Annotated in this window: 92 protein-coding genes and 1 tRNA gene (2 of these 93 only partly in view); 52 read left to right on the top strand and 41 right to left on the bottom strand. The window is 67.0% G+C overall.

Annotated elements, in window-relative coordinates; translation table 11 throughout:
* The 4 genes from NRY95_04960 to NRY95_04975 form a co-directional block, all read left to right on the top strand.
* Positions 1 to 762, top strand: the 3' portion of a protein-coding gene (locus tag NRY95_04960) for a phosphoglycerate kinase (protein ID UYC17317.1). The gene continues 417 nt to the left of window position 1, outside the view; 762 of the gene's 1179 nt are visible here — the last part of the coding sequence; its start codon lies beyond the left edge, outside the window; the stop codon is at positions 760 to 762.
* Positions 759 to 1400: an HAD-IA family hydrolase gene (locus tag NRY95_04965; GenBank protein UYC17318.1), complete on the top strand. Its 642-nt coding sequence runs from the start codon at positions 759 to 761 to the stop codon at positions 1398 to 1400. Before NRY95_04960 ends, NRY95_04965 begins: the two co-directional genes overlap by 4 nt.
* Positions 1401 to 1779: 379 nt before the next feature.
* Positions 1780 to 3246, top strand: coding sequence for a pyruvate kinase (gene pyk / locus NRY95_04970; protein UYC17319.1), 1467 nt, complete (start codon positions 1780 to 1782; stop codon positions 3244 to 3246).
* Between the two features lie 222 nt (positions 3247 to 3468).
* Positions 3469 to 4473, top strand: coding sequence for a fructose-bisphosphate aldolase class I (locus NRY95_04975; protein ID UYC17320.1), 1005 nt, complete (start codon positions 3469 to 3471; stop codon positions 4471 to 4473).
* A 181-nt stretch (positions 4474 to 4654) separates the two neighbouring features.
* Here the strand turns inward: NRY95_04975 and NRY95_04980 are convergent, their stop codons facing one another.
* Complete coding sequence (locus NRY95_04980; GenBank protein UYC17321.1) at positions 4655 to 5338, bottom strand: response regulator transcription factor; 684 nt, start codon at positions 5336 to 5338, stop codon at positions 4655 to 4657.
* Positions 5339 to 5456: 118 nt separating this feature from the next.
* On the opposite strand from NRY95_04980, the gene NRY95_04985 reads away from it, so the two are divergent.
* Positions 5457 to 7478, top strand: coding sequence for a sensor histidine kinase (locus tag NRY95_04985; protein ID UYC17322.1), 2022 nt, complete (start codon positions 5457 to 5459; stop codon positions 7476 to 7478).
* A gap of 209 nt (positions 7479 to 7687) precedes the next feature.
* Here the strand turns inward: NRY95_04985 and NRY95_04990 are convergent, their stop codons facing one another.
* The 3 genes from NRY95_04990 to NRY95_05000 all read right to left on the bottom strand — a co-directional run bounded on the left by NRY95_04990 (position 7688) and on the right by NRY95_05000 (position 15981).
* On the bottom strand, positions 7688 to 13462 hold the full coding sequence (locus NRY95_04990; GenBank protein ID UYC17323.1) for a filamentous hemagglutinin N-terminal domain-containing protein: 5775 nt from the start codon (positions 13460 to 13462) through the stop codon (positions 7688 to 7690).
* Positions 13463 to 13475: 13 nt separating this feature from the next.
* Entirely contained in the window at positions 13476 to 15173 is a 1698-nt protein-coding gene (locus NRY95_04995) for a BamA/TamA family outer membrane protein (protein ID UYC17324.1), read from the bottom strand.
* A 262-nt stretch (positions 15174 to 15435) separates the two neighbouring features.
* Entirely contained in the window at positions 15436 to 15981 is a 546-nt protein-coding gene (locus NRY95_05000) for an O-acetyl-ADP-ribose deacetylase (GenBank protein UYC17325.1), read from the bottom strand.
* A 126-nt stretch (positions 15982 to 16107) separates the two neighbouring features.
* On the opposite strand from NRY95_05000, the gene NRY95_05005 reads away from it, so the two are divergent.
* A complete protein-coding gene (locus NRY95_05005) occupies positions 16108 to 16593 on the top strand; it encodes a hypothetical protein (GenBank protein UYC17326.1) in 486 nt (161 codons plus the stop codon).
* 175 nt (positions 16594 to 16768) lie between these two features.
* Here the strand turns inward: NRY95_05005 and NRY95_05010 are convergent, their stop codons facing one another.
* Positions 16769 to 17275: an isoprenylcysteine carboxylmethyltransferase family protein gene (locus NRY95_05010; protein ID UYC17327.1), complete on the bottom strand. Its 507-nt coding sequence runs from the start codon at positions 17273 to 17275 to the stop codon at positions 16769 to 16771.
* 560 nt (positions 17276 to 17835) lie between these two features.
* Here NRY95_05010 and NRY95_05015 point away from each other — a divergent pair.
* The 19 genes from NRY95_05015 to xdhC all read left to right on the top strand — a co-directional run bounded on the left by NRY95_05015 (position 17836) and on the right by xdhC (position 42249).
* Positions 17836 to 19140 (top strand): NCS2 family permease, encoded by a 1305-nt coding sequence (locus NRY95_05015; protein UYC17328.1) that lies wholly within the window; start codon positions 17836 to 17838, stop codon positions 19138 to 19140.
* 290 nt (positions 19141 to 19430) lie between these two features.
* On the top strand, positions 19431 to 20819 hold the full coding sequence (locus NRY95_05020; protein ID UYC18507.1) for an adenosine deaminase: 1389 nt from the start codon (positions 19431 to 19433) through the stop codon (positions 20817 to 20819).
* A gap of 429 nt (positions 20820 to 21248) precedes the next feature.
* The gene (locus NRY95_05025) at positions 21249 to 23582 is read left to right on the top strand and encodes a TonB-dependent receptor (GenBank protein UYC17329.1); all 2334 of its coding nucleotides are present in this window, start codon (positions 21249 to 21251) and stop codon (positions 23580 to 23582) included.
* Between the two features lie 157 nt (positions 23583 to 23739).
* Positions 23740 to 24837 (top strand): nucleoside hydrolase, encoded by a 1098-nt coding sequence (locus tag NRY95_05030; protein UYC17330.1) that lies wholly within the window; start codon positions 23740 to 23742, stop codon positions 24835 to 24837.
* 300 nt (positions 24838 to 25137) lie between these two features.
* Positions 25138 to 26595: an AtzE family amidohydrolase gene (locus NRY95_05035; GenBank protein UYC17331.1), complete on the top strand. Its 1458-nt coding sequence runs from the start codon at positions 25138 to 25140 to the stop codon at positions 26593 to 26595.
* On the top strand, positions 26595 to 28175 hold the full coding sequence (locus tag NRY95_05040) for a gamma-glutamyltransferase family protein (GenBank protein ID UYC17332.1): 1581 nt from the start codon (positions 26595 to 26597) through the stop codon (positions 28173 to 28175). Before NRY95_05035 ends, NRY95_05040 begins: the two co-directional genes overlap by 1 nt.
* Before the next feature lie 25 nt (positions 28176 to 28200).
* Positions 28201 to 28581, top strand: coding sequence for a tetratricopeptide repeat protein (locus NRY95_05045; protein UYC17333.1), 381 nt, complete (start codon positions 28201 to 28203; stop codon positions 28579 to 28581).
* A gap of 151 nt (positions 28582 to 28732) precedes the next feature.
* Entirely contained in the window at positions 28733 to 29647 is a 915-nt protein-coding gene (locus NRY95_05050) for a LysR family transcriptional regulator (protein ID UYC17334.1), read from the top strand.
* Positions 29648 to 29984: 337 nt separating this feature from the next.
* Positions 29985 to 31031: a hypothetical protein gene (locus NRY95_05055; GenBank protein ID UYC17335.1), complete on the top strand. Its 1047-nt coding sequence runs from the start codon at positions 29985 to 29987 to the stop codon at positions 31029 to 31031.
* 353 nt (positions 31032 to 31384) lie between these two features.
* On the top strand, positions 31385 to 32641 hold the full coding sequence (locus NRY95_05060; GenBank protein UYC17336.1) for an allantoate amidohydrolase: 1257 nt from the start codon (positions 31385 to 31387) through the stop codon (positions 32639 to 32641).
* A 52-nt stretch (positions 32642 to 32693) separates the two neighbouring features.
* Positions 32694 to 33890 (top strand): alanine--glyoxylate aminotransferase family protein, encoded by a 1197-nt coding sequence (locus tag NRY95_05065; protein ID UYC18508.1) that lies wholly within the window; start codon positions 32694 to 32696, stop codon positions 33888 to 33890.
* Positions 33887 to 34777: an allantoinase PuuE gene (gene puuE, locus NRY95_05070; GenBank protein UYC17337.1), complete on the top strand. Its 891-nt coding sequence runs from the start codon at positions 33887 to 33889 to the stop codon at positions 34775 to 34777. Before NRY95_05065 ends, puuE begins: the two co-directional genes overlap by 4 nt.
* Positions 34774 to 35154 (top strand): oxalurate catabolism protein HpxZ, encoded by a 381-nt coding sequence (hpxZ, locus tag NRY95_05075; GenBank protein UYC17338.1) that lies wholly within the window; start codon positions 34774 to 34776, stop codon positions 35152 to 35154. The genes puuE and hpxZ overlap by 4 nt, the downstream gene beginning before the upstream one ends.
* Positions 35151 to 35642: a 2-oxo-4-hydroxy-4-carboxy-5-ureidoimidazoline decarboxylase gene (gene uraD / locus NRY95_05080; GenBank protein UYC17339.1), complete on the top strand. Its 492-nt coding sequence runs from the start codon at positions 35151 to 35153 to the stop codon at positions 35640 to 35642. Before hpxZ ends, uraD begins: the two co-directional genes overlap by 4 nt.
* Positions 35639 to 37084 carry an FAD-dependent oxidoreductase gene (locus NRY95_05085; protein UYC17340.1) on the top strand — a complete coding sequence of 482 codons (1446 nt, stop codon included), beginning with the start codon at positions 35639 to 35641 and terminating at the stop codon, positions 37082 to 37084. The genes uraD and NRY95_05085 overlap by 4 nt, the downstream gene beginning before the upstream one ends.
* Positions 37048 to 37413, top strand: coding sequence for a hydroxyisourate hydrolase (uraH, locus tag NRY95_05090; protein UYC17341.1), 366 nt, complete (start codon positions 37048 to 37050; stop codon positions 37411 to 37413). Before NRY95_05085 ends, uraH begins: the two co-directional genes overlap by 37 nt.
* A 1-nt stretch (position 37414) precedes the next feature.
* Positions 37415 to 38884: a xanthine dehydrogenase small subunit gene (gene xdhA / locus NRY95_05095; GenBank protein ID UYC17342.1), complete on the top strand. Its 1470-nt coding sequence runs from the start codon at positions 37415 to 37417 to the stop codon at positions 38882 to 38884.
* On the top strand, positions 38877 to 41207 hold the full coding sequence (gene xdhB, locus NRY95_05100; GenBank protein UYC17343.1) for a xanthine dehydrogenase molybdopterin binding subunit: 2331 nt from the start codon (positions 38877 to 38879) through the stop codon (positions 41205 to 41207). The genes xdhA and xdhB overlap by 8 nt, the downstream gene beginning before the upstream one ends.
* Positions 41197 to 42249 carry a xanthine dehydrogenase accessory protein XdhC gene (xdhC, locus tag NRY95_05105; protein ID UYC17344.1) on the top strand — a complete coding sequence of 351 codons (1053 nt, stop codon included), beginning with the start codon at positions 41197 to 41199 and terminating at the stop codon, positions 42247 to 42249. Before xdhB ends, xdhC begins: the two co-directional genes overlap by 11 nt.
* A gap of 400 nt (positions 42250 to 42649) precedes the next feature.
* On the opposite strand, the gene cysK is transcribed toward xdhC, so the two are convergent.
* Both cysK and cobA read right to left on the bottom strand, forming a co-directional pair.
* Positions 42650 to 43609: a cysteine synthase A gene (gene cysK / locus NRY95_05110; GenBank protein UYC17345.1), complete on the bottom strand. Its 960-nt coding sequence runs from the start codon at positions 43607 to 43609 to the stop codon at positions 42650 to 42652.
* 28 nt (positions 43610 to 43637) lie between these two features.
* Positions 43638 to 44855, bottom strand: coding sequence for a uroporphyrinogen-III C-methyltransferase (gene cobA / locus NRY95_05115; GenBank protein ID UYC17346.1), 1218 nt, complete (start codon positions 44853 to 44855; stop codon positions 43638 to 43640).
* A gap of 168 nt (positions 44856 to 45023) precedes the next feature.
* Between cobA and NRY95_05120 the strand changes: the two genes are divergently transcribed.
* Both NRY95_05120 and NRY95_05125 read left to right on the top strand, forming a co-directional pair.
* Positions 45024 to 46007: a LysR family transcriptional regulator gene (locus NRY95_05120; GenBank protein ID UYC17347.1), complete on the top strand. Its 984-nt coding sequence runs from the start codon at positions 45024 to 45026 to the stop codon at positions 46005 to 46007.
* Between the two features lie 219 nt (positions 46008 to 46226).
* Positions 46227 to 46814, top strand: coding sequence for a phospholipid scramblase family protein (locus NRY95_05125; GenBank protein UYC17348.1), 588 nt, complete (start codon positions 46227 to 46229; stop codon positions 46812 to 46814).
* A gap of 49 nt (positions 46815 to 46863) precedes the next feature.
* Here the strand turns inward: NRY95_05125 and NRY95_05130 are convergent, their stop codons facing one another.
* Positions 46864 to 48072: a GAF domain-containing sensor histidine kinase gene (locus NRY95_05130; protein ID UYC17349.1), complete on the bottom strand. Its 1209-nt coding sequence runs from the start codon at positions 48070 to 48072 to the stop codon at positions 46864 to 46866.
* A gap of 197 nt (positions 48073 to 48269) precedes the next feature.
* Positions 48270 to 48530 carry a hypothetical protein gene (locus NRY95_05135; GenBank protein UYC17350.1) on the bottom strand — a complete coding sequence of 87 codons (261 nt, stop codon included), beginning with the start codon at positions 48528 to 48530 and terminating at the stop codon, positions 48270 to 48272.
* A gap of 142 nt (positions 48531 to 48672) precedes the next feature.
* Between NRY95_05135 and NRY95_05140 the strand changes: the two genes are divergently transcribed.
* The 3 genes from NRY95_05140 (at position 48673) to NRY95_05150 (ending at position 52666) form a co-directional block, all read left to right on the top strand.
* Entirely contained in the window at positions 48673 to 49050 is a 378-nt protein-coding gene (locus NRY95_05140; GenBank protein ID UYC17351.1) for a DUF2946 family protein, read from the top strand.
* A 137-nt stretch (positions 49051 to 49187) separates the two neighbouring features.
* On the top strand, positions 49188 to 51179 hold the full coding sequence (locus NRY95_05145) for a TonB-dependent receptor (protein UYC18509.1): 1992 nt from the start codon (positions 49188 to 49190) through the stop codon (positions 51177 to 51179).
* Positions 51179 to 52666 carry a PepSY domain-containing protein gene (locus NRY95_05150; GenBank protein ID UYC17352.1) on the top strand — a complete coding sequence of 496 codons (1488 nt, stop codon included), beginning with the start codon at positions 51179 to 51181 and terminating at the stop codon, positions 52664 to 52666. The genes NRY95_05145 and NRY95_05150 overlap by 1 nt, the downstream gene beginning before the upstream one ends.
* A 508-nt stretch (positions 52667 to 53174) precedes the next feature.
* Here the strand turns inward: NRY95_05150 and NRY95_05155 are convergent.
* The 3 genes from NRY95_05155 to NRY95_05165 all read right to left on the bottom strand — a co-directional run bounded on the left by NRY95_05155 (position 53175) and on the right by NRY95_05165 (position 57622).
* A complete protein-coding gene (locus NRY95_05155) occupies positions 53175 to 53915 on the bottom strand; it encodes a phosphoadenylyl-sulfate reductase (protein ID UYC17353.1) in 741 nt (246 codons plus the stop codon).
* Positions 53912 to 55636: an assimilatory sulfite reductase (NADPH) hemoprotein subunit gene (cysI, locus tag NRY95_05160; protein UYC17354.1), complete on the bottom strand. Its 1725-nt coding sequence runs from the start codon at positions 55634 to 55636 to the stop codon at positions 53912 to 53914. The genes NRY95_05155 and cysI overlap by 4 nt, the downstream gene beginning before the upstream one ends.
* 114 nt (positions 55637 to 55750) lie before the next feature.
* Positions 55751 to 57622 (bottom strand): assimilatory sulfite reductase (NADPH) flavoprotein subunit, encoded by a 1872-nt coding sequence (locus NRY95_05165; protein ID UYC17355.1) that lies wholly within the window; start codon positions 57620 to 57622, stop codon positions 55751 to 55753.
* A gap of 207 nt (positions 57623 to 57829) precedes the next feature.
* On the opposite strand from NRY95_05165, the gene cysD reads away from it, so the two are divergent.
* The 3 genes from cysD to NRY95_05180 all read left to right on the top strand — a co-directional run bounded on the left by cysD (position 57830) and on the right by NRY95_05180 (position 61366).
* A complete protein-coding gene (gene cysD, locus NRY95_05170) occupies positions 57830 to 58738 on the top strand; it encodes a sulfate adenylyltransferase subunit CysD (GenBank protein UYC17356.1) in 909 nt (302 codons plus the stop codon).
* A complete protein-coding gene (gene cysN / locus NRY95_05175) occupies positions 58738 to 60768 on the top strand; it encodes a sulfate adenylyltransferase subunit CysN (protein UYC17357.1) in 2031 nt (676 codons plus the stop codon). Before cysD ends, cysN begins: the two co-directional genes overlap by 1 nt.
* Before the next feature lie 172 nt (positions 60769 to 60940).
* Complete coding sequence (locus NRY95_05180; GenBank protein ID UYC17358.1) at positions 60941 to 61366, top strand: hypothetical protein; 426 nt, start codon at positions 60941 to 60943, stop codon at positions 61364 to 61366.
* Positions 61367 to 61479: 113 nt separating this feature from the next.
* Here the strand turns inward: NRY95_05180 and NRY95_05185 are convergent, their stop codons facing one another.
* Positions 61480 to 62601, bottom strand: coding sequence for a glycosyltransferase family 4 protein (locus NRY95_05185; protein ID UYC17359.1), 1122 nt, complete (start codon positions 62599 to 62601; stop codon positions 61480 to 61482).
* Positions 62598 to 63344: a polysaccharide deacetylase family protein gene (locus tag NRY95_05190; GenBank protein ID UYC17360.1), complete on the bottom strand. Its 747-nt coding sequence runs from the start codon at positions 63342 to 63344 to the stop codon at positions 62598 to 62600. The genes NRY95_05185 and NRY95_05190 overlap by 4 nt, the downstream gene beginning before the upstream one ends.
* 238 nt (positions 63345 to 63582) lie before the next feature.
* On the opposite strand from NRY95_05190, the gene NRY95_05195 reads away from it, so the two are divergent.
* Both NRY95_05195 and NRY95_05200 read left to right on the top strand, forming a co-directional pair.
* Complete coding sequence (locus tag NRY95_05195) at positions 63583 to 64140, top strand: GNAT family N-acetyltransferase (GenBank protein ID UYC17361.1); 558 nt, start codon at positions 63583 to 63585, stop codon at positions 64138 to 64140.
* 88 nt (positions 64141 to 64228) lie between these two features.
* Positions 64229 to 65746 (top strand): alanine:cation symporter family protein, encoded by a 1518-nt coding sequence (locus NRY95_05200; protein UYC17362.1) that lies wholly within the window; start codon positions 64229 to 64231, stop codon positions 65744 to 65746.
* Positions 65747 to 65827: 81 nt separating this feature from the next.
* Here the strand turns inward: NRY95_05200 and NRY95_05205 are convergent, their stop codons facing one another.
* Complete coding sequence (locus NRY95_05205; GenBank protein UYC18510.1) at positions 65828 to 66832, bottom strand: hypothetical protein; 1005 nt, start codon at positions 66830 to 66832, stop codon at positions 65828 to 65830.
* A gap of 641 nt (positions 66833 to 67473) precedes the next feature.
* Here NRY95_05205 and NRY95_05210 point away from each other — a divergent pair.
* Both NRY95_05210 and NRY95_05215 read left to right on the top strand, forming a co-directional pair.
* On the top strand, positions 67474 to 68313 hold the full coding sequence (locus NRY95_05210) for an rRNA methyltransferase (protein UYC17363.1): 840 nt from the start codon (positions 67474 to 67476) through the stop codon (positions 68311 to 68313).
* A complete protein-coding gene (locus NRY95_05215; protein UYC17364.1) occupies positions 68313 to 69830 on the top strand; it encodes a carboxylesterase family protein in 1518 nt (505 codons plus the stop codon). Before NRY95_05210 ends, NRY95_05215 begins: the two co-directional genes overlap by 1 nt.
* Before the next feature lie 112 nt (positions 69831 to 69942).
* Here the strand turns inward: NRY95_05215 and NRY95_05220 are convergent, their stop codons facing one another.
* From NRY95_05220 to NRY95_05245, 6 genes are all read right to left on the bottom strand, one after another.
* Positions 69943 to 71772, bottom strand: coding sequence for a neprosin family prolyl endopeptidase (locus NRY95_05220; GenBank protein ID UYC17365.1), 1830 nt, complete (start codon positions 71770 to 71772; stop codon positions 69943 to 69945).
* Between the two features lie 36 nt (positions 71773 to 71808).
* A complete protein-coding gene (locus tag NRY95_05225; GenBank protein UYC17366.1) occupies positions 71809 to 72873 on the bottom strand; it encodes a LacI family DNA-binding transcriptional regulator in 1065 nt (354 codons plus the stop codon).
* A 67-nt stretch (positions 72874 to 72940) separates the two neighbouring features.
* Complete coding sequence (locus NRY95_05230; GenBank protein ID UYC17367.1) at positions 72941 to 74353, bottom strand: M28 family peptidase; 1413 nt, start codon at positions 74351 to 74353, stop codon at positions 72941 to 72943.
* 63 nt (positions 74354 to 74416) lie between these two features.
* Complete coding sequence (gene mscL, locus NRY95_05235) at positions 74417 to 74836, bottom strand: large-conductance mechanosensitive channel protein MscL (GenBank protein ID UYC17368.1); 420 nt, start codon at positions 74834 to 74836, stop codon at positions 74417 to 74419.
* 114 nt (positions 74837 to 74950) lie between these two features.
* Positions 74951 to 75658, bottom strand: a complete 708-nt coding sequence (locus NRY95_05240) for a fumarylacetoacetate hydrolase family protein (protein ID UYC17369.1) — start codon at positions 75656 to 75658, stop codon at positions 74951 to 74953.
* A gap of 121 nt (positions 75659 to 75779) precedes the next feature.
* Positions 75780 to 76055, bottom strand: a complete 276-nt coding sequence (locus NRY95_05245) for a hypothetical protein (GenBank protein ID UYC17370.1) — start codon at positions 76053 to 76055, stop codon at positions 75780 to 75782.
* A gap of 282 nt (positions 76056 to 76337) precedes the next feature.
* On the opposite strand from NRY95_05245, the gene NRY95_05250 reads away from it, so the two are divergent.
* Positions 76338 to 76679 carry a Rieske (2Fe-2S) protein gene (locus NRY95_05250; GenBank protein ID UYC17371.1) on the top strand — a complete coding sequence of 114 codons (342 nt, stop codon included), beginning with the start codon at positions 76338 to 76340 and terminating at the stop codon, positions 76677 to 76679.
* 7 nt (positions 76680 to 76686) lie between these two features.
* Here NRY95_05250 and NRY95_05255 read toward each other — a convergent pair whose 3' ends face one another.
* The 4 genes from NRY95_05255 to thiS all read right to left on the bottom strand — a co-directional run bounded on the left by NRY95_05255 (position 76687) and on the right by thiS (position 80483).
* Positions 76687 to 78555 carry an SLC13 family permease gene (locus NRY95_05255; GenBank protein UYC17372.1) on the bottom strand — a complete coding sequence of 623 codons (1869 nt, stop codon included), beginning with the start codon at positions 78553 to 78555 and terminating at the stop codon, positions 76687 to 76689.
* A gap of 66 nt (positions 78556 to 78621) precedes the next feature.
* A complete protein-coding gene (gene trmB / locus NRY95_05260; GenBank protein UYC17373.1) occupies positions 78622 to 79410 on the bottom strand; it encodes a tRNA (guanosine(46)-N7)-methyltransferase TrmB in 789 nt (262 codons plus the stop codon).
* Positions 79411 to 79420: 10 nt separating this feature from the next.
* Positions 79421 to 80215, bottom strand: a complete 795-nt coding sequence (locus NRY95_05265) for a thiazole synthase (GenBank protein UYC17374.1) — start codon at positions 80213 to 80215, stop codon at positions 79421 to 79423.
* A gap of 67 nt (positions 80216 to 80282) precedes the next feature.
* Complete coding sequence (thiS, locus tag NRY95_05270; GenBank protein UYC18511.1) at positions 80283 to 80483, bottom strand: sulfur carrier protein ThiS; 201 nt, start codon at positions 80481 to 80483, stop codon at positions 80283 to 80285.
* Positions 80484 to 80636: 153 nt separating this feature from the next.
* Between thiS and NRY95_05275 the strand changes: the two genes are divergently transcribed.
* The 7 genes from NRY95_05275 to NRY95_05305 all read left to right on the top strand — a co-directional run bounded on the left by NRY95_05275 (position 80637) and on the right by NRY95_05305 (position 88330).
* A complete protein-coding gene (locus tag NRY95_05275) occupies positions 80637 to 82457 on the top strand; it encodes an autotransporter domain-containing protein (protein UYC17375.1) in 1821 nt (606 codons plus the stop codon).
* A 273-nt stretch (positions 82458 to 82730) separates the two neighbouring features.
* Positions 82731 to 82804: transfer RNA gene (locus tag NRY95_05280), tRNA-Gly, on the top strand.
* Positions 82805 to 83034: 230 nt separating this feature from the next.
* Positions 83035 to 84891 carry an integrase arm-type DNA-binding domain-containing protein gene (locus NRY95_05285; GenBank protein UYC17376.1) on the top strand — a complete coding sequence of 619 codons (1857 nt, stop codon included), beginning with the start codon at positions 83035 to 83037 and terminating at the stop codon, positions 84889 to 84891.
* A gap of 102 nt (positions 84892 to 84993) precedes the next feature.
* Complete coding sequence (locus NRY95_05290) at positions 84994 to 85353, top strand: hypothetical protein (GenBank protein UYC17377.1); 360 nt, start codon at positions 84994 to 84996, stop codon at positions 85351 to 85353.
* Between the two features lie 232 nt (positions 85354 to 85585).
* Positions 85586 to 86023, top strand: a complete 438-nt coding sequence (locus NRY95_05295; GenBank protein UYC17378.1) for a hypothetical protein — start codon at positions 85586 to 85588, stop codon at positions 86021 to 86023.
* 154 nt (positions 86024 to 86177) lie between these two features.
* A complete protein-coding gene (locus NRY95_05300) occupies positions 86178 to 86432 on the top strand; it encodes a hypothetical protein (protein ID UYC17379.1) in 255 nt (84 codons plus the stop codon).
* A gap of 248 nt (positions 86433 to 86680) precedes the next feature.
* The gene (locus tag NRY95_05305; protein ID UYC17380.1) at positions 86681 to 88330 is read left to right on the top strand and encodes an ABC transporter ATP-binding protein/permease; all 1650 of its coding nucleotides are present in this window, start codon (positions 86681 to 86683) and stop codon (positions 88328 to 88330) included.
* A gap of 83 nt (positions 88331 to 88413) precedes the next feature.
* On the opposite strand, the gene NRY95_05310 is transcribed toward NRY95_05305, so the two are convergent.
* Positions 88414 to 89712, bottom strand: coding sequence for an MFS transporter (locus NRY95_05310; protein UYC17381.1), 1299 nt, complete (start codon positions 89710 to 89712; stop codon positions 88414 to 88416).
* A gap of 299 nt (positions 89713 to 90011) precedes the next feature.
* On the opposite strand from NRY95_05310, the gene sbnA reads away from it, so the two are divergent.
* Positions 90012 to 91013: a 2,3-diaminopropionate biosynthesis protein SbnA gene (gene sbnA / locus NRY95_05315; GenBank protein UYC17382.1), complete on the top strand. Its 1002-nt coding sequence runs from the start codon at positions 90012 to 90014 to the stop codon at positions 91011 to 91013.
* Between the two features lie 57 nt (positions 91014 to 91070).
* Here the strand turns inward: sbnA and NRY95_05320 are convergent, their stop codons facing one another.
* Genes NRY95_05320 through NRY95_05355 form a run of 8 tightly spaced genes read right to left on the bottom strand, consistent with a single transcriptional unit; the run spans position 91071 to position 99021 of the window.
* Positions 91071 to 92252: a PLP-dependent transferase gene (locus NRY95_05320; GenBank protein UYC17383.1), complete on the bottom strand. Its 1182-nt coding sequence runs from the start codon at positions 92250 to 92252 to the stop codon at positions 91071 to 91073.
* A gap of 44 nt (positions 92253 to 92296) precedes the next feature.
* Positions 92297 to 93328: an extracellular solute-binding protein gene (locus NRY95_05325; GenBank protein UYC17384.1), complete on the bottom strand. Its 1032-nt coding sequence runs from the start codon at positions 93326 to 93328 to the stop codon at positions 92297 to 92299.
* A 20-nt stretch (positions 93329 to 93348) separates the two neighbouring features.
* Entirely contained in the window at positions 93349 to 94182 is an 834-nt protein-coding gene (locus NRY95_05330; protein ID UYC17385.1) for an ABC transporter permease, read from the bottom strand.
* 1 nt (position 94183) lies between these two features.
* Positions 94184 to 95041 (bottom strand): ABC transporter permease, encoded by an 858-nt coding sequence (locus NRY95_05335; GenBank protein ID UYC17386.1) that lies wholly within the window; start codon positions 95039 to 95041, stop codon positions 94184 to 94186.
* Positions 95042 to 95043: 2 nt separating this feature from the next.
* Complete coding sequence (locus tag NRY95_05340) at positions 95044 to 96159, bottom strand: ABC transporter ATP-binding protein (protein ID UYC17387.1); 1116 nt, start codon at positions 96157 to 96159, stop codon at positions 95044 to 95046.
* Positions 96156 to 96986, bottom strand: a complete 831-nt coding sequence (locus tag NRY95_05345) for a putative hydro-lyase (GenBank protein UYC17388.1) — start codon at positions 96984 to 96986, stop codon at positions 96156 to 96158. Before NRY95_05345 ends, NRY95_05340 begins: the two co-directional genes overlap by 4 nt.
* A complete protein-coding gene (locus NRY95_05350; protein ID UYC17389.1) occupies positions 96983 to 98221 on the bottom strand; it encodes a Xaa-Pro peptidase family protein in 1239 nt (412 codons plus the stop codon). Before NRY95_05350 ends, NRY95_05345 begins: the two co-directional genes overlap by 4 nt.
* Positions 98218 to 99021, bottom strand: coding sequence for an IclR family transcriptional regulator (locus tag NRY95_05355; GenBank protein UYC17390.1), 804 nt, complete (start codon positions 99019 to 99021; stop codon positions 98218 to 98220). The genes NRY95_05350 and NRY95_05355 overlap by 4 nt, the downstream gene beginning before the upstream one ends.
* A gap of 637 nt (positions 99022 to 99658) precedes the next feature.
* On the opposite strand from NRY95_05355, the gene NRY95_05360 reads away from it, so the two are divergent.
* The 4 genes from NRY95_05360 (at position 99659) to NRY95_05375 (ending at position 104503) form a co-directional block, all read left to right on the top strand.
* Positions 99659 to 100243, top strand: a complete 585-nt coding sequence (locus tag NRY95_05360; GenBank protein UYC17391.1) for an RNA polymerase sigma factor — start codon at positions 99659 to 99661, stop codon at positions 100241 to 100243.
* Complete coding sequence (locus tag NRY95_05365) at positions 100240 to 101313, top strand: FecR domain-containing protein (protein UYC17392.1); 1074 nt, start codon at positions 100240 to 100242, stop codon at positions 101311 to 101313. The genes NRY95_05360 and NRY95_05365 overlap by 4 nt, the downstream gene beginning before the upstream one ends.
* Before the next feature lie 119 nt (positions 101314 to 101432).
* Positions 101433 to 101921 carry an STN domain-containing protein gene (locus tag NRY95_05370; GenBank protein UYC17393.1) on the top strand — a complete coding sequence of 163 codons (489 nt, stop codon included), beginning with the start codon at positions 101433 to 101435 and terminating at the stop codon, positions 101919 to 101921.
* A complete protein-coding gene (locus tag NRY95_05375) occupies positions 101903 to 104503 on the top strand; it encodes a TonB-dependent receptor (protein UYC17394.1) in 2601 nt (866 codons plus the stop codon). The genes NRY95_05370 and NRY95_05375 overlap by 19 nt, the downstream gene beginning before the upstream one ends.
* 36 nt (positions 104504 to 104539) lie before the next feature.
* Here NRY95_05375 and NRY95_05380 read toward each other — a convergent pair whose 3' ends face one another.
* Complete coding sequence (locus NRY95_05380; GenBank protein UYC17395.1) at positions 104540 to 104680, bottom strand: hypothetical protein; 141 nt, start codon at positions 104678 to 104680, stop codon at positions 104540 to 104542.
* Between the two features lie 151 nt (positions 104681 to 104831).
* Between NRY95_05380 and NRY95_05385 the strand changes: the two genes are divergently transcribed.
* Positions 104832 to 107417 (top strand): prolyl oligopeptidase family serine peptidase, encoded by a 2586-nt coding sequence (locus tag NRY95_05385; GenBank protein UYC17396.1) that lies wholly within the window; start codon positions 104832 to 104834, stop codon positions 107415 to 107417.
* 35 nt (positions 107418 to 107452) lie between these two features.
* On the opposite strand, the gene NRY95_05390 is transcribed toward NRY95_05385, so the two are convergent.
* The 4 genes from NRY95_05390 to NRY95_05405 form a co-directional block, all read right to left on the bottom strand.
* On the bottom strand, positions 107453 to 109291 hold the full coding sequence (locus NRY95_05390; protein ID UYC17397.1) for an asparagine synthase C-terminal domain-containing protein: 1839 nt from the start codon (positions 109289 to 109291) through the stop codon (positions 107453 to 107455).
* A 14-nt stretch (positions 109292 to 109305) separates the two neighbouring features.
* The gene (locus NRY95_05395) at positions 109306 to 110007 is read right to left on the bottom strand and encodes a lasso peptide biosynthesis B2 protein (GenBank protein ID UYC17398.1); all 702 of its coding nucleotides are present in this window, start codon (positions 110005 to 110007) and stop codon (positions 109306 to 109308) included.
* Complete coding sequence (locus tag NRY95_05400; GenBank protein ID UYC17399.1) at positions 109986 to 111341, bottom strand: tetratricopeptide repeat protein; 1356 nt, start codon at positions 111339 to 111341, stop codon at positions 109986 to 109988. Before NRY95_05400 ends, NRY95_05395 begins: the two co-directional genes overlap by 22 nt.
* Positions 111342 to 111551: 210 nt before the next feature.
* Positions 111552 to 112133, bottom strand: a complete 582-nt coding sequence (locus NRY95_05405) for a GntR family transcriptional regulator (protein ID UYC17400.1) — start codon at positions 112131 to 112133, stop codon at positions 111552 to 111554.
* A gap of 415 nt (positions 112134 to 112548) precedes the next feature.
* Here NRY95_05405 and NRY95_05410 point away from each other — a divergent pair, with 415 nt between their 5' ends.
* Positions 112549 to 114099, top strand: a complete 1551-nt coding sequence (locus NRY95_05410) for an MASE1 domain-containing protein (GenBank protein UYC17401.1) — start codon at positions 112549 to 112551, stop codon at positions 114097 to 114099.
* Here NRY95_05410 and NRY95_05415 read toward each other — a convergent pair.
* Positions 114049 to 114471 (bottom strand): hypothetical protein, encoded by a 423-nt coding sequence (locus NRY95_05415; protein ID UYC17402.1) that lies wholly within the window; start codon positions 114469 to 114471, stop codon positions 114049 to 114051. The genes NRY95_05410 and NRY95_05415 overlap by 51 nt on opposite strands.
* Positions 114472 to 114599: 128 nt before the next feature.
* Positions 114600 to 115343, bottom strand: the final stretch of a protein-coding gene (locus NRY95_05420; protein UYC17403.1) for a TraI domain-containing protein. The gene runs 1089 nt beyond the window's last position; only the last 744 of its 1833 coding nucleotides appear in the window; the start codon falls outside the window, past its right edge; the stop codon is at positions 114600 to 114602.

Genomic DNA, 115343 nt, shown 5'->3' on the forward strand with positions numbered 1-115343 from the left:
GATGCGTTCGGCACCGCGCACCGCGCCCAGGCCTCCACCCACGGCGTGATCAGGTTCGCCCCGATCGCGGCCGGCGGCCCGCTGCTGATGGCCGAACTGGACGCGCTGGCCAAGGCGCTGGAGCACCCGGCCAAGCCGCTGCTGGCGATCGTCGCCGGCAGCAAGGTCTCCACCAAGCTGGAGCTGCTGTCGAACCTGGTCAACAAGGTCGAGCAGCTGATCGTCGGCGGCGGCATCGCCAACACCTTCATCGCCGCGGCCGGCCACCCGGTCGGCAAGTCGCTGTGCGAGCCGGACCTGCTCGACACCGCGCGCCAGATCGTCGCCGACGCCAATGCGCGCGGCGCGGCGATCCCGCTGCCCACCGACGTGGTGGTGGCCAAGCAGTTCCTGCCCGATGCCGAGGCGACGGTGAAGGCGCTGGCCGAGGTCGCCGACGACGACCTGATCCTGGACATCGGCCCGCAGACCGCCGCGCACTACGCCGACCTGATCGCCAAGGCCGGCACCGTGGTCTGGAACGGCCCGGTCGGGGTGTTCGAGTTCGACGCGTTCGCGCATGGCACCGAGACCCTGGCGCGCGCCATCGCCGCCTCGCCGGCGTTCTCCATCGCCGGCGGCGGCGACACCCTGGCCGCGGTCGACAAGTACGGCATCGCCGGGCAGGTGAGCTACATCTCCACCGGCGGCGGCGCGTTCCTGGAATTCCTGGAAGGCAAGACCCTGCCGGCGGTGGCGGCGCTGCAGGCGCGCGGCGCGTGAGCGCGAGCACCCTGTTCTTCGACCTGGACGGCACCCTGGTCGATTCGGAGGCCGGCATCGTCGGCAGCATCGTGCACACCTTCGAGCAGCTGCGGCAGCCGCTGCCGCCACCGGGCACGCTGCGCGCCTGGATCGGCCCGCCGCTGCGCGACAGCTTCCAGGAACAGTTCGACGATCCGGCGCTGGTCGAGCAGGCGCTGGCGCTGTACCGGCAGCGCTACGACGTGCAGGGCTGGCGCGAGCACACCGTGTTCCCGGAGATCGGCGCGGCGGTCGCGGCGCTGGCCGCGGCCGGCCATCGCTTCGCGGTGGTGACCTCGAAGAACGAGCGCTTCGCCCGGCGCATCGTCGAGACGCTGCCGTTCGCCGCGCAGTTCGAGGAGATCGTCGGCGCCAGCGACGATGGCCAGCGCCGCTTCAAGCCGGACCTGATCGCCGAGGCCCTGCGGCGGCTGTCGCTGCAGCCGGCGCAGTGCGTGATGATCGGCGACCGGCGCATGGACATCGAAGGCGCCAACCATCACGGCATGCGCAGTATCGGCGTGCTGTGGGGCTTCGGCGACGCAGCGGAGCTGCGCCAGGCCGGCGCCAGCGCGCTGGCGCAGGTGCCGGCGCAGTTGCCGGGTTTGGCAGCTTGACAGCGGGGATTGGGGAGTTGGGATTGGGGATTCGTAAAAGCGGTGCCGCTGCGGCACTCGCGCATTTCCTCCATTCCCGGTTCCAGATGCGATGACCGGCCTGCGTCGCGTGCGCCGGCCGTAGCGCCAGGCCACCGCGTGGCCTGTCTGTCCGGCTGTTGGCGGCTTCGCCCGACAGGGCCGGGAGCAGCGCAAGCGAGCTGAATCCGGGTTGGCCTGGCATGGTGCCCGCGCCGCGGGTCGCGCGCCGCCGAGTCCGCATACTGTCCCGCACTGTCTGCAAGACATGCATGAATCCGCAGCGGCCTATGCCGATTCGCCATCCTGCGATCGCGGTGCCTGTGCTAGTTTTGACGGCTTTTCCAGGGAACGACGTCTCATGATCGAACGCCAGCGCCGCACCAAGATTCTCGCCACCCTCGGCCCGGCCACGGATCCGCCCGGCGTGCTCGAGGACCTGTTCCGCGCCGGCGTCAACGTCGTGCGCCTGAATTTCTCCCACGGCGACCCGTCCGGCCAGGCCAAGCGGGCCGCCGAAGTGCGCGCCGCCGCGCAGCGCGTGGGCAGCGAAGTGGGCATCCTCGCCGACCTGCCGGGCCCGAAGATCCGCATCGAGCGCTTCGCCGCCGGCAAGGTGGCGCTGAAGGCCGGCGCGCGCTTCGACCTGGTTGCCGACGCCAACGCGCCGGCCGGCGACGAAAACGAGGTCGGCGTCAGCTACCTGGGCCTGCCCAACGACGTCAAGCCGGGCGACGTGCTGCTGCTCGACGACGGCCTGCTGCAGCTGCAGGTGGTCGAGGTCGACGGTTCGCGCATCGTCAACACCGTGCTCAACGACGGCGTGCTGTCCGACCGCAAGGGCCTGAACAAGCAGGGCGGCGGCCTGTCGCTGGGCGCGCTGACCGAGCGCGACAAGGAACTGATCGGCATCGTCGCCAAGATCGGCGTGGATTTCATCGCGGTGTCGTTCTGCCGCAACGCGCAGGACATGCACGACGCGCGCCGCATCGCCCGCGAGCACGGCTGCGAGGCCGCGCTGGTGTCCAAGATCGAGCGCACCGAGGCGATCGAGAACCTGAGCGAGATCGTCGAGGCCAGCGACGTGGTGATGGTCGCGCGCGGCGACCTGGGCGTGGAGATCGGCGATGCCGAGCTGCCCGGCCTGCAGAAGAAGATCATTCGCGAGTCGCTGGCGCAGAACAAGGTGGTTATCACCGCCACGCAGATGCTGCAGTCGATGGTCGAGAATCCGATCCCGACCCGCGCCGAGGTGCTGGACGTGGCCAACGCGGTGATCGACGGCACCGACGCGGTGATGCTGTCGGCCGAGACCGCCGCCGGCGCCTACCCGGTCAAGGCGGTGCAGGCGATGGCGCGGATCTGCCTGGGCGCCGAGCGCCAGTTCGAGATGGACACCGACTTCGAGGCCGCGCAGCGCAACCTCGAGCGCGCCGACCAGGCGATCGCGATGGCGACCATGTTCCTGTCCGAGCACATCGGCCTGAGCGGCGTGGTCACCCTGACCGAGTCCGGCGGCACCCCGCGCTTCCTGTCGCGGTTCCGCTCGAAGATGCCGATCTACGCGTTCACCCGCCACGACGGCGCGCGCCGCGGCATGGCGATGATGCGCGGCGTGTTCCCGATCAACTTCGACAGCCGCGGCCTGACCCCGCGCGAAGCGGCGCGCGCGGCGATCCGCCTGCTGGTCGAGGCCGAGCGCATGGGCCCCGGCGACCGCGTGGTGTTCACCAGCGGCGAGCACATGGAAACGCATGGCGCGACCAATACGCTGCGCCTGCTCGAAGTCGGCCCCGACGGCCGCGCCAGCGGCCTGGGCGAGCTGTAGCCGCAGCGCCGCCGCCACGCCGGCCCACGACCGCGCGCCGCGTCTGCAGCGTGCGGTTTTTTTTTGCCTGCCGCTGCGCGGCCGTCCGCTGTCATCGTGCGGCAATGCGCGCGTGGTCGCGTATGCGTCTACCGCGTGGAAACGGTTGCAGGCATTCCGTGAAGGAATGGACGGCATTTGCCGCGATATACTTTCGCTTTCCCCCCGTGCCATAGGAATTCCATGAGCATCGAACAGCTTGCCGAAACCGCACAGGCAATGGTCGCCCCGGGCAAGGGCATCATCGCGATCGACGAATCCACCAGCACGATCGCCAAGCGCTTCGCCAGCGTCGGCATCGAGAATGTCGAAGAGAACCGCCGCGCGTATCGCGAGTTGCTGCTGACCACGCCGAAGCTGGGCGACCACATCTCCGGCGCGATCCTGTACGACGAGACCATCCGCCAGAAGACCAGGGACGGCGTGCCGTTCCCGAAGTACATGGCCGAGCACGGCATCATTCCCGGGATCAAGGTCGACAAGGGCACGCATCCGCTGGCCGGCATGCCGGGCGAGCTGATCACCGAGGGCCTGGACGGCCTGCGCGCGCGCCTGGAGGAGTACTACAAGCTCGGCGCGCGCTTCGCCAAGTGGCGCGCGGTGATCACCATCGGCGAGGACACCCCGTCGGGCGTGTGCATCGAGACCAACGCCCACGCGCTGGCGCGCTATGCGGCGCTGTGCCAGGAGCAGGGCCTGGTGCCGATGGTGGAGCCGGAAGTGCTGATGGACGGCAACCACGACATCGAGACCTGCTACGAAGTCACCGAAGCCACGCTGCGTTCGCTGTTCGGCGCGCTGTACGAGCAGAACGTGGTGCTGGAAGGCACCATCCTGAAGGCCTCGATGGTCATCGCCGGCAAGGACTGCGACGAGCAGGCCAGCGTCGAGGAAGTGGCCGAATCCACCGTGATGTGCCTGAAGAGCACCGTGCCGGCGATCCTGCCGGGCATCGTGTTCCTGTCCGGCGGGCAGACCGACGAGCAGTCCACCGCGCATCTCAATGCGATGAACCAGATCGGCACCCTGCCGTGGCCGCTGAGCTTCTCCTACGGCCGTGCGATGCAGCAGGCCGCGCTGAAGCTGTGGTCGCAGGACATGAAGGGCAACTTCGCCAAGGCGCAGCAGGTGGTCTACGAGCGCGCCAAGGAAAACGGCCTGGCCGCACTGGGCAAGTGGCAGGACTGAGGTCCAGCCACAAGGAATCCACGAACAACGCCGGCATCGCCGGCGTTTTTCGTTCCGCTCCCCTTCTCCCATCGGGACCATGGCCCCTTTTCGGGGGAAGGTGCCCCGAAGGGGCGGATGAGGGTACGGCGGCGTAGCCCCTAATACAGCCTGTTAGCAAACACCACCACAAACCACAAACTCAAGGCTTCAACGTAGCCGGCGCATGAAACCGGTAGCCGCTGTTGCGCAGCGTCTTCACCGGCAACGGCCGCCCGCTGATCTCCTCCACGCGCCGTCGCAACCGGTACATCTGCGTGTCCAGCCGCCGCCGGTCGTAGTCGAGGAAGTTCACCCCCAGCGTCTCGGCGATCTCGCGGTGGCCCACGCTTTCGCCGGCATGGCGCATCAGGCAGCCGAGTACCAGCAGGTCCTGGTGCGAGAGCGGAACCGGCGGCGCATCGGGCACGTTCAGGCGTGCCGCGGCCATCTCCAGGATCCAGCGCGCCGGCGGCGGTTGCAGCGCCAAGCGCCGGCCGAGCGAGGCCAGCGTCGCGGCCAGTTCGTCCAGATCGATGCCCTTGCCCAGGTAGTGGTCGGCTCCGATGTCCAGGCCGGCGATACGCGCGTTGCCGGTATTGTGCGCACTGAACACCACGATGCCCAATCGGTGTCCGGCGTGGCGCAGTTCGCCGATCAACTCCAGGCCGCTGCCGTCGGGCAGGCCCACGTCGATCACCGCCAGCGCATGGCGCAGCGGATCGAATCGCTGCCGAAACTCGCCGATGCTGGACACGCAGGTCGCGATGTAACCGAGATCCTGCAGGAACTCGCCGAGCTCCTCGCGCAGCACCGGTTCGTCTTCCAGCAACATCACCTCGGCCATCGCGGCGGATCCTCGTGCATCGTCGTTTGCTGTAACTTAATCGGTTGGCGATCGTGCGGTATGGCAAATGATGGCGGACTGTCTTCGCTGGCTTGTGGGCGCATGGCTGGGATTGGGGATGATCGCGTGTGTGGCCGCGCAACCGGCACGGCCGCCGCTGGCAGCGCTGCCGCTGACGGCCGAGTACCACGATGCAAGCGGATACCTGCAGCGCCTGGACGATCCGCAACACCGGTTGGATGCCCGCCAGGCCGCGTCGGCGTCCGGCTGGACCCGGTTGCCTGCCGGCCTCAATGCGGGATTCACTTCCGGCACCGTGTGGTTGCGCCTGCCGCTGCGGGTCGAAAGTGTACCGCCGGGAGGCTGGATGTTGCGATTGAGCAACGCCGTGATCGACGATGCGCAGGCCTATGCCAGCGTCGGCGATGGCGACTGGCGCGTGCTGGGGCGCAGCGGCGAAAACGTCCGCCGCCGCGACTGGCCGGTGGACTACCGCAGCCCGGTGTTCCAGTTCGCGCCCTCCCGTCCCGGCGACTACGTGCTGCTGCTGCGCCTGCAGAGCAAGAACGCCCTGGTCACCCGCCTGGATGTCTGGCAGCGGCTGCCGTTCGACAATCAATCGCGGCGCGAGGGACTGCAGTTCGGCCTGTACTTCGGCTTCTATCTGCTGCTGTTCTGTCTGCACCTGCTGTTCTGGATCGCGACACGCGCGCGCATGAGCGGGCTGTTCGTGCTCTATCTCGGCGGATGCGTGCTCAACGAAGCGATGTCGATCGGCCTGGTGCAGCAGGTCACGGGATTGCCGGTGGCGTGGAGCGACAGCCTGCTGGGCATCAGCATCGCCTGCAGCCTGCCGGTGGGATTCCAGGTCGCGAGCCGGCAGTTGAACCTGCGCGCCTTCCGTCCGGGATTCGTGCGCTGGAGTACGCGCCTGCTGTGGACGGTCGCGCTGGTCTGCGCGGCGTGCGTCCTTGCCGGCCACTACGCCTGGGGCATGCAACCGGTGCAGGCGCTGGCCTTGCTGGAGATCGTGGTGGTGGCGGTATTGGCGGTGGGTCTGTTGTGGCGGCGCTATCCGCCGGCGCTGTTCTTCGTGCTCGCCTTCTTCCCGTTCTACCTGGGGGTGATGCTCGGCTTCCTGCGCAACCTGGGCGCGATCCCGGTGAACGGGTGGACGCAGTACGCCACCACGTTCGGCACCATGCTGCACATGACGCTGATGAGTTTTTTCATCATCGGCCGCTACGAACGGCAACGGCGGATCCGCGAGCGGCGGCATGCCAATGCCGCGGCGCAACTGGCGCGCAGGCATGGCATGAAGCTGGAGCGCGAAGTGGCGGTGCGTACCGCCGAACTGCGCAGCGAGATACGCCGGCGGCAGGCGCTGGAGGACGAACTGCGCGCTTCGCTGGAGACCAAGCTCAGCCTGATGCAGGAGCAACGCGATTTCGTGGCGATGGTGTCGCACGAGTTCCGCACGCCGTTGGCCGTCATCATGGCATCGGCGCAGCAACTGGCGCGCAAGCTGGAGGCGCCGCCGGAACGCAACCGCGTGCGGTGCGGCAACATCCGCAGCGCGGCGCAGCGGCTGCTGGCGCTGGTGGACGAATACCTCGCGGACGACCGCATGGGCGAGACCCGTTCGCCGTTGCGGTTGCAGCCCTGCGCGCTGCGCGCGCTGTTGGACGAGCTGTGCCGGGATTTCCCGCCGCAGCGCGTGGTCTGCGACTACCGGGCCGACGACGACAGCCTGGTCACCGATGCCGGCCTGCTGCGGGTCGCGTTGCGCAATCTGATCGCCAATGCCGACCGCCATTGCCCGCAGGGCGAATCGATACGCATCCGGGTGCGCGGGCGCGGCGAAGGGCTGCGCGTGGAGATCGCCAATCCTGGCGAGCCCATCGAACCTGCCGATCGCGAGCGGCTGTTCCAGAAGTACTACCGTGGCGGGAACGCGGGGAACACGCCCGGCGCCGGGCTCGGCCTCTATCTGGTGCGCAGGATCGCCGAACGGCTTGGCGGCTGGGTCGGGCTGGCCGGGGATGCGTCCGGGACGTCCATCTGCTTCGTGCTGCTGCTGCCGCGACGTGCGGGCACGCCGATCGCGCTGGCGCCGTCGTGGCCGGCGCTCGATCCCTGACGCCGCACGGCTGCGCTCGCCAGCGGCCACTGTGGGGCGCGCGCAGCCAACGCGCGCGCTGGACGCCTGTGGGCATCCGATACGTTGCCAAATAAGGCGTGCTTGCACGGCACGCTTCGAACGTTCGGCGAACAGCGGCCATCCCAGCGCCGCAATGACGGTGCCAAGCCCCAGGACGCCGCAACCGGGCGCCCTGAGGCCGGCATCGGCTATTGCTGGATGACGCAGGCTTCCGCCGGCACGGTGGACGCGCCCTGGCTGCAGGCCAATGCCGGCGCGCGAACGCCGCCGTCGACGATCATGATCGATGCGTTGCCGGACGTGGCGCCACCGCCGCCCTGGGCCTGCGCGCTTGCCGCCAGTTCCCTGGCCGCTTCGTCGGTGGCCTGTGGGTCGCTCGGCAGTGCCGAACCGGCATCGCCGCTCCAGGCGCTCGCCGCCACCGAGTTGTTGATCTCCTGCACCGTCGCATTGCCCAGCGCAATGCCGGGGCTGGTCTCGCCGCCGCTCGCGGCCTGCACGGTCAACACGCCATCGACGTAGTCGATGACGTAGTTGGACAACCCGGTGCCGGTGGCGCCGGACGCGGTGATGGCATAGCGGCCGACCGCGGCGCCGGCAGCCGCACCGGGGCTGCTCAGCGACACGCCGGACACCGCATCGCCGTTGAACAGGCCGGAGACGCTGTAGCCGCTCAGGTCGAGCGTGCTGCCGTAGCGCTTGCCGGCGTCGCTGGCGACGATGCGCAAGGTGGCCGGATCGACGCGGAGGCTGCCATCGACATAACTGATGACGTAGTTGGACAGGCCCGCACCCGTGGCGCCGGAGGCGGTGATGGCGTAGCTTCCGACCCCCGCGGTGGCGCCGGAACCGGCGCTGCTCAGGCTGACGCCGGACACCGTGTCGCCATTGACCAGGCCGGAGACGCTGTAGCCGCTCAGGTCGAGCGTGCTGCCGTAGCGCTTGCCGGCGTCGCTGGCGACGATGCGCAAGGTGGCCGGATCGACGCGGAGGCTGCCATCGACATAACTGATGACGTAGTTGGACAGGCCCGTGCCAGCGGCGCCGGAGGCGGTGATGGCGTAGCTGCCGACCCCTGCGGTGGCTGCCGCACCGGTGCTGCCCAGGGTGACGCCGGAGACCGCGTCGCCGCCGACCAGACCGGACACGGTGTAGCCGCTCAGGCTGGCAGTGCTGCCATAGGTCTTGCTGCCGCCGGATGCCGTCACCGTCAGTGACGCCTGGGCGATGGTGATGCTGCCGGTCGACGAATAGCCGATGTCATAGCCCTGCTGGCTGGAATACAGACCGCCGAGGGCGAGGCCGCCGTTGCCGCTCGAGTAGGTTCCCGCATTCTTGCCGGTGGTCGAGTAGCTCAGCGACGAGCCGAACAGCAGGCTGCTGTCGACGTTGCCGGACGTGGTGTAGCCGGACGCGGTGCCGCTGGCGACCGCGCCGTCGTAGGTCTTGTCCGCGCCGGAAACGTCGGTGGTGACGGTGAGCGACTTCAGGAAGCTGCGCAGCAACGGGGTGGTGTCGCCGTCGTAGATGCGCCAGCTCAGGCCGGTGCCGCCTTCGTCGTCGATGTTCCAGCCGGCATCGGTGAAGGTGGACAACGTGGTCAGCTGGTTCCAGGTCTTGCCGCCGCTGTAGCCGTCGATGCTGCCAACCGCATTGCCGGCAACGTTCAGGCCGGCGTTGATCGCATTGCCGCTGGCGTCGGTGGTGGCGAAGAAGCTCGCATCGATGGTGCCGTTGGAGTTCGAGCCGACCAGGCCGCCGACCGCGCTGCTGCCGGACACGCTGCCGGTGCTGTAGGAGTCGCTGATGGTGTTGTGGTAGTTGACGCCGACCAGGCCGCCGACATACGCATTGCCGGCGACATTGCCGCTGGCATAGGTGTTGGCGATGGTGCCGTTGTAGTTGTAGCCGGTAAGCCCGGCGACATACATGTCGCCGGTCGCGGTACCGGTGGCGTAGGCGGTCGCGATGCTGCCCTTGTCGTTGTAGCCGACCAGTCCGCCGATGTAGTCGTCGCCGGAGACGGCGCCCGTGGCGTAGACCCTGCTGAGGGTTGCCGATGCGTTGTAGCCCACCAGCCCGCCGACCTCGCTGCCGCCGGACACGTCGCCGGTGGCGTAGGCCGATTCGATGCTGCCGCCGCTCATGCCGCCGACCAGTCCGCCGGTGTCGTAGGTCGTGCCGGTCACCGCGCCGGTCGCATATGCATTGTGGATCGTGGTGCTGGAACTGCGTCCGACCAATCCGCCGATGCTCTTGGTGCCGGAGACGCGTCCGCTGGCATAGACATTCTGGATGCTGCTGGACGCGGCGAGGCCGACCAGGCCGCCTGCGCTCGCCGTGGTCGCGGTGACGTCGCCGGTGGCATGCGCGTTCTGGATGCTGCTCTGGGTCGCGCTGCCGATCAGGCCGCCGACGTTGTTGCCGGTAGAAGCGCTGTTGCTGCTCACGCTGCCGGTGGCGCGGACATCGTCGTAGGTGCCCTGATAGTCGTTGCCGACCAATCCACCCACGGTGCTGCCGCCGGCGACCGTGCTCGTCGAGTAGGAAGCGGACACCGCTCCGGCGTTGTTGCTGCCGATCAGTCCGCCGACATAGTTGTTGCCGTACGCGCTGCCGCTGCCCAGGACGCTGCCGCTGGTATGCGCGCCGGAGATCGCCCCGCCGTTGTTGGAGCCGACCAGCCCGCCGAGGAAGTTGCCCGTGCCGGCGATGCTGCCTTCCACGGAGGCTGCGCTGATGCTGCCGGCGTTCTGGCCGACCAGCCCGCCGACATAGGCCGTTCCGGACACGCTGCTGCCGGTCAACGCGAGGTTGCGGATGCTGCTGCCGCTGCCGGTCACGCCGAACAGGCCGACGTAATTTTCGCTGCTGCGGGCGATGGTCAGGCCGCTCAGCGTGTGGTGGCGTCCGTCCAGGCTGCCGCTGAAGGCATTGCTGGCATCGCCGACCGGATCGAAGCCGGCGCCGCTCCACATGCCGCTGGCGTTGCTGCCGGAGGTCTGGCTGGCGTCGATGTCGGCGGACACGGTGTAGCCGGCCGACAGGTTGTAGGCCATCAGCTGCAGCTGGTGGGCGTTGGCGATGGTCGTGCTGTACTCGCTGGCCAGGAACGGGCGCGTCTGCCCCTCGATCATGATCCAGGCCGCGCTGCCGTTGCCGTCGGTGGCGACGTAGACGTCGCTGGTGCCATCGACCAGCGACCAGGTGCCGAGAGTGCCGTAGCTGCTGTGGCTGTAGCGCCCGCCGCTGGCGATGCTGGTCAGATTGGCCGTGCTGCCGCCGGAACTGCCGATGGCGTTGGCCTGGCCGGTGCTGTCGATGTCCCAATACGCATTGCTGACGCTGCCCGTATTGGCGCCGACCAGCCCGCCCACATTGTTGGTGCCGCTGACCGCGCCTGTGGCGTAGCTGTCGCTGATGCTGCTCGACGCGGTGCTCTGCGAACCCGGGTTGTTGACGCCGACCAGTCCGCCCACCGAGGTCGGGGCCAACACACTGCCGGTTGCGTATGCATTGGTGATGGTGCCCTGGTAGTTCATGCCGACCAGGCCACCGGTGATGTAGGCGGTTCCTACGACGTTGCCGGTCGCGTAGACGTTGGTCAGTACGCCGTAACTGTCGTTGAAGCCGACCAGGCCGCCGACGTAGCTCTTGCCGGTGACGCTGCCGGTGGCGTAGGAGCCGCTGATCGTTCCGTACGCGTTGCGCCCGGCCAGGCCGCCGACGTTGGCGCTGTTGGAGGTGACGTTGCCGTTGGCGTAGGAGTCTTCGATCACGCCGTTGTCGTTCATGCCGACCAGGCCTCCGGACGTATCGCTGCTTGCGCTCACGTTGCTGGCCGAGTGCGCGCCGGTGATCTGGCCCGAGTTGTAGCCGACCAGACCGCCCACGTTGTTGCCGCCGGTCACGCTGCCCGTGGAGTAGACGTTGCTCAGCGTGGCCCGGCTGGTGCCGGCGAGGGCGCCCACGTAATTGCTGCCGGAGACCGAGGCGTCGACCAGGCCGAGGTCGCGGATGGTCGCGGTGCCGACATAGCCGAACAGGCCGACGTAATAGTTCCCGGAGTCGATGCTCAGGTTGCTGATGGTGTGGCCCAGGCCTGCGAACGTGCCGCTGAACTCGCCGGAGGCCGTACGCGCCATGATCGGCGAGCCGTAGCTGGTGCCGCTGGCGTCCAGGTCGCCGGCCAGGGCGTAGTTGCCGGTGTTGCCCACCACGTTCTGCAGGTCGTCCAGCGAGCGCAGCAGGGTGTAGGCATCGCCATTGATGCTCAGCTGGGCATTGCGGCCGCCGAGGGTGATGGGAGCGTTGACGTTGTAATCGGTGCCGCTGGCGGCGGCACCGTTGGCGGTGTAGCCGCCGTAGTTCAACACCAGGCCGGCGTTGCTGCCGGTCGCGGTGATCGCGGCATTGACGTTGATGTCGTGGTAGGCGTCCAGGGTCAGCGTGGTGTTGCCGCTCCAGCTGATCGCCGAGTTCACGTTGATGTCGCCGCTGCCGCCGCTGCTCACGGTGCCGGGACCGCTGGCGGTGGTGCTGGTGGTGATCAGGGTGACGTTGGTGCCGCCGTCCAGCGTGCTGCCGATGGTGCTGGCGGCGGCGCTGTCCACGCTGAGGTCTTCCGGGTCGACCAGCCAGGTCCCGGCCGCGCCGGTGCCGGCGGCCTTGGCGGCGACCGCGATTCCCGAGAAGTCCACCGTGTGCCCGCTGGTTTCGAGCAGGCCGCCGTCGCCGTTGCCGGCGCCGTTGGCGGCCAGCGATCCGTGCACGGCGGTGTGGCCGTTGGACCAGACCACGATCGAGCCGCCGTTGCCGGCGCCGGTCGCGCTGGCATCGAGCACCGCGTCGCTGGCGACCGTGGCCGAACTGGCCTGCAGCAGGTTCTCGCCGCCCTGGTAGCCGCCGCCGATGCGGATGCCGCCGCCGGCGGTGGTGCCGCTGGCATCGATGCGGCCGCTCACGTTGACCGCGGCATCGGAGAGCAGCTGCACGCTGCCGCCACTGCTGCCGGAGACGTCGATGCTGCCGCTGCTGGCGATCGCGCCGCCGTTGGCGACGAACCTGACGCTGCCGCCGGAGCTGTCGATGGCGGAGGCCTCGATGGTGCCGGTGTTGTTGATCAGCAGGTCGGAAAGCCCGCTGCTGGCCGCCTGCAACAGGATCTGGCCGCCGCCGGCGCGCAGGCGGCCGCTGTTCTCCACCGCCGCCTCGGTGCCGTCGACGGATTGGCTGGCGGCGGCGACCAGCTGCAGGCCGATCGCGCCGGCCGTGTCCATGGTCACCTTGACCCGGTCGGCGGAGAGCAGGCGGATGGCGCCGTTGTCGGCGGCGATCGCGCCGCTGTTGGCGACGTGGTTGCCGACCAGGTTGACCGAGCCGCCGCCGCTGGCGGCGATGCTGCCGCGATTGACCACGCTGGCCGCCGCGTGGTCGCCGCGCGCGAGCACGTAGGCGTTGTCGTCGTCCTCGGCCAGGCCGAGCGAGCTGGCGACCAGGCCGCCGACGTTGACCTTGGCATTGCTGCCGAACAGGATGCCGGCCGAGTTGATCAGGAACACGTTGCCGTTGGCGCGCAAGCTGCCGTCGATGCTGCTGGCGCCATGCGCGGCGTCGATCAGGTTGAGCGCGACCGCCGAACTGGAGGGCTGCACGAACACCACGCTGGCGTCCTTGCCGACATTGAAGCTGTTCCAGTTGAGCACGGCCTTGGCCGCGTTCTGGTCGATGGTCAGCGTGCTGCCGTTCTGCGCCACGGTGGCGCCGCTGGCGGCGGACAGCGAGGGCAGTCCGCCCGCATGCGCGGGTGCGGCCAGGGCCCAGGCCAGGGCCAGCGGCAGCAGCGGCGCGGACAGGCGCGCGGCGCCGCGCAGGCCGCCGCCGGCATGGCCGGTGGCGGCTTCGGAGGCGACCTGGAGTACGCCGAGATTGCGGTTGAAGACGAGGCGGTAGATGCGATTCATGGTGGTCCCCAGATCAGAAGGTCAGGCCGAAACGGGCCCAGTAGCGGACGTTCTTGCCGTCGGCCGGGGCGGTGCCGCCGCTGGGCTTGGCCGCGGCCAGGTCCAAGGCCAGCCCATGCCAGTGGGGAAGGCGGAAGTTCAGGCCCACGCCGGGTCCCTGGAACGTGGTGACGGCGTCGTACACGGCGCGGTTGGCGCCGTTGGGGTAGACCCGGCCGTAGTCGTAGAACACGCTGGCGGTCAGCAGTTCGCTCCAGGGGCGGCCGCCGAACGGCGAGGCGGCGCCGGCGAAACCCGGGGCGTCGACCTGGTATTCCAGGCTGGAGTCGAAGCCGCGGTCGCCCAGCGCGCTGCCGAGGGCGAACGCGCGCACGCTGGTGGGGCCGCCGAGCGAGAACTGTTCCAGCGGGGTCAGGGTGTCGTCGCTGTACTGGCCGTTGAGGCGCAGCTGCAGGCGCTGGGTGGCGCTCAGGCCCTGCAGGCGGGTGTAGGCCAGGCGCGCGACCAGGAAGTGGCGGTCGTGCTCGGCGTACAGGTAGTCGGTACGCGGCGAGTCGTCGTCGAGGGAGCCGCGCACGCTGAGCTGCAGCAGGTCGATCGCGTGCCGCTGGCGATCGTCGTGGCGCAACGAGGCGCCGAGTTCGACCACGTCGAACTTCTGCTTGGACAGCAGCACGCCCAGGCCCTGGATGCGCGAACTTTCCTGCACCAGGTGCAGCCAGCCCTGCATGCGCCAGGCATCGGTATTGCGGAATTTCCAGTCCAGGCCCAGCGATGTCTGCTCGGTCGGCCCCTGGATGTCCAGCGCGGCGAACGCACCGGTGTTCAGATCGACCAGGCTGCGGGTATAGGCGGCGCTGACGCCCAGGCCCGGGACGTCGGCGATCGGCACCTGGTAGGCGACGCTGCCCTGCCAGGTGTTGGCCGGATCGAGCGCATAGGCGTAGCTGGCGGCGAAGTGGTCGCCCAGGCCGAGCGGATTGTTCCAGTCCACGCCGAGCTGGGCGCGATAGCGTCCGATGCTCTCGGTGCCGTAGTTGCTGGCGCCGAGGCTGACCTGCAGCGGGCGGTCTTCGCTGGCCTGGATCACCACGTCGGTCTCGCCGGGTTGCGCGCCGGGCTTGAGCACGGAGGTGACGGAGACACCGGGCAGGTCGCGGGCGTACAGCAGCGCCGACTGCAGGTCCTGCTGGCGCAGGATCTGGCCCTGCAGGGCCAGCGCCGGGCTGGCGATGAGGCGGTCGTCGTAGCGGCGCGCGCCCTCGACGGTGATCTTGCCGACCCGGCCTTCGGCGACGCGGATCTCGACCACGTGATCGGGGCCGAGGGTCTGCACCGGCAGGTAGGCGCGGGCGACCAGAAAACCAGCCTGGCGATAGGCCTGGGTCAGCGCGTCGGCGATCTGCTGCAACTGGGCGAAGCCGAGCTGGGCCGGCAGCGAACCGCCGCTCAGTGCGCGCAGGCGTGCGTCGGCCAGCGCTTGCAGGCGCTGCGCGCCGATGTCCTGCCGGGGATGCTCGCCGACACCGGTCACGCGGATCCCCTGCACCGCGATCGGTGCCGCCGCAGTGGCCGATGGGCCGGCCGCGGGAGCGGCGTCTTGGGCAAGCGCCGGGGCGCAGGTCAGGGTCAGGGCCAGGCTGGCAGCCCAGGGCAGCGCGAACAGGGCATTCGCCAGCGCGCTCGGACGCAGGCGGCAGGAAATCGTCATGGTGTTAAGGCGGCGTTAGTGTGAAGGCCAGCGCAATTTAGCCTTCCCGCCACGGACCAGTCTGAGCAAATCTGAGCGCCACGGCGAATACCTGCGGCGGTCCCTGGCAGGCTGTCAGGAAAATCCCGACAGCGCGGTTCGGTACGCTCGAGGAGAAACGCCCGAGGGAACCGCTAGAACCTGGAGAGGCGCGCGCAAGCGCAGATCCAGGACGGCCGCCGCGCCCGCAGGCGGTGCCATGGCAAGCCGCCGCTCGGTTGAGTCAGGCCGCGGCGCTGGTGTACTGCACGGACCGCAGCGCCTGTTGGTAGGCCTTGGCGGTGGCGTCGTTGTAGGCGACCAGAATGATCCGCTTGGGCACGGCGTGCGCCTTCTGCCAGGCGTCGGTCTCGGCCACCGCGATGCGCGCGGCCTGGTGCAGCGGATAGCCGTAGACGCCGCAACTGATGGCCGGGAACGCCACCGAGTGCAGGCCCATCTGTTCGGCCAGGCGCAGCGAGCGCCAGTAGCAGTTGGCGAGCAGCGCCGGCTCGTCGTGGGCGCCGTCGCGCCACACCGGGCCGACGGTGTGCAGCACATGGCGTGCCTTGAGCCGGTAGCCGGCGGTGGCGCGGACCTCGCCGACCGGGCAGCGCACGCCGGGCTTCAACTCCGGCAGACGCAGGCATTCCTCCACCAACTGCGGGCCGGCGGCGCGATGGATCGCCGCGTCCACGCCGCCGCCACCGAGCAGGGATTCGTTGGCGGCGTTGACGATGGCGTCCACGTCCAGTTCGGTGATGTCGCCTTGCCAGATTTCGATCTTCATGAGGCGATCTTTATGGGATTCCAATGATGGACACGTGATGAACGCGGGGCTCAGGCCGCCGCGCTGCAACGGTGGCTTAACCGGCGAACGGCAAGACTGCGGCGTCTTCATCTCAGCGCCTGCGACATGAACCCGAGCCATCCGTCACCCGCCATCGCCGAGGCCTTGGCGCGCGGCGAGATCATCAAGGCAATCAAGCTGTTGCGCGCGCAGAGCGGCATGGACCTGCGCAGCGCCAAGCAGCAGGTGGACGCGTGGCTGCAGGCCGGCGCCTCGCAGACGGTCGCGCAGATGCTGAGCCGGCATGCCAGCGTCGCGCCGCCCGCGGCGGTGGCACCGACGGCGGAAGAGACGGAGCGATTGCCGCCGGCGGCGCTGCTGGCGCTGGGGCAGGGCCAGCTGCTGCAGGCGATCAAGCTGACCCGCGAGCAGCATCCGGGCATGCAGTTGCGCGAGGCCAAGGAACTGGTCGAACACTACCGCGACCGCAACGCGCCGCGGGCCGGGACGCTCCCGACCGTGGCCGGTGGCGACCGCCCTGGCGCGTGGCTGTGGGGCGTGTTGGCGCTGCTGGTTGCTGCCGCCGCCGCGTTCTGGTGGTGGCGCAGCTAGTGTGGGAGCGACTTCAGTCGCGACCGGCGTTACCGCGGAGGCCTGTCGCGACGGATGGCCCAAGCCCAGCCAGCGTCGATCCCACAAATCCAGTCGCGCCGGCAACGAAACCTTGGCGAGATGCCGGGGCCGTGCCGATCCAGCGCGACGCATCCCATTCGCCGGGCAGTGCGGCCTACAGCCAGCGCCGTACCTGCGCGCAATAGCGGTCGTAGGCACTGCCGAAGCGCTCGCGCAGGCGCGCCTCTTCGAACGGGATCACCACCCGCTGCAGCGCCAGCAGCGGCAATGGCAGCAACAGCAGCGCCCACGGCCAGCCGATCTGCACGCACAGGCCGGCATAGCTCAGCACCAGGCTCACGTACATCGGGTTGCGGCTGTAGCGGTACGGGCCGCGCAGCACCAGGCCGGACGGCGCCCGTTCGGGCAGGATCGTGGTGCGCAGCTGCGCGAACAGCACGAAACAGGCCAGCGCCAACAGCAATCCGGCGCCGGCGCCGATGCCGCCGGCGATCTGTATCCATGCCAGCGCGCGGCCCTGCGGCAGGGGCAGGTCGAGCAGGTGTTGCAGACAGGCGCCAAGCAGCAGCGCGGCCAGGAAGTGCGCCGGCGAGGTCGAACGCACCAGCAGCGGCACATGTGCAGGACCGCAGTCCTGCCGCCCGGAAACCCGATTGCGCAAAGATTCCTCCCCCGTTTCCATGCTGCCTCGCCCGGCCACTTTAGCGTGTCGCCTGCGGTCCTGTCCCGGCACCGATGGTCTTGCCCCCGGCATCGCACAGGAGGGCGGGGGTGATGGGACAGTGCGGCCAGGTTGGTCATGCGGCGGGCGCACCGACCTGAGCCACACCGCGGCGCGGTCATCGGCCCGGAATACGCGCTGGGTTGCAGTCATGTTGCGTTTTTTGCAATGCGCGTGTGAAAAAATGCTGATTGAATATGTTCGGCAGACCTTATTAGAGTCGGTCTGCAATGCGACGCCTATCACGGCGTTGGGGATCGCAACATAGAACCACCAGCTGTAGTTCCTTCCGATGTTCTGGCGCTTGCGCAGGGACGACATTGGGTCCTGATGCCGGCCGTCGCTCGCTGCGGCCGGTTTTTTGCACCGCTCTTTGCATTCGGATTGCCCATGCCGTTCGTGCTTCCCCCGCCTTCAGCGGTGCCTCCTGCAATGGTCGTTGTCTTCGCCCGCCCGTCCGCGTGCCGCGGCCGGCAGGGGCGCCCAGGCGTTGCAGGGCGATGAAGCGGCTGCTCGATTTCCGCCTGGCCGAGCACGGCAGCTCGGTCCGCACCGAAGTGCTGGCCGGTGCCACGACCTTCCTGACGATGGCCTACATCGTCTTCGTCAATCCCGACATCCTCGCCAGCGCCGGCATGGAGCGCGGCGCGGTGTTCGTGGCGACCTGCCTGGCGGCCGCGCTGGGGTCGCTGTTGATGGGGCTGATCGCCAACTATCCGATCGGTCTGGCGCCGGGCATGGGGCTCAACGCATTCTTCGCGTTCTCGGTGGTCGGCGGGATGGGCTATGCGTGGCCGCAGGCGCTGGGCCTGGTGTTCGTGTCCGGCTGCCTGTTCGTGCTGTTGACCGTAAGCGGGGCGCGACGCTGGCTGGTCGATGGCATTCCGCAGGCCCTGCGCTGCGGCATCGCCGCCGGCATTGGCTTGTTCCTGGCCTTCATCGGGCTGCAAAAATCCGGGCTGGTGGTGGCCAGCGCGCCGACCCTGGTCACGCTCGGCGATCTGCACCGTGCCGAGCCGCTGCTGGCGCTGGCCGGGTTGGTGTTGATCGGCATCCTCGATGTGCGCAAGGTCCGCGGCGCGATCCTGCTCGGCATCCTGGCGGTGACCGTGGCCGGCCTGGTACTGGGCAAGGTTCGCTATGCCGGGTTGATGGCATGGCCGCCTAGCCTGGCGCCGACCCTGCTGAAGCTGGATGTGCCCGGCGCGTTGCTGCAGCACGGCGGCGTCAGTGCGCTGCTGCACGTGCTGCTGGTGTTCGTGCTGGTGGAGGTGTTCGATGCCACCGGCACGCTCACCGGCGTGGCGCAGCGCGCCGGGCTGTTGGCGCGGCCCGAGCAGCGCCGCCAGTTCGATCGCGCCCTGTTCGCCGATAGCACGGCGATCCTCGCCGGCTCGCTGCTCGGAACCTCCAGCACCACCGCCTACGTGGAAAGCGCCGCCGGTGTGCAGGCCGGCGGGCGTACCGGGCTGACCGCGCTCGTGATCGCGGCGCTGTTCCTGCTCGCGCTGCCGTTCTCGCCACTGGCCGGCATGGTGCCGGCCTACGCGACCGCGCCGGCGCTGATCTATGTGGCCGCGCTGATGCTGCGCGAGATCGTGGAAGTGGACTGGCAGGACCTGACCGAAGCGCTGCCGGCTGCGCTCGCCGCGCTGGCGATGCCGTTCACCTATTCGATCGCCGATGGCCTGGCGTTGGGATTCATCGCCTATGCCGCGCTCAAGCTGGGCAGCGGACGCTGGCGCCAGGTGCATGTCGCGACCTGGGTGATCGCGGCGCTGTTCGTGCTGCGTTACGCGCTGTAGCCGGCATGCGGCCGCCATCGCCAGCGCACATGTCCCGGCGCGCGCCGCAGCTGCCGATGCGCGCCGACCGATTCCGTCATTCCTTCCAGCAAAGGGCAACGATGTGCGTCTCCAGCAACGCCTCAAGCATGGTCCGGTTCGCGTTGGCGCTGTTGCTGAGCGCCGCGGCGTTGGCCGGCGCCGACGCCGCGCCGGTCGCTGGCGGTGCTGCGGCACGCCAGGCCGCCGTGGCGGCGCAGCTGCGCGCGCTGCGCCTGCAGCCACCGCGGCTGCGCAGCTTCCTGCAGGCCATGCCCAAGGGCGGCGACCTGCACAATCACCTGAGCGGCAGCGTCTATGCCGAGGACTTCCTGCGCTGGGCCGACGAGGACGGCGACTGCGTGTCGCTGGCTGACTACAGGCTGCGGGCGCCGCCCTGCGGCGCCGATCAGGCGCCGGCACGCGGGCTGGCCGCGCGCGATCCGGCGCTGTATGCGCGCACGGTGGATGCGCTGTCGATGCGCAATTTCGTGGCAGGACAGCCACAGTTTTCCGGACACGACCGTTTCTTTTCGACCTTCGGCAAGTTCCAGGCACTCGGCCAGCGCCGTGTCGAGGCACTGGCGGCGGTGCTGGAGCAGGCGGCACGCGACCATGTCGGCTATGTCGAATTGATCGTCAATCCGAGCGCGGCCAAGGCGCTGGCCGAGGCCGCGTTGCGGCGGCCGTGGCAGCCTGGCCAGTTCGCTGCAGAATCGCGCCAGCTCGACCCGGCGCTGCCGGCGGCAGTCGCCGCCTCGATCCAGGAATTGGACCAGGTGCAGGCGCGCCTGCGCGAACGGTTGCGCTGCGATACCGCGCAGGCGCGTCCGGGATGCGCGGTGAGCTACCGCTATCTGGCGTATGCCGACCGCGCCATGCCGCAGGCGTACGTGTTCGCGCAGATCGCGCTGGGCTATGCGCTGGTCAAGGCCGATCCGCGCTTCGTCGGCGTCAACATCGTCGATCCGGAAGACAATCCGGTGGCGTTGGCCGACTACCGGGCGCACATGGCCATGTTCGCTTTCTTCGCCGCACGCGATCCGCAGGTGCGGCTGAGCCTGCATGCCGGCGAGTTGACCCTGGGCCTGGTGCCGCCGGCCGAACTGGGTTTCCACATCCGCGAGGCGGTGGCGGCGGGCGCGCAACGCATCGGTCACGGTGTGGACATCGCCTACGAGGACGATGCGCCATCGCTGTTGGCGCAGATGCGGCGCCGGCGCGTGGCGGTGGAGATCAACCTGACCAGCAACGACGTCATTCTCGGGGTGAAGGGCGTGCAGCATCCGCTATCCATGTATCTGCGCGCCGGCGTGCCGCTGGTGCTGTCCACCGACGATGCCGGAGTGTCGCGCAGCGACCTCACCCACGAATACCAGCGTGCGGTGCAGGAGCAGGGGCTGGACTATCCGGCGCTGAAGCAGATCGCGCGCAACGCGCTGCGCTATGCGTTCCTGCCCGGCGACAGCATTTGGGCGGAGGACGGAACCGTCCCGTCGCCGGCCTGCGCGGCGCCGCTGGCGGCCGCGGTGCTGCCGCGCCGCCCGGCCGACCCGCGTTGCGCCGCATTGCTGCAGGCGAGCGAGAAGGCGCGCCTGCAATGGCAACTGGAAGCCGACTTCGCCGCGTTCGAGACGCGCGCATTGCGCAGTCCCTATTGATGCGTGGCTGAGAGTTTTTTCCGGTGTGCGAGGAGGGGGCGCCAATGAGGTCGAAGCATCGTTGGGCCGTACCTGGCGCGGTGGATCGGCGGTGCGTCGGCGGCGCCGCGCTTGCTGCACGGCCAGGCGCTGGGCTCCAGGCGCTACGGGCATGGCGCGATGCGCAACCGGTGGGCGTGCCTTCGGGCGCGGATGCCAGGCAGCGCGGGATGCGCGGGCTTGGCTATCGGGTGAGCGGCGCCGGCGTTGCGCGCGTACCCGGCCGCGCCGGCGACAAGCTCCGCACGCCGGGCCGCGGCAAGGCCCGGAGATCGCGCAATCCGGGGCGGCCATGCCCTCCAGCGCGCGCCGGTCCGGCATGGCCGCCGAGGCCGTACACAGGTTTCCACCGTTGCATCCACCCGTTCTTCTCCATGCAGGCACACCACAATGAAAGCCCTTCCCGTCAATAGCAGCGCACTGGCTGTCGCCGTGTGCGCCGTTCTGTGTCTTCCGGCCCACGCCGCCTTCGCACAGTCGCAATCCGACGACACCACGGCGGCGGCGCGTTCCAGCGTCACCACCACCTCCAACACCACCAATTCCAACGCCACCAAACGCGTGCAGCAGCTGGATGCGGTGTCGGTCAAGGCGCAGTCGCTGTCGCTGGGTGGCGGCGCCATGCAGGTGCAGGTCGCGCCCAAGGCCGTGTCCACGATCGGCCGCGAAGCGATCCTCAAGACCGCCCCGGGTGCCAACTTCACCCAGATGCTGGCCTCGATCCCCGGCGCGATCTCCGCCACCAACGATGTCACCGGTCTCAACGACGGCAATTTCACCGTGCGCGGTTTCCCGGCCGACGAAGTGGGCGTGACCGTCAACGGCGTGCCGATCAACGACTCGGGCAACTACAAGATGTACGCCACCGAATACGGCGACACCGAGAACATGGGCGACATCACTGTCGAGCAGGGCTACCCGAGCGTGACCTCGCCGGTGATCGGCGCGGCCGGCGGCAACATCGCCTGGGTGACCGTGGATCCGACCCGCGACGCCGGCGTGGACATCAGCCAGAGCCTGGGCAGCAACAACTACAAGCGCACCTTCGTGCGCTACAACACCGGCGACATCGGTCCGGTGCGTTCGTGGCTCTCCTACTCGCACAACGAGACCGACCTGTGGCGCGGTGCCGGCCAGTCCAAGGTGACCAAGGTCGACGGCAAGTCGGTGTGGACCATCGACGACGGCAACTCGATCACCGCCTCGTTGCAGTACAACCGCGAGGTCAAGAACAACTACCGCAGCCTGACCAAGGCGCAGATCGCCCAGTACGGCTATCACTACGGCTACCTGAAGTCCTACCAGTCCAGCAGCGCCGGCGACTGGGTCGGCACCCAGGTCAATCCGTTCACCAGCGCCATCCTCAGCCTGGACGGCGAGTTCACCCTCAGCGACACCCTGCACCTGTCGGTGGTGCCGTACTTCGTCTACGGCTACGGCGGCGGCAGCTACGGCTACGCCAAGAACTACGTGTTCTTCACCTCCGACACCTACCGCCCGGGCGTCCACGTCAAGTTCAAGCAGGACCTGAGTTTGAACGACAGCCTGGAATACGGCTTCCTGGCCGAGCGTCCGCGCCAGCAGGGCTCCAACGTCTACCTGCCGGCCGATGCGCAGGGCAACCCGGCCGACATCTGGGGCCACGACAGCGCCTATTACTACAAGAACGCCAACGGCACGCCGAAGATCGCCTACAAGTTCTACTCGACCACGCCGACCTACCGTGCCTTCGCCACCAACACCTGGACCCCGAACGACCAGTGGACGCTGAGCCTGGGCGGCGCCTACACCTCGGTCACCCGCAAGGGCTGGTACTCCACCTGGCCAGAGGCCGGCAACGCGCTGAGCCTGACCAGCCCGTCATCCAGCACCCTGTTCGCTTCCGGCTCGCGCACCTACAAGAAGTTCACCCCCACCGCCGGGGTGAAGTTCCAGCTCGACGAGGCCAACCAGTTCTATCTTGGTGTCGGCCAGACCTACCGCGCCGCGATCAACACCTCGGCGCTGTACGACTTCTGGAACGCGGCGTATGCGCAGGCATCGGGCAAGTCGCTGTCGGTCAGCGACGCCGAGCCGGAGAAGGCCACCACCATCGACCTGGGCTGGCGTTACTACGGCGAGCGCCTGAGCACCTCGGTCGGCGCCTATTCCAGCGACTTCAAGAACAAGCAGTTCAGCGGCTCGGATCCGACCACCTCGGCGCCGGTGTACTTCTCGCTGGGTGAGGTCAGGATGCGCGGGCTCAACGCCGAGGCCAGCTACAAGCTCGACGACCACTGGTCGACCTACGCCTCCTACGCGCACACCAGTAGCGAGATGCAGGACAACGTCACCCTGGGCAAGGTCACCTATCTGACCAAGGGCAAGACGCTGGTCAACGCGCCGAAGAACGCCGGCTACGCCTCGGTGAATTTCGAGCAGGGCCAGTTCTGGGCCAGTGTGAGCAGCACCGTGCAGAGCGGCATCTGGGGCACCTTCAGCAACGCCGCCGGTTCTTACTCGGGCGGCTTTGCGGTGGTCAACCTCAACGGCGGCTGGAACTTCCACGACTTCGGCGGGCTGAAGAAGCCTTACCTGAAGGTCAACGTGTTCAACATCGGCAACCGCGAGGCGCTGAACTATTCCAGCACCACCTCGCTGGCCACCACCGCGCAAGCGGCGACCTGGCAGTTGCTGCAGGATCGCACGGTGATGGTGACCTTCGGCGGCTCGATCGCGCTGTAAGCTGTGGCGCAGCTTCTCCCTTCTGCCTCCGGGAGAAGGGAGAAGCTGCTGATGAGGGTGCGGGCGAAGCCTCGCAGCAAAACAGCGCGGGGTTTCGCCCGCACTCTCACGCCAACCCCTCTGCCGACGGCACAGGGACTCCAATCAGGTCGACACAATGCCCCAATCGCATCATCCGGTTTCCGACAAGCGCCTCGTGATCCTCGAGGACGACATCGACGGCTTCACCCCCGCACAACTGCTGTTGCTGCAAGCGCCCGACGTCGAGGTGCTCGGCATCTCCGCGGTCAGCGGCAACATCTGGCGCGACGAGGTCCTGGCCCATAGCTGCCGCCTGCTCGAACTGGCCGGCCGCCCCGATATCCCGGTCCTGCCCGGCCCGGTGTTCCCGCTGCTCAATTCGGAAATCGCCACCGAACGCTGGGAAGCGTTGTACGGCAAGCTGGTGTGGAAGGGCGCGTGGACCAAGCAGTGGATCGACGCCGATACCGTGCAGAGTTCGCCGCGCTACCATGCCCATGACGTGGTGCCGGACCTGGCGCTGGGCAATCCCAGCGTGGTGCGCCCGTCCAGCGAACATGCCGCGCTGTTCATGCTGCGCATGGTCCGCCAGTATCCCGGCCAGGTCAGCATCGTCGCCACCGGCCCGCTGACCAATCTCGCCCTGGCGCAGTCGCTGGATCCGCAGTTCGCGGCGCTGGCCAAGGAGCTGGTGTACATGGGCGGCAGTCTCAATCCGCGCCGCCGACTGGACAGCGTCTGCGCGCACCAGTTCGCGCGCGAGTTCGTGCACTCGCCGCGCCGCGAGTTCAACATCCGCTGGGATCCGGAAGCGGCCAGCATCGTGCAGCGCGCGCCGTGGAAGAAGATGGTGATGGTGCCGGTCGATCCGTCCACCGCCACCGAACTGAGCACCGACCTGGTCGCGCGCATCGGCGCCGCCGACACCACGCTGGGCCAGGCCCTGCGCCGCCGCGAGCCGGGCTTCCCGATGTGGGACGAACTGGCCACCGCGGTGTGGTTGCGCCCGGCGCTGGCGACGCGCACCGAAACGCTCTATGTCGACACCAATACCGAGTTCGGCCCCGGCTATGGCGACACGCTGTCGTGGGCGCCGGGCTATCAGCCGGGCCTGGGCGAACAGCGGCAGACGGTGGTGCTGGAGATGGACGTGGCGGCGCTGGAGGCGGTGCTGGTCGAGCACCTGACCGCGCCGCACCCGCCGTCGGTGGGCGCGCCGTTGCCGCCAAGGTGAGGGCGGCCAGGCCTGTGCAGGGCGGCAACGCCGGCGCGCTGCAGGGTGGCAGCCGCTGCGCTGCGCACGCCGGTTGCGTGCTTGCCGTTGCGCCGCCGCGAAGGCGCAACGGCGTGGCGGGCAGGGGATCCGGGTTACCTTGCTTTCCGGAGGCTGGCGCAGGGCGGCGCGGCGCCGGGGCCCGACGCCCGCGCGTGCAGGCTTCGCCGCAAGCAACCAGGCAATCCCATCGTGGTGCGATGACGCAGCCTGCGCCGCATCGCCCCCCAGGACCCATGCGCTGAATTGCGGAGAGACACGATGCACATTCCCGACGCCTACCAACCCGGCATCCAGCGCAACGCGCAGCTGCTCGACGGCTATGCGCAGCTGCTGCGCCAATTCGGGCCTGCGGCCGTGCCGGCACCCGTCTCCGGGCCCGGCCAGATCGCCGCCATTGCCGCCGCCACCCGTGCCACGCCCGGCCATGCACAGGCGCGCAGCGAACGCACGCTCGAGCGCATCGCCGCGGCCAACCCCGGCTTGCACGCCTTGACCCGGGTCCTGCCCGAACGCGCGCGCGCCGACGCCGCGCGCGTGCAGGCGAGCCTGGCCGGCGGCGGCGATGGCGGGGCTCTGGCCGGCGTCCCGTTCGTGGTGAAGGACCTGTTCGACGTCGCCGGCCTGGCGACCACCGCCGGGGCCGCGATCCGTGCCGATGCGGCCCCCGCGGCGCACGATGCCGTCCTGGTGCAGCGCCTGGTCCAGGCCGGTGCGGTGCTGGTCGGCACCGCCAACATGGACGAATTCGCCTATGGCTTCGCCACCGTCAACGCGCACTACGGCACCACCCGCAATCCGCACGATCGCACGTGCCTGGCCGGCGGCTCCTCCGGCGGTTCGGCCGCGGCGGTGGCCGCCGGGCTGGTGCCCTTCGCGCTCGGCTCGGACACCAACGGCTCGATCCGCGTGCCGGCGTCGCTGTGCGGGGTCTACGGCCTGCGTCCCAGCCATGGCCGTTTGCCGCTGGACGGCGTGTTTCCGTTCGTCGAGGCGTTCGATGTGGCCGGGCCGTTCGCGGGCACGCTCGCCGACCTGCGCGCGGTGTACGAGGTGATGGCCGGCGCGCCGCTGCCGGATTGCGCCGTCGCCAGCTTGCGCATCGCCCGCCTCGGCGGCTGGTTCGCGCGCAATCTCGACCCTGCGCTCGGCGCCGGCCTGGAGGCGCTGGCCGGCCACCTCGGCAGCAGCGCCGTGCGCGAACTGCCCGACGCGCCGCGCGCGCGCGCCGCGGCCTTCGTGATCACCGCCGCCGAAGGCGGGGTCCGCCATCGCGCCGCGCTCGCCCGCGATGCCGCCGGGTTCGATCCGGCCACCCGCGACCGCCTGCTGGCCGGGCTGCAAGTGCCGGCGGCGGCGGTTGCCGACGCACAGCGCTTCGGCGTGTGGTTCGCCGGTGCGATGCAACGTCTGTGGGACGAGGTCGATGTGCTGCTGGCGCCGGCCACGCCGTGCGTGGCGCCGCGCATCGACCAGGAGACGATCCAGATCGATGGCGCCGCCGTGTCGGCGCGCGCCAACCTCGGCGTGTTCACCCAGCCGCTGGGCCTGGCGCGCTGCCCGGTGCTGGCCGCGCCGCTGTATCGCCCGGGGCAGCTGCCGCTGGGCGTGCAGCTGATCGCCGCGCCAGGACGCGAGGATCGCCTGTTCGCGCTCGCCGCGCAGCTGGAACGCGACGGCCTGATCGGTTCGACCCCGCCGTCGCGGGAGCCGCGCTGATGCTGCACACCTTGCGTTCCCGGCGCGGCATGGTGGTCGCGCCGCATCACCTCGCCGCGCAGGCCGGACGCGATGTGCTGCGCGACGGCGGCAATGCGGTGGAAGCGGCGGTGGCGACCGCGGCGTGCCTGGCGGTGGTCTATCCGCACATGACCGGCATCGGCGGCGACGGCTTCTGGCTGATCGCCGAAGCCGATGGCCGCGTGCATGCGATCGACGCCTGCGGCCGCGCCGCGCAGGCGGCCACGCTGCAGCACTATGCTGGGCAGGCGGCGATTCCCTGGCGCGGTCCGGGCGCGGCCAACACCGTCGCCGGCACCGTGTCCGGCTGGGGGCTGGCGCTGCAGCGCAGCGACGCGCAGCTGCCGCTGTCGCGCCTGCTCGACGACGCCATCCAGCACGCCGCGGCCGGCGTGCCGGTCACCCTCGGCGGTGCCGCGATCGCCGCAGCCAAGAGCGCCGAACTGCGCGAGCAGCCCGGCGCCTATGCGGCGATCTTCGAAGCCGCCGGGCGGCCGTTGCGCGAAGGCGAGCTGCTGCGCCAGCCGCAGCTGGCCGCCACGCTGCAGCGCCTGGCCGCGGCCGGCCTGGACGATTTCTACCGCGGTGCGCTGGCGTCCGACATCGCCGCCGACCTGCAGGCCCTGGGCAGTCCGCTGCGCGCCAGCGACCTGGCCGCGCACCGCGCCGAGGCCAGCGTGCCGCTGTCGGTGGCGATCGCCGGCGCGCGCCTGTACAACCACGCACCACCGACCCAGGGCCTGGCCTCGCTGCTGATCCTGGCGCTGTTCGACCGCCTGGCCGCCGACCGGGCCGACGGCTACGCGCACCTGCACGGCCTGGTCGAGGCGACCAAGCAGGCGTTCCTGGTGCGCGATGCGCACATCGGCGACCCGGCCTGGATGACGCTGGATGCGCAAGCCTTGCTCGACGATGCCGGCGCGCTCGACGCGATGGCCGCACGCATCGATCCGGCGCATGCGCTGCCGTGGCCGCAGCCCTCGCAGGCCGGCGACACCGTCTGGTTCGGCGCGATCGACGGCGCCGGCCGCGCGGTCAGCTGCATCCAGTCCACCTATTTCGAATTCGGTTGCGGGCTGGTGCTGCCGCGCAGCGGCATCGTCTGGCAGAACCGCGGCTGCAGCTTCCGTCTCGCCGCCGACGGCTGGAACGCGCTGGCGCCGGGACGCAAGCCGTTCCACACGCTCAACCCGGCGCTGGCGCGTTTCGACGACGGCCGGCTCATGGCCTACGGCACCATGGGCGGCGAAGGCCAGCCGCAGACCCAGGCGGCACTGTTCAGCCGCTATGCGCGTTTCGGCATGCCGTTGCAGCAAGCGCTCAGCGCGCCGCGCTGGTTGCTCGGCCGCACCTGGGGCGAGGACAGCACCACGTTGAAGCTGGAGGACCGGTTCGCTCCGGAGGTCGTCCAGGCGTTGCGCGATGCAGGCCATGCGGTCGAGTTGCTGCCCGCCTACAGTTCGGCGATGGGCCACGCCGGCGCGCTGGTACGCGAGGCCGACGGCACCTTGAGCGGCGCCAGCGACCCGCGCAGCGATGGCGCGGTCGCGGGCTGGTAGCTAGCGTCTGCGGCTTGCGATGGCAATGTCCCACGACAGCGAAGTCCTCGCCCGCGCCAGAGCGCTGGTGGATGCGGCGATGACCGATCCGCAGCGCTGCTCCGCGCATCTGGCACAGGCCGAGTCGTTGCTCGTCGCCGCAGCGGCGTCGGCACCGGACGATATCGCGCTGCTCACCTGCCTGGGCGCGGTGCGCTGCGATCTGGGGAACGACGGCGATGCGGTCGAGGTGTTGCAGCATGCTGTACGGCTGCGTTCGGACGACCGCAACACTTACTTCAATCTCGGCGTCGCGCTGCTCAACAGCGGCAGGCGCCGCCAGGCCATGGACCGCTTCCGGCAGGCGGCGCCGCTGCAGGGATCGGCGGCGACCTGGGAAGCCTATTTCGATCCGCATGCGCAATGAAGCGGCACGTGCGCCATGCCGTCCGCCATGGCGGCGAAGAACAATGCGAGCGCTGGCCGCGCCGTCGCCGGCGCTTCCGTACCATGGCAGTCGCGCGACGACGCAGCCGCTTCCACGCCGAGCGCCAGGCCCATCAGGAACCGAAGCCGCCATGCTGACCTTCTCCCGCTTCACCCGCTATTTCATGGAAGTGGCGCATTGGCGCAGCATCCGCCGCGCCTCCGAGGCGCTGCACGTGTCGGCGTCGGCGATCGACCGGCAGATCCTCAAGGCCGAGCAGGAGCTGGGCGTGCAGTTGTTCGAGCGCCTGCCGAGCGGCCTGCGCCTGACCAGCGCCGGCGAGTTGCTGCTGGTCGACGTGCGGCGCTGGGAGAAGAGCTACCAACGCACGCTGGAGCTGTTCGACGAGCTGAAGGGGCTGCGTCGCGGCCATGTCGAGATCGCGATGATCGATGCCCTGAGCGAGGGCATCGTGGTCGATGCGCTGGCGCAGCTGATCGACGAACACCCGGGCCTGACCTTCGGCCTGCAGACCGAGGACAACCAGAAGGTTGCCGACAAGGTGGTCGCGGCGGAGGTGGACTTCGGCCTGCTGCTGGACCCGGTCAGCGGCATCGATCTGGAGGTGGTCGCCTTCGCCGAGATTCCGCTGGGCATCTGCATGCCGGTCGGGCATCCGCTCAGCGGCAGGGCCAGCCTGCAGTTGAACGAGGTCCTGGACGACCATCGCCTGCTGCTGCCGGCCGCGCCGCTGATCGTCAACGAACACGCCAAGGTCGTGTACCAGCGCCAGCACATCGACACGCGCCGCTGCATCCGCTGCAACGACGTGCGCACGCTGCGCGCATTGGTGCGCCAGGGCGTGGGCGTGGGCCTGCTGTCGCAACTGGATGTGCTGGCCGATCTGGCCGACGGGCGGCTGGCGTTCGTGCCCCTGCGCGAAGGCCTGGCCAAGCCGATGACATTGTCGCTGTGCGTGGCGCCGCAGCGGCAACTGTCCAAGGCCGCGCAGACCATGCTCAAGGCGCTGGCGCCGCGCGTGGAAGGCATCCTGGATCGCCCGTAGCGCCGCGCGGCCGTCGCCGCCACCGTGCGTGGGCAGCGGCGTGCCTGCGGTTCGCGCACCGATCCGCAATTTTTGCAACGCACGCGTACGAAAAAGACGTTTGCCTGCGCACGCAGCGCCCGCCTATGGTGGCCGCTGCCGAAACGGCGCGCCCGCCGCGGGCGTCGCGGCGCGCAGCCGATCGGCGTTGCGCTTTCTGCCAGCCCCAGACCGAGGAGACAGCATGATGTGGGTTCGACACGCCACGCGCCACGCGCGGCACAGGGCGGGTGCGGCGATGCCACCGGCAGGCGGCTGCGCACGGGGCGCACAGCGGATGAGCGATGGGGCGTGCAGGTTGCTTCCCATCGCCTGCGTGGCCGCCGCCGGCCGTTGCTGGCGGGCGCTGCTGCTGTGCGCGGCATTGTTCCAGGCCGGTGGCAACGCGGTCGCGGCGGATGCGCCGATCGCGCCGAAGGTGCTGGTGATCACCATGTTCGACGCCGAAGCCAAGCCGTGGCGGCAGGCGCTGGCGTTCAGCGTGCAGGTGCCGGTGCCCGGCTTGTCGCCGAACTATCCGCAGGTCGACTGCAGCCGCGAGGGCGTGTGCCTGGTGACGACCGACATGGGCTACGCCAATGCCGCCAGTGCGATCGCCGCACTGGTGCAATCGGATCGCTTCGATTTGCGCGACAGCTATTTCCTGATCGCCGGCATCGGCGGCGTCGACCCGGGCGAGGGCACGCTGGGCTCGGCGCACTGGGCGCGCTACGCGATCGACGGCGGGCTGGTCCACAGCATCGATCCACGGCAGATTCCGGACGACTGGCGCTCCGGCGTGGTGATGTTCGGCGCCAGCCGGCCGGGCCAGCAGGGCAAGTGGAAGGCCGGCACCGAACTGTACCGACTCGACGAGGCGCTGCTGCAACGCGCCTACCGGCTCAGCGCGGACGTCGCGCTGCGCGACAGCGCCGCCGCGCAGGCCTATCGCGCCCGCTATCCGGCCGGCCCGGGACGGGCACCGCCGGCGGTCAGCATCTGCGACACGCTGTCCGGCGACACCTATTGGCATGGCTCGCTGACCGCGCAGGCGCTGGCCGACTACGTGACCCTGGCCACCGCCGGCAAGGGCCGCTACTGCACCACGCAGATGGAGGACAACGCCACGCTGACCGCCTTGCAGCGCGGCGCCGAGGCCGGCCGCCTGCGCTTCGCGCGCATCGCATTGTTGCGCACGGGTTCCAATTTCGACCGCGAGGCGCCGGGGCAGAGCGCAGCGGATTCGATGCGCGCCGACAGCGGCGGCTTCGCCCTGGCGGTGGACAACGCCTACCGGGTCGGCAATGCGCTGGTCGGCGAGATCGTCGGCCATTGGCCGCAATGGCGCGAGGGCGTGCCGCAATAGGCGCTGTGCCGCCGCCTGCTGCGAATGCGCACGCTGTGCGGGTGCGTGTTGCATTTTTTGCATCGGCGCGCCGCGAAAACGGCGTTTGCCGGGCCGGGGACGCCTTGCCTATAGTCGTTTCAACCCGGCACCGGACCACGGGATTGCGCGTAGATCGCGACTTCGCAAGCAATTCGGCGCCGATGCAGGCGCCTGCGAGACAGCTGGCGCGCATCCCCCGCGGTGTGCCGCCGCGCCGCGCCCGCGACTCCATTCGCCCAGCGGAATCCACTGCAACCAGGCCGAACCCCCCATGCGCGACTGTCATCGATTCCCTGTCTCCGACCGCGGTCGGGCCTGAGCTGGAGCGCGGCATGCCGAATTCGGCCTTCTCGCCCGGAACGCGCGCGGTCGCACGCTGCGACGCGCTCGGCGTGGCGCCCTACAGCGACAGCGCGGACGGCCTGTTCCGCGGCTGGCTGAGTCCGGCGCACCGCGCCAGCGTGGCGGCCGTGGCCGAGTGGATGGGCGAGGCCGGCCTGCACACCCGCATCGACCCGGCCGGCAACCTGCTCGGCCGCTACGAGGGCGTCGCCGCGCAGGCGCCGGCGCTGCTGATCGGCAGCCACCTGGACAGCGTGCGTGACGCCGGCCGCTACGACGGTCCGCTCGGGGTCATGCTGGGCATCGAATGCGTGGCCGCGCTGAACGCGCAGGGCCGCCGCTTGCCGTTCGCGATCGAGGTGATCGCCTTCGGCGACGAGGAAGGCTCGCGGTTCCCGGCGTCGATGCTGAGCAGCCGCGCCGTCGCCGGCACGCTGGATCCGGCGGCGCTGCAGGTAAGCGACGGCGACGCCATCGCGCTGGCCGATGCGCTGGCCGCCTGGGGCCTGGACATCGCGCTGGTGCCTGACGCGGCGCGCGCGCCGCACAGCGTGCTGGCCTATCTGGAAGCGCATATCGAACAGGGGCCGGTGCTGGAAGCCGAGGGCCTGGCGCTGGGCGCGGTCACTGGCATCGCTGCGCAGCGGCGCTACCGCGCGCTGCTGGTCGGCCGTGCCGGCCACGCCGGCACCACGCGCATGGATCTGCGCGCCGATGCGCTGGCCGCCGCCGCCGACTGCGTGCTGGCGGTGGAGCAGGTGGCGCGCGGCGGCCCTGCGGACCTGGTGGCCACGGTCGGGCGCCTGCAGGTGGCGCCGGGCGCGGTCAACGTGGTTCCGGGGCGGGTCGAGTTCTCGATCGACGTGCGTGCCGGTGCCGACGGCGTGCGCGATGCGGCGGCCGAGGCGATCGCGCAGCGCCTGCACGCCATCGCCGCCGCGCGCGGCGTGCAGTTGCTGCTGCATTGCGTGCAGGACCTGCCGGCCAGTCCCTGCGCTCCGCGCCTGGTCGCCGCGCTGGAAACGGCGATCGCCGCGCAGGGCCTCGCGCCGCGACGGCTGGTCTCCGGCGCCGGCCACGACGCGATGGTGATGGCGGCGCTGTGCCCGACCGCGATGCTGTTCCTGCGCTGCGCCGGCGGCGTCAGCCACCACCCGGCCGAACACGTGGATCCCGCCGATGCCGAGCTGGCGGTGGCGGCGATGCTGCATTTCATCGAGTCCCTGGGAGACACCCTTGTCCGTTGACCCGCTGCACGCCGATCTGTTCGGCGAAATCGATCCGCCGCAACGCCTGCTGATGGGCCCGGGCCCGGTCAATGCGCATCCGCGCGTGCTGCGCGCGATGTCCGCCGACCTGCTCGGCCAGTTCGATCCGGAAATGACCGGCTACATGAACCAGGTGATGGCGCTGTACCGGCCGCTGTTCGGGACCGAGAACCGCTGGACCTTCCTGGTCGACGGCACCGCGCGCGCCGGCATCGAGGCGGCGCTGGTGTCGCTGGTGGCGCCGGGCGATCGCGTGCTGGTGCTGAACTTCGGCCGCTTCGGCCTGCTGCTGGGCGAGATCCTCGGCCGTATCGGCGCAGTGGTCGAGAACGTGGAGGCGCCGTGGGGCGAGGTGGTGCCGATGGACGCGGTGGCCGCTGCGATCGAACGCTTCGCGCCGAAATTGGTCGCCTGCGTGCATGGCGACACTTCGACCACGATGGCGCAGCCGCTGGACGGCCTCGGCGCGCTGTGCCGCGCCGCCGGCGCGCTGTCCTATGTCGATGCCACCGCGACCATCGGCGGCATGCCGATCGCCAGCGACGCCTGGGGCGTGGACGTGGTCACCGGCGGTTTGCAGAAGTGCCTGGGCGGGCCGTCCGGCTCGGCGCCGATCACCGTGTCCGCGCGCGCCGCCGAGGCGATCTTCGCGCGCCGCCACGTCGAGCGCGGCATCGTCCGCGACGACATCGCCAACGGCAGCGGCGTGCGCATCGGTTCGAATTATTTCGACCTGGCGATGGTCATGGACTACTGGTCCGACAAGCGCCTGAACCACCACACCGAGGCCACCAGCATGCTGTACGCGGCGCGCGAGTGCGCGCGCGTGGCGCTGCAGGAAGGCCTGCCGGCGCGCTTCGCCCGCCACGTCGCGGCCGGGCGCGCGGTCGCCGCCGGCGCGCGTGCGCTGGGGCTGCAGGTGTTCGGCGACGACCGCCACCGCATGACCAACGTCACCGGCGTGGCGATTCCCGCCGGCATCGACGGCGAGGCGGTGCGGCGGCGTCTGCGCGAGGATTTCGAGATCGAGATCGGCACCGCGTTCGGGCCGCTGCAGGGCAAGCTGTGGCGGATCGGCGCGATGGGCTACAACGCGATGAAGCACAAGGTGCTGATCACCCTGGGCGCGCTGGAAGCGGTGCTGCGCGCCGAAGGCTACGCCTGCGCGCCGGGCGCCGGCGTGGATGCGGCGCTGGCCGCCTGGCATGCCGACGGAGCGCAGGGATGAGCGCGGCGCGCGACCTGGTCGGCTACAGCGCGCAGCCGCCGGACCCGCAGTGGCCGGGTGGGGCGCGGCTGGCGTTGCAGTTCGTCGTCAACTACGAGGAAGGCGCCGAGAACGGCGTGCTCAATGGCGATGCCGGCTCGGAGGCGTTCCTGTCGGAGATGGTCGGCGCGCACAGCCAGCCGGGCGCGCGCGCGATGGCGATGGAGAGCCTGTACGAATACGGCAGCCGCGCCGGTTTCTGGCGGCTGCAGCGGTTGTTCGCCGCGCGCGGCGTGCCGGTGACGGTGTTCGGCGTGGCGCAGGCGCTGGCCGCCAATCCCGAAGCGGTGCAGGCGATGCGCGACGCCGACTGGGAGATCGCCAGCCACGGCCTGCGCTGGATCGACTACCAGCACGTGCCGGAGGCGACCGAACGCGCGCATATCGCCGCGGCGATCGCGCTGCACACGCAGGTCACCGGTGCGCGCCCGCTGGGCTGGTACCAGGGCCGCACCAGTCCCAACACCGCGCGGCTGGTGGCCGAGGAGGGCGGCTTCGTCTACGACGCCGACAGCTACGCCGACGACCTGCCGTACTACGACCGCCGCCACGGCCGCGCGCAACTGGTGGTGCCGTACACGCTGGACGCCAACGACATGAAGTTCGTCGCCTACAACGGTTTCGCCGACGGCGAACCGTTCTTCCGCTACCTGCGCGACAGCTTCGAGCAGCTGTGCGCCGAAGGCGGGCGGATGATGTCGGTGGGCCTGCACGGACGCATCGCCGGACGTCCGGCACGCGCGCTGGCGCTGGCCCGCTTCGTCGATCATGCGCTGGCCAGCGGCCAGGCCTGGATCGCGCGGCGCATCGACATCGCCCGCCACTGGCAACAGGTGCATCCGGCATGATCGTCGACGCGCCCGAAGTGCTGGCCGAAGTGCAGGCGGCGTTCGCCGACTACGAACGCGCGCTGATGGCCGACGACGTCGCCGCATTGGACCGGCTGTTCCACGATGCGCCGACCACGGTGCGCTACGGCGTCGGCGAAGCGCTGTACGGCGCCGAGGCGATCCGCGCATTCCGCCGCGGCCGCGGCGGGTCGCCGCAGCGGCGCCTGTTGCGCGTGCAGATCGTCGCCTACGGGCGCGATTTCGCCACCGCCGATGCCGAATTCCTGCGCAAGGGCGCGACCCGACCCGGCCGCCAGAGCCAGAGCTGGGTGCGGTTCGCCGACGGCTGGAAGGTGGTATCGGCGCATGTCTCGCTGCAGGGGGACCACGCATGAACGGCGTGGACTGGAATGCGCTGCCCGAGGCCGAGTTCGTCGCGCGCCTGCACGCGCTGTTCGAGCATTCGCCGTGGGTGGTGCAACGCGCGGCGGCGCGACGCCCGTTCGCCGATCTGCACGCGGGCCTGCTGCAGGTGCTGCACGCGGCCAGCGCCGACGAGCGGCTGGCGCTGATCCGTGCGCATCCGGAACTGGCCGGCAAGGCCGCGATCGACGGCAGCCTGACCGCGGCCTCGGCCGCCGAGCAGGCGCAGGCGGGGCTGGATCGGCTCACCGCGGAGGAGTTCGCGCGGTTCCACGCGCTCAATGCGGCCTATCGCGCGCGTTTCGATTTTCCGTTCATCGTCTGCGTGCGGCTGACCGACAAGGCCGGGATTCTTGCCGCGATGCAGGCGCGGTTGGCGAACACGCGCGAGGCAGAGATCGCCGCTGCGCTCGACGAGATCGGCAAGATCGTGCGCTTGCGCCTGGAGGCCCTGCAATGAGCGCCGCGGCAGTCGGCGGTTTGCAGGCGTTGTCGGCGCAGGTCGCGCGCGAGCTGCAGTGGCTTGGCCATGGCGGCTCCGATTGGACTCGGCCTCAGCAGCATGGTGCAGAGCATGTCTACGACGTGGTCGTCGTCGGCGGCGGGCAGAGCGGGCTGGGCGCGGCGTTCGGTCTGATCCGCGAACGCATCGCCAATATTCTGGTGATCGACGAGAACCCGGCCGGCCAGGAAGGCCCGTGGGTCACCTATGCGCGCATGGTCACCCTGCGCACGCCGAAGGAACTGAGCGCGCTGGACTTCGGCATGCCGTCGCTGACCTTCCGTGCCTACTGGGAAGCGCTGCACGGCACGCAGGGCTGGGACGCGCTGGGCAAGATCCCGCGCGCGGACTGGATGGACTATCTGCGCTGGTATCGCGAGGCGCTCGGCCTGCCGGTACGCAACCAGGCGCGGCTGCTGCGCATCGAACCGCTGCCGGCGCAGCGCCTGCAGCGGCTGCACCTGGCCGGCGGCGACAGCCTGCTCGCGCGCAAGGTGATCCTGGCGACCGGCATCCAGGGCGGTGGGCAATGGCACGTGCCGCCGCTGGTGGCGCAGAAACTGCCGCGCTCGCGCTACGCGCACACCTCCGAAGCGATCGACTACGCGGCGCTGGCCGGGCGCCGCATCGGCATCCTCGGCGGCGGCGCGTCGGCCTTCGACAACGCGCAGCACGCGCTGGCCGCAGGCGTCGGCGAAGTGCACGTGTTCCTGCGCCGCACCGAACTGCCGCGGGTCAACCCGATCCGGCACATGGAGCGCAGCGGCATCATCCCGCGCTTCGCCGCGCTGCCCGATGCCGACAAGTACGCGATGATGTCCACCTTCTTCCGCCACAACCAGCCGCCGACCAACGACACCTTCGAACGCGCCGCGGCCTGGCCCAATTTCCGCCTGCATCTGGGCAGCCCTTGGCAGGACGTGGCCGAGGACGCCGACGGCGTGCTGGTGACCACGCCGCACGGACGCCTGCGGTTCGATTTCGTGGTGCTGTCCACCGGCCTGGTCACCGATCCGGCGCTGCGCCCGGAGCTGGCCGCGGTGGCCGACGGCATCGCGCGCTGGCGCGACCGCTACCGTCCGCCGCAGGGGCAGGAGCTGCCGCTGCTCGACGCGCATCCCTACCTGGGGCCGGGCTTCGAGCTGTTGCCGCGCACGCCCGCGCATGCGCCGGCGCTGCACGGCCTGTTCGCGTTCAACTATTCGGCGCTGCTGAGCCTGGGCCTGTCGGCGGCGGCGCTGTCCGGGCTCAAGCACGCGCTGCCGCGGCTGGTGAAGGCGGTCGCCGACCAGTTGTTCCTGGACGACCGCGAGGCGATCGTCGGCGCCTACATGGACTACGCCGAACCCGAATTCGTCGGCCAATGGCCGCTGCCGCAACTGGAGGAACGCGTCGGATGAGCACGCTATCGACCCATGTGCTGGACCTGAGCCGCGGCGTGCCTGCCGCCGGCGTGGCGGTGCGGCTGTTCGCCGGCCAGACGCTGCTGCATGCCGGCGTCACCGATGCCGATGGGCGCTGCCCGGCGCTGCGCGAACTGACGCTGGCGTCGGGCCGCTACCGGCTGGAATTCGCGGTGGCCGACTATTTCCGCGGCCAGGGCGTGGCCTTGCCCGAGCCGCCGTTCGTGGACGTGGTGCCGATCGCGTTCGGCCTGGCCGATGCCGCGCACTGCCACGTGCCGCTGCTGGTCTCGCCGTTCGGCTATTCCACCTACCGGGGCAGCTGAGATGGACGCGGTGCGGTTCCTGCTCGATGGGCAAGTGCTGGAACTGGAGGCGGGCGACCCGACCGCCAGCGTGCTCGATCTGCTGCGCTACCGGCTCGGCCGCACCGGCAGCAAGGAAGGCTGCGCCGAGGGCGATTGCGGCGCCTGCACGGTGCTGGTCGGCGAACTGGCCGGAGCCGACGGCGCCGAGCGGGTGCGCTGGCGCGCGCTCAACGCCTGCATCCTGTTCGTGCCGATGCTCGACGGCAAGGCGCTGCTGACCGTGGAGAGCCTGGCCGCCGGCGGTGCGCTGCATCCGCTGCAGGACGAACTGGTGCAACGCCACGGCTCGCAGTGCGGCTTCTGCACGCCCGGGTTCGTGATGTCGCTGTACGCGCGCAGCATCGGCGCGCTGGGCACCGAACAGGCGGCGCTGGCCGACGTGATCGCCGGTAATCTGTGCCGTTGCACCGGCTATGGCCCGATCCTGGAGGCCGGCGCGGCGGTGCCGGTGGCGCCGCGCGACGATGTGGACACGCTCGCCGGCTTGCGCGCGCTGCGCCGCCGCACCGCGCTGGCGCAAACGCATGCCGATGCGGCCGCCGGCCGCATCCGGCGCAGCGTGGCTCCGCGCAGCGCCGACGAACTGGCGGCGTTGCTGCTGGAACGTCCCGACGCGCGCCTGGTCGCCGGCGCCACCGATGTCGGCCTGTGGGTGACCAAGCAGCAGCGCGTGCTCGACGATGTGGTGTTCATCGGCGACATCCCCGAGTTGCGCCAATTGCACGAAACAGCCGACGGTCTGAACATCGGCGCCTGCGTGCGCTACAGCGAGGCGCATGCCGCATTGGCCGCGCTGCACCCGGCGCTGGGCGAGCTGCTGCGGCGCATCGGCGGGACCCAGGTGCGCAACGCCGGCACCATCGGCGGCAACATCGCCAACGGCTCGCCGATCGGCGACATGCCGCCGGCGCTGATCGCGCTCGGCGCCACGCTGACCCTGCGCCATGGCGACGCGCGGCGCAGCTTGCCGCTGGAGGAGTTCTTCCTGGCTTACGGCCGCCAGGCACGGCTGCCCGGCGAGTTCGTCGAAAGCGTCTATGTGCCGCGCCCGGCGGCCGCCACGCTGTATCGCGTGGACAAGCTCAGCAAACGCTTCGACAGCGATATCTCCGCGGTCTGCGGCGCGTTCGCGCTATGCATCGCCGATGGTGTGGTGACGCAGGCGCGGATCGCTTTCGGCGGCATGGCCGGCATTCCGCAGCGCGCGCCTGGCGCCGAACAGGCCTTGCGCGGTCAGCCGTGGAGCGAGGCAACGCTCGAGGCCGCCGCGGCGACGCTGGCGCAGGACTTCAGTCCGCTCAGCGATGCGCGTGGCTCGGCGGCGTATCGCCTGGCGGTGGCCGCGAACCTGCTGCGGCGGTTGTGGATCGGGCATGCGCATCCGCACGAACCGCTGTCGGTGCTGGCCTTGGAACTGGTCGATGGCTGACGGCCCTGCCACCGCGGATGCGGCGTTGCCGCAGGTGCATCGTTCGCTGCGCCACGACAGCGCGCAGGGGCATGTCAGCGGCCAGGCGCGCTACATCGACGACCTGCCCGAACCGCCGGGCATGCTGCATCTGGCGTTCGGCCTGAGCGAACACGCGCATGCGCGGCTGCTGCGCGTGGACCTGGCGCCGGTGCGCGCGGCGCCCGGGGTGGTGGCGGTATTCGCCGCCGCCGATATTCCCGGCGAGAACAACGTCGCCCCGGTCGCGCACGACGATCCGCTGTTCGCGCGCGACGACGTGCTCTATCACGGCCAGCCGCTGTTCGTCGTCGCTGCCGACAGCCATGCCGCGGCACGGCGCGCCGCGCGGCTGGCGCGGGTCGAGTACGCGCCGCTGCCGGCACTGTTGAGCATCGCCCAGGCGCGCGCCGCCGGTGCGGTGCTGGAACCTGCGCAGCGCATGGCGCGCGGCGGCGACGTCGATGCCGCCCTGGCCGCGGCGCCGCGGCGCTGCAGCGGTGCGCTGGAGATCGGCGGGCAGGAACATTTCTATCTGGAAGGGCAGATCGCCGTGGCGTTGCCCGGCGAGCAGGGCCAGCTGCATGTGCTGTCCTCGACCCAGCACCCGAGCGAGGTGCAGCACCTGATCGCGGAACTGCTCGGGCTTAGTAGCGCCGACGTGACCGTGGAGGTGCGGCGCATGGGCGGCGCGTTCGGCGGCAAGGAGACCCAGGCGGCGGCGCCGGCCGCGGCCTGCGCGCTGGTCGCCGCGCTGACCGGGCGCCCGGCCAAGCTGCGCTACGACCGCGACGACGACATGCGCATCACCGGCAAGCGCCACGACTTCCAGGTCGACTACAGCGTCGGCTTCGACCACGACGGCCGCCTCCTGGCGCTGCGCCTGGAACTGGCCTCGCGCTGCGGCGCCACCACCGACCTGTCGCTGGCGATCAACGACCGCGCGATGTTCCATGCCGACAACTGCTACTGGCTGCCGGTGGTGGAGATCGTCTCGCACCGGCTGCGCACGCACACCGTGTCCAACACCGCGTTCCGCGGCTTCGGCGGGCCGCAGGGCATGCTGGCGATCGAGCGGGTGCTGGACGCGGTCGCCGCCGCGCTCGGCCGCGATGCGCTGGCGGTGCGCCGCGCCAACCTGTACGCGGCGCCGGACCGCAACGTCACCCCGTACGGCATGACCGTGGAGGACAACGTCGCGCCGGCCTTGATCGAGGAACTGGCCGCGCGTGCCGACTACGCCGCACGCCAGGCGGCGGTGGCCGCGTTCAACGCGCGCCACCGGGTGTTGAAGAAAGGCCTGGCGCTGACCCCGGTGAAGTTCGGCATCAGCTTCACCACCAGCCACCTCAACCAGGCCGGCGCGCTGGTGCTGGTCTATGCCGACGGCTCGGTGCAGCTCAACCACGGCGGCACCGAGATGGGCCAGGGGCTGATGATCAAGGTCGCGCAGATCGTCGCCGACGTGTTCGGCATCGGCATCGAGCGCGTGCGCATCACCGCCACGCGCACCGACAAGGTGCCCAATACCTCGGCCACCGCGGCGTCCTCGGGCACCGACCTCAACGGCATGGCCGCCTACAACGCGGCCAGCGCCATTCGCGCGCGGCTGGCGGCGCTGGCCGCCGAACGCGGCGGGGTGGCGCCGGAGCAGGTGCGCTTCGCTGCCGGCAAGGTCGTCGCCGGTGGCCTGGAACTGGAGTTCGGCGTGCTGTGCCGGCAGGCGCACATGGCGCGTATCTCGCTGGCGGCCAGCGGCTACTACGCCACGCCGAAGATCCACTACGACCGCGCCCGCCACCGCGGCCGCCCGTTCTACTACTTCGCCTACGGCGCGGCGCTGAGCGAAGTGGTGATCGACACGCTGACCGGCGAGCACAGGGTGCTGGCGGTGGACGTGCTGCACGATGTCGGCCGTTCGCTGAATCCGGCGATCGACCTGGGCCAGATCGAAGGCGGCTTCGTCCAGGGCATGGGCTGGCTGACCACCGAGGAACTGGTCTACGACGCGCACGGCCGGCTGCTGACCCATGCGCCGTCCACCTACAAGATTCCCACCGCCAGCGATCGCCCGGCGCGGATGGACATCCGCCTGTGGCAGGCCGGCCGCAACGAAGAGGCGACCATCCATCGCTCCAAGGCGGTCGGCGAACCGCCGCTGATGCTGGCGATCTCGGTGTTCTCGGCGCTGACCCAGGCCGTGGCCGCGGCGGTGCCGGGCGCCGGCGTGCCGGCACTGGACGCGCCGGCTACGCCGGAGCGGATCCTGGCCGCGATCGCGGCGGGCAACGCCGATGCGCGCTGACTGGAGCCTGCAGGCCGAAGCGGCGCTGGCGCGGGGTGCGACCGCGCTGGTCACGGTGCTGGCCACCGCCGGCTCGACTCCGCGCGAGGCCGGCACGCGCATGCTGGTGAGCGCCGACGGCAGCATCGGCACCATCGGCGGCGGCGTGCTCGAGTGGCGCGCCTGTGCGCTGGCGCGCGAGCTGCTGGCGCAGCCGCCGGGCAGCTGGCGGGTGCAGGACTATACCCTTGGCGCGCCGGCGCGCGCGCTGCGCTGCGGCGGCGCTTGCGCGGACTGCGCGGGGCACGCCCAGGCCGACGACCTGCTCGGCCAGTGCTGCGGCGGCCGCGTGCGCCTGCTGCTGGAACGGCTGGATCCGGCGCACAGCGACTGGCTGCGGCAGGCGACGCTGGGACGCACGGTGTTGACCCGGCTGTTGCCTGGCCGCCTCGATCACTGCATCAGCGATGCGCCGCCGCAAGCGCTGTCTTTGCGGGCGCCGGCGCCCACGGCCGGCGCGCTGCTGGCGCAGGCGACCGGCGCGCGATGCACGCCGCTGTATCTGTTCGGCGCCGGCCACGTCGGCGTCGCCATCGCGCGTGCGCTGCACGGCCTGCCGTTCGCGCTGGACTGGTTCGATCCGCGCGCGGAGCTGGCCGCCGCCGCCGGTGCGGAGCATCTGCAGGAAGCAGCCATGCTCGCGCGTGCCGGCGCCGCACCGGCCGATGCGATGCTGCTGATCCTGACCCACGATCATGCGCTGGATTACGCGCTCACCGCCGCGGCGCTGAGCGGCGATGCCGGCTTCGTCGGCCTGATCGGCTCGGCCTCCAAGCGCGCACGCTTCCTGTCGCGATTGCGCCACGACGGCCTGGGCGAGGCCGCGCAGGCGCGGCTGACCTGTCCGATCGGCCTGCCCGGGATCGAGGGCAAGGCCCCGGCGGTGATTGCGCTGGCGGTGGTCGCGCAGCTGTTGCTGCGGGCGTCGGCGCTGGACGCGCAGCGTCTGCAGGCGGAGGACGCCGCATCGCTGCCGCCGCGATCCGCGCTCGCCGCGCGCTGACATCGCCATCGTGGAAGCGGCGTTGCGTGGCCTCGGGCGATCGGTCACGACGAACGAAGTGTGGGAGCCTCAGGCTTCGGACACACCCTGTCGGGGCTGAAGCCCCTCCTGCAGTGCACCCAGTTGGCTTGCCGCAAGTCCCTGTAGGAGCAACTTCAGCCGCGACAGGCGAAGCGGTGCGCTTTCGGGTGGCGCAATGCGTCGGGACTGAAGTCCCTCCCACAGTGCATCCAGTTGGCTCGCCGCAAGTCTCTGTGGGAGCGGCTTCAGCCGCGACGAGCGAAGCGGTGCGCTTTCCGACGGCGCAATGCGCCGGAACTGAAGCTCCTCCTACCGTGCACCCGGCTCACGCGCCGCAAGTGCGTGTCGAAGCGGCTGCATTTCCGCGTCGCCACGACGCTTACGGCAGCCCGGCCAGCCAGTCGTCGTCGGAGCCTTCGTTGATGTCGGCGAACAGCGGGGTGGAGAAGTAGCGTTCGCCGGTGTCGGGCAACATCGCCAGGATCACCGCGCCGGGCGTGGCGGTCTCGGCCACGCGCAGCGCGGTGGCCACGGTGCCGCCGCCGGAGATGCCGGTGAAGATGCCTTCCTCGGCGGCGAGGCGGCGCGACACGGCGATCGCGTCGCTGTCCTCCACGCTCAGCACCTCGTCGTAGACCTCGCGGTTGAGCACCTCGGGCACGAAGTCCGGGGTCCAGCCCTGGATCTTGTGCGGCTTCCATTCCTGGCCCTGCAGCAGGGCCGCGCCGGCCGGCTCGGTGGCGGTGATGCGCACGTCCGGGCGGGCGACGCGCAGCACTTCGCCGACGCCGGTGAGGGTGCCGCCGGTGCCCCAGCCGCTGACGAAATGGTCCAGCCGGCGCCCGGCGAAATCGCGCAGGATTTCCGCGGCGGTGGTGCTGCGGTGGTAGGCGGGATTGGCCGGGTTGGCGAACTGGCGGGCGAGGAACCAGCCATGCTGCTTGGCCAGTTCCTCGGCCTTGCGCACCATGCCGCTGCCGCGCTCGGCGGCCGGGGTCAGGATCACCTTGGCGCCGAACGCGCGCATCAGCTTGCGGCGCTCGATCGAGAACGTCTCCACCATCGTCGCCACGAACTTGTAGCCGCGCGCGGCGGCGACCATCGCCAGGGCCACGCCGGTGTTGCCGGAGGTGGCTTCGACGATGGTGTCGCCGGGCTTGAGCAGGCCCTTGGCCTCGGCGTCGAGCACGATCGCCAGCGCCAGGCGGTCCTTGACCGAGCCGCCGGGATTGAACGCCTCGACCTTGACGTACAGGCTCACGTGCGCGGGCGGCAGGCGGTGCAGCTTGACGATCGGGGTGTGGCCGATGGTGTCGAGGATGGTGTCGTAGATGGCCATGCGCAGGGTCTCCGGGAAGGTGTGCGGGTCAGGCGGCGTGGGCCAGGGTAGGCACGGCCGGCTTCGGGAAAGGTGAGGGCGGCGCGGGCAGCGGTGCGGCGCCGAACCAGTGCAGGCCGGTCGCCAGTGCGGCCACTTCGCCCAGGATCAGCAGTGCCGGCGAGCGCAGCTGGTGCGCGCGGGCGGTGTCGGGCAGGTCGGCCAGGGTGCCGACCACCACCCGCTGTTCCGGGCGCGAGCCGTTCTCCACCAGCGCGAACGGGGTGTCGGCGGCGCGGCCGGCGCGCAGCAGGCGTTCGCGCACCGTGTCCAGCCCGGCCACGCCCATGTACACCGCCAGGGTCTGCCGTTCCTGCGCCAGCGCGGCCCAGTCCAGCGTGTCGAACGATTCCTTGCAGTGCGCGGTGACCAGGCGCAGCGACTGCGCATGCTCGCGGTGGGTCAGCGGGATGCCGGCATAGGCCGCGCAGGCCAGCGCCGCGGTGATGCCCGGCACCACCGCGTAGGGCACGCCGTGCGCACGCAGGTATTCCAGTTCCTCGCCGCCGCGACCGAACACGAACGGGTCGCCGCCCTTCAGCCGCACCACGCGGCGGCCGCGCCGCGCATGCTCCAGCAGCAGCGCGTGGATCTGCTCCTGGCGCACGCTGTGGCCGCTGGCCGACTTGCCGACTTCGATCCGCTCGGCGGTGCCAGGCAGCAGGTCCAGGATCGCGGCGCTGACCAGGCGGTCGTGCAGGACCACGTCGGCGCTGCGCAGCGCGTGCAGCGCGTTGAGCGTCAGCAGCCCCGGATCGCCGGGGCCGGCGCCGACCAGGGTCACCGTGCCGGGGCGGAGCGCTTGCGCCTGCGCTGCCGCGGCGGATTCGTCGCGGCCGTTGCCGGCGTCGTCTGCCGACGCCGGCACTGCGGCCGCATCGGCTATGCCAGCCGCGGCCTGCGCCAGCACCCGCTGCGCGGCGGCGGCCTGCAGCGCCTGCCGGTTCACGCCGGGTTCGTCGCTGGCGGCGATCAGGTACCACACCGCATCCAGCCAGGCGGCGTCGAAGCGGCCGCGCAGCCACCGGATGCGTCCGGCGTCGGCCAAGGCCTGCAGCGCCGGGCCCAGCGCCGGCGCACCCAGCCGCGGCACGGCGCCGGCGGCGAGCAGCGCCTGCACCTGGCGCTCGGCCGCGGCACCGCCGCCGACCACCAGCACGGGCCGCTCGCGCAGGTCCGGGTACAACGCAATCGGGGCAGGGCTCACGGCGGTCGCAACGCAGGAAGGAGGTGGGAGGCGTGACCGTAGCGCCGGCTTATAGCCTCCGGAAATGACTTCATGCCTCTACCAGATAGCTTTCGGTTATAAGGTGGGAGGCCCATTTCCACTACAGTCGTGGCTGCTCCCGCCAGGCGGCGCCTCGCCCTCGTTCCGATGACGCTGACCCAACTCCGCTACCTCGTCGCCATCGCCGATGCCGATCTCAACATCACCCTGGCCGCGGCGCGGGTGCACGCCACCCAGCCGGGGCTGTCCAAGCAGCTCAAGCAGCTGGAGGACGAACTCGGCTTCCTGCTGTTCGTGCGCAAGGGCCGCAGCCTGGAGACGGTGACCCCGGCCGGTCGCGAAGTGATCGAGCGCGCCCGCGCGGTGCTGGCCGAGGCCAACAACATCCGCACCTACGCCGCCAACCAGCGCCGCGAGAGCCAGGGCCAGCTGACCCTGACCACCACCCACACGCAGGCGCGCTTCGTGCTGCCGCCGGCCGTGGCGCAGATCAAGCAGGCGTATCCGCAGGTCAGCGTGCACCTGCAGCAGGCCGCCGAGAGCGCCGCGCTGGACCTGCTCAGCCAGGGCGACGCGGACATCGCCATCGTCAGCACCGCCGGCAGCGAGCCGGGCGCCGGCATCGCGGTGCCGCTGTACCGCTGGCGGCGGCTGGTGCTGGTGCCGCGCGGGCATGCGCTGGACGTGCCCAAGCGGGTGCCGGACATGGCCGCGCTGGCGGTGCAGCCGCTGATCAGCTACGAATCCTCGACCCGTTCCGGCTCCTCGCTGCAGCGCGCCTTCGCCCGGCTCGGGCTGGAGCCGAGCATCGCCCTGACCGCGCTCGACGCCGACCTGATCAAGACCTACGTGCGTGCCGGGCTCGGCGTCGGCCTGCTCGCGGAAATGGCGGTGCATGCCGGCGACACCGACCTGCGCGCCTGGCCGGCGCCGCCGGAGATCCCCGAATGCATCGCCTGGGCGGTGCTGCCGCGCGACCGCGTGCTGCGCGACTACGCGCTGGAGCTGGTGCACGTGCTGGCGCCGCAGATCGACACCCGCGACCTGCGCCGGGTCATGGAAGGCAACCAGGAACCGGACTGGCCGACCCCGCCGAGCTGGGAAGAGCTGACCCAGACCATCACCAGCTGAGCCGCCGCGCGACTGCAGCCGAGCCGCCGCGCCACTGCGTCTGCGTCGGCCATCGCTGGTCCTGGCGCGGTTGCCACCGCGCTGCGGCCGATCCGTCGTCCGCCATGCCTCGCATCCGGACCGCGCGCGGGGGCCGCCGCCGCGCATCGCCTGCGGCGTTTGCCATCGGTGCGTCGGGCCGTTACGGTGCGCGACCTCTTCTCCACTACAAGGATGTCCATGCACCCCGTCCTCCAGCAGAACCTGTTCTTCGTCAAGGAGCAGGTCGGCATGTTCAAGGCCGCCAACAACTACGACGTGTTCGATCCGCAGAGCAACCAGAAGGTGCTCGAATGCCGCGAGCCGAATCTGGGCGTGTTCACCAGGATCTTCCGGTTCACCGACTACAAGCGCATGACCCCGTTCCAGGTCGAGGTGCGCACCCCGAACGGGCAGAAGGTGCTGACCGTCAGGCGCGGTTTCTCGCTGTTCCTGTCCAAGGTCGAGGTGCTGGACGAGCACGATCGGCTGGTCGGTTCCTTCAGCCAGAAGTTCTTCTCCATCGGCGGCAAGTTCGACGTGCTCGATGCGCGCGAGAAGCTGGTGTGCACGCTGCGCGGCAAATGGACCAGCTGGGATTTCCGCTTCGTGCAGGGCGAGCGCGAACTGGCGCGGGTGGCCAAGAAGTGGGCCGGGCTGGGCAAGGAGCTGTTCACCTCGGCCGACAACTACATGCTCGCGATCGAGAACGCGGTGCCGGCCGAGGACGACGTGCGCATCCTGATCATGGCCGCGGTGCTGTGCATCGACATGGTGCTGAAGGAATAAGCGCCCATCGCCGCGCGCGCCGCAGTCGCTGCGCGTGGCGCCCTTGCGTTCAGGCGTTGGTCGCGCCCGCCAGCGGCAGCGTCACCGAGAAGCGGCTGCCCTGGCCCGGGCGGCTGCGCACCTCGACGCTGCAGCCCAGCGTCTCGGCGGTGCGGCGCACGATCCACAGCCCCAGGCCGAGGCCTTCGCTGCGCGGATCGGCCTGGCGGAACGCCTGGAACAGGGTGCGCAGGCTGTCGCCGTCCATGCCGATGCCGCTGTCGATGATCTCCACCAGCACCCGGTCCCGGCGGCGCCGGCAGCCGATCAGCACCGAGCCGTGCTCGGTGTACTTGACCGCATTGCCGAGCAGGTTGCCGAGCAGCGTGGACAGCAGCATGCCGTGGCTGCGCACGCGCAAGGTGGTCGGCACGTAGCGCAGCCGCAGCCCCTTGGCCGCGGCCTGCGGCCGCCAGGTGTCCACGATCGGGCCGAGCAGGTCGGCCAGGGCGACGTCGCGCAGCACCGGCAGGCTGTGCTCGCCGCCGGCGACCGCGCTGGCGGCCAGGTCGTCCAGGCCGGCGGAGACCTGGTTCAGCGCCTTGCGCGCCTCGTCCAGCGGCAGGCCGCTGGTCGCGTCGAGCTGGCGCTGGACCTTGGCCAGCGCGTAGGCGGCGGTGCGCAGCGGGGTCTTCAGGTCGTGGCCGGCGATGGCCAGCAGGCGGCTGCGGTAGTGGTTGGATTCCTGCGCCAGCGCCAGCGCCTTGCGCAGTTCCAGTTGCGCCATCGCCTGCCGCGCCAGCGCGCGCAGCGCTTCGATCTGTTCGTAGGTCAGCTGCCGCGCGCGCCGGTCGAGCACGCAGACGGTGCCCAGCGGCAGGCCGTCGGAGGTCTTCAGCAAGGCGCCGGCATAGAAATGCAGGCGTTCTGCGCCGGTGACCAGGGGATTGGAGGCGAAGCGCGGATCCTCGCGCGTATCCGGCACCAGCAGCAGGTCGTCCTCGAGCAGCGCATGCGCGCACAGCGACGTGGCCAGCGGCGTTTCCCGGGTGCCCAGGCCGATCTCGCTCTTGAACCACTGCCGCTCGCTGTCGATCAGGTTGACCACCGCGATCGGGGTCTGACAGATCATCGCGGCCAGGCGGGTGATGTCGTCGAAGGCCGGCTCGCGCGGCGTGTCCAGGATCGCGTAGCTGTGCAACGCGTCCAGGCGCAGCGTTTCGTTGCGGGGCTTGGCGGCGCAATAGACCGGGCCGGCGGCGGTTTCGACAGGGGACATGCGACGCGACTCTACGGCGTACAGTGGCGCAGTTTAGGGCAACCCCTTCAGTTTTTGACGACGCCGCTTTCACTCCGGCGCAACGGGCGCAGCAGGGGGAGCCAGCGGCCGCAGGTGTTTCGTTTGGCGACCGTCCCGGTCGGCAAACGCCGGCGGGCGCACCGCTGCGCCCGCCGGGTGGTGCCGCTGCGCGGCGTTCAGGCCGGCATGTCCTCGATCCGCAGGTACACCATGGTCTGGTGGAGCGGAACCCACTTGGGATAGCTTTTGCTCGGAATCATCTGCGTCCCCTCCGCGGGTGAAGTCTGTCGCTTGCCGGCGCACAGGCGCGGCTTCGGTGCAGGCGTCGACACGGCGCCAGTGGGCTTGAGCGCCACGCCGGGCTGTAGGCGGTTCCTGGCGCGGAACTGCGCGATCCAGCACTGCCGTCGCCCCGCGGCTGCGCCGTGCAGCGGCATCGCGCGGCCGCTCGCGGCAGGTTCGCGCGTCTTGTGTCTTGTCGCGCATGCGTCGATGTGTCGCAGGGTCTACCCCGATTGCGGCGGCAGGCCCTAGACTGCCGCGGTGATCCGTCGCCGCCAGCCATCGTCGCTCTGGGCCATGCTCGCCGTCGTGGCGATCGTGCTGATGCTGGCTGCGCCGCTGGTGAGCCGTTGGCAGCAGGCCCGTTCCGGCGCCGCGGCCGAGGCGGTGGCAGGGGCGATGTGCACCAGCCGCGGGCTGCAGGCGCTGCCGCTGCTGCCGATCGCGACGGCGGCGCTGCATGCAGGCATGCACGACGACGGCGCCGGCATGCCGCACGAGCAGGCGTGCGACTACTGCGTGCTCGCCGCGCGCCTGCTGCCGTGGCTGGCGCTGCTGCTGGTGTTGCTGCCCTGGGTCCGCCAGCACGCGCCGCGCGTCGCGCCGCGGATGCTGGCGGTGCGGACCGCCAACTGGCGCGCCCACGCCGCACGCGGGCCGCCGCTGTACTCCTGAAACACGAACGGCTGTTCCTTCGTGCCGTGGCGCCGCCGCGGTGCGTCTTCGTGCTGATGGAGCCATCGATGATCCGTTTCTTTTTCGTACCGCGCATGGCGGCGTACGGCTGCGTCTGTCTTGCGGCCAGCGTGTCCATGCCGGCGCACGCCGCCGACAGCGGCGTGCAACCTCCCGCCGGCGATTCCGCATTGACCCTGGGCAAGGTCCAGGTCAGCGCCGATCCGCTGTCCTTGCCGGCCGCGCGCAGCGTCCTGAGTTCCGTGGACATCCTCGGCGGCGACCTGCTGCAGGACCAGCACGTGGACTACAGCTGGGAGCTGCTGATGCGCGCGCCGGGCGTGCAGGTCACCCAGTTCAAGATGGGCACCGACGCCGGCCGCTTCTCGTTCCGCGGCTTCAACGGCGAAGGCCGGGTCAATGCGGTCAAGCTGCTGATCGACGGCATTCCCAGCAACGACAACGCCGGCGGCATGCCCTACCTGGACGCGGTGTTTCCGCTGAACATCGCCGCGATCGAGATCGTGCGCGGCACCAACGATCCGCGCTATGGGTTGAACGCCATCGCCGGCAGCGTCGATGTGCTGACCCGCAGCGGCGGCAACGACGGCCGCGCCAGCGTCACCGTCGGCAGCTTCGGCACGCGCGAGGTGCAGGCCAGCCAGGGCATCGAACGCGGCGGCTGGAGCCAGAACTATTTCGCCGCCTGGCGCGACAGCGACGGCTATCGCGATCATGCCGACGCGCGCAAGCGGGCTTTCGCCGGCAAGTGGTTCTACACCGCGCCCGACGCCGCCTGGCGTGCCGGCCTCAGTGCGCGCTACTACCGCAACGAAGCGCTGGAAGCGGGCTATCTGGACTACGCCAGCGCGCAACGCGCGCCGCGCAGTTCGCCGGACTATGCGCGCGACGACCGCAGCGAACGCCAGACCGGGCAGGTGAGCCTGCATCTGGACGCGCAGCTGGCCGATGCCGTGACAGGCAGCGCCAAGCTGTACTGGAATCGCTACCAGAACCAGCGCTGGGTGCGCTTCACCGCCGCCGGCGCGCAGCAGGAACGCGATACCGACGAAACCCAGCGCGGTTTCCTGGCCAAGGCCAGCTGGCGTCCCGAGGTCGACTGGGCGGCGTCGTTCGCGCTGGAAGGCGGCATCGACGGGCAATGGCAGGACAACACCTCGCAACGCTATCGCACCGTGGCGCGGGTACGCACCGCGCCGTTGCGCGACTGGGATTTCGACCTGGAGACGCGTGGCGCCTATGTGCAGGCGGTGATCCGCCCGTTCGAGCGCTTGCAACTGATCCCGGCCTACCGCGTGGACTGGGTCGATGGCAGCTTCCGCGACCGTCTCGGCGGCGCGCGCTATCCGGCCTACGCCTACGGCGCGATCAAGCAGCCCAAGCTCAGCGCGGTGTTCGCGCTGACCGCGCAGACCAGCGCCTATGCCAACCTCGGCCGCACCTTCCAGATCGGCAGCGGCAACGGCGCCTACCGCAGCCAGCCCGGCAACCTGGCGCCGTCGTACAACGACGGCTGGGAAGCCGGCTTGAAGTTCGCCGACGCCAGGCGGCTGGACGCGCGCATCGCCTATTGGGAGCAGCGCGCCTCCGACGAGGTGGCGACCATCCTCGGCGTCAACGGCAGTGTCGGCAGCGGCGAGGTCGGCAACGTCGGCAAGACCTTGCGCCGCGGCTGGGATGCGCAGCTGAACCTGCGTGCGGACGAACGCTGGACGCTGTGGCTGGCCTATTCGCGGCAGCGCGCGGTCATCGTCACCCCCGATCCGAGCGCGCCGGCCACGCGCGGCAAGGAGATCGAGAACGTGCCGCACTCCCTGGCCAGCGCCGGCATCGACTGGCAGGCCACGCCGCGGCTGAAGCTGTCGGCCTGGGGCAATACGCAGGGCGACTACTACGTGGAGCGCAGCAATACGCTGGGCCGCTACGGCGGCTACGCGCTGGCCAACGTCGGCGCGAGCTGGACATGGCGCGCGCAGCGCGAGCTGTCGCTGCAGTTGAAGAACCTGACCGATCGCCACTACGTCTACGCCTGGTACGACAGCGGCTCGTCGGGCTACTCGCCGGGCGACGGCCGCGCGCTGTACGCCAGCCTCAGCTGGGGCTGGTGATGGCGATGCCGAACCCGGACGCGGCCGCGCCGGCGCGGTTCTATCGCGCGGTGTGGCGCTGGCATTTCTATGCGGGCCTGTTGGTGCTGCCGCTGCTGGCATGGCTGGCGCTGACCGGTGCCGCGTTCGTCTACCAGCAGCCGATCGATGGCTACTTCCACCGTGCGCTGAAGACGGTGCAGGTACCGATACAGGCCAATGTCGCCGCGCCGCAGCGCCTGCTCGACGCGGCGCTGGCGGCGCAGCCCGGGCAGGCATTGCGCTACACCACGCCGCTGCGGCGCGACGCGTCGGCGGAAGTGACCGTGGGGACCGCCGATGGCCGCCGCGTGGTGGTGTACGTGGATCCGTACCGGGCGCGCGTGCTGGGCAGCCTGCCCGAGCACGGCACCGTGGCGTGGACGATCCGCCGCCTGCACAGTCTCGCCCTGGTCGGGCCGTGGGCCAGCGCGCTGATCGAAGTGGCCGCGGGCTGGGCGATCCTGCTGGTGCTGACCGGCGTCTACCTGTGGTGGCCGCGCGGCCGCCGTGGCGGCGTCACGACGGTGCGTGGGCGGCCGCCGCAGCGCGTGTTCTGGCGCGATACGCATGCGCTGACCGGCAGCGTGGCCGGGGCGATGCTGTTGTTCCTGGCGCTGACCGGGATGCCGTGGTCGTGGTTCTGGGGCGCGCAGGTCAACCGCCTCGCCAATGGCCACCACTATGGCTATCCGGCGGGTCTGCGCGTGGACGTACCGATGTCCACGCAACGCCTGAGCGACGAAGAGCTGCCGGCCTGGTCGCTGCGCCAGGCGCGGTTGCCGCAGTCGCAGCTGCCGCAGGCTGCGTCGATGCCGATGCCGATGCCCGCGGCGGCGAATGCGGATGCAGCTTCGGCTTCGGCATCGAGCGTGGCGGACAACGGCAACGATGCGCATGCGCAGCATGCCGCGCATGGCGGCATGGCGATGAACGCCATGGATGCGATGGCGCCGGCGCCCGGCGCCATCGGCCTGGACGCGGCGATGGAGCGGTTCCAGGCGCGGGGTATCGCCGCCGGCTACAGCGTGGCGCTGCCGCGCGGCGTGCGCGGCGTGTACACCGCGTCGGTGTATCCGCCGGATCTTGCGCAGCAGCGGGTGATCCACCTCGACCAGTACAGCGGCAAGGTGCTGCTGGACATGCGCTACGCCGACTACGGGCCCATGGCGAAGGCGTTGGAATGGGGCATCAACGTGCACCTGGGGCAGCAATACGGCACGTGCAATCAGCTGCTGCTGATCGTCTCGTGCATTGGCATCGTGCTGTTGTGCGTCAGCGCCGCGCTGATGTGGTGGAAGCGGCGCCCGCCCGGCGGAGTGGGCGTGCCGCCGTTGCCGGCGGACCGGCGTACCTTGCGCGGCGTGCTCGTGCTGCTGGCGATCGGCGGCGCGTTGTTCCCGCTGGTCGGGGTGTCGTTGTTGCTGATGCTGGTGCTGGATTGGTGGTGGGTGGTGCGGCGGGAGTGAGGCGGTGCGGCTGGACACAGGGGGTTTGCGGCGAACTGGCCGGGTGCACTGTGGGAGGGACTTCAGTCCCGACGGCGTCCGAAGCCGGAAGGTTCATCGCGTCGCTCGTCGCGACTGAAGTCGCTCCCACAGGAGAGTTGCGGCGAGCTGGCCGGGTGCACTGTGGGAGGGACTTCAGTCCCGACGGCGTCCGAAGCCGGAAGGTTCATCGCGCCGCTCGTCGCGACTGAAGTCGCTCCCGCAGGAGAGTTGCGGCGAGCTGGCCGGGTGCACTGTGGTAGGGACTTCAGTCCCGACGGCGTCCGAAGCCGGAAGGTTCATCGCGCCGTTCGTCGCGACTGAAGTCGCTCCCACAGTGGCTCGCGGCGAGCTGGCCGGGTGCACTGTGGGAGGGACTTCAGTCCCGACGGCGTCCGAAGCCGGAAGATTCATCGCGCCGCTCGTCGCGACTGAAGTCGCTGCCACAGGGACTTGCGATGGGCTGTCGAGTGCGCGCGGCGCGCCGGCCTCAGATGTCCTCGTGGATGCCGCACTCGCGCTTGAGGCCGAAGAAGCGGGTGTCTTCCTCGCGCATGCCCGGTTCCCAGCGGCGGGTGGTGTGGAAGTCGCCGATCGACACGTAGCCTTCCTCCCACAGCGGGTGGTAAGGCAGGCCGTGCTGCTGCATGTACTGCCACAGGTCGCGGTCGCTCCAGTCGGCGATCGGGTTGATCTTGTAGCGCTCGCCGCGCTTCTGCACGAACGGGGTCTGCGCGCGGCTGTCGGACTGGCTGCGGCGCAGGCCGGTGAACCAGGTGCCGACCTTCAGTTCGTCCAGCGCGCGGCGCATTGGCTCGACCTTGCGCAGATTGTTGTACTGCTCGATGCCGACCATGCCCTGTTCCCACAGGCGGCCATGGCGCGCTTCCATCCAGGCGCGGCTGACCAGCGGCCGGTACACCTTGAGGTTGAGCTTGAGCTTGTCGGTGAGCGCGTCGGCGAAACGGTAGGTCTCGGCGAACAGGTAGCCGGTGTCGATCAGGATCACCGGGATGTCCGGCACCTGCTGGGTCAGCAGGTGCAGCGTCGCCGCCGACTGCGCGCCGAAGCTCGACGACAGCGCGGCCTCGGCCGGGCCGTGTTCGAGCGCCCAGGCCACGCGCTGCGGCGCGGTCATCGGCACCAGCAACGCGTTGACCGCGTCGAGGTCCCATGCGGTGGCCGGCGCATTGGCGGAGTCGTGGTGGGCGGAGACGGGCAGGGCGCTCATGCGTGCAGTTCCGAAGCAATGAGATGGCGGTGGGTGGGGTAGGCGGGCAGGTCGACCAGGCCGCTACGGTGCAGGAAGTCGCCGAAGCCTTCGCCGGCATCGCGTTCGCCGGCATAGCGCGCGAACAGCGGGTCCAGCGCGTCGAGAATTTCCGGCTCGCTGATGTTTTCGCGATACAGCGTGTTCAGGCGCTGGCCACGGTGATCGCCGCCGAGCATCAGGTTGTAGCGGCCAGGGGCCTTGCCGACCAGGGCGATCTCGGCCAGATACGGCCGCGAGCAGCCGTTGGGGCAACCGGAGATGCGCAGCAGGATCGGCGCCTCGCGCAGCCCATGCCGGTCCAGCAACGGTTCCAGCTTGTCGGCGAAGGTCGGCAGGTAGCGCTCGGCCTCGGCCATCGCCAGGCCGCAGGTCGGCAGCGCCACGCAGGCCATCGCCGCGCGCGCCAGCGCGGTGCGCGCCTGGTTGCCGGCGTCCAGCGCATGCGCGCGCACCAGCGTGTCGATCGCCTCGCGCTGCGCGGCCGGAATGCCGGCGATGACCAGGTTCTGGTTCGAGGTCATGCGGAAGTGCGCGCCGTCGCCGTCGCGCTGCAGCAGCGCGGCGATCTCGCGCAGGCCGCTGAGGTGGCCTGCGCCATCGTCATGGTCGGCGATGCGTCCGGCCGGCAGCGACAGGGTCAGGTGCGCGCGCCCGTCCTCGCCTTCGCTCCAGCCGTAGCGGTCGCCGTTGTGCTCGAACGCGAACGCGTGGGTCGGCTGCAGCGCGATGCCGGCACGGCGCTGGATCTCGGCGACGATGGTGTCCAGCCCGTGGTCGTCGATGGTGTACTTGAAGCGCGCGCGCTTGCGCACGGTGCGGTTGCCGAGATCGCGCTGGGTGGTGACCACCGCGGTGGCGACATCGAGCAGCTGCTCGCGCGCGATGAAGCCGATCACGTTGGCCACGCGCGGATAGGTCTCGGCGTCGCCATGGCTGGCGCCCATGCCGCCGCCGATGCTGACGTTGTAGCCGGCCAGTTCGCCGTCCGCGCCGAGCACGCCGATGAAGCCCAGGTCGTTGGCGAACACGTCCACGTCGTTGACCGGCGGCAGCGCGAAGCCGATCTTGAACTTGCGCGGCAGGTAGGTGTCGCCGTAGATCGGCTCCTGTTCCTGGCCGCTGCCGACGATCTGCTCCTCGTCCAGCCAGATCTCGTAGTAGGCGCGGGTATTGGGCAGCAGGTGTTCGGACACGCGCGCCGCATCGGCATACAGCGTGGCGTGCGCGCGCGAGGCCAGCGGGTTGGCGGCGACCTGCACGTTGCGGTTGACGTCGCCGCAGGCGGCCAGGGTATCGATCAGCGCGGCGTTGATCGCCTGCATCGTCGCCTTCAGCTCGCGCTTGATCACCCCATGGAACTGGAACGCCTGGCGCGTGGTGACGCGCAGCGAGTGGTTGCCGTAGGTGGTGGCGATGGCGTCGAGCTTGCGCCACTGCTCCGGGGTGATCACCCCGCCCGGCGTGCGCGTGCGGATCATGAACTGGTAGGCCGGTTCGAGCTTCTGCCGGCGGCGCTCGTCGCGCAGGTCGCGATCGTCCTGCTGGTAGCTGCCGTGGTACTTGATCAGCGTCTGGTCGTCCTCGCGCAGCGCGCCGGTGACCGGGTCGGCCAGGCTCTGCAGCAGCGACCCGCGCAGGCGGCGGCTTTCGGCCTTGATGTCTTCGACGGAGTGGCTCATTTGCGGGACTCGGGACTCGGGACTGGGGACTCGGAAACGCGCACGATCGCGCACTGAGGCTTCACCGGCTTCCGTTCTTCGAGTCCCGGGTCCCGAGTCCCTTGTCCCGGCTTCTCAATAGACGTCGCGCGCATACCGTCCCTCCCGCTGCAGCGCCGTGAGGTAGGCGGCCGCGTCCTCGGCGCTGTGCGCGCCGTGCTCGGCCACGATCTGCTGCAGCGTGGCGTGCACGTCCTTGCCCATGCCGATCGCGCCGCACACGTACAGGTGCGCGCCGTTCTGCAGCCAGTCGTAGACCTCGCGGCCGTGTTCGCGCAGGCGCTGCTGCACGTACACCTTGTCCTGCACGTCGCCGTCGCGCAGCGGCTGCACGTCGCGCGAGAACGCCAGCTCCAGGCGCTGCAGTTCGCCGCTGCGCAGCGCCTGTTGCCATTCGGCCTGGTACAGGAAGTCCTGGTTGAAATGGCGGGCGCCGAAGAACAGCCAGTTGCGGCCGCCGGCGCCGCTCTCGGCGCGTTCCTGCACGAAGCCGCGGAACGGCGCCACGCCGGTGCCGGGACCGATCATCAGGATGTCGCGGCTGGCGTCGGCCGGGACCCGGAAGCGTTCGTTGGGTTCGATGTAGACCGGGGCGCTGTCGCCTTCGGCCAGGGCGGCCAGATAGCCGCTGGCCGCGCCGCCATGGGCGTGGCCGTGCGCCTGGTAGGCCAGCACGTCGACGGTGAGGTGGACTTCGTCGCCGACCCGCTTGCGGCTGGAGGCGATCGAGTACAGGCGCGGGGCCAGGGGCCGCAGTGCGTCGAGCAGCGCGCTGTGGTCCCAATCCGCCGGCCAGCGTCGCAGCACGTCGATCACCTGGTGATCGGCCAGCAACGCCGCCAGACCGGCGGTCTGGGTAGGGTCGAGCAGCTGTTCCAGCGCCGGGGCGGCTGAGCGGCGGGCGACCGCGGCCAGGAACGGCCGCGATGCCCGGGTCAGTTCGCGATGCGCGGCGAGCCACTCGTGCAAGGGCAGAGTCTGCGCACCGACGGTGACGTCGGCATGACCGTCCAGTCGCGTCGCCGTCAATACCGCCTCGACCAGCGCCGGCGGATTGCGATGGCGGATGCCCAGCGCGTCGCCGGGTTCGTAGTGCAGGCCGCTGCCGGCCAGCGACAGTTCCAGGTGGCGCACGTCCTTGTCGGCCTGGCCATGTGCGGCATAGCGCGGCCCCTTGAAGTCGCGGCCGCTGATGCGCTGGTTGGCCAGCACCTCGGCGGCGAACGGGCGCTCGTGGCTCCACGCCGCCGCGGCGGTACTGCGCAGCGGGGTCACCGTCGCCGACGGCGCGGCCGCGCTCTTCAGCAGCTCGCGCGCCTGCGCCAGCGCCTGCGCGCGCCACGGCGTGGCCACGGTGTCGATGTCCAGGTCGGCCTCGCCCAGCGGGACCACGCGCTGCGCGCCGAGTTCGGCCAGGCGCGCATCGATGCGCTTGCCGATGCCGCAGAAGTCGGCGTAGCTGGAATCGCCCAGGCCGAGCACCGCGTACTTCAGTTCCGGCAGCTTGGGCGCGCGGCGGCCCTGCAGGAATTCGACCAGGCCGATCGCGTCGTCCGGCGGATCGCCTTCGCCCTGGGTGCTGATGACCACGTACAGCAGGCGCTCGCTGGCCAGCTCGCGGGTCGGGTAGGCATCGGCGCGCAGCACGCGGACGGTCAGCCCGGCGGCCTCGGCCTCGGCCGCCAGTTGCTCGGCGGCGCGGCGGGCGTTGCCGGTCTGGCTGCCGTAGACCACGCTCAGCCGCTGCGCGCCCTGGCTGGCCGCGGCACCGCCCGGCAGCACCGCCAGCGACGGCGGCGCATGGCCCTGGCCCTGGGCCAGGCCGGCGGCATAGCCGGACAGCCACCACAGGCTGGCCGCATCCAGCCCCTCCACCGTCCGCGCCAGCAGCGCCTTGCGCTCGTCGGGCAAGGGGCTGGGCGGCAACGCGGGCGAGGCGGCGGTCATGGCCGGTCCGGGTGGGAAGAAGGGATGACCGATGTTAGGGATTCGTTGCGCGGCGCAGAAAGGAGCAGGGGTTATCGGCTTATGCCCCCCGCTTATTTCAGTGCCTGCCAGGCGCATCACACACTGCCGGCCCCGGTCGCCCCAGGCGCCGCGGCCGCTGCTACCCTCTGTACGCACCCCTTCCCAACGAGCCCTGCGTTGTCCCTGATGCGTTCTTCCGCCCTGTCCCACCTCGACCGGCTCGAGGCCGAAAGCATCCACATCCTGCGCGAGGTGGCCGCCGAGTTCCGCAACCCGGTACTGCTGTATTCGGTCGGCAAGGACAGCTCGGTGCTGCTGCACCTGCTGCTGAAGGCGTTCGCGCCGGCGCCGCCGCCGATCCCGCTGCTGCACGTGGACACGCGCTGGAAGTTCCGCGAGATGATCGCGTTCCGCGACCGCCGCGCTGCCGAGACCGGGGTGGACCTGCGCGTGCACATCAACCCCGACGGCATCGCCCAGGACATCGGCCCGTTCACGCACGGCGCGACCGTGCATACCGACGTGATGAAGACCCAGGGCCTGAAGCAGGCGCTGGACCAGGGCAGGTTCGACGCGGCGATCGGCGGCGCGCGCCGCGACGAGGAGAAGGCGCGGGCCAAGGAGCGGGTGTTCTCGTTCCGCAACGACAAGCATCGCTGGGACCCGAAGAACCAGCGCCCCGAGCTGTGGAACGTGTACAACGCGCGGGTCCATGCCGGCGAGAGCGTGCGCGTGTTCCCGCTGTCCAACTGGACCGAGCTGGATATCTGGCTGTACATCTACCGCGAAGCGATTCCGGTGGTGCCGCTGTATTTCGCCGCCGAACGCCCGGTGGTGGAGCGCGACGGCGCGCTGATCCTGGTGGACGACGCGCGGCTGCCGCTGCGCGACGGCGAAGTGCCGCAGCGGCGACAGGTGCGCTTCCGTACCCTGGGCTGCTATCCGCTGACCGGCGCGGTCGCGTCGCAGGCCGACACGCTGGAAAAGATCATCGCCGAGATGCTGCTGACCACCACCTCGGAGCGGCAGGGGCGGGTGATCGATCAGGATCCGGGCGCCTCGATGGAGAAGAAGAAACTCGAGGGATATTTCTGATGGCTATCAAGACGGGACTCGGGACTCGGGACTCGGGACTCGAAAAAGCACCGGAACTTGTGACCCCAGATTCGGCCGTTGGGCGACTGTCTGCGTCCGACGCGGACCCGCAGTTCGCTGCCTCGTCCGAGTCCCGAGTCCCGAGTCGCGCGTCCCGCAGCGGCGACGCGGTCGCCGCCTACCTGCAGCAGCACGAACACAAGCCGCTGCTGCGCTTCATCACCTGCGGCAGCGTCGACGACGGCAAGAGCACCCTGATCGGGCGCCTGCTGTACGACAGCAAGCGCCTGTTCGACGACCAGCTCGCCGCGCTCAGCGCCGACAGCAAGCGCCACGGCACCCGCGGCGGCGAGATCGACTACGCGCTGCTGCTCGACGGCCTGGCCGCCGAGCGCGAGCAGGGCATCACCATCGATGTGGCCTACCGCTACTTCGATACCGACAAGCGCAAGTTCATCGTCGCCGATTGCCCCGGCCACGAGCAGTACACCCGCAACATGGCCACCGGCGCCTCCACCGCCGACGTGGCGGTGGTGCTGGTCGATGCGCGCAAGGGCCTGCTGACCCAGACCCACCGCCACAGCTACATCGTCTCGCTGCTCGGCATCCGCCACGTGGTGCTGGCGGTCAACAAGATGGACCTGGTCGATTTCGACCAGGCCAGCTTCGATGCGATCGTCGCCAGCTACCGCGCGCTGGCCGCGCAACTGGGCATCGCGCAGGTGCAGTGCATCCCGCTGTCGGCGCTGGACGGCGACAACCTGTCGCAGCGGTCCGCGCGCACGCCCTGGTATGGCGGCCCGGCCTTGCTCGAATACCTGGAAGGCCTGGACCTGGCCGCGCGCGACGCCGACAGCGGCCTGCGCCTGCCGGTGCAGTGGGTCAATCGCCCGAACCAGCAGTTCCGCGGTTTCGCCGGCACGCTCGCGGCCGGCCAGGTGCGGCCGGGCGATGCGGTGGTGGTGCTGCCGTCGGCGCGCCGCTCCACCGTCGCACGGGTGCTCGACGGCACTGGCGACGTGGACCGGGCCGTGGCCGGGCAGGCGGTGACGCTGACCCTGGCCGACGAGATCGACATCAGCCGCGGCGACGTGATCGCCGCCGCCGACGACCCGCCGGAGGTGGCCGACCAGTTCGCCGCGCACGTGCTGTGGATGGACGATGCCGCACTGCTGCCGGGGCGCCCGTACTGGCTGAAGATCGGCACACGCACGGTGTCGGCCAGCGTCAGCGAGATCAAGCACCGCATCGACGTGAACACCCAGGAGCGGCTGGCGGCCAAGCGCCTGGAATTGAACGAGGTCGGCTACTGCAACCTGGCGCTGGACGAGTCGATCGCATTCGAGCCGTACGCGCGCAACCGCGCGCTCGGCGGCTTCATCCTGATCGACCGGCAGAGCAACGCCACCGTCGCCGCCGGCACGCTGGATTTCGCGCTGCGCCGCGCCGGCAACGTGCACTGGCAGCACCTGGACGTGGACCGCGCCGCACGCGCGCGGATCAAGGGTCAGGCGCCGAAGGTGCTGTGGTTCACCGGCCTGTCCGGCGCCGGCAAGTCCACCGTCGCCAATCTGGTCGACAAGCGCCTGCATGCGCTCGGCTATCACACCTTCATCCTCGACGGCGACAACGTGCGGCACGGGCTGAACCGCGACCTGGGCTTCACCGACGAGGACCGGGTGGAGAACATCCGCCGCGTCGCCGAGGTGGCGCGCCTGATGGCCGACGCCGGGCTGATCGTGCTGGTCAGCTTCATCTCGCCGTTCCGTGCCGAGCGGCGCATGGCGCGCGAGCGCTTCGCCGAGGGCGACTTCGTCGAGGTCTTCGTCGACGTGCCGCTGCACGTGGCCGAGGCGCGCGACGTGAAGGGGCTGTACGCCAAGGCCCGCGCCGGGCAGATCCCCAACTTCACCGGCATCGATTCGCCGTACGAGGCGCCGGAGCAGCCGGAACTGCACCTGCGCGCGGACGGCGACAACGCCGAGGCGCTGGCGGCGCAGGTGCTGGCCTGGCTGGACGCGCACGACTGAGCGCGGGCGCCGCCCCCGGCGGCGCCGGCCATGCATGCTGCCGAACGCTGGCCGGTGCGCAGCGGGAGTTGCCGGCGGCCGCGCCGGTGCGCATCCTATGCAGGCAGGGAGGCGGTGTGGATCCAGGGGCACCCTGGGGCCGGATCCTTGCGGCAACGTTCAGGGGGAACGCGTGGATCCGAAGATGCAGGCCTTGCTGGCCAGGACCAATGTCACCGAGCTGGTCGCGCCGGCGGCGGTGGAACAGGTGACTCACCAACCGGTGCGGCCCGAGCCGCCGCCAGCGCAGCGGCCGCTATATTCCACGGCCGATCCGTTCCAGTACCACTTGGCCACCACCGAAATCGTCTGCAAGCTGCAGGAGCGCACGACCAGGCCGGCGGTACGGGCGTTCGGCTGGCTGGTGTTCGGGGTGCCGATGGCGCTGTTCGGGCTGATGCTGTTGCAGCTGGTCTGGTACGACGCCGGGCTGCATGCATGGAAGATCCCGCACACCGTCGGCGGTGCGCTGCGCACGCTGGTCGGGACCGCTTCTGCGCTGGCATTCATCGTGGCGTACCCGTATTTCACCCGCCGCCGGGGGGCCACCGCCGGCTGAGGCATGCGGCGCGCATGCGTCGGCGCGTCGCTATCGCTGCGGCTGGCAAGGCGGGGTGCGCCGGCCGGCGTGCGGCCCGGTGCGGTGACGTCGCTGGTCGCCGGCGGCTGGCTTCAATGCGCGCCGGGCTGCGCCTGGGTCAGCCGCTGCGGCGCGCGGCGCGGCGCCTGCAGCACCTGCACGAACTGCGCGGCGATCACCGCACCGGCGAAGTGGCGCTGCACGAACTGGCGGCCGGCCTGGCCCATGCGCTGGCGGCGCTGCGCATCGCACATGCGCAGGATCGCATCGCGCCAGGCGCTCACGTCGCCCGGCGGCAGCAGTTCGCCGCTGACGTCGGCATCCAGCGTCTCCGCCGCGCCGCCGACGCGGCTGGCGAGCACCGGCACTTCGCTGGCCTGCGCTTCCACCGAGACCCGGCCGAAGGTCTCCGGCGCCAGCGAGGGGAACGCCAGCATCGACATCGCGTTGTAGTAGGGCGTGGCGTCGTTGACCCAGCCTACGAAGCGGTGCCGTGTGGCGCTGGCCTGGCCGCTGGCCTGCGCGTGCAGGCGCGCCGCATCCGGGCCGTCGCCCAGCCACAGGCAGTGCAGCGCCGGTTCGATCGCCATCGCCGCGGACGCCGCCTCCAGCAGGGGAAAGATGCCCTTGCCGTGCTGCAGGCGGCCGCTGTAGCCGATCACGATGGCGTCCTCGGGCAGGCCGAGCGTGGCGCGCAGGGCGCGGCCGCGTTGCGGATCCGGGCGCAGGCTGTCCATGTTCACCGGGTTGTACAGCACCTGTACCAGCGCCTCCGGCACGCCGCGCTCCAGGTAGGCCTGCCGCGCATAGCGCGACACCGCGAAGAAGCGCGAGGCCAGGCGCGGGATCGCGTAGCCGGAGAAGGCGCGCATCGCCGGCGCACGGTGCCGGAACAGCGCCACGCGGATGCCGAGCGCGCGGCCGACCAGCAGCAACGGCCAGTATTCCTTGCCGAAATTGCCGACCAGCCAGTCCGGTTGCAGGCGCCGCGCCAGGCGCAGCAGCGGCGCGTAGCCGGCCGGATCCAGCGCGTTGCGGAAGTGGCCGAAATGCACGCTCACCCCGCTGCGCTGCAGCTCCTCGGCGATCAGCCCGCCTTGGCAGGCGATCACCTCGACGCGGTGGCCGGCGCCGGCCAGCGCCTGCGCCAGCGCCACGAAGTGCGTGGCCGCGCCGGTGTTCTCGGGATTGGTGCCGACGAACAGGAACTTCATGCGCGCCGATCCTCGTAACCGGTCAGCGCGCGCAGCGCGAACTGCGGCAGGACGTGGTGCCGCGCCACCTGGATGCGCGGATAGCGCCAGGGATCGGACCCGGGCACGGCACGGCCGCGGCGGGTGGTGGTCGCGGCGACATAGCCGGCCTCGCGCACCGTCGCGGCGACGCGCGCGTCGACGTCGCCGTACGGATAGCAGAACTGGGTGACCGGTGCGCCGAGCCGATCTTCCAGCTCGCGCTTGCAGCCGCCGATCTCCTCGCGCAGCTCGGCGTCGCTGCACGCGGTCAGGTGGGGATGCGAGCGGGTGTGCGCACCGATCTCCATGCCGCCGGCGCGCCACTGGCGCAGCTCGGCCAGGCTCATCAGCGGCTTCTCGATGCCGAGTTTCTGTGCGTCCCAGGTGTTGTGGCGGCCGATGCTGCCGCTGACCGCGTACACCGTGGCGCTGAAGCCCAGCCGTTGCAGCACCGGCAGCGCGGCATGCAGGTTGTCGAGGTAACCGTCGTCCAGGGTCACCACCGCGACCCGGCCGTGGCGTTCGCCGCGCAGGTAGGGCATGGCCTCGGACATGGACACGCCGCGGTAGCCCAGCCGGCGCAGCAACTGCATCTGCCGCGCGAAGCGCGCCGGTGCGACGTACAGGCTGCGGTACACCTGCAACTGCCGCGGCGCCGGCGCGATGTTGTGGTACATGAAGATCGGAATACGTGCCGCAGCGGGGGAGGTCGCGGGTTGCATCGGGGCGGCTCGGGACGATCGCGAGGAAGGGAGGACGCGCTGCATTAGCGCGCGCCAACCTTTCGGCGGCCTGTCGTGCATGCCGGCACTGCGCCAGCGCGCGCGGCAAGACGCGCTGCCGCCGCAGGTCGTTGCGCTGTTCTGCGCGGTGCGCGCATGCAGCGCGGGACACAAGGCATGCGGCAAGGGCATGCCAGTGCCGGTTATGCTCGGCTGCCGATCCGCAGGAGCATGGCCGATGCCCGACGAACCCAGCACCGTGGCCTGGCGCGACCTGCGCCTGACCGTCGACGGGATGCAACTGCGCCGTTGGCGCGACGACGATCTGGACGCGCTGCTGCGCCATGCCGACGATGCGCAGGTGGTGCGCGGCCTCAGCGAGCGCTTTCCGCATCCCTACACCCGCGCCGACGGCGAGGCGTTCCTGGGCGGGCGCGTGGTCGATCTAGGGCATCCGGTGCTGGCGATCGAGATCGATGGCGAGGCCTGCGGCAGCATCGGCCTGCGTCCCGGTCGCGGCGAGCGTGCGCATGTGGCCGAACTGGGCTATTGGCTGGGACGCCGGCACTGGGGACAGGGCCGGATGACGCGGATCGTCGCTGCCTACCTGGACTGGGCGATCCCTGCGCTCGGGCTGCTGCGCATCGAGACCAGCGTGCTGGACAGCAACCCGGCCTCGGCGCGGGTGCTGGAGAAGAACGGCTTCGTGCGCGAGGGCATCCGCCGCAGCGCGCTGCGCAAGCAGGGGCACCTGCACGATCTGCACCTGTTCGGGCGCCTGCACGCGCCAGAGTGAGATCTGCGTTCGGCAGTCAGCGCCGATTCATGCACAATCGAGCCAGCCCCCGTTCGCGGGGTCTCCTTCTTGGGTCTCGGGGAACTGCGTGGAATCGATCATCACTGCATTGAACGGCTTGATCTGGAGCAAGGCGCTGATCTTCATGTGCCTGGCGGCCGGCCTGTACTTCACCATCCGCACCCGCTGCATGCAGGTGCGCGGCTTCGCCGAGATGCTGCGGCTGACCGTCGGCGGGCAGAAATCCGATGCCGGCGTGTCCTCGTTCCAGGCGCTGGCGATGTCGATGGCCGGGCGCATCGGCATCGGCAACATCGCCGGCGTGGCCACCGCCATCGCCTTCGGTGGGCCGGGCGCGATCTTCTGGATGTGGGTGATGGGCTTCTTCGGCGCCTCCACCTCGTACATCGAATCGACCCTGGCGCAGATCTACAAGGTCAAGGACGCCGACGGCCGCTACCGCGGCGGCCCGGCCTACTACATCGAAAAGGCGATGGGGCTGAAGTGGTACGCGCTGCTGTTCGCGATCGCCACCATCGTCGCCACCGGCTTCCTGATGCCCGGAGTGCAGGCCAATGCGATCGCCGACAGCGTGGTCAACGCCTGCCGCGGCGGCCCGCTGTGCGGCCCGCTCGACGGGGTGTGGATGGGGCTGCCGGCGGTGCAGGCGTTGAAGCTGGGCATCGGCATGACCGTGGCGCTGTTGCTGGCGGTGATCATCTTCGGCGGGGTCAGGCGCATCGCCACCTTCGCCGAGATCGTGGTGCCGTTCATGGCGCTGGGCTACATCCTGATGGCGGTGGTGGTGATGGCGCTCAACGCCGAACGGGTGCCGGAGATGTTCGCGATCATCTTCCGCAGCGCGTTCGGCGCGCACGCCGCGTTCGGCGCGCTGCTCGGCCTGGCGGTGGAGTGGGGGGTCAAGCGCGGCATCTACGCCAACGAGGCCGGGCAGGGTACCGGCCCGCACGCCGCGGCCGCGGCCGAGGTCTCGCATCCGGCCAAGCAGGGCTACGTGCAGGCCTTCGCGATCTACTTCGACACGATGATGGTGTGCACCGCGACCGCGTTCCTGATCCTGGCCACCGGCAAGTACAACGTGTATGCGCCGGACGGCGGCGAGCACCTGTTCGCCGGCCTGCGCGGGGTGCAGGAAGGCCCGGGCTACGCGCAGGCCGCGGTGGACGCGATCCTGCCCGGCTGGGGCGCCGGGTTCGTGGCGCTGGCGCTGTTCTTCTTCGCCTTCACCACGATCATGGCCTATTACTACATGGCCGAGACCAACCTCAGCTACGTCAACGGCAACCGCCGCCGTCCGCTCAGCGTGCTGGTGCTGCGGCTGGGCATCCTGGGCATGGTGGTGTTCGGCGCGTTCCACGACGCCAAGCTGGCATGGTCGCTGGGCGACATCGGCGTGGGCCTGATGGCCTGGCTCAACATCATCGCCATCCTGATCCTGCAGAAGCCGGCGCTGCTGGCGTTGCGCGACTACGAGCGGCAGAAGAAGGCCGGCCTGGACCCGGTGTTCGATCCGCTGCCGCTGGGCATCAAGAACGCCGATCTGTGGCGCGAGCGCCTGTTGCCGCCGGCGCCGCGCAACGAATGAGCGCTGCGGCCGTGCATGCCGCGATGACACGCTGCCGGCCTGGGGCCGGCAGCGGTGCCGTGCGTTAGGGGCAGGGCGCGATCAGTAGGAGATCGTCGCCGAGGTGGCGGTGGTCTGCACATCGTAGTTGCACTGCACGTCCAGGCCGGAACTGTCGGTGTACGAAACCCATGCCGGCGACTGCACGCGTCCCAGTTTGTAGTCGTACACGCCGATCGCGTTGAAGGTGATGTGACCGTCGGGCGGATACTGGTCGCAGCTGTCCACCGAATACACCTCCAGCGCGCCACCTATCACCAGGTGCGTGCTCGAATCGATGTCGTAGCTGGTGCTGAGCCGGACGCTCTTGCCGGTGGTGACGTTGCGCGTGTCGACGTTCCAGTTCGAGCAAGGCCTGCCGTTGTTGCAGGTGGCGTAGGTGTCGCCCACGATCTGGTCGCCGGCTTTGGCCGGAATGAAATCGCTGGACCACACCATGCCATCCTGGCAGCAGTTCCAACTGCTCAGATCCCAGGTGTTGCTGTCGCCGCGGTAGCCCAGCACCGGTTGCAGGATCGTCGGATCATCGCTCTGCATGCCCGGGAAGAAGTACACCGTCTGCTGTGCCACGTTGGTCGGATTCTTCGGTACTTTCCAGCTCGCGACGATGCGGCCCATCTTGGCGCCAGTCACGTCGATGGCCGACTGGACCCAATCGTGCGCAATCGGTGGCGGCACCGATCCGGGTGATCTGGACGCTGTCAGCGCGGCGCTGCCGCGGACCAGTCGACCATCGATTCCGCGACCGTCGGGCCGCACCCGCGCGCCGCTGGGAGTGAAGTTGTCCTGGGTACAGGCCTGCGCCTGTTCGCGCAGGCCATCGACGTGTTGCAGGCTGCCGTCCTCGAGGATGCGCTCGCCGGCATGGACTTGGCGCACGCATGCCGGCGCGAAGTAGCCGAACGGGGTGACCACGTAGTCGTCCGGGATACCGGCCGGCTTGTGCGCTGCGCTCATGCTGCCGACCCGCGCGAGCCGGGCATCCGGCAGGCCATCCTGGGGCGCTGCCGATGCAGCGCCGGCCATGCCGATCAGGGCGAGCAGCATCACTGCGGTGGTGGAACAACGACGCAGTGTCGATCTTGCGCTACGGAAAGAGGATTTCATTGGGATCGCCTTGTAGTGATGAGGCAGGAATGATGGTTGCGGGACTGCTCGGCGCGATGCCGCACCCGCCGCGACTGGAGCGGCCGGGTTGGTTTGGAGGCGATGGTGTCCCGCAAGACGAAGCCGGATGCTGCGGTCGTGGTTGTCGTCGATAATGTCGTCCGTTGCCGTGCCGAGGTGCGGCGACGATGTGCCATGGCGCAGCGGCGTGATTGTGAGAATTCGTCGCCTGTTGCCGCGAATGCGGCATGGTGGCGGGGGACGGCGAACTGCTTCACGGTCACAATCGGGCCGGCATTCGCCTTCTGGGCGCGCTGGGTAGACAATCCATGCACCGAAGTCGAACGCCACCGCCGCGGCGGGCGAAATACCGTGCCGGACTCCGCCGACCGGACGCAGCTGCGCAGGGGGTGTCGCGCGAACGACGCCAATCGCACGTGCAGGGCGGGGATGAGCGAAAATCGCCGGAGTGCGCCGGTACGGTGCGTTGCCATTGCGCTCCAGGAGAGCTTGCCCATGCGTCATGACCCTTCTTCCCACTGCGTCGCCGCCGCGCGCGCGGCGCTGCCGAGCGCGCCGCGATGAACAGTCCCTGGGGCAAGAGCCCGCGCGGCCCGCGTCCGCCGGCGCCGCCCGAACGCGCCGCGCCCGCGCCGCGTGCGGCCGACGCCAACCGCGGCGAGCTGCGCCTGTACGGACTCAACGCGGTGCGCGCGGTGTACGCGCGCCGGCCCGAGGCGATCCGCAAGCTGTACCTGGCCGAGGCGCGGATTCCTGCGCTGCAGCCGCTGCTCAAGTGGTGCGCGGCCAATCGCGTCGGCTACCGGGTGGTGGAGGAGGCCGATCTGAACAAGCTCGCGGCCAGCGCGCACCACGAAGGCGTGGTCGCCGACGTGCTGCGCGCCGAACCGCTGCCGCTGGCGGCGTGGCTGCAGGGGCTGGCCCCCGGCCCGGCGCTGGCGTTGTGGCTGGACGGGGTCGGCAACCCGCACAACTTCGGCGCGATCCTGCGCTCGGCCGCGCATTTCGGCGCCGCTGCGATCCTGCTGCCGGACACCGCGACGCTGGCCCTGTCCGGCGCCGCCGCGCGCGTGGCCGAAGGCGGCGCCGAGGCGGTGCCGCTGGTGCGGCTGCCGCCCACGGCGCAGGCGCTGGCGCAACTGCGTGCGGCCGGCTTCGCCCTGGCGGCGACGCTGGTGGACGGCGGCGACGACGTGTTCGCCGCCACGTTGCCGCCGCGCCTGGTGTACGTGATGGGCGCCGAGAGCGAGGGCATGGACCGCGATTTCGCGCAGGACTGCGAACGGCAGCTGTCGATCCCCGGCAGCGGTGCGGTGGAAAGCCTCAACGTCGCCGCTGCCACCGCGGTGCTGCTCGGCGCCTGGCGCAGCCGCGTCGCCGCGTCGCAGGCTGCGCGGTGATGCCGGCGCTGCGCCGTTGCCTGCCGTTGCTGTGCCTGCTGCTGGGAGCTGCGCCGCTGGCGAGTGCGGCGACCGCACCTGCCGTCGCGCCTGCGCCGCAGGTGACGCTGGCCGCAGGCGCGTTGCGCGGCCAGGTGCAGGCCGACGGCAGCGTGCTGTTCCGCGCGATCCCGTTCGCCGCCCCGCCGACCGGCGCGCGGCGCTGGCGTGCGCCGCAGCCGCCGGCGCGGTGGCGCGGCGTGCGCGACGCCAGCCAGCCGGCGCCGACCTGCGCGCAGCCGGCGATCGGCTGGAACGCCGCGCTGGCGCAGCGCTCCAGCGAAGACTGCCTGTACCTGGAAGTGCAGACCCCGCACCTGGATCCGACGGCGAAACAGCCGGTGATGGTGTGGATCCACGGTGGCGCCAACGTCGCCGGCGGTGCCGACGTGTTGCCGTCCTCGTTGGCGCAGCAGGGCGTGGTGCTGGTCGCGGTGCAATACCGGTTGGGCGTGTTCGGCTTCCTGTCGCTGCCCGAACTGAGTGCCGAATCCGCACGGCATGCTTCCGGCAACTACGCCCTGCTCGACCAGATCGCGGCACTGCGCTGGGTGCAGGACAACATCGCCCGCTTCGGCGGCGACCCGGCGCAGGTGACCATCTTCGGCCAGTCCGCCGGCGCCCAGGACGTGGGCCTGCTGCAGCTGTCGCCGCTGTCGAAGGGGCTGTTCCGCGCGGCGATCGAACAGAGCGGCACCGCCGGCTTCGGCCTGCCGCCGCGCAGCCTGGGCGAGAACGAGGCGCTCGGCGCGGCGATCGCGCAGCGGGCCGGGATCGGCGCGGCGCAGCGCTTGCCGGCATTGCGGCGGCTGCCGGTCGCGCAGCTGTTGAAGGCGGCGCAGGGCGTCGACGTGCCGGCATTGGACGACGACGGCTACATCTGGCTGCAGGCGATCGTCGATGGCGAGGTGCTGCCGCGCGCACCGGCGGCGCTGCTGGCCGCCGGCGCGCAGCAACGGGTGCCGCTGCTGCTCGGCAGCGTGGCGCAGGAGCTGACCTACGGCGGTGCCGGTGGCGCCGAAGCACGCCTGCATCGCGACTACCCGGAGCAGGCCGCGCAGGTGCTGGCACTGCATCGCGATGCGGCGGCCGTGCCCGATCCGCGCGATGGCGATGCGGCGATGCAGCTGGCCACCGACCTGACCTTCCGCTGCCCGGCGCTGGCGGTGGCGCGGGCGCAGGCGCGGCAGGGCGTGCCGGTCTGGCACTACGAGTTCGATCTGGCCGCGCCCGGCGGCAGCGTGACCCACAGCGCCGAACTGCCGTTCGTGTTCAAGGGCCTGCCGATCGGCCAGCCGCCATTGAACCTGCAGCGCTACTGGGCGGCGTTCGCGCGCAGCGGCGATCCCAATGGCGCCGGCCTGCCGCGCTGGCCGGCGTTCGCGCCCACCCGGGCATCGCTGCGCTTCAGCCAGGATGGTGCGCAGGCGGTGGCCGGCTTGCGCGGCCAGGTGTGCGCACTGCTCGATTTGCCGTAGCGACAGCGCCGCCGCGACGGGGCCGGATGCGCCCGGCCCGGTCGCGGTGCAGGCATTCGCCATCGGTTGCCTGCCGACCCTGCGCGACTTGCGCGCGGATGGCCGGTACGCCCTATTGGCAGCCGGGACCGCCGAAGTAGAAGCCGCCGTTGCCCATCTCCGGCGCTGGCGACGCCGCGCGCGTGACGCCGGCAACCTTGCCATCGTAGGCATAGCCGGAAATGGCCAGGCTGTAGCAGGTCGGCTGCACGACGTTAGCCGAGGACAGCTGCTGCAGGAAGGTGGGGGTCCTGCCGGCATCCCGATAAAACAGGTTGGCCTGGAAGGCTGCCTGGCGATAGCCGGCGGTTGCGAACTTGCCGCTGCCCATCATCGTGCTGGGCGTACCGTCGTCGGTCGAGGTTTCCCCGCCCGCGGAAACGTATTGCACCTTGCCATTGGCCAAGTCGCCCGAGTACAGCGCGGATTTGTAGTAACCGATCCATTCGCTGTTGACGCCCAGCCACCAGTTGCCATCGGTATTGCGCAGGAACTCCACATGCAACATGGTCTGCTTGCCGCCGGGCACGCTGTAGCCGCCTGCGGGAGCCACGCCCAGGACGTTGCTGCTGCTGACCTGGACGAAATCGCCGCAACTGAGGTTGTGGCATCCAGTGCTGGCGTAGCCGTCCTGCGTCGAGTAGATGAACACGACCGGATCGGGGCCAAGCCCGATGGCGGGTTGCACTTCCCATCCCGCTTCCAGCGTCTGGGTCAGTCCCTGCGTGCTGTTGCCAACGATCCACAGTTGGCTGATGGACTGCGTCTGGTTGGCGTTGCGCAGCTTCGGCGCCCACACGTTGATGTCCGTACCGGCGCCGTTGACGCTCGGGTCCGCGATGCCGAAGTAGACCAGCGAGTGGAAATGCCCGCCGTCTGCGGCAGGTTTGGCCACTGCGTCCGGCGCCAGCGGTGCGCGTTGCCTGGCATGCAGAAATGTCTGCAGGTCCGGATAGCTGGCCAGTTCGGCGATCGAGATGCGGCGCAGCGGTACGCTTCCTGCCGCGCAATGCTGTGCATTGCGTTCGGCGGTCGCAGCGCCGCCGCGCATGGTCGGCACAGGCGGTGGTGCGGCGATGGCGCGGCCATCGCGCAGGCCCGGTTGCTGCGCCTGCGGGATGCAATCAAACACCGCGCCTTGCTGGTGCAGGCTGCCCAGCACGGTCATGCCGTTGGTCCGGTTGAACAGGTAGCGCTGCATCTGCGCGAACGCGGCGCGATCGCGCACCTTGGCCTGCTTGCCGAGCATGCCGTAATCCACTGCGGCCTGGCTGTGCAGGAACTGCGCGAACTCCGTGGTGACCTGCGGGAAAGCGCGCGAAGCGAATGCCGCCAGCACGCTGGACTGCGGTGCGGCGTCGGGCGACAGCACCTGGGGGTTGGCCGGGACCGTGGTCAACGGCGGCATCGCCGTGTCCACATAGCGGTCCGATGCCGGTGAGACCGATGGTTGCGACAGCCCGGCGGCCAGTGCCGGGGCGCTGCCGATGAGGGTCAACAGCGAAACGACAGCGACGTGGCCGGGACGTGCGTGCGAAGTGCGTTGCATTGGAGATTCTCTGGGTTGGAGAGTGGTCGTGCGGACGAGGTCGTCGAAGCGCAGCAGGGCGGCGGCGACGCATCGTCGCCGGGGCCAGGCGGCAAAGCCGGTGCCGATCACGCCTGCCGGGCCGGCCAGGCAGGCGCATCCTAAGCGGATGTCGCCTGTGGCGATGGCGCAGGATGCGGATATGTGATTTCGGTACGGAAGCGGCCGTGCGTGCGCGTCACTTTTGCATTGCATGGACGGCGGCGCGATGCCGTCCAGATCGGCGAGATGCGCAAAGGTGAAGCGCGCCACGCCTTCCGCGGGCGAAGATCGCAGTTCTCCGCGCATGCGGGAACTGCCGGATCGCTGCGACACCGCTGCGCTGCTCTCGCACGCGCTGCAGCGCGATGGCTACTGCGGCGCGGTCGCCTGTGCTGCCGGCGGCGCGGTCGAGCCGCGGGTCACCAGCGTGTACTTCATCACCTGCTGGATGCCGCGGCTGGGCAGGCCGTCGCGGCGTTGGCGGATCTCGCCGAGCAGCAGCGCGACCGCGGCGCGGCCCATCGCGGTGACCGGCTGGTGGATGGTGGTCAGCTCGGGCCAGATCGTGGTCGCCACCGGGGTGTCGTCGAAGCCGGCGATCGACAGTTCCTCGGGCACGCGCAGGCGCAGGCCGTGGGCGATGGCCACCGCAGCGGCGGCCATGTCGTCGTTGCTGCACAACAGCGCGGTGGGACGCGGCGCGGCGTGCAGCAGCGCGGTCGCGGCGAGCAGGCCGGAGCGGTAGGTGAACAGGCCTTCGGCCACGCGCGTGGCGGCGACCGGCAGGCCGGCCGCGGCCATGGTGTCGAAGAACGCGCGGCTGCGCAGCGCGCTCGGGGTGTGCTTGGGGTCGCCGCTGATGAAGCCGATGTCGCGGTGGCCGAGGTCGATCAGGTGGCGGGTGATCGCGCAGGCCGCCTGGTAGTCGTCGATGCGCACCGAACTGACGCCCTGCATCGGCGTGCCGGTGGCCACCGCGACGACCGGGATGCCGCGCGCGTCCAGTTCCTCGATGGTCTGTCGCGAGTCGCACAGCGGCGGCGGCAGGATCACCCCGTCCACGCCGGCGTCGAGCAGGCGCTCGGTGGCGGCGCGCTGGCTGCCCAGGTCGTCGCTCTTTTCCACCAGCACCTGGCTGCCGTCCAGGCTGCTCTGCTCGAGGACGCCGAGCATGAACTGGTTGAGGTAGGCCGCGCTGGGATTGCTGTACAGCACGCCGATCCGCGCCAGGCTGGCGGTGCGCAACGAGCGCCCGGCCAGGTTGGGACGGTAGCCGAGCGTCTTGATCGAGGCCTCCACCCGTTCGCGCATCGCCGCGCCCACCCGCGGGTGGCGGTTGATCACGCGCGAGGCGGTCATCGGCGAGACGCCCGCGTGCCGCGCCACATCCAGCAGCGTCACTGCCGAGCCTGCACGACCTTGCCGTTTGCCCATCGAGGGTCCTGTCGATGCTGCGAAAAGGAGGGAAGCCTGCGCGCATCCCCGCGGCAGGCGTGCCAGCTTACTCCCTGGGCGGTTGTACTGTCTTGGCCTGGCTGCCGAAGCCGCCGTCCGCTTCCGCGGCCAGATAGGCGAACACCGCGTAGGCGGCGACGTTCTGCGCCAGCGCCTTGGGGTCGATCTTGTCCAGGGTGTCGTCGGCGGTGTGGTGCAGATCGAAGTAATCGCTGCCGTCCTGCGCCAGCCACGCCCAGGCGCCGCCCTTGGCCGCGAGCGGGCCCACGTCCGGGCCGGGGCCGCCGGTCTCCGGCGCGTAGGCGATGCCCAGCGGCGCCAGCGCTTCGGCGATCTGCCGGGTCGCCTCGCGCGAGGCGGCGGCATCGCCGGAGCCGGTGTTGAACGCATAGATGCGGCCGGCGCCGAAATCGCTCTCGGCGGCGATCTGGTGCAGCGCCACGTCCTTGGCATGCGCCTGCGCATAGGCCTTGCCGCCGTACAGGCCCTGCTCTTCGTTGGCGAAGGCGACCACGCGGATCGTGCGCTTGGGGGCGCGTTTGAGCTGGCCGATCAGGTGCCCGGCGGCCATGCTGATGCCGACCCCGGCGCCATCGTCGATCGCGCCGGTGCCCAGGTCCCACGAATCCAGGTGGCCGCCGATCACCACCACTTCCTTGGGCTTGCTGCGCCCGGTGATCTCGCCGATCACGTTGTACGAAGTGGCCTGGCCGTCCCAGCCGCAGTCCAGCGCCAGGCGCAGCCGCACCGGGCCGCGCGCGACCAGCCGCGCCAGCTGGTTGGCGTCGGGCACCGACAGCGCCGCCGCCGGCACCGGGGTCAGGCCTTCGTCGAAGCGGGTGATGCCGGTGTGCGGCACGCGGTGCGAATCAGTGCCGGCCGAGCGCATCACGAAGCCGATCGCGCCCTTGCGGATCGCCTCCGACGGCCCCTTGCTGCGCACCGCGCCGCCGTTGCCGTAGTCCTTGCCGTCGCGCGCCTTGACCATCTGGTAATCGACGAAGGCGATCTTGCCGCGCAGAGAACCGGCCGGCGCGGCCTGCAGCGCGGCGAGGTCGGCGAAGCGCACCACCTCCGCCTCGACCGTGCCGGCCGGGCTGCCGCCGAGCGCGGTGACGCTCAGCGGCTGCGCATTGGCGCCGAGCACTTGCGCGTGCTCGCTGCGCCGCTCCCATTTCGGGAACGTCACCGGCTCGGTCCAGACCTTGTCGAAGCCCAGCGCCTTGAACTTGGCCTTGGCCCACGCCACCGCACGCGCATCGGCCTGGCTGCCAGCCATGCGCGGGCCGACGTCGGTGGTCAGCGATTCGACCACCTTCCAGCCGGTGTCGTCGGCCAGCGCCTGCTCGCGCAGCGTGGCGGCGGTGGACAGCGCCGCGTCCGGGATGCGGGTGGTCTCGGCCGCGGCGGCGGACGCGATGGCGAGCATGACGGCGGTGACGACGGCAAGACGGCGCATGAAGGACTCCGCGACAGGGGAAGCCACGAGCTTAGCAGCGCGTGGCGCGCCTGCGCGCTGCAGTCACTGCGGCGTGGCGTCGTGCTTCAACGCATCGCGGATTTCGCGCAGCAGCAGCACTTCCTCGCTCGGCGCCTTGGGCGCGGGCGGTTCCTTGCGCGCGAGGCGGTTGATCGCCTTGACCAGCATGAAGATGGCGAAGGCCACGATCACGAACTGGATGATGGTGTTGAGGAAATCGCCGATGCCGATCACCACCGGCGGCACTTCCTTGCCGGCCGCGTCCACCGTCGCCGCCTTCAGCGTCCATGCCCAGCGCGAGAAATCCACGCCGCCGGCGAGCAGGCCGATCGGCGGCATGATGATCTTCTCCACCAGCGCGGTGACGATCTTGCCGAACGCGGCGCCGAGCACCACGCCGACCGCCAGGTCCAGCACGTTGCCGCGCATGGCGAATTCCTTGAACTCGCGGATCATGCCCATGGAAGGTTCCTCGAACGTTGCGCGGGCCTGTCGCCGCCGTGCAAGCCTAGCGCAGTCGCTGTCGTTCTCGGATCAAGCCGCGCGTCGATCGCCTGCGCGCGACGCGCGGCGCACTCAAGCGACGATCACGCCATGGCGCTCGGCGACGTTTTCCAGCCGCGCGCTGAAGCGATCGCCCGGCTGCAGCGCGGCCACGCCGGCCGGCGTGCCCATGAACACCAGGTCGCCGGCGCGCAGCGCGAACAGCTTGGACAGTTCGTGCAGGATCTCCGGCACGTTCCAGATCATCTGCTCGAGCAGCGATTGCTGGCGCACCTGGCCATTGACCTCCAGCGACAGGTTCAACGCCTCCAGCGCGCCGACTTCGCCGGCCGGGATCAGCTCGCTGATCGGCGCGGAATGGTCGAAGCCCTTGGCGATGTCCCACGGCAGGCCCTTGGCCTTGGCCGCGGCCTGCAGGTCGCGCCGGGTCAGGTCCAGGCCGACGCCGTAGGCGAGCACCAGGGCGGACGCATCCTCAACGCCGAGCACGCCGGCCGGCGCATCCTGGCCGAGCGCCACCACCAGTTCCACTTCGTGGTGCAGCTCCTGGGTCGCGCTCGGGTAGGGGATGGAGTCGCTGCCGATCACCAGCGCATCGGCCGGTTTCATGAAGAACGTCGGCTGGCCGCGCTCGGCCTTCGAGGCCGGCGCGCTGGCGCCCATCTCGCGCGCATGGTCGGCGAAGTTGCGGCCCACGCAGTAGATGCGATGCACCGGAAACAGCCCCAACCCACGCACAGGCACGCGCGGCGCTTCGGCAGCAGCAAACAGGTCTTTCATCGGGCACGCATCCAGAGAAGAACGGGATGCAGCAGTTTAGCGCGTCAGGCTCGACCCGACTCCGGCAGGCGAGAGGGCATCGCTTTCACGATTCCCCAATCCCCATTCCCCAATCCCGGCCTTACAGCGGCAACGCCGGCTTGCGCAACACGCGGTACTCGCCATCGACCACATGCTGGCGTGCCGAGGCCGGACGCTTGTTGCCGCGTTGGCTCAGCAGCTTCATCGCGATGCCGCCGAGGATCATCGCCGCACCGACGAACACGCTGACGAACACCAGCCCGGCGAGGATCGCCAGGCCCAGCAAGCCGACGGCCAGTTTCACCAGCGGATGGCGCGGCTTGCGCGGCGCGAAGACATGCCGGAACTGATCGAAATTGAAAGCGCGTACACGCATGGCAGAAGTCTGTGTCAGTTGGAACCGAGGGCGCAGTATCGACGCTGTCTTCTGTGACGGAGTGAAAAGTTCGTTAAGCGAAAAATTAACACTTGCCCGTTCAATGTCTTGCATGGCGTTGTGGCTGGTGTGCGGGACTCGGGACTCGGGACCGGGAGAACGGAAGTCGGTAACGCGTCAGATCGCGCTCTGCGCTGTTTCGAGTCCCGGGTCCCGAGTCCCGAGTCCCGCCCAAACGGACATGCAAGAATGGCGGCCCTTTCCGCGCTGCCGCCGTCTTCCATGACCGAGTCATCTTCCGCCGTGCTGGCGCAACTGGAGCAGATCGAGCCCGGCAACCTGGTCGAAGCCGAGGCCGCGATCGGCGGCGAGATCGAATCGCTGCTGCTGTACCGCGACGGCGACGGCGTGCGCGCCTGGTTGAACGTGTGCCCGCATGCCGGGCGCCGGCTCGACTGGGCGCCGGGACAGTTCCTGAAGAGCCGCGAAGGACACGTGGTCTGCGCGGCGCACGGCGCTGCGTTCGAATTGCAGCACGGCAGTTGCGTGTCCGGGCCATGCCGCGGCCAGAGCCTGCTCGCGGTGCCGGTGACGGTGCGCGAGGGCCAGGTGTTCCTGGCGTGAGTGGCGCCTAGAACGCGCCCCACCAGGCCATCGACATCAGGTTGACCATCAGCACCACCACCGCGGTATAGATCAGCGACAGCGGCGCGCCGACGCGCCACAGTTCGCGCGGCTGATAGTTGGCCGGGCCGGTGATCATCGAGATCACCGGGTTGGACGCGGTCATCAGGTTGTTGGACGCCGACAGCGCCACGATCAACGCGAACGCGGTGGGATTGCCGCCGGCGGCCAGCGCCAGGTTGACCGCGATCGGCACCATCACGATGGTCGCGCCGACGTGGCTGATCACCAGCGAGAACGCCGTGGTCAGCAGCGCCAGCGCGATCTCCAGCGCCCACACCGGCACGCCGTCGGGCAAGCGCGCAATGGTGTGGCCGGCGACCCAGGCCGCCGCGCCGCTGCTGTCCATCGCCCAGCCCAGCGGGATCAGCCCGGCCATCATGAAGATGGTCTTCCAGTTGATCGAGGCGTAGGCCTCGTCCATGCGCAGCACGCCGGTCAGCAGCATACCGGCCACGCCGGTCATCAGCGTCAGCGCCACCGGCAGCTTGCTGGTCAGCGCGATCAGGATGGTCAGCGCGAAGATCGTCATCGCGATCTTGAACTTGTGCGGGCGGTGCTCGCCCTTCGGATAGTCGGTGACCACGACGAAGTCGCGGCTCTCCGAGGCCTGCGCCAGGTCCTGCCAGATGCTGTGGAACACCAGCATGTCGCCGGCGCGCAGATGCACCTTGCGCACGTCCTCGCGGATCACCTGCTTGTCGCGGTTGATCGCCAGCAGGCTGATCCCGGCCTGCTTGCGCAGGCGCAGCTCGGCCGCGCTCTTGCCGATGAAGCGCGAGGTCGGCGGGATCACCGCCTCGGAGATGCCGGCGCGGCTGGGATTGAACAGGTCGCCCAGGTTGCGCAGCCGCGAGGACAGGCGCAGGAACTGGTTCTGCGCGAAATCGGCCACCTGCTGGCGCGCGCCCATCACCCCGAGCACGCTGCCGACCCAGATGCGCATGTCCGCCGGCGGCGCCAGGCGGGTGTCGTTGCCGGTCTTCAGGGCCAGCAGCAGCGGCGCGTCGTGCACCGTCTCGGCCTCGCCCAGGGTCATCCCGACCAACGGGCTGTCGGCGCTGACGATCAGCTCGAACACGTCGCCCTCGATGCCGTAGGTGCGCGCGAAGTAGCTCTCGGTGCGCGCCGGGGTGACCCCGTTGTTGATCAGCTGTTCCTCTTCCATCAGCGTGCGGTCGCCACGCACGCGGAAGTAGACCAGCGACGCCAGCAGCAGCGCCACGCCGATCGGCAGCGGCGCGAACATGCGCAGCGGCTCGATCGTGGCCATGCCCGAGGGCAGGTTGTTGTTGGCCGACTGCAGCAGGTCGTTGAGCAGGATCAGCGGCGAGTTGCCGACCATGGTCAGCGCGCCGCCCATCACGATCGCCGCGGCGATCGGCAGCAGCAGGCGCTGCAGGGTCAGCCCGGTGCGCGCGGCCAGGCGCGAGGCCACCGGCAGGTACAGCGCCATCACCGACGGATTCTGCATGAACGAGGAATTGAGCCCGGCGATGCCGGTGGTCAGCAGCATCAGCCGCTCTTCCACGCCGTGCGCGCGGCGCAGCAGCCACGACGCCAGCCGGTTCAGCGCGCCGGTGCGCTCCAGCCCGGCGCCGAGGATAGTGGTGGCGATGATGCTCATCACCGCGTTGCCGGAGAAGCCGCTGAACAGCTCTTCCGGCGCGATCAGCCCGGTGACGCCGAGCACCACCAGCACCACCAGCGCGACCACGTCGGCGCGGATGCGCTCGAACACGAACATCGCCATCGTGAAGCCGACCAGCCCGAGCACGAGCTTCATATCGGTGGTCAGCGTCAGCGCGGTGTCCATGCGGGGCCGGGAATGGGGAATCGGGAATGGAGAATGGCAGAAGCGATGGTCTGACGCAGGCTGGCGCTATGCGGATGCCGGGGGTGGTGGTTGCTGTTCCGATTCCCCATTCCCTACGGCCGATTCCCGGTCGTAAAGCAAATCCCACACCCCATGGCCCAGCTTCTGGCCGCGGGTCTCGAAATGGGTCTGCGGGCGCCAGTCCGGGCGCGGCACGTGGCCGCGCGGGCCGGCGCGGTTGACCAGGCCGGCGGTGGCATCGAGCACGTTCCACATCTGCTCGGCGTAGTCGGCCCAGTCGGTGGCCGCGTGCAGGCGGCCGCCGGCGCGCAGCTTGCGCACCAGCAGCGCGGCGAACGCCGGCTGCAGCAGGCGGCGCTTGTTGTGGCGCTTCTTGTGCCACGGGTCGGGGAAGTAGATGCGCACTTCGTCGAGCGCGCCGTCGGCGATCTCGTGCTCCAGCACTTCCACCGCGTCGTGGTGGTACAGGCGCACGTGGTCGCTGCCGTCGGCGGCCAGCGCGTTCAACACGCGGCCCACGCCGGGGGCGTGCACCTCGATGCCGATGTAGTCGCGGGCCGGGTCGTGGCGTGCGGCGAAGCGCAGCGCCTCGCCGTTGCCGAAGCCGATCTCCAGCACCTTGCGCGCGGTGCGGCCGAAGGTGGCGTCGAGATCGCGCGGCTGGCCGCTGTAGTCCAGGCCGAAACGCGGCCACAGCTCGTCGAACGCGCGCTGCTGGGCGGGGGTGAAGCGGCCCTGGCGCAGCACGAAACTGCGCACCTGGCGGCGGCCTTCCTCGATGGTGAAGGGCTTGGGCGGGGTCTTGGCGCCGGCGCTGGAGAACGGATCGGTCATGCGCGTGGCCTCAGCCGATCAGCCCGTCGACCGGCGACGACGCGCTGGCATAGCGCTTGCGCGGAATGCGCCCGGCCAGGAACGCCTCGCGCCCGGCCTCGACCGCCTTGCGCATCGCGCTGGCCATCAGCACCGGGTTGCGCGCGCCGGCGATGGCGGTGTTCATCAGCACGCCGTCGCAGCCCAGCTCCATCGCGATCGCCGCGTCCGAGGCGGTGCCGACGCCGGCGTCGACGATGATCGGCACCTTGGCGTTGTCGATGATCTCCAGCAGGTTGTAGCGGTTCTGGATGCCCAGCCCGGAGCCGATCGGCGCGGCCAGCGGCATCACCGCCACGCAGCCGATCTCTTCCAGGCGCTTGGCCAGGATCGGGTCGTCGCTGGTATAGACCATCACCTCGAAGCCGTCGGCGACCAGGATCTCGGCCGCCTTCAGGGTCTGCACCACGTCCGGGAACAGGGTGCGCTGGTCGCCCAGCACTTCCAGCTTGGTCAGGTTGTGGCCGTCGAGCAGTTCGCGCGCCAGGCGGCAGGTGCGCACCGCGTCCTCGGCGCTGTAGCAGCCGGCGGTGTTGGGCAGGATGGTGTAGCGCTCCGGCGGCAGCACGTCGAGCAGGTTGGGCTCGCCGGGGGTCTGGCCGATGTTGGAGCGGCGGATCGCCACGGTGACGATTTCGGCGGCGGCGGCCTCGGTGGCCTGCCGGGTCTGTGCGAGATCGGGGAACTTGCCGGTGCCGGTGAGCAGGCGGGAACGGTAGGGCTTGCCGGCGATCACCAGCGCGTCGTGGGGGGCGGGAGCGTTCATCGCCGGATTATCGCCCATCGCACCCGGCGCTGCCGAGTCGGGAAAGGCGCATCGCGCCGCGCGGGATTCAGCCGCCGCCCAGCGCGTGCACGATCTCGACCCGGTCGCCGTCGTGCAGCGCGTGCGCGGCGTGCGCGCCGCGCGGCACGATCGCGCCGTTGACCTCGACCGCGACGCGGCGCTGCGCCAGCCCTTCCTCGATCAGCAGGGCGGCGACGGTGGTGTGGGGTTGCACGGGGCGGGCCTGGCCGTTCAATTCGATGTTCATGTCATCATTGTGCAATGCGTGCCGCCGGGTGCGCGATTTATTGCGGCAGTGCAACGTGAGCGTGAGGGGCAGAGGTGAAATCATGTCGCCATGCGGCTGCGTATGTTCTGGCCGTGCCCCGAGTCACCTTCATTATCGCCCGGGAGGGCATCCATGACTTCGTCCATCCGTCCACTCCGTTCGTTGCTGGCCGCCGCGATCGTGCTCGCCGCCGCGCCCGCGTTCGCGCAGCAAACCTATAGCCGCACCGTGTTCTTCGGCGACAGCCTGACCGACGCCGGCTACTACCGGCCGCTGCTGCCGGCCTCGGCGCAGGCGGTGACCGGCCAGTTCACGACCAATCCGGACTGGGTCTGGGCGCAGTACATCGCCGACTACTACCACGTCAACGGCCACGCCAACGGCAACGGCCAGATCGGCGACAACTATGCCGCCGGCAACGCCCGCGTCGGCGTGGCCAACCCCAGCGCGCTGGGCGTGGCGCCGTCGCTGGCGACGCAGGCCAGCAACTACCTGGCCGCCAACGGCGGCAAGGCCGACCCGAACGCGCTGTACAGCGTGTGGGGCGGCGCCAACGACCTGCTCGCGGTGGCGGGCGGCGCACCGGCGCAGAGCACCATCGCCAGCGCGGTCACCTCGGAAGTGGGCATCGTCGCCAGCCTGCAGAACGCCGGCGCGCGCTACGTCATGGTCACCACCATCCCCGATGTCGGCCTCACCCCGCGCTTCCGCGCCGGCGGCGCCACGGCGATGGCGCAGGGCACCGCGCTGGCCAGCAGCTACAACAGCGCGCTGTTCGCCGGGCTCAAGAGCGCCGGGCTGCAGGTGATCCGGGTGGATACCTTCCACCTGCTGCAGGAAGTGATCGCCAGCCCGTCCACCTACGGTTTCAGCAACTACACCGGTACCGCCTGCCAGCCGCAGATCACCGCGCAGTCGCTGACCTGCAACCCGACCAGCTACGTCAGCGCCGACGCCGCCGACAGCTACGTGTTCGCCGACGGCATCCATCCCACCGGCCGCACCCACGAGATCCTGGCGCAGTACGCGTTGTCGATCCTGGAAGGCCCGCGCCTGCAGCAGGTGCTGAGCCACTCGGCCGAAGTCACCGGCCGCTCGCGCGCCGACCAGGTCGCCTGGCACGTCGACGGCCGCCCGGAAGCGGACGGCATGCGCTGGTGGGGCAACCTGCGCGGCGACATGCAGCGCTATGCGCACGGCGACCTGTACGACGGCCTGGCCCCGGCCGGCCTGTTCGGCGTGGACTGGTCGCGCGGCGAGTGGGTGTTCGGCGGCTTCGGCGGCTTCGGCCGCGTGGATGCCGACTTCGGCAACCGCGGCGGCGACTACACCCAGGACGACAGCACCCTGGGCGGCTTCGCCGGCTGGTATGGCGAGCACGCCTGGGTCAACGCCCAGGTCAGCTACAGCTGGCTCAGCTACGACGTCAAGCGCAAGGTCAACCTCGGCCCGGCCACCATCGAGCACAACGGCTCGCCGGACGGCAGCAACCTGACCGCGGCGCTGCAGGGCGGCTACGAGTTCGGCGAGGGCACGTTCAAGCACGGCCCGGTGGCCGCGGCGATCTGGCAGAAGGTCAAGCTGGACGGCTACACCGAGAGCAATCCCAACTCCAGCGCGCTGGGCTACTACGACCAGGACGTGGAGTCGCTGGTCGGGCGCATCGGCTGGAAGGCCGGCCTGGATCTCGGCGCAGTGAAGCCGTACCTGCAGGCGACCTACGACCACGAGTTCAAGAAGGGCGAGCAGGCCACCGCATGGCTGCAGACCATGCCCGACCTGGGCGCCTACGCGGTGCCGGGCCTGACCATCGACCGCAACTACGCCTCGGTGGTGCTGGGCGCGCGGACCAGGCTGTGGGGCCTGGAAAGCAATGTCGGCATCGCCGCCACGACCGGCCAGAGCCGCGCGCACGACACCTCGCTGTTCGTGAACTTCGGCGGCAGCTTCTAAACGCGGCACTGCTGTCGTCATTCGCGCCCGGCCATGCGCCGGGCACGAGGGAGTGGCGGCAACGGGCGCCGCCGAAACGGCTCCCTGTGGGAGGGACTTCAGCCCCGATGCCCTATCGACAAGGCGTCGGGGCTGAAGTTCCTTCGCACAAAAGTCCCGCCGGCAACTACCGGCATGGCGATGGCTCGGGTACCGGCGCCACGTCGCTGCAGCCTGGTCGCGCCGGTTTCTTGCGCAACCGCCGGCCCACCGCATAGACTGCACACCGGCAACGCGGGCGTAGCTCAATGGTAGAGCTGTAGCTTCCCAAGCTACTGACGAGGGTTCGATTCCCTTCACCCGCTCCAATTCGAGTTCTGCCGAATTCCATTGAATTCTGCAAGTCACTGAAAGAACAGCGTTTTAGCCACTCTTTCAGTCCAGCGAAGTCCACCGGAAACCGCTGACAGCCAGGACTTTTAAGTCCATTTTTAAGTCCAAAGTAAGCGGGCGCGGCTGATTCCGGATTGATGCTGGTAGGAGCGAGGCCGACGAGACAAGCATCTGGTCCTGACGCAAGTTCAGGAGCTAGAACAGCATGCCACTCTCAGATTTGGCAGTTCGGCAAGCCAAAGCCACCGGCAAGCCCTATACCCTCAACGATACTGACGGGCTATCGCTTGCAGTGTCCCCTATCGGCGGCAAAGCCTGGCACTTCCGCTACTACTGGCTGGGCAAACAAAAGCGCATGTCGCTCGGCAGCTATCCCGAGGTCACTTTGCGAGAAGCGCGGGCGTTGAAGGACGAAGCGCGTGCTCTGGTCGCCAAGGGCATCAATCCTCGTGCGCATCGCAAGCAGAAGCGCTCCTCCGCTCGCTTGGCTTGCGAAAACACCTTCGAAGCTGCCTTCCGTAGTTGGCAGGCCCATCGAGCTTTGACGCTGAAAAAAGGCCGCAACACCGCCGTCTCGCAGGCTGACCGCTTGTTCAAAAACGATGTTCTGCCCACGCTTGGCAAGCGGTCGATCTACGACATCCAGCGGCACGACCTGCTTGATGTGCTAGCGAAGATCGAACGCCGCAAGGCATTCTCGCAGGCAGAAAAGCTTAGAGGCTGGTTCAACCAGATGTTCCGCTTCGCCTTGGTCAAGGTGCCCGGCCTGCAACACAATCCGGCATTCGATCTGGATGTCGTCGCGATCCCGGCCCCGCCTGTACGCCACAATCCGCACCTGCGCCTTGAAGAATTGCCCGAGTGCTTGCGCATGCTGCGTAACTACCCTGGCCGACTGATCACGCAGCTCGGCCTGCGGATGTTGCTTTTGACCGGGGTGCGGACGGGGGAGTTGCGCTTTGCGACGCCGGCTCAGTTCCATCTTGATCAAGGCCTGTGGATCATCCCGCCGGAGGTAGTGAAGCAATTGCTGACGAAGATCCAGCGCGAACGGCTCCGACCGGGCGATATCCCGCCCTATATCGTCCCGCTGTCGTTGCAAGCCCAGGAAATCGTTCGTCACCTGTTGGACGACTTGAAGCCGGCGCAGATCTATCTCTTTCCCAGCGACTGGAGCCTCAGAAAGACCCTCAGCGAGAACACGCTCAACGCGGCGCTCAAGCGCATGGGCTTCAAGAACCGCCTAACCGGGCACGGCATCCGGGGGACCCTCTCCACCGCCCTTCATGAGGTGGGCTATCCGGAAAAATGGGTGGATGCGCAATTGTCCCATGTCGATCCGAACGCGGTTCGTGCGACCTACAACCATGCCGAATATGTCGAACAGCGGCGACGCATGATGCAGGATTGGGCCGATCGCCTCGACCTGTTGGAACAAGGTCGAGTGGAAGAGGCAAGCCAGCATTTGCCGTTCACGCCGGAGGGCATGCAGATGCTGACCACGATGCCCGCGATGAACTGGCCAACCGCGCCAGCGCCTACCTCGTCTCCGATTGCGTCAGACGGCTCATCCCAGCCAATGCCCGCCGCGGCGAACTCGGCGATCACTGTTGCCAGGCTGTCCGCAGTCCGTCTGCCGGTAACGGCCTTGCAGTCGGAGTTGTCGCAGGACCAGAAGGCCCGCTTGGCGCGGCTGTCGGTCTTCAACTCTGCGCGGATGTTGCCGCTCCCGGTATTCGCCAAGGCGGTCGGGAAATCGAAGCGCTGGATTGCATACGAGGTCCGGGCCGGCAAGCTGCTCGCCTTGAGCATGGGCAATCGCGGAAAGCGCATACCGGACTGGCATTTGGATCCGGTGAAACATCACCTGATCCAGGCCGTTCTCAAGTACGCGCGCGATGCCGATCCGTGGCTGGTCTACGATTCGCTGACCCACTCATGCAGGACGCTGGAGAACCGTGCGCCCATCGATGCAGTCGAGCGTGCAAACGTCCACGAGGCCGCGATGGCAGCATGCATGTTCCTCAGAGAGGCCGATCCGTTCCTGGCCTCGGTGGCCTGAGACGCATGGCGAAGACGTCCAAGAGACCATCATGGCGGCGTGTGCCATCGATGAAAGCACTACTGCCATGGCACAATCGTCGCCTGACCTGGCTGAAGATCTATGGACAATTTAGAGTGTCGCCTCACTCAGATGGAAAGCCGCCTCAATGCCCTGGAAGCTGAGGGCAAAGCGCTCGAACAGTTCGTCGTGGCGGTGATTAGTAGCCATCCGCAGCCGGTGATGTTGCTGGCTATGATCGAGGCATTGATCAGCAAGTTACCCGATGCTCTTGACGTCCCTGCTGGACAGGAGGAACGTGGTCGTGTGCTGTCCCAGCTTCTGGAAATGAAGCGACTTGCTGAGGTCGCAATCGGCAGCCGAAAGACGTTGAACGAGAAGGTTGAAGCTCGCCGGCAAGCACAGCAAATTGAGGAGTTAAGCGCTTCAGCCGCATCAGGGGTGCATGACCGGAAGGTGTAGGGCAGTGCCTGTCCAGAATTTTCCCGAAGTCATCATGGACGTGCTCCCCGTTTTTGGGGGAAAGCGATCTCCCTGTGCTCCAGTATCCGTAGCGGTAGAACGTTCCTATGTTATTGAGACGGCCATGGCCGAGGTTGCAAAAGCGGTCCCTCTAACAATGCGGGATCGGGCTTCCGCTGCGGTTCGGAGAATACTATAGTGGGGTGGTGGGGCCGCACAGTGGAGAATATCGATGTTTGCTATTCTGATGACATTTGCAGCAGTCATGGCAGGTGCAATTCCATCCCCGGATCAGGCCGGGGGAACGGCCGTCCCGACATTCGCTAGTTCGACGGAGAAATACGAACAGGTTTGGCACGTCTATAACACGGAGCTGGCGAAGCAATGCGGGGACAAGCATCTCGAATGGCTGGCTCCCGCAGAACTTCGAGATGCGCTGGACGACTACAAACAATCCGCGTCAAAGGCTTTCGCGCAAAAAATGACTCGTGCAGAGAAGCGTGAATGCCGGAATGTCGTAGCCGGGGCGTCATGCTCCAATGTAGCCGACATCAAGATCGCTGAGCAGGCCCATCTGATCAGGCAGGTCACGAGCCAAGTCTGTAGAGAATATGCGCAATGCCGGGAGCAGTCGGATTGCGATCGCGCGGGCGTTCCCTTTTCGCGCTGATACTGCCCACTGTGAAGGTAAGGGCTCGGCTGGCGTAAAAGGCCGTTGCAGAATGTCGGCTTCACGAGACCATCGCCAAAAGCCGTCTGGCCGAAGTCCACCAGGCATTGCCGTTCCTCTGGTCCCGCCTCACTCTCAAACTGAATTTAAAGAAATGCGCCTGATCGACTACGCGGAACTCGATGCTGCGATCATCCATACGATCGCCAACTGGGCAGGGGACTTCGCTCGGATTAATCAACGGGTTAAAGACATCGCTGAGCCTTTGGCAACGCCTGATCGTTGGGGCCGCAGAAACACAGAGCGACTTGTCGATCGGCGGGTGCAGGCTCTGCAAAAAGCGGGTGGCATCCGTTACGGCGGCCGCGACTGGCATGTTGTCGACAAGGAGCAATCGGCGCCGAGATGAGTCGGCCTGAAAGGAATAGAGGCGTGGAGGCGGGGGCGGTTGACGGGACCGAAGGCTGATGCCATCCGAGTGCCGCTTTGTGAAACGCCGATTCTTCCATAAGTCAATGAAAAGTGCGGCCTGGGGACTCGGACGCTCTACCCATTGTTGGTACTGTAGGCCAAAGTGCTGGCGGGGTTTGGTGGTCGCTTCGGCTCTAACCCTTCGCTCCGACGATGTGCTTATCCAGAGGAGGTGTCTAGCCGACAATGACCAAGCCGGTTGTCTTTACCCCGATCCGCGAAGTCCTCACCGCGTACTGGAGATCCGACCGCTGGACCTTGTTGCTGGTGGCCTTGGTCGTTCTGCTATCTAGTGCCGCAAGTGTTGCAGCTCCCTATCTCTTTTCCCGTCTCATTGACCGGTTGCCACAGGGGAGTGAGATCACCGCAATAGCTTGGGCATTTGTAGCCTATGCCCTGCTGTTGGGTGTCAGTTCGGCATTGCAACACATGGTGCAATACCTCTCCTTCATGAGCGCGGAGAATCTGGGTTTCATCACCAGCACTCGCTTCTTCCAGCAGCTGTTGAAGAAGACGGCCGTCTTCTTCATTGAGCACAATCCGTCGGAAATCCAGTCGGCCAGCGAGAAGGGTCGCAACGCGCTCACCGTTCTGGTGCAGCTTGGTCTCATCGTCTTCATTCCTGGCATCACTCAGATCCTGTTGACGTTGGTTACCCTCGGCACGCTGATCAACCTGCAGATCGTGTTGATCGTCGTCGCCTACGGGACAGGTGCCGTGATCCTGACCACCATCGCAACGCGGCGGGCCCGGGTGTTCCTTGATGCCGCCGTGGCGGCGGGTCAGGCGAATGCCCGGTTCGTCGGCAACGCGATGAATGCCATGGAGACCCTGCGGCATTTCGGCAGCCATCACTGGATGAGCCGGCGCTTCACGGAAAAGGCCAAGGAAGTTCGCGACAACTGGCGGGCCTATGTGCTGCAACGCGTGGGTTACATTGCCGTGCTCGGACTGGGCCTGAGCATCCAGTTCGCCGTGACGTTGCTGCTTCTGTTACCGCGATACCAAGTTGGCGAACTGTCCATCGGCGACATGGTGCTGTTCAACACCTTATTGCTTCAGCTCAACATGCCGTTCGAAATGATTGCCCACGCCATCGACGACGTGGCGCGTTCCCGCGCCGCCCTCATGCCGCTGGCGATAATGTGGTCCGCCCCCGAGGAACGGCAGGCTTCGCACGACTCGACCTTTACGCCTGTGGATGGCCGCGTGGTGTTTGAGGATGTCAGTTACGCCTATGGCAACGGCCGCGGCATCGAGCGCATCTCTTTTTCGGCCGAACGTGGTTACATCACGTTCCTCGTTGGCGAGACTGGATCTGGCAAGTCAACCGTATTCAAGCTGGCTCTCAAGTCGCTTGAGCCAGAAGGCGGTCGCATCCTCGTTGATGGCGTCGATCTCATCGGGATCGACCGCGCCGACTGGTATGGAGCGATCGCCGTCGTGCCGCAGGACGTGATGCTGCTCAATGAAAGCTTGGCAGACAACATCCTGCTCGGGCGTCCTCGTGATGAGGATCGTCTTCGCCGCGCAGCCGAAAAGGCGGCGATCTTCTCGTTCATAGAAGCCCTGCCTGACGGCTTTGAGACCGCGGTCGGCGAACGCGGTCTGAAGCTGTCAGGCGGAGAGCGCCAGCGCATTGCCATTGCCCGAGCGTTCTATGGCGAGCCAGCTATCTTATTCCTGGACGAGGCAAGCTCAGCACTCGACGAGGCTACCGAGCGCGACATCATGGAGCATGTTCGAGCACGGGCAGCGGACGTCACTGTTCTCGCGATCACCCACCGGCAGACCGTAATAGGCAAGACCGATAAGATCGTTGATCTCCGCAGCTGAAGGTCATTTGCGGCGGGATTTCGACATGTCGCCGTACTCCAGTGAATCGGGTCGCTCCAGCAGCGCGGTTCGTCGTCTGTGGACTAGTATCGCTTGTTCCTCCACCGGCTCAGAAGCCAGCAGCGGTCTGTGGCCCATGGCCGTGCGGTAGAAGGTGGATGCATTCCCGGCGGACGCCATTCGATTGCGCCGAGAACGGCTAGCGCAGTGAAAGATATCACGCTTGCCGCCAGCGCCACGAGCACCGCGCCTTGCGCATTCCACTTCTCTAAGGCAAAAGCAAACGCGATGGGTGTCGCTGCGCTGGCCAAGTTCTGAGATGTGGCGAGGAGACCGGCCCACCTCCCAAAATGCATCGCACCGAAAACGAAGTACGGAATGGCGGCACGCGCCACGACCATGAGCGCATTTGAAACGGCAAACAGAACAGCGAATCCAGCTGCTGCGGGATAGCTGATGGTCCCAGTTGTTCCAATCGACAGAAAGAGAATGAAAATCGCCAATGGAAGGAAGCCTGCGCCCACCAAGCCTGACACAATCGGATTGACAAGGTTTCCGGCGATGATTTGTGTCGCTCGGACCATGACCTGAATTGGACCGACAGCGCTGGTCAGAATGATCGCGGCGTCTTGAGATAAGTTGGCAGCAGTCAATATGCCAACCAAATGCAGGGAAAGTCCTGTGGTCACAAAAATATTGAATGCCAAGCTCACGGATAGTACGGTGAAAGCGGTGCGCGCAGCCCTGTCAAGGGCCGGCTCCGAGAAGGGTGAAGTATTTTCGGGGACAACCATATTGCCTTGGCGCGAGAATCTTGGAAGCACAAACCAATGCAGTGGCATACAAATCAACAGATGAAGCCCGCCAATCATTAGCGCGGCCGGTCTCCAGCCAAAGGATTTTCCAACAGCATAAATGGCGGGCAGACAGATGGTGCCGGCAAGACCCGTGGCTAGGATTAAAATCGTGAAAGCCCGCTGTGCCTTGTCCAAAGCGGCTTGTGCTAACGCCGCATACGCTGCGTTGGAAAGTGACGCGGCCAACATGCCTCCAAGCAGAAGCCAAGAGCCGAGATAGTGGAAAAGCGTTTGAGCAGTTGATAGTGATAAGAAGCTTGCGGCGGCTAGCAGGGAGCCTAGCACCATGATCGGCCGCGCACCTTGTGTATCAATTTTTCGTCCAATCCATGGGGCGATCAATGCCCCGACGACGTACATCGCGGAAACGCCGCCAAATATGTATTCCAGCCGAGTTCCAAGGCTTTTTGCGATCTCCTGGCCCATAGCTGCAGGAAAGTAGAGGGCTGATCCCCAGCCGATGATCTGGGTTATCCCCAAGCCAAGAGCAGTGGTATACCATCGTCTTGGCTTCCACATCGCCATCCCCTTGACAGGTAGAGATATCGCCCCGCCCCGCTGACCGAGTCAGCGTAGATCGCGAAATCTGCGGCTCCTAGAATACCCAAATTGGATGCATTCGAGGGGCGATTAAGGCGGCCATGAAAATTGTCTAGTTTTCGCGCCATGAATCTTGATGCGGTGCACGAAAGTCAGCCTCTCGTCGGGTAAAGGTCTACGTTTCGCACCAAGAGGCAGTAGTTCCCCATGTTAGTGTTCGATGCCGCCTGCGGTTTGAATTTCTCGATGCACTTCGGATAACTCTCATGGAATAGGGGTGTGCGATGATTGGCTCAGGATTGGATGATCTTGTTTGCGACAACGTTTTTCTCGATGTGTCACAGTGCCTTGCGGGGAATGAAAATAAAGTTTACATCAAAATAGAGGGGTTCAATCCGGCGGGTTCCATTAAAATAAAGGCCGCGAAATATCTGCTGGAAGATGCGTTTCGAAATCATCTGACGCTCACCGGCGTCATAGAATCATCGTCGGGCAACCTCGGAATAGCTCTGGCGATGCTTTGCGCCGCGCGGGGCATCCCGTTCGAATGCGTGGTAGATGCAAATGCTTTGGAAGACAAAGTTGCACTGATCCGATACTTCGGCGCAAAAGTGATGATTATTACGCAGCGAGATGCGAATGGCGGCTATCTTGGGACCCGGATCGATTACATCAAGAACAAGATAAAACAAGAGAAGGGCCTTGTCTGGACGAATCAGTACGCGAACCGAGCCAATATTCTTGCCCACTACAACTCGACCGCAGCGGCAATAGTAGAGGAATTTCAGTCGATTGATTATCTATTCGTCGGAGCCGGAACGACTGGTACGCTTTTTGGGTGCACGAAGTATTTCGCTGAATTCTCGCCCACGACGAAGGTAATCGCGATCGACTCTGTAGGTTCGGTGACATTCGGTGGACCGCCCGGCGCCAGATTCATACCCGGAATCGGGACGAGTCAACGGCCGGGGTTCGTTGAACAAGATAACATTCCCCCAGCCGATATCATCTATGTCCCGGAGCAGGAGGGATTACAGGTTTGCAGAAAGTTCTCCAGGCAGACGGGGCTACTTGTTGGCGGATCGACCGGTAGCGTAATCGCTGGGTTCGAAAGGTACGTCGCAGAACGTGGCATCCGAGACGCCAAGGTTGTACTGATCTCTCCAGATCTGGGTCATGCGTACTTATCGACGATCTATAGCGACGAGTGGGTGCATAAATACTTCCCTGTGGCATCTGACAACGGTCCGGGCGCGCCGCCACAAGTGCCGCTGCTTCCCGCGTAGCGGCCACCAACCACAGAAATGCGCAACGTTAAAACAGCGCATCAGAATCACTGACGATCAGCGGGCCGCAGGATCGTGGATCAGCGCATCAAGAAAGGCCTTGAGGTCGTTCTGGAGCTCCTCTTCGTCCTCCACTCCCACGCTGATACGTACGACTGGTGAAGTCTTCACCGCGGCAGACGCAACTGATCGTTCAGAGTCGAGCGACAAAGGGGCGATCAGGCTGCGTGTTCCTCCCCAGGAGGCACCGATAGCAAAGATCGAAAGATTACCGAGAGCGTCATCGAGACGTTGGCCAGCGTTGGGCTTTAGCGCGATGCTGAAGACCCCGCTGGCTCCCTCGAAGTCGCGGAGCCAATGCTCATGTCCAGGGCATTCGGGTAGGGCGGGGTGCAGCATCTTGAACACTGCAGGATGTTCTCGAAAACGATGAGCCAATCGCTCGGCCACACCTCCGACATGTCGGAGGCGTATATCTAGGGTCTCAATGCCACGTAAGGCGAGTGCTGCCTCGTCCGGAGACACGCCGACACCAAGAAGGCGTAGGACATCACGGATGCGGGTTCTCAATTCCATGTCCCTGACCGTGATCGATCCCATAAGCAGGTCGGAGTGGCCGCCGATGTATTTCGTGAGCGCCTCCGCGACAATGTCAGCGCCAAGGTTGAGTGGTTTGCAGAGCAGCGGAGAGGCCCAGGTATTGTCACAGCCGACCAGCACACCCCGCGCTTTCGCTTCTCGGGCTATCGCTGGAAGGTCCTGTACCTCCATGCTGCCGGAGCCTGGAGATTCGATCCATACCAGTCGGGTGTTGCCTTTTATCATCGCGCCGATTTGACCGCCGAGAAGCGGATCGTAGACACGATGCTGGATGCCGCGTGGGGCGAGGAATTCGGCGCAGAACGCCCTTACCGGGCCATAGACAGTATCTGGAATCATCACTTCGTCGCCCGGATCGAGCAGAGCGATCATTGGCACAGTTACCGCTGCCAGGCCAGAGGGGACGAGATGCGTGCGAACGCCATGATGCAGAGCACTGATCTGTGCCTCAAGTGCTCTTGTCGTTGGCGTTCCATAAAGGCCATAGGCGTAGCCATCCGCCCCGCGGTCTTTTCGCCGAGCAAAGCTCTCGGCATTGGGATATACGATAGTTGACGCCCGGTAGGTCGGTACGGAAAGGCTCTCGAACCCTTCCATGGAGACTTCGGGGCGATGAACACAACGGGTGCTGTCCTGCAAGTATCTTCCTCCGGTTCGGCCCTGCCGCAGTCGTGTGGTTCGAGTTATTTTTGGAGCCAAGTGTTCCAACGGTCGAGCATCACCGGTCGGTTGGCATTGATCCACTCGAAGTCAGGAATAATGAGGGAGGCGTAGACCTCGGGCTTCAGCGGCATTTTGGCCTGATCTTCTGGAGACATCTTCTCCATTGCCGCGGTGCTTGGTGGCGTGCAGCCAAGATTTGTACAGTGGCGCGCCATGCCATCGACCGAGTTCTCAATGAAATTCAGCAGCTGGAGCGCGTTGGCTTTGTTCGGTCCACCTTTCACAAGCGTGGCTCGGTCGGATACCAGTACGCCTTCTTTCAGCGAGAATTTGAGATTGCGGCCCTCTTTCAGCAGTACGCTGGCGCGTGTTTGCCAGACCATGCCTGCCACATACTCACCCGTGCGATAGCCCTGTTGGCTCGCGTCCCCGGTCTTCCACCACAGCGAGATGTAGGGCTTAAGCTCGTCTAGTTTTTTGAGCGCACGGTCAATGTCGAGTGGGAAAAGCTCGGATGGTGCCACGCCATCGGCAACGAGTGCAGCCGCCATAACGCGCCAAGGATCATTGAAGTTAGGGAAGGTGCGCGCTCCGGGGAACCGCTTGACGTCCCACAGTTCGCTCCAGGTTGTTGGGCCACCGTTTGGCAGCTTGTCGCCGTCCCATACGATATAGGTGAGGCCGGAGTTGAGCTGCACACCGGAACTGTCGCAAGCGCCCTTCAGCAGATCTTTTCGTTCAGCGAAGGCTTGGCAAAAGGTGCCCATCTCCTCAGTCATGACGCGCACGTCATTGCTGTGAGCCTCAATATCACCGAGTACCGCGATGTCCCACGTGACCGCTCCAACTTGGTTCATCGCTTTCAACTTGGTGATCTGTTCCTGCGCCGATGCTGTAACGACTTGCACCCTAATCCCGGTCGCTTTGGTGAAGTCATCGAAGAAATTTTTGCGCAAGCTTTGCTCGTAGGCGCCGCCGGTCGCCGCCACCACGACCGTCTCCTCGGCTCGGGCTGGCACCGTCGCTGCGGTAGCTAGGAGGAGGGTTGCCATAACTGCATATGCTGACGTTCTCATACCGAAATCTCCTCTTCGGTTGTTGTCGGGGGCTGGTGCTTCTTGATGATTGCCGCTGCCGCCATAGTCACCACCGAGACCGTGATCATGATCGTGGAGACGGCAGCGATGACGGGAGTAAGATTGAAGTCGATGTCTTCGAAGAATTTCCGCGTAAGGGTTTTACCCCCGACATCGGAGAGGAAAAGCGACACGGTCGCTTCATCGAAGGAAGCAAGGAAAGCGAAGATCGCACCGGCGGTGATTCCCGGCCAGATGGATGGTAAGACCACATCGAAGAAAGCGCGTGTTCGCGATGCGCCGCAGTTGAGTGCGGCGAGTTCCAGCATCGGGTCGAAGCCTCGGAGCGCAGCGGATACGGTGATAACCACATATGGCACGCCGAGCATCGTATGAGCGAGCAGGAAGCCGGTGGTTGTGCCCACCAGTTGCAGGGGCGCGAATGCCAGGTAGAGCGCGATCGCCAAAACGATGTGGGGCAGAACGAGCGGACTCAAGGTCAGTGCATACAGCAGACTCGCCCCTGGCAGACGACTCCTTGCTAGTGCGACAGACGCTGCGGTGCCGATGAGGGTTGCCCCGATCATTGCCCCGGCGGCAATCTTCAGGCTGAAAAACGTGGCATCAATCCAGTCGGGATCGGTCAGGTAGCGCTCGAACCATTTAAGGCTAAAACCGCCGGGGGGAAACTCGATGTACTCGGCTTCGCCGAACGACATCGGAATAACGACCAGTGTCGGCGTTACGAGGAACAGCAGGACAATGCAGACGAAACAAGCCAGCGCTACATCACCGCCAAGACGTCTGGCAGTGTCCAACACGATCGACATGTCATAAACCTTTCGACAGAGAGAGGAATCGTCTGAAGACGACAACAACGACAAGCGTGCCGGCCAGGAGCAGCAACGAGAGAGCACTCGCAAAAGGCCAGTCCAAAAGTTCGGTTGCCTGTTGACTGATGAGCGTCGCGGCCATCAGCGTGTCTGGTCCCCCGACAAGCGCCGGCGTTATGTAAAAGCCGAGCGACAGAATGAAGACGATGAGGCAACCGGCGAAAATGCCAGGCAGGCTTAGTGGCAGCGTCACTGTTATGAAGCTTGTGATTGCGCCTGCACCGAGGTTGCGCGCCGCCCGCTCGTAGTCCGCCGGTATCGCTCGCAGCGCGCCGAAGATCGGAAGGATCATGTAGGGCAACAGAACATGCGTCATCGCTACCAGCACGGTAGCTTCGGTGTATAGGAGCTTGAGTGGTGCATCGGTGAGCCCGAGCCACCGAAGCAGGCCGTTGACGAGTCCGTTCGTCTGCAGCAGCACGATCCAGGCATAAGAGCGGACAAGTACGCTGGTCCACAACGGCACGAGCACGCAAGCGGTGACCAGTAGTGCGGTGCGCCCTGACAGCCGCGACATCAGCAGCGCAACCGGATAGCCCAACACAAATGCAGCCAATGTCACGGCCGCGGCGATACGGGCTGTCCGTAGGAAGACATTGACGTAGAGTGTGCTTTCCATGGCTCTGGCGAGATGCCGCAGGGTAAAGTCTGGGTCGAACACTGCCATTGCTAGCAGGCGCCCGACAGGATAGAGGAAAGCGCCGCAGAACAGGGCGATCAGTGGCAATAACAGGATCAACGCCGTGCCTGGATTGTAGATGCCGGCAGTAGAGGTGTTGGTCATACGGGCGGCCATTGTCAGGTTCCTTCCCGAAAGACGCTCGCGCGCGATGCGTCGAGGACAATTCCGACAGAGCTGCCGACCTGCAACTTCCTGCACGCGCCAGGTTCTGCCTGGACCTGCAGAAGCTCACCATTGGCAAGGCGGATAAAGGCAAGCTCTGATGATCCGACGAAACGGGATCCTTCCAATGTCCCCAGGAGCTGCGCGGTTCCGTCGACGGCCAACCTCAGCGCTTCGGGCCGTAACGCGATGCGGACAGAAGCTCCCGCTTCGATGTCGCGGCATCGATTGAGTGGCACAATAACATCGGCCTCATCATGTAGTCGTATCCGGGCGTCGGTGCCTTCCAGTGCTAGGCACGTCGCTATGAGAAAGCTGGTGCGTCCGATGAAGTCGGCAACAAAAGGTGAAGCAGGTTCATCGTAAAGTTCATCGGGAGTGCCTACCTGTTCAATCCGACCTCGGTTCATAACGACGATGCGGTCCGATAGGCTAAGAGCCTCCTCTTGGTCATGCGTCACGTATATGATCGTGACGCCTACGGTACGGTGTAGCCTCATAATCTCAAGCTGCATCTGGTCTCTGAGCTTCTTGTCCAGGGCCGACAGAGGTTCGTCCATCAGCATGACCGGCGGCTGGGAGACGAGTGCGCGGGCCACGGCGACACGCTGCTGCTGACCGCCAGACAGGGCTGTTGGCATACGCGTGCCCAGACCATCGAGGCTGATCAACTTCAAAGCTTCCTCGACTCGTTGTCGAATTTCCGCGCGATCCACGCCGCGTCGCTTAAGTGGGTAAGCGATGTTGTCGGCAACCGACATGTGGGGGAATAGCGCATACCGCTGAAATACCATGCCCAAGCCGCGCTTTTCGGGGCGCGTGTGTGTCATGTCCTGATCGCCGATAATCAGGCGGCCGGATGTCGGCTTCTCAAAGCCGGCGATCATCATCAGGAGCGTCGTCTTGCCAGAGCCGGATGGCCCCAAGATCGAAACGAATTCTCCCGGTTTCACTGTGAGCGAAACGTCGTCTACAGCCGTGACGAATGGACCGTAAGATTTTTTGATTGCTTCCACTGCGACACCGGCACCAGCAATGGAGGCTTCCTTCAACATTGAAACGGCATTCATGTGCGGGTCTCCCCGAGCAGGATATCGGTCACAAACATATGTCCAGCTGCATGAGTGATCATCTCGGGAATGCCGGACGCTATGGCGATGGCTTGGGGCGTAACCCCACACGCCCAAAAGACCGGGACATCGTTCTCGCGCAGGGCATTGAAGCGTCCCCACTCCACATTGGAGAGATCGGGAATGCCAATCGCGGCGGGATCGCCGACATGCAGTGGTGATCCATGCGCCAGCGGATAGCGACTGCTAATCTCTCGGGCTTCCTCAACGCGATCGTAGGGGATAGGCCGCATGGTGACGACGACGGGGCCGTGCAGCCGGCCGGCCGATCTGCATTGGATGGAAGAGGTGTAGACGGAGATTCGGCCGTCCTCTGTTTCGAGATGGCGTTGCCGTATGCCGGCGCCCTCTAGGGCCTCATCCATTGAGTTGGAACAACCGATGAGGAAGGCGACGTGGTCCTTACGCCAGAGGTCGGCGATAGAGCGCCGTTCCTCAACTAGCTGTCCATTGCGGAAAACGCGATAACCCGGCAGGTCATTGCGAATGTCAGCCCCTGGGGCGCAAAAGCTGGGCTCCGGGTTCCCCGTCTCCGTGACTTCGATAATTGGACAAGGCTTCGGATTGCGTTGTGCAAAAAGGAGGAAGTCATAAGCGTAAGCTTCGGGCAGAATTGCCAGGTTAGCTTGGACGTAGCCTCGCGCCAGTCCATGCGTCGCGCGCGTCCATCGGCCGGCGCGCACTGCCGCGCGAACCTCGGCACCGGATGCTGCAGATAGGTTGGCTCGACTTAGCGAGTTGGAGATGTTCTCAATAGCAGCTGTCATGTATCCATCTCCATAAGCGCCCCTGAAGTGGTCATGAAGGTTTCCACGCCATCGGCGCGGACGACCACGGTGTCCTCGACCTGCAGTCCGCCCCAGCCGAGTTCGTAATAGGGCGTCTCCACGCACAGGACCATGCCCTCCTCAATGATGTCCTTGCTTGTTGGCGTCAGGTCGGGGAGGTCGTAACCATCTAGACCGATGCCGTGGCCAACATGCGAGCGAGCGTAATGCGGGATCCCTTCGCGGCGAACCGTCTCTACGGCGATGTCAAAAATCGTGGATGCCGCAACGCCGGGTTTGATCGCTTCAAGTGCCGCCACAACGCCGAGATGAAGCGCGCGATGGTATTGGCGGACGCGGTCTGGTGCAGGTCCAAGCGTCGCGATCCTGGCAATATCAGCGCGGTAATGTTTGTAGCGACCGCCCGCGTCGAAGCGAATGATGTCACCTTTGGCGAGTGCTGCTTCGGAAGGCTGAACGTTGGGCATAGCGCTGCGCGAGCCGAAGCCAATGCAACCCAGGACAGGCCAGGCATCTTCTGCCACCGTTTGGGCGTGGAATGCACGTGCCATTTCGATCTCCGTGATGCCCGGTCGTGCGATTGCGAGTGCCGCGGCGATCGAACGCTCGGTGATCTGTGCTGCCTGCCGCAGGGAGTTGATCTCGTTCGCCGTTTTGACGGCTCGGATCGCGCGAAAGAGGCGCATCGCCGGAATGAGTTGGGCGTGGGGAAGACGTGCCTGCAACTGTTCCCAATTGCCGGGCAATAGGCCCAGTTCATCGACCGCGATCCGGGCAGAAGAGAGCCCGCGGGCTTCGATTGCGGCCACCAGTGCGGCCATCGCGTCCTCGTCAGCCGGTAGGTCATCGAGCACGGCTTGCCGGGCGCTTAGTGGATCAAGCTGCCCTTCACTGCGATCCAAGCGAAAGTACCCGAAACGACGGACATCCTTAACCCACACCGGTTGATCAGCCAAAAGGTCGAGCAACGAACTGGCGGCTACTAAGCAAGCGTTCTCGGGATCTGCAGCGGGAATCAGGACGTAGGTCTGGGGGCCACGCCGGATCCACTGCGAAAGCGCCCAATAGCCGCTAGAATATGTGACGTTCTCAGGCGATGTGGCAACAATGGCATCGATGCCTTCGGCCGAGAGAACCGTTCGTAGTCTCGGCATGTTCACCAGGCGCTGAGCCGTTGCCCATTGCGAGCCGGCTTCCAGGGATAGGTCGTTCATCTTGCCTCCTGCATTGTGGAATCATCGGTGAGCCTTGGCGGCGGTCCTGCGTAGCCAATCGACTGAGAGCACCGGTAGGCGGCCTGCCGAACGAGACGGATGGCGTTGGCCATCTCGCTTGGCTCATTCTCATGGGGGAGTAGTGCAACACTGATCGAGGCGACGGGCTCGTCACGGGCATCACGCACCAACGCGGCGGCTGACGCCACCCCTTCGATATTTTCGCTGAACACCGTCGCATAGCCTTGGTGCCGAATGGTGGCCAAGTCAGAAAGTAACTCTGCAATGGTTTGCCGAGTTCTCGCGGTGTAGCGAGTCAAAGGTTCTGGACCGAGGATTTTACGAACCTCAATTTCGGGCAATGTTGAGAGCAGCATTTTCCCGATCGCAGTGGAATGCAGGTTGATGCGTGATCCGGGCAGTATCCGGACGGAAATTGGCCCGCTGCTCTGGATGCTGTCGAGATACATGGCTGCGCCGTCACGGAGAACGCCGAGATAGCCATTGAGATGATGTTTGTCGGCAAGATCGGCGAGTTCACGCGTAACAGCGGACAGCAGCCTATCCTCGCGCCGCATGGTGCTGCCCAGGACGATCGCGCGATACCCGAGCCGATAACGCTTGGTTTCACTCGCCTGAGCGACGAAGCCATTCGCATGAAGGGTATTGACCAAGCGCTGCACGATTGTGGGGCTCAACGTTAGTTCCCGCGCAATGTCACGAATCCCCAACTCGGCATCCGACGTGCCAAGCAGGTTCAAGATGGTGAGCCCACGCTCCAGTGATTGATTTCCAGCCATGTTCCTATAATCGCAACAGTGAACCTATATTTGTATAATTACGAAATTTTACTTTTGTAGTCAATCCGGTTGCCGATTAAAAAATGTGCGACGCTGCTCTTAGTGGGACATGGCGCGGTCACGCGGATCGCCTGCACTTGATGCGAGCGAAGTGAGCAGCTGGTTGCACGGTGATTTCCACTGTGGTCCCCTCAAGCAAGGCGGGTATGGCAGTGTCGAAACGGCCGCGGCCAAACATCGAGGCGCGGATTTTTCTTTCTAACGCGTCTTAGAAAGGCACGCATGGTGCCACGGTGCCGTGTCGGCTGAGCCGCTCTCTTTTTACCCCTGTTGCCCGAGTACGCTCGGGCATTTTTTTGCCAGGGACGCCTCTGGGAGATACCGGAAGGCATGAGTTGCTATCAGCGTTCTCCGTCAACTGCGGCCCTGGGGACGACATCCGATCGGGCGCACAGCGCAGCTTTTGCCAAGGCCGCGAAACAGCCGTGGCTGGAACGTATAGAAGACGGGCTACAGTGCCATTTCCGCCATTCCTACTGCTAGGTAACGAAAACAAGGACTTGACCGCCGATTTTACTTTACATTGCCTGGTGAGAGGCGTTCCATAGGCAAGACAGCCGCTGTGCCAGCCCCCGACATGTCGATCGATCGCCATCAATGGTTTCTCGACCAGGTCTTCTGCCATCGTCCGATGCTGCAGGGGTATCTACGCAAGTACCTGAATGCCGCTGAAGACATCGACGATGTTATCCAGGACACCTATCTGCGCGTCCACGGCATCCAGGACTACACCACCGTCGAATCGCCCAAGGCGTTGCTGATCACCATCGCCCATAACCTTGCAGTGGATCTGGTGCGTTGTCGCGCCAGCCGCGCTACTGATGCCGTGGCGGATTTCGATGCGCTGGGCGTCTCTACGGATGCTCCTCCTTTGGAAGAGCAAATCGATGCGCGTCATCGGTTCGAGGCCTTCTGTTCAGCAGTGGACGCGCTGCCTCCGATCTGTCGGCGCGTGTTCGTGTTGAGGAAGGTCTACAAGTTGTCGCAAGCGGAGATCAGCGCAGTGCTGGGAATTTCGCAAAGTACGATCGAGAAGCACGTTGTCAAAGGCCTGATGCGCTGCCGGGACCACCTGCGCGAACGCGATCTCGCAAGTGGAGTGGACGCACCGGTGATGGGAGAGACCGCGTGCCGCGCCAGGGATGAAGGGAGCGCGTTGTGAGCGATGTAGTCAGGCTTCGCAGTCTTGTCGAGGTGGAAGAAGAGGCGGCCGTATGGGTCTGGCGTCTGGACGATGAGGCGATCACGTCTGAGTTCCAGACCGAGTTCGAGGCATGGCTTCGCCGCGATCCTCGTCACCGCCGTGCTTTCGAGGAGTTGGGCGGGGTGTGGAAGGCGCTGGATGAACTTGCCGAGGCCAAGCGTGATGAAAAGGTTGCCACCTTCGTGGCCGAAGAGCGGCGGCTCTACACCCCCCCTTCCAAGCGCAAGCGCGGAAAATTGCGAGTGATATCGTCCTGGGCATTGGTCGCTTCGCTTACGCTTGCGGCGGTCATCTATATGTGGCGCCAACGGGACAACGAATCGCAGACCTTGGCAACGGCGGTCGGGCAGCACCGCAGCGCCACACTTGCAGACGGGTCCGTGGTCGAACTCAACACCAATACCATCCTCGAAACAAACTTTAGCCGCGGGCAGCGCGTGATCCATCTGCGCAAGGGCGAAGCCACCTTCCAAGTGGCGCACAACCCTGAGCGGCCGTTCCTGGTGCACGCCGGCGACATCGTCGTGCGCGCCGTTGGCACCCAGTTCAATGTGCGCGTTCGCGACGCATTGGACGTAGAGGTGATCGTCACCGAGGGCAGGGTGGAAGTGAAGCCGACGGCCGCCACGCCAGCGCCGCGGGCACGGGCTGGCGCGAGCCAAACTGCGGTGCCCGCGACACGTGCCTTGGTCGCCGGACAGCGCTACGACGCTATATCCCAGGCTGCGCCGGTGGACAGTATTGCCCCAGCCGCGGTTGCTAACACCTTGGCCTGGCGCCAAGGCGCAATCGTGTTCGATGGGGAGCCGTTGGCTCAGGCCCTTGCCGAGTTCAACCGCTATTCGGATACGCGCCTGGTGGTGGCCGATGCCAGTATCCGCGACCTACGGGTGGGCGGGCGATTTCGCACTGGCGATGTTGAGGGCTTCCTCGATGCGTTGAGCCGGACCTTTCCGATCGCAACGCGCAAAGGAGCCGACAACTTGATCTACGTACAGGCCCGTACGGCCCCATCTAACCGCCAGTAGTCCGCATCGCCCGGTAGACGCACCACTTGGCGCGGTGCGCCTGATGGCAATGGCGGAAAGCCCTCAATGCCCCGTCTTGTGTGAACCGGGCATCGAAAAGCCCTTACGGATAGACACCGATGGGCAAGGTCGCCACACCGTTCGTATTGCTTCTGGCGCTCGTGGTCTTTGGCGTCCCAGCCTGTTCTCGTGCCGACCCTGCCAAGATCCAGTTCGACATTCCCGAACAGGTCGCCGCCACCGCACTGAATGAATTCGCGCGCCAAGCGGATATCACGTTGATCTTTGCCTACGACGTCGTGGACGGCATTCAAACGCGCCCGCTGCAAGGCACGTTCACGGTGGACGAAGGTCTGTCCCGGTTGCTGGGAGGCACACCGCTCACATACCGGCGATCTCATGAAGGCCTGTATCTCGTTTGTCGGTCAAGTGCGTGCGGGGCGCTGGTCAGCTTCGACCACCTTGTCGATGACGAAAAACGCCCACGTAAGCCACCTCCGGATGGCGGATTTGGTGCGGCGACCCGTCTCTATAGCAAGCCGGTGGCGCGACCGGAAACCTATTCTACTTCTCGGGGGAGAACGCATCCATGCAAGACCATACTGTGATCCGCAAGCACCGGCTTTCCGTGTTGTGTAACGCGTTGGCTGCCATCCTGATCACCGGAGCGGCCATCAACAGCGCCGCCGCGCAGCCGGATGCTAGCGTGACGCAATTCGAAGTGCCGGCGCAGTCAGCTGGCACTGCGCTCAATGCCTTCGCTGCACAGGCCGACATCACCTTGGTGTTCTCGCCTGATGTTGTCTCAGGTATCGAAACGACCACCTTGGAGGGCCAGTACACCACCGAGGAAGGGCTTCGGCGCATGCTGGAGGGCACGGGTCTGACGTGGCAGAAAGCGCGCGACGGTGCGATCGCCATCAGCAAAGCGGTTGAGCGGGGGGGCGAACAAGCGGAAACGGGAGAGCAGACGCTGGAGACCATCACCGTGACGGGCACGCGCATCCGCGGCGGGGTGAGCGCCTCGCCGACGATCACCATGGACGAGCGACAGTTCAAGGAGGAGGGCTTCACCGACCTGGGCGACGTGATCCGCAGCATTCCGCAGAACTTCCGCGGCGGTCAAAATCCAGGTGTGAATTTGGGAGCTACAGCGGGCAGCTCAAATAACCGAAATGAGAGTGGAGGTTCATCATTGAACCTCCGAGGCCTCGGACCCGACGCCACTCTCACGTTGCTCAATGGACGTCGTCTGAGCTATGACTCGCTGAACCAAGCCATTGATATCAGTGCTATCCCCATCGAAGCCGTAGAGCGTATCGAAATCGTTCCGGACGGCGCATCGGCCATTTATGGTTCCGACGCGGTGGGCGGTGTCGCCAACGTCATCCTCAAGCGCGACTTTGACGGTGTGGTGGTGGGGGCGTTGTACGGCGATTCTGCCGATGGTGGCTTGGAACGACATGACTACACCGTCACCGCCGGAGCGGCTTGGGAGTCCGGCGGTTTGATTGGAACCTTCAAGAAATCCAGTACGGATCCCATCTTCGCGGCTCAGCGTGCGTACACGCAGTCGATGGTAGATCCGTCAACGCTCTACAACGGGAGTAAGCTCAATAGCGGCCTGATCAGCGCCTACCAGCGTCTTGGCGAGCGTGTCGAGTTGAAGTTGGACGCGTTGAGGACAGTCAGGCAGGCGTCCTCTTCTAACCCCTATCCGACTTACTACTTCGCTAATCATTCAGAATCAACGACGACACTACTGGCACCGGCTCTAGAAATATCGCTTCAAAGAGATTGGATGCTCGGGTTCGGCGCGTCACGTAGCCGTGGAGAGAATGTATTCCTTAACAATCTCGTCAGAAATGGCTCTGCCAGTCCGTCGTCAGCTGGCTGCTATTGCAATGACACGGTCACGTGGGAGATCGGATCGGAAGGGCCACTGGTTTCGTTTGGGTCGCGGGAAGTAAGGCTGGCGGTTGGCGTCGGCGGGCGCCGCGATGAGTATGCGAACAGGTCGTTCCTTTCGTCCTCGGACTTTGAAGGTGAGCAGCGAAACCGCTACGCGTATGCGGAGCTGTCTTGGCCTGTCATTGGATCAGATAATGCGCGACCTGGTGTGCAGAGGCTCGAGTTTAGTGTTGCTGGGCGTGCGGAGGACTACGACAGCTTTGGCCGAGTTACGACCCCGAAGCTTGGGGTGATCTACGATCCTGTCGAAGACATCACCCTCAAGGCGTCTTGGGGGCGCTCGTTCAAGGCACCGACGTTGAACCAACGGTTTTTTGGGAAGTACACATATCTCTGGCGGGCGAATCAATTGGGATGCACCTCGTGTGCTGCTACAGACACGGTGTTGATGTCCTTTGGCGCCAACCAGGATCTTGAGCCAGAACGCGCTCGCACCTGGACGGTGTCTCTGGCTTTCCATCCCGAAACCCTACCTGACCTGAATACTGAGATCACCTATTTCTCCATCGACTACAGGCAACGGGTTGCTTACCCGTTCTCAAATATTCTGACTAGCCTGCGCAACCCCGCAGACTATTCTGAATTCATTAGCTACGATCCAACTCTTGACCAACAACAGCAACTAATCTCGACCTACAACGAGGCTTTCTATAATCAGACATCTACCACATACGATCCAAATCGGGTCATTGCGATAGTCTCCGCTCAATACACGAACGTCGCTCGGCAAAAAGCCAAGGGCCTAGATCTGACAGGGAGCTATCGATTCGATTTTGCTCCAGGTCAGTTGGCTGTTCGGGGTGGTGTGAGTTGGATAGACCTATCGCAGCAGAATCTTGCTGGGCAGGATGCGTTTGATTTGTCCGGAAAAATCTACTTTCCGGCGAAGTTTAACGGTCGCCTCGGTGCTGTCTGGAGTCAGGCGGGGCTTAGTCTATCGGCGTTTGCCAATTATACTTCTGGTGTCACCAATAATGTCACGGCAGTCGCAGAGAACGGGGCTTCTTTCACGACCTTCGACACTACTGCGCGCTATGAGATCCAAGCAAATAATAGGGCGTTGGCTGGTTTGGCATTTGAACTATCGGTCACCAACTTATTCAACCGTGCGCCGCCCACCATCACGCAACCGAATTCAAGATTTGCGCCATTCGATTCGACGAACTATTCCGCAATCGGACGCTATGTGACGATGGCGATCAGCAAGACATGGCAATAAGTGGGGGCTCGAACCGCCCCCACTTACAGGCAGCAATCAGGGCATTGAGACAGGCTGGCCGGTATTCTCGAATATTTGTCCCGGGGCGCCTTTCGTCTCCTCAGAGACGGAGCCGAGTTCGATCGGTTCGAACTCGTCTTCCATCAATTCGCGGTGATCTTGTGCATTCATGTCCATGATCATTCTCCTTAATGTTGCGTTGGGTGACGCCATGAAAGTCATGACCCAGGAAGCGTAGCTCCGATGCTCGGCTATAAGAAGCTTATAAGCCAAATATAATTTACCTAATTTCGTTATCACTTTCCTCTTCGATCATCCAATTAAAGCCATGGCCATCTACGGCATGTACGCGCGTGTCCTCTCCAGCATCCTCGCCATCTCTGCTTTCTCGCCAGCCATGGCTGCGGAGGGCACCCACCCCGTGTCGGCGGATGACGTGCTGGCCGTGGAAGGGCTCGGCGCGGCGATCAGCGATCCGAACGGGCGCTGGTTGGTCTTCGAGCGTCTGCGTCCCTACGATCAATCGGACGACTTCAGTTTTCGCACCTATGCGGCGCAACATACCGGTCATCAGCTCTGGCGATACGATCCGAAAGCCAGCGCTACGCCGCAGTTGCTGCCGGGCCTCGATCCTGCGCCGCACAGCTATCAGCAAGGGTTTTCTCCCTCCGGTCGCTTTCTCGCAGTCATGCAGTACCGGCTCGGTACGCTGTCGCTGGCGGCCTACGATATGGCAGCCGAGAAGGCGGTGAGGTTCGCGCGGACGCCGGCCTTCAGCCGGGATGGCGCGCACAACCCGGTCTGGGTCTCCGATGACATGCTCATTTACGCGGCGCTACCGGAGGGCGATGCACCCGAGCTGACGAGCGTGCGCGCCCATACGGGGCGAACCTTAGCCAAGGCCTGGGAGGCGGCCTGGCGCGGCGATACCGTCACCGCGAGCGAAGTGCGTACTGTGGCTCAAGATCAGTCCGACCAACAGGAAGTAGGCAGCCTGTTGCTAGCCAATGCACGTACCGGCAAAGAAACGGTCATCGCCAACGGATTGTATGCCGACCTGCGGGTCTCCCCGGATCGGCGGTTAGTGGCGGCGCTTGCGGTCTCCAAGCCACGCCGGACCGATCCCAATGCACCCGTGACGGACGATCCGCGCCGCTACCGCCTGACCGTCTTCGATGTGGCGAGCGGCCGCGCGCGGTGTCTGGCTCCGGAACTGGACTTCTTCCCCTACACGATCGCCTGGTCGCCGGAAGGGACACGCCTTGCGGCATACGGGTGGCGGCCTGGTGAAGGCCCGCGCACGGGCAGGTTTTACGTGATCGACGTGCGAACGGGCATCACCGTGCGCTATGACCACGTTGGTCTTGATCTGGCATCGGAGCGGGAGCGCGGCTGGCTGCAACGCCCGGAACGGGTGAGCTTTCTCGGAGATGGCTTGGCCGTGTTTGCCCGGCGTATTCCCGCGTCGGAGAGCCAGGCGCCGCGGCTCACTTACCGCGATGTGCGTCCGGTCGGTCTGTCCAAGCCCGATTGGTACCGTCTGTCCGCGGACGGTACGTCCAGGAACCTGACCGATGGTCTTGCTGACGTGTCGGGCGTGCCGGTGCACGCGGGGCTCGATCATCTGACGGTCGTGGCGGCCGATGGCGTGTATCGCCTTGGTGCAGATGGCGAGCGCCGCCGCCTCACGCCTGAACTGCCGGGGCGCTTTCGCTTCCTGCCCTCCGGGACTTTCTCGACGCGCAGCTTGGTTGCCCGCCCGGAGTTCAGCGACGAGGCCTTGTTTGACGTCAGTGGGCCCGGCCCGGCGAAGATCGTCATGGTTGACCTGCGCGACAACCGCCAAGCCCGCACGGTCGTGGTGGACGCGCCGGCAGCCGATGCCACGCCGCTGGCGGGATCGTTGGCGTCCAGCACAATGCTCTTCCGTGCCGACGAGGGGCAGGGGTCACGGCTGCTCGTGACGACAGGTGGCAGTGGCACAGCGCCGCGCGAGATCGCACGGATCAATGCCCATCTGGCCGAGGTCGATCTGGGGACCTGGAAAACCGTGTCCTATCAGGTCGCCGATCCGCTGGGGAACGGCCCCGCGCAGACGATCGAGAGCTGCGTGTTGCTTCCGCCTGGCAATGGTGGTGCGCGGCAGCTGCCCACGATTATCGAGGTGTATCCCAACGCCGTCCCACGCTGCGGCCCCAGTGATGCGCGATTGGACGCGCCGAGCATCGATTCCCCCTACATTTGGGCCGGAAAGGGCTACGCCTATGCACGCCTGGCTCTGCCACGGCAGTTGCTCCGGACGGACGCTGGCCCAATCGCAGGGATGCCTAGCGCGGTCGAAGCCGGCGTGCAGGCGTTGGTGGCCGCCGGGGTCTCCGACCCGGCGCGGATGGCGCTGTTCGGATATAGTCAGGGCGGTGTGTCGGCGCTGTACGTGTCTGCATATTCCCATCGGTTCAAGGCGGTCATCGCCGTGAACAGTTGGGCCGATCTCTTCAGTCATTACTTCGGAGCGAATGGGGTCTACTCGTCAGTTTACGGGAGCTATTTCGGCGATTTCGGAAGGTACGACAGCATCGCCGGAAACGACTTCGGTATTGGCAAAACGCCGTTCGATGACCCGGACATCTACATCCGCAACAGTCCCGTTTTCCTCGCGCCGCGGATCGATGCGCCTGTACTGCTGTTCCATACCGACATGGACAGCTTTTCCATGTCGCAGTTCGATGAGATGTATGCCGCGCTCAGCCGCGCCGGGAAAGACGCGCGCTATGTGCGGTATTGGGGTGAGGGGCATGCCCCTTCTTCTCCGGCGAACATGCGCGATCTGTGGGAGCGTATGGACGCGTTCTTGAGTGAGAAGGGCGTCAAACCGAACGCTGTCGACCGGCCAGGCCAGGTACCGGATTTGTAGAAGTTGGCATCGCGGCCGGTGATGCAGCCGCGATCTCATGCGGCCTTGGAGCTGCCGTTGCTGATCCGCTTCCAGGTCTGCAGCCAAGCTTCAATGGCGTAATACGGCAACATCATGAATCCGAATTTCTGGACCTTGTAGTCGTTGCGCGCAACAAAGGCCTGGACCTCTTGCCGTGAGATCATGCCGCGCGCGGCGAGTTCGCCTTCGGCCAGCGCCTGCAACAATTGCTGACTGTTCGCCTTGATGTGTTCAGCGAAGAATTTTGTCGACTCGCCTTTCGACGTGCGCAGGCGAATCTGCTCGGAGAGCATGCCAGTGAAGGCGGTTCTTGCCAGCCCCCGGCTGCGCCCGTTGGCGCACAGCAGGTAGGTGGGCAGGCGCAGCGACAACTCGATCAGCGGCTGTGAGATCAACGGGTGGATCATTTCCTTTGGGCCGTAGTGATCCAGCGACTCCCGGACCTGGTACAGGTGTACCAGATAGCTGATCTGATCGAACTTGGCGGGCGGCACGCCACGGGCCTGTCGCGTCCACACCGGCATGCAGTCTTCGGCGACCAGGGTGTCAAAGGCGCGCTGGTTGACGCCGGTGCGACGTTTCTCGATGTCTTGAACCACGGCGCTGCGATGCGTTTTGCCGAACCGATAGGGCAAGGTGTCCCGCAGCACATGCCAGATCGAAGTCTGCGAAAGCCTGGCGGAGCGGAGAAGCTCAGCCGGCGCATCCAGGCCCAAGGGATGATGCGCGAGATAGTCGGCGAATCCCAAGGTGCTTCTGCTGTGTAGGAACAGGTGGTCGCCCCCTTGTCCGGTGAACAGCGCCCTGCCGACATCGGTATTGGCAGCCAGGCGCGATGCTAGTTCCTGCCCAAGAAACTGGCGGTATGGGCGTGCGGTTGGCGGGTGCTCATGGACGCCGGGGAGTGGCCGGGTGGGTTCCTCCAGCACCTCGATCAGCGTGTGCCCGGTGTGCTCGGCGATAATGCGCGCGTATCGGCGTTCGGTCGCGTCTGCAGCGCCCATGACGAAGTGGACGGCATTGACCTTGGCCGGATCTGTGGTCTTGGCCAGGCAGGCCAGCACGATGGAGGAGTCCAGGCCGCCGGAGAGATTAACGGTTATCTTCTCGAAGGATTCGCCCCAGGTGCCGACGACGGCCTGCGTGGTCTCCCGCAGTTCGGCGGCCGCATCCTTGAGGGAGGGGGCATGGACGTCCAGGGCGATCTGCCTGGGATCCCAGATCAAGTCCGTGGTCGGTGCCGCGCCGGAGATCCGCAACCGCTCCCCACCGAGCAGTTCTCTGACCTCGTTGAGGCCGGTTTCACCGTGCTGGATCTTGTCGTAGGCCAGCACCCTGGAAATGAAGCGCTCGTTGATGGTGAACGCGCCCATGTCCAGGAAAGGGCACTTTTCCAGATGCGAGAAGACCAGCGTCAGGCCTTGCTGTTGGGTGTAGAAGCACGGGATCGAGGAGGTCGGGTCTGCGATGACGAAGGTGTCGTTGCCGCAATTTAGGAAGGCGACGTAGCTGCCCCAGTAGTCCTTGACGATCGAGCGGCATTGCGAGGCGAGTAGCCGCTTTGTATCAACTTCACCCAGGCGGGTCAGTACGGCCCGGGAGCCGGACAGGCTGGCGGATGTGTCGAACAGGGTGCCGAAGACAGCCCCCACGGCGCGACCTTCGTTGTCATTGAGGGCAAGGAGCGTCTCCCCGCCCTGAAATGCATCCAGTGCATACAGTGCAAAGCCTTGCCCCACCAGGCGGTGGACGGACTCGCCGAGGGCGGCGCGGACCTGGACCGCCAGCCGCGTGGCCGCCGCTGCCGCGCGTGGGTCTGCCTGGTTCCAGAGCATGGCGAAGAATGCGTGCATGGCGATCTGCCTTCCTAAGCCAACATGATGGGTTTGAATGCGAGCGTCTTGTCGTAGTCCTCATTGAGGACCACGTGATCGAACTCCACCCAGCAATGCGCAGAAAATGGCACCAACCGGACTGCAAAGACCCAATCGGCCGACAGGCCGAAGCGGGACAGGTACTTGACCAGGAACAGGCTGGTGAAGAAGCAGGCATCGTACGAGGTGTAGAAGAACGGGGTCAGGCCATGGAACCGCTCGGTGAGTTCGATCGCGCGTTTGCGCAAGTCCGCACGCGCATCCGGAAGCCCTGATTTCCAGTGCTTGACTGCCTGGAGCGTCCGGCTCACGTCCGTCTTGTTGTGCCGGTGCGATAGGCAGCTCGCCATGTAGGTCATGAAGAACCTTGGTGCGTCCTTGACCGAGGCCGAAGGCGGGACATCAGCCCCGCGCATGAAGACGGAGTATTCCGGAGTCTGGTAGTGGATCTCCTCGATGGGCTTTCCGCCCTCGCTTTGGGTTCTGACGAGCCCGCTTTGCGTGAGCCGGTCTGAGAATTTCAGGGCGTTGGTCGAGAGCGTGCTTGCGTTCCCTGATTGGCGTATCTCCGAGAACCACTCTGCCTGGGCACCCGTAAGCGTGAGGTACTTGTCCTTGGCCGAATCCAGGAACAGGTAGGTGCCGTCGATTTCGCGGAAGAAGACGTTGTGGTCTAGATATAGGCGTTCAGACATGGTGCCCTCTCGATGTCATCGTCAACCGGGATCGGGGATTGGCGCAGCAGTGCTCTGGCCTTGGCGCGGTCACCGAACAGCAGCGACTGCCTGGCACGGGTCAGTGCGTAGTAAGCACGCACATGTGGATCGACCTCATACAGGGCCGGCGAACTGATCGCCGAGGCGAAGCCGGGGTCGGGGAACTGCCAGCGCGGGCCGTATGTTTCGGCCAGATACCGCTCGGGCGCGTCGGGGATGCGCCAGCGAATGCCACCGTAGTCCCGCTGGTCCAGTCCGAAGACTTTGAACCGCCACTGGGTGTCGCCCGGTCGGTCGGTCATGCCGCAGAAGATGTGGTCGCCAATCCTGTCGTGGACAAAGAGGTCGATCCCCACGCCCCGATGGATCAGGGCGATGTAGCGGGCTCCAGGTTGGTGATCGTGACGCAGCAGCAGGGTCGGGTGCTCGCGTACGATGGCCACGACGTCCTGCTTATCGTCCGCTTGCCGCATCACACCGATGTCCACATCGCGGTCATGTGAGAGTGGTCCGCCGTCGCGGTGAAACCCCAGCAGCGTGCCGGCCACCAGAAAGGGCGCGAGGCCATGGGCTTCCAGTATCTGGATGACGTCACAGGCGGCCTCGATGGCAGCGTTGGGCTTGAACGGATTCGGAAGCGGCTCTCCCGGCATGGCCTTGGGATCTAGTGAGAACAGTGCCTCGCGCTGGTAGCAAAACGCATCCTTAAAGGTTCCACGGCGATAGGCGGCACGCGCCAAGCTGTTGTAAGCCGCAGACGCGTTGGGGAATCGGGAAATGCGACGTGAAATGAACGCAACTGCATCGGCGTAGCGGTGGGCGTTGATCAATGCGTTGGCGCACTCGACGTGGAGCGAGGCCGGCACCTCCGGCTTGCAGCAAAGGCGTTCGAGTGCCTCGGCGGCGCAGCGGACGGCCTCCTGCCTTTCGAGTTCGTCCGAGGTGATGTCGGCGATCGATCCCCAGGATTGCCAGGCATCTTCGTCGCGGCTCACAGCTGTACGGAAGGCTGCAAGCGCAGATGCCCGCTCGCCAAGCGCATTCAGTGTCAAGCCACGACCATGATGCAGGGCCGCGTGGTCGGGCCTGTCGGCGAGAAGGTGGTCGTAAACGTGGAGTGCGGGCTCATGCTCGCCAGACCGCAACAGGGCGGCCGCCAGATTGAAGCGAGCTGTTGCGTGGCCCGGACGAAGGGCAGCGGCCCGTTCGAAATACAAGATGGCGGCATGGGATTCTCCGCCGCGCATCTGTTGCATGCCGAGGCGCATACACTCGCTCCAAGTCTCCATCCCCACGAGCAGCGTCGCGGCCATGGCCCCCGACTGTGAGGCAGGTATTGACGAGCGGGTCCCTTCCATCTTTCAGACCTACAGTTGCACTGTCATGACCACCATGACAGTGCAACTGTAGGTCTGATTTCGGCCTATAAGAAGCTTATAGCGGGAATATAAGCCAATTATATCGTTCGGATCTGGGGTGGGCGGTTCAGGATAGGGTCGCAGCGATATGCTTCGCGCAACGTTTCAGTCGCTCGGGCGGAGATGGTTTAACCGCTCTACCAGATCAGGAACGAGCTCGATTCGGCGGCTGTTATAGGAGTGCAATGCATCCTTGAATAAGTGAACGTCGCCGAGTTGCCAATGCCTTAGCAGGTTCTCGTATTCGGTAGCCCAGTCGTCTGACACTTGGTCTTTTACCAATGCAACAGGAACGGTGCGGTCGAGCGTGTTGTGAATTGCGACGCCTAATTCCTGATTGCCGGATTTGTCAGCCAAGGTGCGAAACAAGACTTCGATAGTGGCTAGCGATGGATCGGAGTTATTTATGTTGGCGGCTTCGGCTGCTTTTAGCGCGGGCTTGAAGGACTGATCCAGTGATTCCAACACAAGATGGTATTGCCATTTATAAAGATCACGCAGGCCGACCTCGCTGATGCGGACTGCATAGAAGCCCTCATGATCTCTTGCCTCAATCAGGCGTTCACCAGCAAGTCGATAGAGGGCTTCCCTGACCGGTATGATGCTGCTCGAAAAACGTCTGGAAACCATGGCCGCAGAAATCGGGTGGCCAGACGGGAAGGCACCAGACTTGATGTCTGCTTTCATTGCCTCATAAATTCGAGCAGTTAGGGAAAACCTCTCCGCCATGAATTGGACCTCGCTAATTTGAAGGCGAGCTATTTGGTTCATAGAGAGCTCGCCGTTCTGCTTCCTTCTATCTATCAAAGCGCCTATCAGGGCGTGTTAATTGTCTGGGTCGTAATCTATTTGCGAGTATTGAGCTTTTCGTTATCAAGATCAATTAGCATTCTTGAACTAGGACTTCATATTTCTCGCTGGCCGCTGGCCGCAAGGCGTGGGCCACGGCAAAAGATGGTCCCTCGCTTCAGCTATTCGCGGTTCCTCAAAGTCGAGCCAGCGTCGGCCGCTGCTGATGGGAAGGCCCTGCCTGGAACCCAATTGTCTACTTCCGCTGACTCCGGCTGTTGTAAGGTGACGCCGCCGCCCCACGGATGGTCTTATGGCCGATTCTTTGAAAACTATTGTGCAAGGAACGTTACTGGCCATCGGCTACTGCTTGGCATTCCAGGCCGCGTGGCATTGCTCTTTCGATCAATGGTATTTACCTGCCGGCCTGCGCCTCGCGGTTCTCCTATTCGCCCCATATCGCCTTCTTCCATATTTCCTGCTGGGCGACGCCGCGGCATTGTTGATGTTGCGTGTGCCAGCGATCACGAGCATGGGCGTGAATCCGACGTGGGCCTACTGCAGCTCCTGGATCCTGATGCCGGCCATCTCCGCCGTGCCACTTGCGATCCGTGCAAGGTTGCGGGATCTTCAAAAGCGTGAAGCAGTGCTCGTCCCCATGCTGCTCCTTGCCGCCGTATGGGGCGCTCTGTGTTCTGTCGGCATCAATATCATGCTGGATGGACCGAAATCGACGATGAGCTGGGAGAAGCTGGCGCGGTTCATCGTCGGCGACTACCTCGGAATGATGATGGTTATTTTGCCAACGCTGCTATGGCTGCGCCGCAACGATGATGAGGTGCCCGGCCGGATCCTCCCACATGTGGGGTGGGCGGTCGCGACGATCGCGACGGTCTCGGGCTTGGTTGTTTTTGTGCCAGACGACACGATCCGTCTTGTCCTAATGGCACTAATGATCGCCCCTGCGATCATGCTAACCCGCTTGCACGGCTGGCGTGGCGCAACGTTAGGTGTTGTGCTTGCCAACGTCGCGATTGCTCTTTCGCTGCCTCGAACTGGTGTATTGGGCACCTACGACGAGGCAGGATTTCTGGTGCAGGTTTTGCTCGCAATAGCTGCTACAGGACTGTTCGTCCTGGGCTCGCGGATCTCAAGTGCAGTAGATGAAACACGGGCAAAGATTCGGGGGCAAGAGCAAGCGGTGCGTTCAGCGCGGCAGAGCTATCTGTGGTCGGAGCGGTGTCTTCGAGACCGTGTGGTCCAGTACGTTGATGTCCAGGTACAGGTAAACAAGCTTCGCCGCGACATCGAGACGTATCTGAAATCTCGTGGACAACATGACGCAGCGATGCAGATGGTACGCACGGGGTTTATCCAAGCCCAACTGCTCAATGACTACGTTACCGCGTTGTATCCATTGCAAATTGAAACGCATGGGCTGTTCCACGTGTTGCGCTCTTCGTCGTTCGCGAATGTGTGCAACACCGAGATCGAGGCACGCGTTTTGCGAGGGCAACCGCGAGACTTGTCGATCGGACTTCAGTTGGCGGCTTATCGCGGCGTCCTGCAGGTGATCGAACAGCTTCCGCGCTCTGACCGGCATGTGATCAAGGCCCGTGTTTGGAAAGCGGGTGGCGCTCAAGGCATCGCGGTATCCGTGAGAGTGGATGGCCGGAGAGTCATTGGCGTGAGGCAGACGGAACTAGATGGTGATGGCGAGATGGTGAGCCGTTTCCAGGCCTATGGCGGCACCTACAAGCGCCGCCATAGGCTGGCTATCAGCTTCCTCGTTTCGGAGGCGAAAGGAACGAGATCAGTCTTTCGTTACGATGATCCAGGCACGGCTGTTGGAAGTTTCCTGTAGATACACCGAGATTTTTTCTGCTTCATAGACCTTTTCGCCTTGCACGCTACCGGTGGAGCGCAGGATAGAGACGCGATCTGCGTCGCTACCAATCGGCATCACCCACGCGGTGCTATCAATGCGTCCGACGGCACCACGTACGCCGCCGGTGGCGTCATTAATTTGCAGGTACGTCACCCCATCGCGCATGAACTCATAGATGCGCACGTCTGCGACCGTCGACAGGTTGGCCGCTTTCGGTGCGCTTTCGCCCAGTCCCGTGCTTGCGACAGGGCCATGCCCGATGTCTGGGCAGCAGGCTGATGCATTGTGGGCAATAGTCAATCCTACGATTCCGGCGATGACCGTAGATACGATACGGATCTGCGACATGGCTGTGTCCTTTCCCATAGAGGGATATCCGCCTGCGATTCAGGCGATCCCTACGGTACGCGAAGCAGCCGTCGTATCGGTTGACAAATAGGAGCGATCGATCCGCGCTCTAATCGATATTCCTGAATCTAGTCCGTTGCCTTGAGACGCAAATATGGATTGTTCGCAGGCGTCTCCGCAAAAATGCGCGCAGGGTCGGCTAGGAGATATCCGTGCAGCCGGCGCGATTTTCGTGGCCCGGTCACGTCGCACGTCCAGATGTTCAGGCCATTGTCCTGCTTGCGGTGGATCTGCAGTTTTTCAAACCGCTTCTGCACCCATTGCCAATCCGCCACCTCATCCTTCTTGGCAAGACCGGCCACCTGGGGATGCTCCTGGGCATAGCGCTGGAATACACCTGGGCTAACGAGGTATGCGGTGTCGGCCACGCTGTGCACCAATGCTTTCGCATCGTTGATGACCAACTTGCGGGCTTCGATGTGGCTGCGTAGCCATGTAACGAAGTGTTCGCCAGAGGGTGAGGCTGGTCCACCGCCTTTCGCTTCCGCCGGCTGCTGCGTCGGTAGACCAGCAGCCGGCGGACCCAGGTCGTCGGCGTCGGGGAGCATGGGCGGGATGTTCGCGATCGACTGCGGTGCTGGCTCGCTGTCCGGTGCACCGAACAGCTCCAGCAGAGCGTCTATGCCATCGGTACCAGGTGCGGCAGGTGCTGGAACGGAAGCCGTGCCAGAGGACGAGGGCGCGCTGCCAACCGGTGGCGATGCGGAGCCGGCAGCTGGCGGCGCAGAGGAAGCCTGCCCCGACGCGGGTTCCTCCTGCACGACTTCGACGGTTCCGGCGAATGGTGCCGGGCGTTCACTTCTTTCCCAGAT

Source organism: Xanthomonas campestris pv. phormiicola, from assembly GCA_025666215.1.
GTDB lineage: Bacteria > Pseudomonadota > Gammaproteobacteria > Xanthomonadales > Xanthomonadaceae > Xanthomonas_A > Xanthomonas_A campestris_A.

What these genes read in the sequence shown, in the direction of transcription:
- NRY95_05410 (UYC17401.1), top strand. Translation starts at nt 112,549, where the DNA reads ATGGCCGATTCTTTGAAAACTATTGTGCAAGGAACGTTACTGGCCATC.
- NRY95_05360 (UYC17391.1), top strand. Translation starts at nt 99,659, where the DNA reads ATGTCGATCGATCGCCATCAATGGTTTCTCGACCAGGTCTTCTGCCAT.
- NRY95_05240 (UYC17369.1), bottom strand. Translation starts at nt 75,658, where the DNA reads ATGAAAGACCTGTTTGCTGCTGCCGAAGCGCCGCGCGTGCCTGTGCGT.
- cysD (UYC17356.1), top strand. Translation starts at nt 57,830, where the DNA reads ATGCGTTCTTCCGCCCTGTCCCACCTCGACCGGCTCGAGGCCGAAAGC.
- NRY95_05065 (UYC18508.1), top strand. Translation starts at nt 32,694, where the DNA reads ATGGGCCCGGGCCCGGTCAATGCGCATCCGCGCGTGCTGCGCGCGATG.
- puuE (UYC17337.1), top strand. Translation starts at nt 33,887, where the DNA reads ATGAGCGCGGCGCGCGACCTGGTCGGCTACAGCGCGCAGCCGCCGGAC.
- NRY95_05040 (UYC17332.1), top strand. Translation starts at nt 26,595, where the DNA reads ATGCTGCACACCTTGCGTTCCCGGCGCGGCATGGTGGTCGCGCCGCAT.
- NRY95_05415 (UYC17402.1), bottom strand. Translation starts at nt 114,471, where the DNA reads ATGTCGCAGATCCGTATCGTATCTACGGTCATCGCCGGAATCGTAGGA.
- NRY95_05045 (UYC17333.1), top strand. Translation starts at nt 28,201, where the DNA reads ATGTCCCACGACAGCGAAGTCCTCGCCCGCGCCAGAGCGCTGGTGGAT.
- NRY95_04980 (UYC17321.1), bottom strand. Translation starts at nt 5,338, where the DNA reads ATGGCCGAGGTGATGTTGCTGGAAGACGAACCGGTGCTGCGCGAGGAG.
- hpxZ (UYC17338.1), top strand. Translation starts at nt 34,774, where the DNA reads ATGATCGTCGACGCGCCCGAAGTGCTGGCCGAAGTGCAGGCGGCGTTC.
- NRY95_05345 (UYC17388.1), bottom strand. Translation starts at nt 96,986, where the DNA reads ATGACAGCTGCTATTGAGAACATCTCCAACTCGCTAAGTCGAGCCAAC.
- NRY95_05020 (UYC18507.1), top strand. Translation starts at nt 19,431, where the DNA reads ATGCCCAAGGGCGGCGACCTGCACAATCACCTGAGCGGCAGCGTCTAT.
- xdhB (UYC17343.1), top strand. Translation starts at nt 38,877, where the DNA reads ATGGCTGACGGCCCTGCCACCGCGGATGCGGCGTTGCCGCAGGTGCAT.
- NRY95_05350 (UYC17389.1), bottom strand. Translation starts at nt 98,221, where the DNA reads ATGAACGACCTATCCCTGGAAGCCGGCTCGCAATGGGCAACGGCTCAG.
- sbnA (UYC17382.1), top strand. Translation starts at nt 90,012, where the DNA reads ATGATTGGCTCAGGATTGGATGATCTTGTTTGCGACAACGTTTTTCTC.
- NRY95_05385 (UYC17396.1), top strand. Translation starts at nt 104,832, where the DNA reads ATGGCCATCTACGGCATGTACGCGCGTGTCCTCTCCAGCATCCTCGCC.
- NRY95_05295 (UYC17378.1), top strand. Translation starts at nt 85,586, where the DNA reads ATGTTTGCTATTCTGATGACATTTGCAGCAGTCATGGCAGGTGCAATT.
- NRY95_05185 (UYC17359.1), bottom strand. Translation starts at nt 62,601, where the DNA reads ATGAAGTTCCTGTTCGTCGGCACCAATCCCGAGAACACCGGCGCGGCC.
- NRY95_05145 (UYC18509.1), top strand. Translation starts at nt 49,188, where the DNA reads ATGCCGGCGCACGCCGCCGACAGCGGCGTGCAACCTCCCGCCGGCGAT.
- cysI (UYC17354.1), bottom strand. Translation starts at nt 55,636, where the DNA reads ATGAGCCACTCCGTCGAAGACATCAAGGCCGAAAGCCGCCGCCTGCGC.
- NRY95_05330 (UYC17385.1), bottom strand. Translation starts at nt 94,182, where the DNA reads ATGTCGATCGTGTTGGACACTGCCAGACGTCTTGGCGGTGATGTAGCG.
- NRY95_05370 (UYC17393.1), top strand. Translation starts at nt 101,433, where the DNA reads ATGGGCAAGGTCGCCACACCGTTCGTATTGCTTCTGGCGCTCGTGGTC.
- xdhC (UYC17344.1), top strand. Translation starts at nt 41,197, where the DNA reads ATGCGCGCTGACTGGAGCCTGCAGGCCGAAGCGGCGCTGGCGCGGGGT.
- NRY95_05000 (UYC17325.1), bottom strand. Translation starts at nt 15,981, where the DNA reads ATGAAGATCGAAATCTGGCAAGGCGACATCACCGAACTGGACGTGGAC.
- NRY95_04985 (UYC17322.1), top strand. Translation starts at nt 5,457, where the DNA reads ATGATCGCGTGTGTGGCCGCGCAACCGGCACGGCCGCCGCTGGCAGCG.
- NRY95_05230 (UYC17367.1), bottom strand. Translation starts at nt 74,353, where the DNA reads ATGCGCCGTCTTGCCGTCGTCACCGCCGTCATGCTCGCCATCGCGTCC.
- NRY95_05395 (UYC17398.1), bottom strand. Translation starts at nt 110,007, where the DNA reads ATGTCTGAACGCCTATATCTAGACCACAACGTCTTCTTCCGCGAAATC.
- NRY95_05310 (UYC17381.1), bottom strand. Translation starts at nt 89,712, where the DNA reads ATGGCGATGTGGAAGCCAAGACGATGGTATACCACTGCTCTTGGCTTG.
- NRY95_05035 (UYC17331.1), top strand. Translation starts at nt 25,138, where the DNA reads ATGCACATTCCCGACGCCTACCAACCCGGCATCCAGCGCAACGCGCAG.
- NRY95_05150 (UYC17352.1), top strand. Translation starts at nt 51,179, where the DNA reads ATGGCGATGCCGAACCCGGACGCGGCCGCGCCGGCGCGGTTCTATCGC.
- NRY95_05155 (UYC17353.1), bottom strand. Translation starts at nt 53,915, where the DNA reads ATGAGCGCCCTGCCCGTCTCCGCCCACCACGACTCCGCCAATGCGCCG.
- NRY95_05250 (UYC17371.1), top strand. Translation starts at nt 76,338, where the DNA reads ATGACCGAGTCATCTTCCGCCGTGCTGGCGCAACTGGAGCAGATCGAG.
- uraH (UYC17341.1), top strand. Translation starts at nt 37,048, where the DNA reads ATGGCCGCTGCCGCAACTGGAGGAACGCGTCGGATGAGCACGCTATCG.
- NRY95_05085 (UYC17340.1), top strand. Translation starts at nt 35,639, where the DNA reads ATGAGCGCCGCGGCAGTCGGCGGTTTGCAGGCGTTGTCGGCGCAGGTC.
- NRY95_04995 (UYC17324.1), bottom strand. Translation starts at nt 15,173, where the DNA reads ATGACGATTTCCTGCCGCCTGCGTCCGAGCGCGCTGGCGAATGCCCTG.
- NRY95_05300 (UYC17379.1), top strand. Translation starts at nt 86,178, where the DNA reads ATGCGCCTGATCGACTACGCGGAACTCGATGCTGCGATCATCCATACG.
- cysN (UYC17357.1), top strand. Translation starts at nt 58,738, where the DNA reads ATGGCTATCAAGACGGGACTCGGGACTCGGGACTCGGGACTCGAAAAA.
- NRY95_05305 (UYC17380.1), top strand. Translation starts at nt 86,681, where the DNA reads ATGACCAAGCCGGTTGTCTTTACCCCGATCCGCGAAGTCCTCACCGCG.
- NRY95_05130 (UYC17349.1), bottom strand. Translation starts at nt 48,072, where the DNA reads ATGTCCCCTGTCGAAACCGCCGCCGGCCCGGTCTATTGCGCCGCCAAG.
- NRY95_05190 (UYC17360.1), bottom strand. Translation starts at nt 63,344, where the DNA reads ATGCAACCCGCGACCTCCCCCGCTGCGGCACGTATTCCGATCTTCATG.
- NRY95_04990 (UYC17323.1), bottom strand. Translation starts at nt 13,462, where the DNA reads ATGAATCGCATCTACCGCCTCGTCTTCAACCGCAATCTCGGCGTACTC.
- NRY95_05265 (UYC17374.1), bottom strand. Translation starts at nt 80,215, where the DNA reads ATGAACGCTCCCGCCCCCCACGACGCGCTGGTGATCGCCGGCAAGCCC.
- NRY95_05140 (UYC17351.1), top strand. Translation starts at nt 48,673, where the DNA reads ATGCTCGCCGTCGTGGCGATCGTGCTGATGCTGGCTGCGCCGCTGGTG.
- NRY95_05380 (UYC17395.1), bottom strand. Translation starts at nt 104,680, where the DNA reads ATGGACATGAATGCACAAGATCACCGCGAATTGATGGAAGACGAGTTC.
- NRY95_05215 (UYC17364.1), top strand. Translation starts at nt 68,313, where the DNA reads ATGCCGGCGCTGCGCCGTTGCCTGCCGTTGCTGTGCCTGCTGCTGGGA.
- thiS (UYC18511.1), bottom strand. Translation starts at nt 80,483, where the DNA reads ATGAACATCGAATTGAACGGCCAGGCCCGCCCCGTGCAACCCCACACC.
- NRY95_05255 (UYC17372.1), bottom strand. Translation starts at nt 78,555, where the DNA reads ATGGACACCGCGCTGACGCTGACCACCGATATGAAGCTCGTGCTCGGG.
- NRY95_04975 (UYC17320.1), top strand. Translation starts at nt 3,469, where the DNA reads ATGAGCATCGAACAGCTTGCCGAAACCGCACAGGCAATGGTCGCCCCG.
- NRY95_05340 (UYC17387.1), bottom strand. Translation starts at nt 96,159, where the DNA reads ATGAATGCCGTTTCAATGTTGAAGGAAGCCTCCATTGCTGGTGCCGGT.
- NRY95_05390 (UYC17397.1), bottom strand. Translation starts at nt 109,291, where the DNA reads ATGCACGCATTCTTCGCCATGCTCTGGAACCAGGCAGACCCACGCGCG.
- NRY95_05120 (UYC17347.1), top strand. Translation starts at nt 45,024, where the DNA reads ATGACGCTGACCCAACTCCGCTACCTCGTCGCCATCGCCGATGCCGAT.
- NRY95_05335 (UYC17386.1), bottom strand. Translation starts at nt 95,041, where the DNA reads ATGGCCGCCCGTATGACCAACACCTCTACTGCCGGCATCTACAATCCA.
- NRY95_05210 (UYC17363.1), top strand. Translation starts at nt 67,474, where the DNA reads ATGAACAGTCCCTGGGGCAAGAGCCCGCGCGGCCCGCGTCCGCCGGCG.
- NRY95_05060 (UYC17336.1), top strand. Translation starts at nt 31,385, where the DNA reads ATGCCGAATTCGGCCTTCTCGCCCGGAACGCGCGCGGTCGCACGCTGC.
- NRY95_05275 (UYC17375.1), top strand. Translation starts at nt 80,637, where the DNA reads ATGACTTCGTCCATCCGTCCACTCCGTTCGTTGCTGGCCGCCGCGATC.
- trmB (UYC17373.1), bottom strand. Translation starts at nt 79,410, where the DNA reads ATGACCGATCCGTTCTCCAGCGCCGGCGCCAAGACCCCGCCCAAGCCC.
- NRY95_05050 (UYC17334.1), top strand. Translation starts at nt 28,733, where the DNA reads ATGCTGACCTTCTCCCGCTTCACCCGCTATTTCATGGAAGTGGCGCAT.
- NRY95_05290 (UYC17377.1), top strand. Translation starts at nt 84,994, where the DNA reads ATGGACAATTTAGAGTGTCGCCTCACTCAGATGGAAAGCCGCCTCAAT.
- NRY95_05225 (UYC17366.1), bottom strand. Translation starts at nt 72,873, where the DNA reads ATGGGCAAACGGCAAGGTCGTGCAGGCTCGGCAGTGACGCTGCTGGAT.
- cysK (UYC17345.1), bottom strand. Translation starts at nt 43,609, where the DNA reads ATGGCCATCTACGACACCATCCTCGACACCATCGGCCACACCCCGATC.
- NRY95_05325 (UYC17384.1), bottom strand. Translation starts at nt 93,328, where the DNA reads ATGGCAACCCTCCTCCTAGCTACCGCAGCGACGGTGCCAGCCCGAGCC.
- NRY95_05195 (UYC17361.1), top strand. Translation starts at nt 63,583, where the DNA reads ATGCCCGACGAACCCAGCACCGTGGCCTGGCGCGACCTGCGCCTGACC.
- NRY95_05205 (UYC18510.1), bottom strand. Translation starts at nt 66,832, where the DNA reads ATGCTGCTCGCCCTGATCGGCATGGCCGGCGCTGCATCGGCAGCGCCC.
- NRY95_05400 (UYC17399.1), bottom strand. Translation starts at nt 111,341, where the DNA reads ATGGCCGCGACGCTGCTCGTGGGGATGGAGACTTGGAGCGAGTGTATG.
- NRY95_05125 (UYC17348.1), top strand. Translation starts at nt 46,227, where the DNA reads ATGCACCCCGTCCTCCAGCAGAACCTGTTCTTCGTCAAGGAGCAGGTC.
- uraD (UYC17339.1), top strand. Translation starts at nt 35,151, where the DNA reads ATGAACGGCGTGGACTGGAATGCGCTGCCCGAGGCCGAGTTCGTCGCG.
- NRY95_05165 (UYC17355.1), bottom strand. Translation starts at nt 57,622, where the DNA reads ATGACCGCCGCCTCGCCCGCGTTGCCGCCCAGCCCCTTGCCCGACGAG.
- pyk (UYC17319.1), top strand. Translation starts at nt 1,780, where the DNA reads ATGATCGAACGCCAGCGCCGCACCAAGATTCTCGCCACCCTCGGCCCG.
- mscL (UYC17368.1), bottom strand. Translation starts at nt 74,836, where the DNA reads ATGGGCATGATCCGCGAGTTCAAGGAATTCGCCATGCGCGGCAACGTG.
- NRY95_05355 (UYC17390.1), bottom strand. Translation starts at nt 99,021, where the DNA reads ATGGCTGGAAATCAATCACTGGAGCGTGGGCTCACCATCTTGAACCTG.
- NRY95_05005 (UYC17326.1), top strand. Translation starts at nt 16,108, where the DNA reads ATGAACCCGAGCCATCCGTCACCCGCCATCGCCGAGGCCTTGGCGCGC.
- NRY95_05245 (UYC17370.1), bottom strand. Translation starts at nt 76,055, where the DNA reads ATGCGTGTACGCGCTTTCAATTTCGATCAGTTCCGGCATGTCTTCGCG.
- NRY95_05030 (UYC17330.1), top strand. Translation starts at nt 23,740, where the DNA reads ATGCCCCAATCGCATCATCCGGTTTCCGACAAGCGCCTCGTGATCCTC.
- NRY95_05025 (UYC17329.1), top strand. Translation starts at nt 21,249, where the DNA reads ATGAAAGCCCTTCCCGTCAATAGCAGCGCACTGGCTGTCGCCGTGTGC.
- NRY95_05015 (UYC17328.1), top strand. Translation starts at nt 17,836, where the DNA reads ATGAAGCGGCTGCTCGATTTCCGCCTGGCCGAGCACGGCAGCTCGGTC.
- xdhA (UYC17342.1), top strand. Translation starts at nt 37,415, where the DNA reads ATGGACGCGGTGCGGTTCCTGCTCGATGGGCAAGTGCTGGAACTGGAG.
- NRY95_05135 (UYC17350.1), bottom strand. Translation starts at nt 48,530, where the DNA reads ATGCCGCTGCACGGCGCAGCCGCGGGGCGACGGCAGTGCTGGATCGCG.
- NRY95_05375 (UYC17394.1), top strand. Translation starts at nt 101,903, where the DNA reads ATGCAAGACCATACTGTGATCCGCAAGCACCGGCTTTCCGTGTTGTGT.
- NRY95_05285 (UYC17376.1), top strand. Translation starts at nt 83,035, where the DNA reads ATGCCACTCTCAGATTTGGCAGTTCGGCAAGCCAAAGCCACCGGCAAG.
- NRY95_05405 (UYC17400.1), bottom strand. Translation starts at nt 112,133, where the DNA reads ATGAAAGCAGACATCAAGTCTGGTGCCTTCCCGTCTGGCCACCCGATT.